The sequence below is a fragment of the Corynebacterium lemuris genome, from assembly GCF_024919295.1.
GTDB lineage: Bacteria > Actinomycetota > Actinomycetes > Mycobacteriales > Mycobacteriaceae > Corynebacterium > Corynebacterium lemuris.
This window is the reverse complement of record NZ_JANWTC010000008.1, coordinates 1-113,889: the sequence shown is the minus strand read 5'-3', so window position 1 is coordinate 113,889 and position 113,889 is coordinate 1. Positions and strand designations below refer to the sequence as shown.

Sequence of the window (113,889 nt, the reverse complement as noted above, 5' to 3'; positions counted from 1 at the left end):
TGTGGTTGTCGACGGTGATCTCGAAGCGGTCGGGTAGGCGGGTGATCACGGTCAGATCCTCTCTTCGGGGCGGGCGACAGGATCGGGGTTGCGCCGCGGCCGGATGGCGGCATGCGGCAGCGCGGGGGCGGGCAGCCAGGTCGGGCCGGCGGGATCCTTGCCGATGTAACCGCGGGTGACGCCGAAACGGTCGCTCTGGCCCTGCCATTCCTGGCGGAACTTCTCGATCTCGGCATGGTCGCGGCCCACGAAGTTCCACCACATGACGATCTCCTCGCCGAAGGGCTCACCTCCGATGAGCACCATCCGGGCGGGGGTCTCGCCGTGGTTGCGGATGCGCAGCTGCTTCTCACCGACACCGGTGTAGGCGAGTTCGGTGGGGGCGACGACTACGCCCTCGAGGTCGATCTGGCCGGCGTCGACAAGCAGGCCGTGCTCGAAGGCGGGGTCGACGTCGAGGATGAGCACCGCGCCGGGCTCGAGGCGGAGCTCCGCGCCGAGCAGGGGGCTGAAGGTGTGGACGGGGGAGTCGTAGCCGAGCAGGGAACCGAGGAAGACGAGCGCGCTGCCGCCCTCGAAGTGGACGGGTTCGGGGGCGTGGTGGTCGAAGCGGCGGGGGCCGTTGCGGTCGGCGTCGGGCAGCACGGTCCACAGCTGCACGCCGTGCAGGAGCGTGGTGTCCTGCGTGGAGACCTCCGAGTGGCAGATGCCGGCGCCGGCGGTCATGAGGTTGACCTCCCCGGGCAGGACCACGGCGTGCTGGTCGCCGGAGTCGTGGTGGGTGACGGCGCCCTCGAAGAGCCACGACACCGTCTGCAGGCCGGTGTGCGGGTGCGGGGCGACGTCCATGCCGCCGGAGACGGAGACGTCGTCAGGTCCGTAGTGGTCGACGAAACACCAGGCGCCGATGAGGCTGCGCTGGCGCTGGGGGAGGGTGCGGTGGACGGTCATGGCACGTGGGCCGCCGAGCGGGACCTCGCGGGATGTGATGATCTCGACTCGGGCGCCATCGGTGCAGTGCGGGGGAGCAGGGGTGAGGACCTGCTCGACGGGGAAGCGGTCGGTGACGGACATGGCACCACTCTACAACAGATGTTGTTGATATATACTCAAAATGATGATGCGGGGGCGGGTTATGCTGGATGACATGCGTGCCCTCTACCTCGGACTCGCCGCCGCACTCAGTGTGGTGGCCCTCGTCCTCAAGCTTTTCGACGTCTCGAACCTCGCCGCCGTCATCGCCCTCCTCGCCGCCGGGGTGTTCCTCGTCATGGGCCTCAAAATCGTCGCCGAGGAACGTCAGCCAGGCGAGATCGTCCTCGACGGGGAGAAGCGCGCCACCCTGCGCGGGATGCTCGACCGCGGCGACGAGGGAGCCGCCATCCGCCAGGTCCAGCTCTGGTTCCGCGACGCCTCCCCGGAGCAGGCCCGCCGGACAGTCCTCGAACTACGCTGAGCCATGCTGGCGATCCTCCTCCGCGTGCTGGCGGGTCTCCTCGTGGCGCTGGCCCTGTTCATCGGGGGCTTCTACTTCGTGGCCTGCGGCCCCCTCAACGGCATGCAGGCCCGGCAGCTGGCCACGAAGTTCGAACGTGAGGCGGAGGAGGCCGGACTGGCTGAACACGTCAGCTACCAGAGTGGGGTCGGCTACAAGGGCGTCGGCGAGGTCATCGTCCGCCCCGATTTCGAGGGCCTCGACCGGGTGGGGGTCTCCCGGCTCATCGGCCTGCTCCAGGACCAGAACCGTTCCGGCGGCGTTGACGTCCGCAAACAGTCCAACTTCTTCCGGCTCGACGGGGTCAACTACTCCGGGGCGGAACACACCCGGGCCACCGTCTTCGACGCCACCGCCGCCTTCACCGGCCCCGGCACGCCGGTGGCCGCGGTCGTTTTCGACCGCACCGGCCGGATGGTCACCCTCCGGCTGCCGGACTGCGCGGACTCCCGGTGCCGCCTGGCTGCCGCCGCCGAAGTGCTCCCCGTGTACCCGGAGCTCACCCGTGCCCAACTCGAGGGGACGAGCGGGCGCAGTGATGATTTCGTGTGCCTGCGGCTGCAGTTCGGCCAGGACCGCACCCAGGGGATGCGGGCCTGCACCGCCCCCGACGGGGAGATTGACCCGGACCGGCTGCGGACCGTCCTGGAGACCGGCGTCAGCCACGAGGTGCTGGATACCGGGGCGGGGACCTCAACGCGCTGAGCGGCACCTGCTCAGGTAGGATCCTCGCCATGACTGAACGCACTCTCATCCTCATCAAGCCGGACGGTGTCACCAACGGCCACGTCGGCGAGATCATCGCCCGCATCGAGCGCAAGGGCCTCAAGCTCACCGCCCTGGACCTGCGTGTCGCCGACCGCGCCACCGCTGAGCAGCACTACGCCGAGCACTCCGACAAGCCCTTCTTCGGTGAGCTCGTCGAGTTCATCACCTCCGCGCCGCTGATCGCCGGCATCGTCGAGGGCGAGCGTGCCATCGAGGCCTGGCGTCAGCTGGCCGGCGGCACCGACCCGGTCTCCAAGGCCACCCCGGGCACCATCCGCGGTGACTTCGCCCTGACCGTCGGTGAGAACGTCGTCCACGGCTCCGACTCCCCGGAGTCCGCCGAGCGCGAGATCTCCATCTGGTTCCCGAACCTGTAGTTCCCGGAACATGCTCAAGGCCCCCGCCACGTGCGGGGGCCTTCGTCATCTCCGCTCATCTCCGGTGCAGTTCCTCCAGCACCCGCACACCCACCGGGGTGATCTCCACCAGATGGCGGGAGGTGTCCGCCCCGGAGTCGATCGTGGACACCCCCACCACGCCCTGCCGGTGCAGCGCGATGACCTCTCCGTGCACCTCCGACTCCTCCCGGTTGAGGACCTCGGCGAGTTTCCACACCCGGGCACGGATGCCGTCGATGGCCCCGAGTGCGGTCAGGCCGAGCAGCACCTCCCGGTGTGCGGCGGCCGCCCGCAGGCGGGTGGCGGTGGCCTCCTCCAGCGGGGTGGTCTCCAGGGCCGCCCGGGCCCGGCGCCGGCCCACGACCTCACTGCGGCGCCCGCCCCCGCGGGCCGCCCACACCATCGCGGCTGTGGTGCCCACGAAATAGAATGGCCACACGGGTACCTCGCCGATCACCCCGTCACCGGGCAGCAGTCCCGCCCCGAATGCCAGCGCACCGGGGAGGAACGGGCGCACCCGGTCCCAGCGGGAGCAATCCACGGGGGAAAGGGTGGTCATGTCCATCCCGCCGGACCAGAAGCTGCGGGGCAGCACCAGCCAGGCGGTCAGGGCCGTCACCGCAGCGGCCACCAGAGCGGGGACTGTCAGGCCGGTCATGATGAACGTGAACGTGGCGCCGACCCCGGCGGAGGGGATCAGCGCACGCCCGAGGGGCAGGGCAGTGCGCTCGCGGTAGGGCGACAACTCTTCCGACACAGCCTCCGACCCTACGCGCTTCGGCACGGCCACCCCCTGGTGTGCGACAATGGTGGCTGGATTGTGCTGTCATCGCCCCCGGCCTGATGTGGGGTGCTCGAGGCAGTACCCCAGAAGTTGCACAACTCAATACCGCAGACAACGACGAAACTTTGCAGGCGACCCCTGTGCGGCGGCGGCGAGGACCCCTCGCCAGCGCCCGGGGAGTGAACCGCCCTGAGGAACAACAGGAGAACCCGTGGCTGAATCCACCGAACCCACCGACCGAAACAACACTGACAGCGGGGAGAAGGCGGCGCCGAGGAAGCGCCGCTCCACGCGCAAGGCAACCCGGAAGACCGCCGCGCCCCAGGCAGAGCAGGTGCAGGCCGTGCAGCCGCAGCTCGACCCCGAGCTGCTGGAGAAGAAGGTCCGCGTCCATGTCCTGGCCAAGGCGCTGGGGAAGACCTCGAGGGAGATCATCGAGGTGGCAGCAGGCCTGGGCCTGAAGAAGGTCGCCCAGTCCGCACTCGCCCCCGAAGAGACCCGCCAGGTCATCGACGCGCTCGCCCCCCAGGCCGAGACTGAACCGGAGGACGCCCCGCAGGGCGCGGAGCTGCTCCGCAACCGGGTCCGCAAGAACGTGGCCAACGAGATCTCCCAGATCGAGGAGAGGGTCGAGGCGGACCTCGCTGTCCTCCTGCAGGAGGAACCGACCGGGGACCTCCTGGAGGACGTCACCCCGGAGATCACCCCGAAGCCGGTGGAGGAATCCGTCGTCGAACAGTTCGTGCCGCTGTTCATGGCCCCCGGTACGGAAGCTGCCGCGGTGGAGACCGGGGATGAGGACGAGGATGAGGACGAGGATGAGCCCACTGCTTCACGACGCCGCCGACGCGGCCGCCGCGGCGCCGGCCGTGGCCGGGGCCCCGAGGAGCAGGAGACCCCCGAGGTAGCGGAGACCGTCGAGGAAGTGGACGTCGATAAGCAGGAGGAGGACCTGCCTGAGGAGCCCGTCGCCCTCAAGGGCTCCACCCGCCTGGAGGCGCAGCGCCGCCGCCGCACCGAGATGCGCGAGGAGGGCCGCCGCAAGAAGCACATCGTCTCCCAGGCGGAGTTCCTGGCCCGCCGCGAATCCGTCGAACGCACCATGGTGGTGCGCGAACGTCAGCGCCACGACCACCCGGGCGTGGTCACCCAGGTCGGCGTGCTCGAGGACGAACTGCTCGTCGAACACTTCGTCACCAGCGAGGCGCAGGCCTCCATGATCGGCAACATCTACCTCGGCCGCGTGCAGAACGTGCTGCCCAGCATGGAGGCGGCCTTCATCGACATCGGCCAGGGTCGCAACGGTGTCCTCTACGCCGGTGAGGTCGACTGGAAGTCCGCAGGCCTCGGCGGCCGCGGCCGCCGCATCGAGCAGGCCCTGAAGTCCGGCGACCAGGTCCTCGTCCAGGTGAGCAAGGACCCCATCGGCCACAAGGGGGCGCGCCTGACCACCCAGATCTCCCTGGCCGGCCGCTACCTGGTCTACGTGCCCGGCGGCCGCAGCGCGGGCATCTCCCGCAAGCTGCCCGGACCCGAGCGCAGACGCCTCAAGGAGATCCTCGCCCGCGTTGTGCCGGGCCAGGGCGGGGCGATCATCCGCACCGCCGCCGAAGGCGTGCCGGAGGAGGCCATCGCCGCCGACGTCGACCGTCTGCACCGCCTCTGGGAGGACATCCAGGAACGTGCCGGCAAGGAGACCAGCTCCCGCGGCGCCCGCCCCGTCACCATGTACGAGGAACCGGACATGCTGGTCAAGGTCGTCCGGGACCTGTTCAACGAGGACTTCACCTCGCTGATCGTCGACGGCGACCGTGCCTGGAACACCGTCCACGCCTACGTGAAGTCCGTCGCCCCCGACCTCCTCGACCGCGTGCAGCGCTACAACCGTGACGAACGCGACGGCAAGGACGCCTTTGAGCAGTTCCGTGTCGACGAGCAGCTGCAGAAGGCCCTCAACCGCAAGGTCTGGCTGCCCTCCGGCGGCTCCCTGGTCATCGACCGGACCGAGGCGATGGTCGTCGTCGACGTCAACACCGGAAAATTCACCGGCTCCGGCGGCAACCTCGAGGAGACCGTCACCCGCAACAACCTTGAGGCGGCCGAGGAGATCGTCCGCCAGATGCGGCTGCGCGACCTCGGCGGCATGATCGTCGTCGACTTCATCGACATGGTCCTGCCCGAGAACCAGGAACTGGTGCTGCGCCGCCTCAAGGAGGCCCTCGGCCGCGACCGCACCCGCCACCAGGTCTCCGAGGTCACCTCCCTCGGCCTGGTGCAGATGACCCGCAAGCGCCTGGGCACCGGCCTGCTGGACACCTTCTCCACCGAATGCGAGCACTGCGCAGGCCGCGGTCTCATCCTGCATGAGGACCCGGTTGAGGAGCACCCCGAGATCGAGGAGCGGCCCCGCGGTCAGCGCGGCCGTGGCTCCCACCACCCGGCGGCCACCGCCCTGCGCAAGGAGGAGCCGGCGGAGACTGAGGTTGCTGAGGTGGCCGAGGACGCACAGGCCCCGGACATCGAGGAACTCGCCGCCGCAGTCGTGGTCACCGACGAGGAACCCGACACTGCTTCCCGACGCCGCCGGTCCCGACGCGGCCGCCGCGGCACCAGCCGGGGCCGCGCCCCCGATGCCCCCGAGGCCCCCGAGGTGGTGGAGGAGTCCGGCAGCAGCGACATCGAAGCCATCGTCGACGCCGCCGTGGACCGGGCCGATGAGATCGACCCCGAGGAACCCTCGGGTGCCGACTACGTACCAGCCACTGCGGGCGGGGAGAAGACCTTCCAGCAGGCGGTCGCCGATTTCGATGCCTCCCCGCGCCGTCGCCGCCGCACCCGCGGCAACTCCCGCTCGGACCACCGCCCGAAGCCGGAGGATTTCCCCGGTTCGGCACCCTCCGGCCCGGTGGCCAGGGCCGAGGAAACCATGATCAAGGTGCCCGAGGTTCGGGAGACCCGGGAGGTTGAGGAGGAGAGCAGCCCGCGTGGCCGCGGACGCCGTCGGGTCAGCCGCTCCACCAGCCCCCGCGCGGAGAGCCGGGTGACGGAGCAGCCGCAGGAGGTCTCCTCCGGCGCGCCCACCAGGGCACGCGGACGCCGGCGCGCCGTGCGCCGCACCACCGCCACGACGCAGGAGACCGCACCCGCACAGCCGGAGCAGGCGCCCCGGCGTGAGGAGAAACGGGACGTGGTGGAAGGTGGCGTCGAGAAGCGCGCGGGCCGCGGCCGCAGGCGCGTGAGCAGGCGGAGCAGCGGACGTTAATGGCTCACACCAGCAGTTTGTCTTTTGGCGAGCTGGCGGGGTAGTCTTTGACAGTCGCTGTTTTAGGGATATTGCGCCGCCCTGCCCCCTGGGGCTCCGGTGTGCCTGCAGGCCCTTGAAACGCCAGTGAAATACGTCCATTCAGGTCCGCGTCCGCGAACCTGAGCCGAGTTTAGATAAGGGGTAACCCTCCTATGTACGCGATCGTCAAGACCGGCGGCAAGCAGTACAAGGTTGCCGAAGGTGACCTCGTCAAGGTCGAGAAGCTCGAGGGTGAGCCGGGTGCGTCCGTGGCTCTGACCCCCGTTCTGCTCGTCGACGGTTCCAACGTCAAGTCCAAGGCCGATGACCTCGCCAGCGTGAGCGTCGCCGCAGAGATCGTCGAGCACACCAAGGGCCCGAAGATCCACATCATGAAGTACAAGAACAAGACCGGCTACAAGAAGCGCCAGGGTCACCGTCAGCCGCTGACGGTGCTCAAGGTCACCGGTATCAAATAAGCCAAGGAGGGTAACCAATGGCAACTAAGAAGGGTGCATCCAGCTCCAGCAACGGCCGCGACTCCGAGGCCAAGCGCCTCGGCGTGAAGCGTTTCGGTGGCCAGCAGGTCAAGGCCGGTGAGATCCTGGTCCGTCAGCGCGGAACCAAGTTCCACCCGGGCGAGAATGTCGGTCGCGGTGGCGACGACACTCTCTTCGCCCTCAAGGCCGGTGCCGTCGAGTTCGGCATCAAGCGCAACCGTCGCATGGTCAACATCGTTGAGAATGAGACCGTCGACGCCTAGGTCATAACGACCACTGTCTGGAGCCCGTCGCATCCCTTCCGGGGGAGCGGCGGGTTTCGGCCATTTCTGCAGGTATTCTTGAGCACTACCTGCCCCACAACAGGAGGAAGACCCACATGTCCCGCTTCGTAGACCGCGTGGTCCTGCACCTCGCCGCCGGAGACGGCGGCCACGGCTGCGTGTCCGTCCACCGGGAGAAGTTCAAACCACTCGGCGGACCCGACGGAGGCAACGGCGGCCACGGCGGTGACATCATCCTGGAGGTCTCCCCCCAGGTGCACACCCTCATGGACTTCCACTTCCGCCCCCACATCAAGGCCGACCGCGGCGCCAACGGCGCCGGCTCCAACCGCAACGGCGCCCGCGGTGAGGACCTCATCCTCGAGGTGCCGGTGGGCACCGTCGTCATGTCTGAAGGCGGGGAGGTCCTGGCCGACCTCACCGTGCCCGGCACCCGCTTCATCGCCGCCGCAGGTGGCTTCGGTGGCCTGGGCAACGCCGCACTGGCCTCCCACAAGCGCAAGGCACCCGGCTTTGCGCTCAAGGGTGAACCCGGTGAGCAGCACGACCTCATCCTGGAACTGAAGACCATGGCCGATGTCGGCCTCGTCGGCTTCCCCTCCGCCGGCAAGTCCTCGCTCATCTCGGTGCTCTCCGCCGCGAAACCCAAGATCGCCGACTACCCCTTTACCACGCTGGCCCCCAACCTGGGCGTGGTCAACGTCGGACACGAGTCCTTCACCATGGCCGATGTCCCCGGCCTGATCCCCGGGGCCTCCGAAGGCAAGGGCCTCGGCCTGGACTTCCTCCGCCACATCGAACGCACCTCCGTGCTGGTGCACGTGGTCGACACCGCCACCATGGAGCCCGGCCGCGACCCGGTCAGCGACATCGAGGCCCTGGAGGCCGAACTCGCCGCCTACGAGTCGGTGCTCGAAGGCGACGTGGGACTCGGGGACCTGAGCGACCGGCCGCGCGTCATCGTCCTCAACAAGGCCGACGTGCCTGAGGCCGAGGAACTCGCCGAGTTCGTCCGGGAGGACCTGGAGGAGAAGTTCGGCTGGCCCATCTTCATCATCTCCGCCGTCGCCCACAAGGGCCTGGAACCGCTGAAGTACAAGCTCCTGGAGATCGTCAAGGAGGACCGCCGACGCCGCCCCCGTGCGGCGGTGGACACCGAGCACACCATCATCCGCCCCAAGGCCGTCGACGCCCGCAAGCGCCGCGCGCCCGAATTCGTGGTCACCCCCGACCCGGAGATCGAGGGCGGCTTCGTCGTCACCGGCGAGAAGATCGAACGCTGGATCACCCAGACCGACTTCGAGAACGAGGAAGCCATCGGTTACCTCGCGGACCGACTCGCCGCCATGGGTGTCGAGGACGCCCTGCACAGGGCCGGTGCCCGCGAAGGGGCCCATGTCACCATCGGCGACGTCTCCTTCGACTGGGAACCGCTCACCGGCGCCGGCGTCGACCCGACCGTGGCCGGCCGCGGCCAGGACGCCCGCCTGCTGTCCAACGAGCGGCTCTCCGCCACGGAACGCAAGCGCGCCTCCCAGGCCCGACGCGGACTCATCGACGAATACGACTACGGCGACGACGAGACCGCCTCCCGGGAGCGCTGGGAAGGCTGACCCCGGTCGGGGGAGTGCCTGTAGACTGGGCAGACATGACGACACGCCCTCAAGGACTGCCCCTGTCCCCGTACGGGAACCACGCCGACAAAGCCGTCGGAGTGGATTTCCCTGCCCCGGTCGTCGAGCCGGGTGAAAACCCGGCCTTCGGTCATGAGTCGGAGATGCGTGAGCGGATCGCCCACGCCAAGAGGGTCGTGGTCAAAATCGGCTCCTCATCCCTGACCAACGAGGACTTCACGGTCGACCCCAACAAGATCAACCACATCGTCGACGCCCTCCAGGCCCGGATGTACAACTCGGACATCATCGTGGTCTCCTCCGGTGCCGTCGCCGCCGGAATGGGCCCCCTCGGCCTCGCCCAGCGCCCCACGGACCTGGCCACCAAGCAGGCCGCCGCCGCCGTCGGCCAGGTCCACCTCGCCCACCAGTGGGGCCGCTCCTTCGCCCGCTACCACCGCACCATCGGCCAGGTGCTGCTCACCGCCTCCGACGCCGGCCGCCGCGACCGGGCGAACAACGCCCAACGCACCATCGACCGCCTCCGCCAGCTGCGCGTCGTACCCATCGTCAACGAGAACGACACCGTCGCCACCTCCGAATTCCACTTCGGCGACAACGACCGGCTCTCCGCCATCGTCGCCCATCTCATCAGCGCCGATGCGCTCGTGCTGCTCTCCGACGTCGACGGCCTCTACGACCGCAACCCCGCCGAACCCGACGCACGCTTCATCTCCGAGGTCCGCAGTGGCCACGACCTCAAGGGCGTCATCGCGGGCGACGGGGGACTCGTCGGCACCGGCGGCATGGCCTCCAAGGTCGCCGCCGCCCGACTCGCCTCCCGCGGTGGCGTACCCGTCCTGCTCACCTCGGCCGACAATATCGGAACTGCACTTGATGACGCCACCGTCGGCACCGTCTTCCACCCCAAGGAGAACCGCCTCTCCGCCTGGAAGTTCTGGGCCCTCTACGCCGCCGACATCGGCGGCACCCTGCGCCTCGACGCCGGTGCGGTCGAGGCCGTCACCGCCGGTGGCACCTCCCTCCTCGCCGTGGGCGTCACCGCCGTCGAGGGTGAGTTCCAGGCCGGGGAGATCGTCGACATCATCGGCCCCGACGGCCAGGTCGTCGGCCGCGGTGAAGTCGCCTACGACTCGGATGTCCTCGTCAACATGCTGGGCAAACACACCGAGGACCTTCCCGAAGGTCAGCGCCGTCCCGTCGTGCACGCCGACTACCTTTCCAATTTCGCCTCACGCCTGTGAGGACCTTCGCGTAACCAGGAGCGCATCACTGTTGAAGTTCACCATGTACCCCGGCGTCTGGGACCACGTCGTCGCCGAGGTGGCGGCCGCCGGCCATGAATTCACCACCGACCTGGATGAGGCCGAGTTCCTCATCTACGCCGGCGGCCGCCTGCCCCAACCGTTGCCCGCCAACATCGGCTTCGTGCAGTTCGTGTTCTCCGGCGTCGACCGGCTCATCGAGGCCGGCGTCATGCGCCCCGGTCAGGTCCGCTGGGCCAACGCCGCCGGTGTCTACGGCCAACCTGTCGCCGAGATCGCCATGACCCTGCTGCTCGCGCAGCTCCACCACGTCAAGGCCGCCTCCCTCGCCGGTTCCTTCCGGGCCCGCGGCCCCATCGACGCCGCCCAGGGTTGGCTCTTCGACACCGCCACCGTCGCCATCATCGGTGCCGGCGGCATCGCCGACGCCCTGATCCCCATGCTCCGCCCCTTCGGCGTCAAGGTGGTTGCCGTGAACCGCTCCGGCAGGGTGGTCGGCGGGGCAGACGAGACGTACCCGATCGCCGAGGCCGAGCACGTGTGGTCGCAGGCCGACGCCTTCGTCCTGGCCATGCCCCTGACCGATGAGACCGCCGGACTGGTGGACGCCTCGAAGTTCGAGCAGATGAAGAGTTCCGCGGTCGTCGTCAATGTGGGCCGCGGCGAGCTGATAGTCACCGACGACCTCGTGGACGCGCTGCAGACCGGGGCGATCGCCGGGGCTGCGCTGGATGTCACCGACCCCGAGCCCCTGCCCGACGGCCACCCGCTGTGGCGCCTGCCCAACTGCACCATCACCCCGCACATCGCCGCCACCGGCCGGATCGCGCAGCGCATGATCGCACCGCAGATAGTGGCCAACGCCGCCGCCTTCGAGGCCGGGCTGCGGATGCCCACCGAAGTGGACATCGAACGGGGTTACTGACCGTAGGCGGGTCCGGTAGCGTGGTGGCACCTTCCATACAGCCACCACAAGGAGACCCCCGTGAAGTTCGCTTTCCAGCCCCAGCAGTGGCCGGACGCCATCGCCGAGATCGAGGCAGCCGGACATGAACTGGTCGAGGATATCGGGGAGGCGGACTTCCTCGTCTTCAACGGCGGGCCGGACAACTTCCCCGATCCACTGCCCGGGAACATCCGCTACGTGCAGGCGGCCTTCGCCGGCGTGGACGCCCTCCACTCCGCCGGTCTCATCCACCCGGGTGGCGTGCGGTGGGCCTGTGCCTCCGGCCTCTACGACGACACCGTCGCGGAATCGACCATCGGGCTCCTGCTGGCCCAGATGCACATGCACAAGACCGTCACCCTGGCGAAGTCCTTCTCCGTGGCCCGTGAGATCGACGAGAAGAAGCAGTGGCTCTTCGACAACAAGACCGTCGCCATCATCGGCGCCGGACGGATCGCCACCAAGCTGATCGGCATGCTCTCCGTTTTCGGGGTCCGCATCATCGCCGTCACCCGCTCCGGCCGCGAAGTGACGGGCGCGGACGAGTCCTATGCCATGGCCGATGCGGTGCAGGTGTGGGGGAAGGCGGACATCTTCGTGGTGCTCGCCCCGCTCACCGAGGAGACCCGCCACATGATCAACCGGGACATCTTCGCGCAGATGAAGCCCTCCGCCGTGGTGGTCAATGTCGCCCGCGGCCCCCTGGTCCACACCGACGACCTGGTCGAGGCCCTGCGCAGCGGTCAGATCGCGGGGGCGGCCCTGGATGTCACCGACCCGGAGCCCCTGCCTGATGGTCACCCGCTGTGGGACATACCCAACTGCATCATCACCCCGCACACCGCCAACACATTCAGCATCATCCAGGAGCGGATGGGACGGCTGGTGGTGGCCAACGCCGCCGCCTTCGAGGCAGGCGGACGCATGCCGAACGAGGTCAACCTGGAGACGGGTTACTGACCCACAGGTGACATCGGGCATCAGGCGACCTCCTCTTCAGGGGGTGGGCGGTTGCGTCTCCGGATGCGGGCCCCGGCGGAGTCGGCCTCGGTCTGGGTGTCATTGAAGCGCAGCGGTTGGCCGGGGCCGGCGCGCCTGCCCACCCGTCCGGTGACGGGGCAGCGGTCGAGGTAGCTCCGGCTGCCGGTGCCGCTGCGCGAATCGTCGTTGTCGGCGTGGTGCAGCTGGCAGGCCAGCGTCAGGTTGTGCAGGTCGGTGCCCCCGCCATTCTCCCAGGCCCGGATGTGGTGGGCGTCGTTGTGGATCGCCGCGCTGCTGCAGTCCGGGCAGCCGCACACCCCCTGAGCGGCGTAGAGCGCGACGCGCTGGAAGAAGCTGGCCAGGCGGTTGGCCCGGCCCAGCGCCAGGGGCTGGCCGTCGGTGTCGTGCAGCGCCATGACGTCGAACTTCGCAGCCCCCAACCGGAGGATGTCGACGACGTTGAGCCGGTCGCCGGTGTTGGTGCTGAACTCCGAGGTGGGGGAGAGTTCCGCGAGGTCCTCGGCGGTGAAGGACAGCAGGATGGAGCCCACCCCGTAGCGGGAGGCGGCCTGCTGGGAGGCCAGGTGCCGCTTCAGGATGACCGCCAGCTGGTCCACGCGCCGCTGGGCACGGGTACGGGTGTCCTCGGCGTCCTCATCGGGGAGGTTGGCACCGGGACGTTCCCCCGGCGCCAGCGCCGCCTTGAGCATGGCGGCATCCGCGGCAGGCAGCCTGCCCCGGATGGTGCAGCTGCCGTCGGCATCGGGTTCCCCGACCAGGAGGAAGCGGCGGCGGTAGCCGGCGAGCGGATCCGGGGCTCCGGCGGCGTTGGCCAGCTTCACCTGGCGGCGCAGCCAGGTGCGCAGGTCCTCCGGTGCCCGGCGGGCGGCCTCCGACAGTGCCCGGTTGTAGAGTTCTGCCCGGCCGGGTTTCGCGTGCTCGTCGAGGTCGGCGAGCTCCCGGTCGATGATGCGGAGCATCTCGGCGGACTGCTCCTCCGCCTTGCGGCGGGCCTCCTCCCGCACCCGGCGTTCGCGCTCGACGCGGGCCCGGTCCGCCTCCTCCCGGGCGTGGCGCTCCTCCTCGGACTCGCCGGGTTCGGGTTCCGGCGGCGGGGGAGGCGGGCTGAACAGGTTGTGGCCCGTCTTCAACCGGGCAATGGCCTCGCGTCGGGACAGCCCCAGGGTGCGGGTCAGGTACTCCAGCGCGCTGACGGAGCCGACCAGGCGTCCGGCCCCGGCACGTTCCGCCAGCCAGGCGAAGGCCGCGTCCAGGTGGGCCTTGCTGTTGACGGCCGCCTCCAGCTTCCCGAAGGAGCCGGCGACCTCGTCGAAGGGGATGGCCGCGGGATCAGCCATCACCTGGGAGAGTGTGGCCAGGCCGGCCTCGATCTGTGCGACGGCCTGTTCGACCTGCTGCTTCACCATGATGACACCCCCTCGTTCACATGTTCTACATTAACCTCATCCTGCAGCACCGTCAACCCTTTCGGCGAACGTATTTGCTAAAGATGGGCTGGGCGTCGGGAAGCTATGTAAGATGGGGTGGCATGACTGATAGCCGTGCCACTGAACGTGAAGAAGTACTGACCAAGGCCCGCGCAGCCAAGGCCGTCGCCCCGGTTCTGGCCCAGCTGCCGACCTCCCGGAAGAATGAGATCCTGCTCGCCGCCGCCGCTGCGCTCATCGCAAAAACCGATGAGATCATCGCCGCCAACCAGCAGGACATCGACTCCGGCCGGGCGGAGGGACTGACCGAGGCTCTCATCGACCGTCTCAGCCTCGACGCCGCCCGCATCGAGGGCATCGCCGGTGGCCTGCGCCAGGTCGCGGGCCTCAAGGACCCGGTGGGTGAGGTGCTCACCGGCGGCGTGATGCCCAACGGCATCCAGATGCGTAAGGTGCGCGTCCCCCTCGGCGTGATGGGCATGGTCTATGAGGCCCGCCCCAACGTCACCGTCGACGCCTTCGGGCTGGCCCTGAAATCCGGCAACGTGCCGCTGCTGCGCGGCTCGCGCACCGCCCGCAACTCCAACGCGAAGCTGGTGGAGATTCTGCAGGGCGTGCTCGCCGATTTCGACCTGCCCCGCGAGATCGTCCAGCTCCTGCCCTGCGAATCCCATGACTCGGTCCAGGATCTCATCACCGCCCGCGGACTGGTCGACGTGGTCATCCCGCGCGGTGGCGCCCGCCTGATCGAGACGGTGGTGACCAACGCGACCGTCCCGGCCATCGAGACCGGCTCCGGCAACTGCCACTTCTACATCGACCGTGACGCCGACCTGGAGCAGGGCATCGCCATGCTCATCAATGGCAAGGTCCGCCGCTGTTCGGTGTGCAACGCCACCGAGACCGCGCTCATTGATGCCGGTCTCCCGGACGCCGACAAGCTCGCCGTCGTCCGGGGGCTGCAGGAGGCCGGGGTCACCGTCCACGGTGACGTGGAGGAGCTCGAGGCCTTCGGCGCCGCCGACATCGTCCAGGCTGACGACACCGACTGGGGCGAGGAGTACCTGACCATGGACATCGCCGCCAAGGTCGTCGACGGTGTGGGTGGGGCCATCGCCCACATCACCCGCTGGTCCTCCGGCCACACCGAGGGCATCGCCAGCAACAACATCGTCACCGCCCAGCGCTTCGCCGACGAAGTCGACGCCGCCGCCGTGATGGTCAACGCCTCCACCGCCTTCACCGACGGTGAGCAGTACGGCATGGGTGCGGAGATCGGCATCTCCACCCAGAAGCTCCACGCCCGTGGCCCCATGGCCCTGCCCGAGCTGACCTCCACCAAGTGGATCCTGCAGGGCACCGGCCACACCCGCCCGTAGAAACGCTGCGCCGGGCCCGCCACCGGCTTATTGTTGCCTGAACAGGTGATGAGAGGCGGGAGAAATGAAGAAGCTCAGGGGTGGTCTCGTGACCGCCGCGGCACTGCTGCTGGTGTCGTCCCCGGTGCCGGCCGCCGCCGGCACCGGGCAGCCCGATACAGCCCAGGTCTGCCCGGAGATCGTCGTCCTCGCCGCTCGCGGCAGCGAACAGAATGACCACCTTGACCCGACCTCCTACAGTCCGGAAGCTCCGTGGGTGTCCAACGGCTACGAGGCGGAGAGCATCAGGGCCTTCCTGCACTACGCGGAGGCGCGCCACCGGGAGCAGACCGGTGCTTCACTGTTGGCGGACGTGCAGGTCCTCGGCCTGGATGACAGCGTCTACCCGGCGAGCCTGCCTCTGCCCGCCATCGCGGAGCGCGGGGAGAACCTCGACATGAGCCGGACCGGCAGCCGGGTGGGGGAGATCCTCCGGCAGACACCGGCGCACGTCATCGCCGGTGACGCCATCGGCGGGCTGCTCGGTGGCCTGGAATCCGGCATCAACGGCACCATGGGCTACGTCGACGCCTGGGAGGAGCGGACGGGCTGCCACCCGGGCTACATCCTCATCGGTTTCTCCCAGGGTGCGGTGGTGCTCGTGCCGCAGGAGCCGAAGCTGAAGGAGCGCGGCCAGCTGGTCGCCTCGCTCTACCTCGGTAACCCCCTGCATCCGCTGGTGAGCGCGGGGCCGTCGAGAAGCGACAGCCTCAACTACTGCATCGACGGTGACTTCGCCTGCAATCTGACCTCCAGCACGGGGCGGACGGCGCTGGCCAATGGCGGCGGGGTACACGACGAGTACTTCGGCGCGGTCGACGGGCAGCAGCGCGAGGGCGACGGGGAGGTGGCGGACCGGTTCGCCGGCTGGATCACCGGATACAATCCGCAGACATGACTGAGCGCATCGGTGTCATGGGCGGCACCTTCGATCCGATCCACCACGGGCACCTCGTCGCGGCGAGTGAGGTGGCGGACCGGTTCGACCTGGACACGGTGATCTTCGTGCCCACCGGGCAGCCCTGGCAGAAGGCCGCCAGGAAGGTCGCCCCGGCGGAGGACCGCTACCTCATGACCGTGATCGCCACGGCCGCGAACCCGCGGTTCCGGGTCAGCCGCGTCGACATCGACCGGGGCGGGGACACCTACACCGTGGACACCCTCACGGATCTGCGGGCGCAGCACCCGGGTGCGGAGTTCTTCTTCATCACGGGTGCGGATGCGCTGGCGTCGATCGTCACGTGGCGGGACTGGGACAAGATGTTCGACCTGGCAGAGTTCGTGGGTGTGACCCGCCCCGGTTATGAACTCACCGAGGAGATGCTGCCGGAGCTGCACCAGGAGCGCGTCCACCTCATCGACGTGCCGGCGATGGCGATCTCCTCCACTGACTGCCGGGCGCGCTCCGCGGCGGGGCGCCCGGTCTGGTACCTGGTGCCGGAGGGCGTGGTCCAGTACATCGCCAAGAACGACCTCTACCGGCGGGACCCCGCGTAGACTCAGGGCGACACACGGTGCGCGAGTAGGAGAAACTCCGTCCGCCGTGGGAAACTCGAGGGAGTTTTCAAGCCCTACCTGCCCTACCTGCCCTACCTGAACAATAAAGGACCCTGTGTGACTGTTTCTGACGAATCCCGCCGCCTGGCCACCATCGCAGCCCTGGCCGCCGACGAGAAGCTGGGACGCAACATCGCGGTGATCGACGTCTCCGACGTGCTGGCCATCAGCGACGCCTTCGTCCTGGCCTCCGCGGACAACGAGCGCCAGGTCGCGGCCATCGTCCAGGAGGTCGAGGACGAGCTCACCGCCGCCGGCGCCGAGCCCATCCGCCGTGAGGGCATCCGGGAGAACCGCTGGGTACTGCTGGACTACGGCGGGGTGGTCGTCCACATTCAGCGTGACGTGGAGCGTGAGTTCTACGGCCTGGACCGTCTCTACCGGGACTGCCCGCTCATCGAGGTCGAGGGCATCGACCCGCCCGAGCGTCCCGGCACCTGGACCGAGGATGATGTGGACACCCGCCAGGTGGCCTCCATCGACGAGATCCCCCTCGCCGCGGAGGAGCCGCGGGAGATGGACGAGGAGTACTGACATCATGACCCGCCGCCTGATCCTGATCCGCCACGGTCAGACCGATTACAACGCGACCCGCCGCATGCAGGGGCAGTTGGATACCCAGCTGTCCGCCGTGGGCCGGGAACAGGCGGCCACTGCCGGCCAGCAGCTGCTCGACGAGGGCATCACCCGCATCATCTCCTCGGATCTCACGCGCGCCCACGACACCGCGACGATCATCGCAAAGGTCCTCGGCCTCGGCGTGGACACCGATCCGCGGTTGCGGGAGACCCACCTGGGGGAGTGGCAGTCGAAGACGGCGATGGACGTGGATGCGGAACTGCCCGGTGCGCGCGCCGCGTGGCGGCATGACGCCACCTGGGCCCCGCCGGGCGGGGAATCCCGGGTGGACGTGGCGCGCCGGGCCCGCCCCGTGGTTGAGGAACTGATGGCCACCTACGATGCCTGGGAGGGCAATTCGGTGCTCATCGTCGCCCACGGCGGTACCATCTCTGCGCTGACCTCCAGCCTGCTGGGCCTGGATGTCGGGATGTACCCGATGCTCTCGGGCCTGAAGAACACGCGCCGCTCCCAGCTCACCGCCCGCCCGCGCTATGTGCCGGGCAGCGGGGATGCGCTTGACGACGTCTCCCACGGCGTCGAATCAGGAAACGGCGGTGCCGCGCCCACCAGCGCCCCGGATTTCACTCCGGACACGGTCGGGGATGCCCAGTGGTACCTTGACGGATGGAACATGGGATAAATGCCGGTACGCATCGTCACTGATTCCTCCGCCGGTCTGCCGCCCGAGGTGGTCGAGGAGCTCGGCATCACCGTCATCGACCTGCACCTCATGTCCGAGGACGGCCACGACGACTCCTCCACGGCGGGCCTGTCCTCCCTGGAGCTGGTCGCGGCCTACGCCCGCCAGCTGGAGCGCGGCGGGGACGAGGGCGTGCTGGCGCTGCACCTGGCCAAGGAGCTGTCCTCGACGTGGTCGGCGGCGGTCCAGGCCGCGGCCGTGTTCCCGGACGAGCTGGTCCGGGTCGTGGAGACCGGTTCAGTGGGCATGGCGGTGGGGGCCGCCGCGATGACGGCCGCGAAACTCGCCTCCGAAGGGGCGGACCTGGACACCTGCGAGGAGATCGCCGAGGACACCCTCAGCCGTTCCGCCACCTGGGTCTACCTCCACGGCATTGAGGACATCCGGAAGTCGGGACGCATCTCCACCACGACGGCACTGTCGGCGACGCTGCTGGCCACGAAGCCGATCATGCAGGTGAAGGAGGGCCGTCTGGAGCTGGTGGGTAAGACCCGCACCCAGGCGAAGGCATTCACCCGCCTGGTGGAGCTGGTCATCGAACGTGCCGGGGGACGGCCCGTCTTCGTGGCGATCCAGCACAACGACGCCGCCGAGGCGGCCGCCCACCTGGAGGACATGCTGGGGGAGGTCCTCGCCGAGGGGTCGAGCATCATGGCCCTGCCGATGGAGACCACCCTCGCGGTGCACACCGGGGCCGGCGCCGTGGGGGTGTCGGCGGTGTTCATGTCGCATCCGGAGGATCTGTCCCCAGTTCAGTGACACGTGGACAAATTTGTCCACAGGTCCGGCCGCTGAGGCTTCCGAGGGCTGCATCGGGCCTCTAGCTTGAGGGCCATGAACCCGCTGAACCGCCTGCAGGACCTCACCCGCCCCACCGGCGAGGAGGAGCTTCTCGACGTCGCCTACCCCACCCCGCGCCTCCACCTCACCCTCCGGCACGCCGCCTTCGCGGCCCTGGCGGTGATGCTGCTCGCCGCGGGCATCGTGGTGCTCAACTCCGGGGGAGCGGAGTCCGCCGGGAGCGCGGAGACGGAATTGCCCGTTGTGGGTGCCGCGGTCCCGGTTGCGGCGGAGGAGGACGGCGGGGAACTGGTCATCTCCGTGGTCGGGGCGGTGGCGCAGCCCGGGTTGGCCATCCTCGCCCCCGGTGCGCGTGTCGACGACGCCCTCCACCACGCCCAGCCCCTGCCCGAGGCTGATCTGCGGGCCCTGAATCTGGCCCAGCGCCTCAGCGACGGCCAGCAGCTGGTGGTGCCGGCGGTCGGGGAGGCGGCGCCTGAACCGGAGGCGGCTTCCGGTGGTGGCGGGGGTGGGGTCTCGCTCAATTCGGCCTCCGTCACGGAGCTGACCACCCTGCCCGGGGTGGGGCCGGCCACCGCCGCGGCGATCGTCGCCCACCGGGAGGCCACCGGTGGTTTCGGCAGCGTCGAGCAGCTTCTCGAGGTCAAGGGCATCGGCCCCGCCAAATTCGAGTCCCTGCGTGAATCGGTGACCCTGTGAGGGTGCGACTGTGAGTGAGCTGCGCCTGGTTCCCGGCGCCATGGCGGTGTGGGCGGTGACCCTCATTCTGCTGCTGGAAGGGTCTGTGGTGTTGGCTGGGTTGGTGCTCGCGGCCGGCTGCCTGCTGCTCGGATGGTTCCGGCAGGCGGGCCAGGCCCTGCTCACCGGCGTACTGGGTGCGGTGGCCGGTGCGTTGACCTTGTGGCGGCAGCACCTTGTCGCAGCGTGGGATCCCCCGGCCCAGCTGGCGGGCACGGTCTCCACCGCCCCGGTGCGGCTGGACTCGGGTGGTCACCTCGTGCGTGTCGACGCTCCCGGCCACCCCACACCCCTGCCCGTCTTCACTACACAGGAGGAGGCCGCGTTCCCCGCCGGCGCGCAGGTCCTCGTCGAGGCCGACTGGTCCCCGGCTGGCAGACCCGGGCTCGGCGTGGTGGTGGGCACCGGGCGGGTCCACGAGCTCCGCGGGCCGCAGGGCATGGACCTGGTGGCAGCCATCGTCCGGCGGTCCCTGGGCGCGGCGGTGGAACAGACGGTGGGGGAGTCCTCCCGTGGCCTGGTGCCGGGCATGGTGCTCGGTGACGTCTCCGCCCAGACCACCGTGGAGCGGCAGTTTTACCTTGACACCGGGTTGTCGCACCTGTCCGCGGTCAGCGGGGCGAATGTGGCGATTGTGACCACGGCGGCGGTGCTCGTGTGCCGCCTGCTCACCCTCGGCCCGCGGGTGCAGGTGGCGGCGGCGACCGGGGCGCTGCTCGGCTTCGTCGGGCTGGTGGGCACCGAACCCTCCGTGCTGCGGGCGTCCGTGACGGGGTTGGTGGGTCTGCTGGCGGTGTTGGGCTCCACGCGGATGGAACCGGTGCACGGCCTGTGCCTGGCGGTGGCGGGGCTGATCCTGTGGGACCCGGACCTGGCCGTGGCCTACGGCTTCGCGTTGTCCGTGGCGGCGACCGCCGGGATCATCGCCCTGCATCCGCTGCTCTACCGGCCCCTGGCGCGTACCCGCCTGCCCGACATCCTCGTCCGTGCCCTGGCGGTGGCCGTCAGCGCGGATATTGTCACCATGCCGATCATCGCGCTCATGGCCGGGGAGGTCTCGGTGGTCTCCGTGCTGGCCAACGTGCTGGTCGCCCCCGCGGTAGCTCCGGTGACGGTGCTGGGGCTGATCGCCGCCGGGCTCTCGCTGCTGCCCGGCCCGCTGGCCTGGCTGCCGCTGAAGCTGCTGGAGCCGTGCACGTGGTGGATCCACACGGTGGCCGCCTGGTGCTCCGGGCTGCCCCTGGCCACGGTGCCGGCGGAACCGGTGTGGGTGCTCATCGCCTACGGCTGGATCATCGCCGGCCTGGTGGGCGGACACACCTGGAAGACCCTGCTGCTGGTGCTCGGGTGGTGGGTGTTCAGCGTGCGCGACGGTGTCGGTCTCCTGCCGGAGGAGGTGCCGGTGGACAGTCTGCAGGTGCATGTGGTGGAGGAGGTGGGGGAGGTGGACCGTGCCCCACCCGGCACCCAGGTGATCATCGTGCGGGATCCGGCCGGGCGCCCCGCCAACCGGCCCACCGTCACCCCGCACGGTGTTCCGGTGCTCTTCCCGCACCGCGACGGCGAGGTCACCCTGCATGTGGACGGCACCCAGCACGCCCGCGACGGCAGGTTCTGACCCTTCCCGGCGGCCCACGGGCCGCCCTCGACTATTTCGGGGCTGTGCACCGGTCCCGTGCCCCGCCAACTTCGATGTCGGCTGCGTGCCCGGCCGGTGATTTCAGTCCCGCGGTCCGACGGCGGCCCGGACCACGTTGAGCGCACCGAGCACCACCAGGGAGATGCCCAGGAACCACCAGAGGAACACCGCGCCCCACACCAGGCTGCTGAGCAGGGTGAAGCCCGCCAGCACCGAGATGATGGCGAACATGATCGTGAGTGTCTTCGACTTCGCCCGCGCCAGGGTGAACAGCGCGGTGAAGCCCTCCACGATCCACATGAAACCGACCATGGCCGTGAGGAAGAGGGCGAGGAAGACCGCGGTCTGTTGCAGGGAGCTGAACGCGTACACGCCGGCGATGACATAGAGGACACCCAGCAGGACATGCCCGATGCGCCCGCCCGCCCCGAGGTCCTTGGCCAGGATCCCCAGCGCCACGTAGGCGATGCCGGCAATGACCGCATAGATGCCGATCACCGCGGTCAGGGCGACGGCGGTCTTGGTGGGCCAGACGAGGACGGCGATGCCGAAAGCGACCGCCGCCAGGCCGCTGATCAGCAGGGCGAGCCGGGCACCCTTCGCTGATTCGGGGGTCGTGGGGGTTGCGGGGGTGTCAGGGGAGGATGAGGGGGCGGTGGCCGTGGTGGTCATCACTGGAGTCCTTCACGATTCAAGGGTAGGAGGAGTGGAGAAGTCTTGTGACAGTGATTGATTTATGGTCTATACGTTATCAGCGACAGGTTATTTTCACGGCGGTACCGGATAAAGTTTCCGGTTCGGAATGGACTCCTTTCCCACCCGCCAGAAATCGCGCTGATCAGCGGGTTTGTGACATGGAATAAGTGTCGTTCCCAGCCCTGTCGAGTGCGTGCAGGTGTATATCAGCCCGGTAACTCAGCAGCATCAGCACAGGAGAAAAGCCGACCGGGAACCCCGGAAATACCACCGCGGCCAATTCGCGTGTCCGGATGCCTCCCGCGGCCCGCCGACAGGCCGTCTCCTAGGATGGTCAGCATGCCCGTGGCACCTGTACACCTCATCGTCGGCGAGGACGAGTTCATCGCCGAACGCACCCGGCGCTCGCTTCTCGACGCCATCCGCGCCGAGCTCGACGAAGGCGCCGAGCTGGAGACCACCACCTTGCGAGCCTCGGAACTCGACGGACCCGAGCTGATCGACGCCACCAGCCCCTCCCTGTTCGGCGAGGACCGCGTCGTCGTGGTCACCCACACCGAACTTGCCGGCAAGGAACCCGTGGAACTGCTGCTGCAGACGTGCAGGTCTGTCGCACCAGGCATCCACATCATCATCCAGCACACCGGGGGCGGCCGACAGAAGTCTCTGCTGGGCAAGTTCAAGAAGTGCGCCGAGTTCCACGCGGCGGACCCGCTCAAACCCCGCGACCGGGCAGGCTGGGTGACCAACGAGTTCCGCACACACGGCGTGCGCCCCACCCCGGACGTCGTCCACGCCCTGCTCGAAGGCGTGGGCTCCGATCTGCGGGAGCTGGCCTCGGCGGTCTCGCAGCTGGTTGCCGACACCGACGGGGACGTCACCGTCACCGCGGTGCGCGCCTACCACGAGGGCGTGGCGGAGGTCTCCGGCTTCGACATCGCCGACCTCGCGGTCTCCGGGCAGACGGCCCGGGCCGTGGCCAGCACACGCCGGGCCCTGCAGCTGGGCATGCACCCCGTCGCCCTGGCCACGGCCCTGAGCATGAAGGTCGCCGGCATCGCGCGGCTGTACTCGACGCGCACCACCAACTGGAACGCAGTGGCCGGCAGCGTCGGCATGCCGCCCTGGCTGGCGGAGAAGAACGCCAAGGTCGCCCGCCGCTGGTCGGGGGAGGCGGTCTCCAGGGCGGTGATCCTCATGGCGGAACTCGACGCCGAGGTCAAGGGGCAGGGGGGCGACCCCGCCTATGCCATCGAGAATGCCGTGCGGCGGATCTCGGAGCTGGCGGGATAGACTCTCCCGCATGACCGAGATTCCTGACGACGTACGCGAACTGGCCTCCCGCCTGTTCGACATGGCCCGCAACGGCGACGAGACCCTCGTCCAGTACATCGACCACGGCATCAGCCCCGACCTGAGCAACGCCGACGGCAACTCCCTGCTCATGCTCGCCGCCTACGCCGGACACGACACCCTGGTGGGCGCACTGATCGAGCGTGGGGCCGACGTGGACAAGGAGAACGGACGCCGGCAGACACCGCTGGCCGGCGCGGTGTTCAAGAAGTACCCCGAGGTCGTCGACAGGCTCGTCGCCGCGGGTGCCGATGTCAACGCCGGCGCCCCCTCCGCCCTGGAGACCGCCCGCTACTTCCAGCTGACCGACATGCTTGACCGGCTCGGCGCGGAGGAATGAGCCTCGCCCAGTGGGCCACGCTGCTCTTCCTCAACATCGCAGGGGCGGCCTCCCCGGGTCCTGATATCCTGCTGATCACCCGCACGGCGATCCGTTCGCGCCGTCATGCGCTGGCCACCGTGCTGGGCATCCAGGTCGGTGTGCTGTTCTGGTGCACCCTCACCGTCCTGGGTTTCGCCGCCCTGCTCAACGCCTTCCCCGCCCTGCTGGGTTTTCTCCAGCTCGTCGGCGGCGTCTGGCTGGTGTGGATGGGCCGCAACATGCTGCGCGTCGGGTTGCGCGAGCGGAAGGACCCGCCCCTGGACATCAGGGAGGCGGCCTCCCGTCTCGGGCGGCTGCGGCATTCTTTCCGCCTGGGGCTGGCCACGAACCTGTCCAACCCGAAGATCGTGCTCTTCCTCTCCGCGCTCATCGCCCCGCTGCTGCCGGCCTCCCCGTCGGTGCTGCTGGCGGTGGGCGTGGTGGTCCTGCTCTCGGTCTCCTCGGTGATCCTGCAGCTGGGCATCGCGATGATGGTCTCCACGCCGGGGATGCGCCGCCGTTTCCTCAGCGCAGGTCCGTGGATCGACATCGTCGCCGGGGTGTTCTTCCTCGTGGCGGGCGCGGTGCTCGCCTACAACGGCCTGGCCGACCTGTTCGGCTAGTGCTTGTCGACGCCCGCAGCTGGGCGCGGCGTCGATAAGCGGGACACAGAAAACCCGGCCCCCTGGAACAGGGGGCCGGGTTCAGTGCAGGAAGAAGTGGCTTAGCCCAGCTTGTTGAAGGCCAGGGCCATGGCGGACTTCTTGTTGGCGGCGTTGTTGCGGTGGAACACGCCCTTGGTCACGGCCTTGTCCAGCGCGCGGGAGGCGATGCGCAGCTGGGTCTCGGCGGCACCCTTGTCGCCTGCCTCGACGGCGGCGCGGAACTTGCGCAGCTCGGTGCGGACGGAGGAGCGGACGATCTGGTTGCGGACGCGCGCCTTCTCGTTGGTGATGTTGCGCTTGATCTGGGACTTGATGTTTGCCATGAAGATACCTCTTGGAGTTGTAAGGATTCGGTGTCGGTAACCCACCAGCGGACATGTCCTGCGGCTCTGCGGCCACGCGGCACCGGTGTTCAGTGAGCGGACCCAAGGTCCTGTCCGCTCCGGCCGGCGCGCCCGGAAGTGAATAACGGGGAAATTCTAGCAGTCCGGCCAGCGGGAACCCAAAAGGCCGGTGTCAGCCCCAGTGGTAGTTGTTGCGCAGGCGGGTGGCGATGCGGTCGAAACGGCGCGGCGGGAACAGGACACCCTGGCGGCGTGCACCCTGCTCAGAGACCTCGAGCACCCGGTCAAGGCGGATCCAGCACTGGCGGCCGGCGGCATCCCATTCACCGGCGCCGATGTCGAGCCAGCTCTCCGCGCCGGCATGCTTCGGGTTGGGGGAGATGAGCAGGCCGAGGATGGTGTGGCGGTCGCGGCCGATGACCAGCATGGCGCGTTCCCGGGGTGGCGCCTCGGGTCCGTCGGAGGGTGCCCAGATCCACACGACCTCGCCGGGTTCGGCCTGGCCGTCCATGTCGGGCGCGTAGTAGATGTTGCGGCTCATCCGCTCCGTGGCCTCGACGCGGATGTGGGCGGCTGCGGCGCGGGCGATCTCCGGCTTCGGGTCGTTGTGCAGTCCGAGGCGCTGGTTGATGCGCGCAAGTCCCTGGTCCAGGGGGGAGCCGTTGGTGCCGAAGAAGGCGCGGATGATCTCCGCGAGGGCCGGCCGCTCCTGGGCGGGCAGCGCAGGGCGGTGTATCCCCCTGGGGCCGCTGCCGTGGCTGCTCATCGGTATTCCCCGCCTCCTCGTGCACCTCGACTGTGTTGTTCCAGTGTAGTAGAGGAATGCGGGGCTCTGCTAGGTCACTTAAGTATCGGGCTGGACTCCGGTAGGGTGGGGAGGTCATATAAGAAGGGAACTGCCACCACACCATGCCGAAGAATTTTGCGGAGAAGACGTTCACCGATCCGTCCAGGATCCGGAACTTCTGCATCATTGCGCACATCGACCACGGTAAGTCGACGCTCGCCGACCGTATCCTGCAGCTGTCGAATGTCGTTGAGGCGCGGGACATGCGTGACCAGTACCTGGACAACATGGATATCGAGCGTGAGCGCGGCATCACCATCAAGGCGCAGAACGTCCGGCTGCCGTGGGTGCCCCAGTCGGGTCCGCACACGGGCGAGGAGATCGTCATGCAGATGATCGACACACCGGGCCACGTCGACTTCACCTACGAGGTCTCCCGCGCCCTCGAGGCCTGTGAGGGTGCGATCCTGCTTGTCGACGCCGCGCAGGGCATCGAGGCCCAGACCCTGGCCAACCTCTATCTCGCGATGGAGAACGACCTGGAGATCATCCCGGTCCTGAACAAGATCGACCTGCCGGCCGCGGACCCGGAGAAGTACTCCCTGGAGATCGCCAACATCATCGGCTGCGAGCCGGAGGATGTCCTGCGCGTGTCCGGCAAGACCGGCGAGGGGGTGCCGGCGCTGCTGGACAAGGTCGCCGAGCTCATCCCGGCGCCGACCTCCGAGCACGGTGCGGACGCCCCTGCCCGCGCCATGATCTTCGACTCCGTCTACGACACCTACCGCGGCGTGGTCACCTACGTCCGCGTGATGGACGGCAGGCTGACCCCGCGCCAGCGCCTGAAGATGATGTCCACCGGGACCAACCACGAGCTCCTGGAGATCGGCATCGTCTCGCCGACGCCGAAGAAGTGTGAGGGGCTGGGCCCCGGTGAAGTGGGCTACCTCATCACCGGCGTCAAGGATGTGCGCCAGTCCAAGGTCGGCGACACCGTCACCTGGGCCCAGGGTGGGGCGGAGCAGCCCCTCAAGGGTTATGCAGAGCCCAAGCCGATGGTCTACTCCGGTCTGTTCCCCGTCTCCCAGGCCGATTTCCCGGCCCTGCGTGAGGCCCTGGAGAAGCTCCAGCTCAACGATGCCTCCCTGTCCTATGAGCCGGAGACCTCCGTCGCCCTGGGCTTCGGTTTCCGCTGCGGCTTCCTCGGCCTGCTGCACATGGAGATCACCCGCGACCGCCTGGAGCGGGAATTCGACCTCGACCTGATCTCCACGGCCCCGTCGGTGGACTACCGCGTCGTCGCCGAGGACGGTTCCGAGCACCGCGTGCACAACCCCGCCGACTGGCCGGGCGGCAAGCTGCGGGAGATCTACGAACCCATCGTCAACCTCACCCTCATCGTGCCCAGCGAGTTCGTGGGCCCGACGATGGAGCTGTGCCAGTCCAAGCGCGGCGACATGAAGAACATGGACTACCTCTCCGAGGACCGGGTGGAGCTGCGCTACAGCATCCCGCTCGGTGAGATCATCTTCGACTTCTTCGACATGCTCAAGTCCCGCACCAAGGGCTACGCCTCCATGAACTACGAGGAGTCCGGCGAGCAGGAGGCCGACCTGGTCAAGGTCGACATCCTCCTGCAGGGTGAGCCGGTGGACGCGTTCTCCGCCATCGTGCACAGGGACAACGCCCAGTGGTACGGCAACAAGATGACGGTCAAGCTCAAGGAGCTCATCCCCCGTCAGCAGTTCGAGGTACCCATCCAGGCGGCCATCGGTGCGAAGATCATCGCCCGCGAGAACATCCGCGCCCTGCGCAAGGACGTCCTGGCCAAGTGCTACGGCGGCGACATCTCCCGTAAGCGCAAACTGCTGGAGAAGCAGAAGGCCGGTAAGAAGCGCATGAAGAACATCGGTTCTGTCGAGGTGCCCCAGGAGGCATTCGTCGCGGCGCTGTCCACCGACGAGGGATAGTTTCCCCGCGGAACGACATGAGGCCACCAGCCCGTACCGGGGCTGGTGGCCTGATTTTTTCCTGTCGCCTGTCGGGGAGTTAGAACAGTGCGGGCCTGATGTGGGCCCAGGCGGCGGGCAGCTGCTCGCGGAAGGTGTGCCAGTCGTGGGTGCCGGTCTCGGCGTAGTCGACCTTGTGGCCGGTGAAGCCGCGGGAGGTCATGGCGTCGTCGAGAAGCCGGGTGCACTCGAAGGAGCTGCGCTCGAGGGCGGCGCCGGAGGACATGTCGAACCAGTTGTTGTTCGCGTAGTTGGCGATGTCCTCGGGGGCGAAGGCGCCGGAGGCGGCGGAGAGGTAGACACGCTGGCCGCGCAGGCCCTCCGGGTCGCCGACGGTGTCGTGGTAGTGCCAGCGCTCGGAGCCGTAGGGGCCGTAGAGGTTGTCCACGTTGCCGCCGCGGGTGGTCACGGTCAGGTGGGCATTCTGGCGGCCGATGGGATCCATGGGGGAGTAGCAGCCGGAGAGGGCGAAGACAGCGTCGAAGAGCCCGGGGTGGCGGTTGGCGATGTGCACCGCGCCGGAGGCACCCATGGACAGCCCGCCGATGCCGCGCTTGCCGTTGAAGTTGAGACTGGACTCGTCCCGGAGCAGGGGGTCGAGGTCCTCCGTGATGAAGGTCTCCCACTGATGGCGGCCCAGCGCCGGGTCGTCGCGCAGCCAGTCGGCGTACATGGAGGCCTGGGCCTGGGTGGGCAAGACGAGGGTGACGTTCTCGTCGCCGAAGATGGTGTGGGCGTCTCCGGTGCCGAGCCACCAGTTGTCGCGCGGGGCGCCGACACCGTCAAGGAGGTAGAGCATGGGGGCCGGTGCATTCGCGTCGGCCGGGCGCACGATCTGCACCTCGACGTTGCGTTTCATGGCCGGGGAGGCGATGGTCCAGCGTTCCTGGCGGCGGCCGGCGTCCTCGACCTGCTTGTCAACGATCCGGGCCTGAGTGATGGAGTGGTCGAGCGGCAGATTGACACCGCCGTGGCTGCTGCCCGGGAGGCTGCTGACGGGGACCTCGGAGGAGCCGAAGCTCTCCAGCAGGGAGAGGGTGTTGTTGATGGCGTTGCCGGAGGACTGGGGATCGGCGTTCGAACTGATCACGGCCTCCTCCAGTGCGCTGCCGGTCAGTGACTGGGCGGCGGCGGGGGAGGCGAGACCGAGACTGAGGGCTGTGGCAGCTGTTATGGAAAGTGACAGTTTGGAGATACGCGACATAATCCAAGACAGTATCAATGAGGCAGAGGTACAGCCAGCGATTGATTGGGAATCTCCCCGATCGGTTCCACCCGCTCACCGTTCCACCAGAAGGTCACGTCCACCTGATACCGCTCGGCCATGACATCCGGGGCCTGGTCGCGTTCCTTCGCCTCGAAATCGAGCATGCGGGTGTGGACAGAGGTGTCATCGGCAGCCACCACGGACATGGACTGCGGGGCCAGCGCCCCGACCCCGATGTAGCTGCCCCGGTGGAAGAGCATGAGCTGGCTCTGCTTGAGCGGACGGTCGGAACCGGTGACCCACACCAGGGCGTAGGACAGATCCGCACACGGGTTGTAGTTGGACTGTCCGTAGTACTCCCACCCCTCGCCGGGTGCCGTCGGGGCCGGGACCTGCGTGATGTTCTCGTAGATGACCGGGGCCTGCGTATCCACCCCGCACGCCTCCGCCTCCGCCTCCGCCGTCACCGTCGGGGTCGTCGGCGGTGGCGCGGCAGGCGGTGTGGTGGTCACCGTCACGGTGGTCTGCTCCGGGGGCACGTCCTCCCCGGCGCATCCGGCCAGCAGCAGGGCGGTGAGAATGATCAGGGGCCTCATACCGCCGATTTTAGGCCGGGTCAGTGCAGGCCGGGGCGAGTTCCTCACGGACATTGCTCCACGCGTGGACGCCGGCACCCTTGTAGTTGACCACCTGGTGGTCCATTCCGGCGGCCTGGGTGGGAATGATGAGGGTGACGTTCTCCGCGGTGAAGACCTTCCCGATCCTGCCCCCGCCGATGCAACCGGAGTTGTTGGGGCGGTGATGCCGTCGAGCAGGTGGAGCAGCGGCGCATGATCTGGACGGAAACATGGCGTTGCATGGCAAAGGAGGCCACCCTCGCCCGTTCCAGGCGCGGGTTGCGCTCGTCGATCTGCTTATCGACGACCCCGGCCACCCCGACCGGCATCGTCGGCAGGGGGGCTCCGGGTTGCTGGACAGGGAGCTCAGGGTGGTGTCGAGCGTGGATCCCGGGAAGCGCGTGAGCCGGCTGGAGACGGTCACGGCGTCGCCGATCAACCCGTCTGCGGAACCCGCCTGCCGGACGGACACTGTGAACACCCCGGCCGTGAGGATGGTGGTGCAGGTGCGGGGGATGTGTGTTTCACGCAGAAGAGATTTACGTCAGGCTCAGTTCGGATCCACGCGGACCTTGACCACCGAACCGTGACGGCGGCCGTATATGCGGGTAAGCAGCGCGATGCCCGTGACACCCCAGGTCAGCAGCGTCACGGGGATGAGGGAGTGCATGCCCAGGAAGCGGTAGACGAGCGCGCCGGCGAAAGCGCCGAAGGTCAGCCCCGCCCACATCCGCAGATGTCCCAGCCAGGCGGCGTGGGAACCACCGAAGAAGGAGTCGACGAAGCGCTGTCCCATCTTCACCAGGGTGCCCGTCATGTACGTCAGGGCGATGGCGACCTCACCCTCACGCTCGAAGATGGAGTTCATGGCGCCGATGCCCAGGGAGGCGGCGATGATGGCGATCCGGGGGGCGTCGAGAAGCACGAGCAGTGCAGCGACGGTGAAGAGGATGCACATGTTGACCATCACCACCTCACGGACCCGGTCCGGCCGCAGCCGGCGTTTGGCCACGCGGCGCACCACCGCGCCCTCCATCACCCCGAGAAGGAAGAACAGCACGGCGGAACCCGCCAGCAGCGTGAGCTCGCCGTTGCCGTCAACGACGGCCGTGGCGATACGGGTGGTGTTTCCTGACATGAAGGACAGGAACACACCCCCGAGGAAGAGGAAGCCGATGGAATCAACGAAACCGGCGATGAAGGCGAAGCTCACCGCCAGATTCTGTTCACCGGCGGTGTGGCTCTGCAACTTAAGACACCGCTCCTGAAACTGGTTGTCACGATCTGGTCAACCTCCAGTTTAGGGTGTCTCAGGCGGTCACGGGGGCCGTATCACCCCGCAGCAGCTCCTCCACGGCCTCTGCGGCACGGAAAACCGCATCCCAGCGGAACTCCGCCGGCATCGGCTCACCCGCCACGTAGCGGTGGTACCAGTCGGTGCGGCGGCTGCGCTGCGGGATCCACAGCCGCTCCAGGGCGATGTAGGCAGCGGCCTCCGATTCCGGCCCGCGCTGTGCACCGCCCTCGACCTCCGGGCCCCAGAGTTTCTCCACATAGCCCAGGTGGATCTCCGCCAGGCAGCGGGCGATCTCCACGATGACGTCGCGGCCGACATCGGGGTGGATCCGGATCCGGTACCACGCGTCAGCCTCGTTGACCATCGGATCGGGGCTCTCCCCGGGCAACGGACGCTGGTCGACGTAGCACCAGGAGGTCTCACCCTCCCAGTCGGTTTCCCAGGTGGCCACGGCGCCGATCTTCCACAGGTTGCCCAGCATCTCCACCCGGCGCATCGGGATCTGCCGCCCGACAGCCGCCGAAGTGAACTCCGCGTAGGCCAGTGAAGGGTCGGTGACATAGCCCAGACGCTTGCGCCAGGCACCGACGGCATCCCGGTAGTTGATCAGGTGCGTCGAGGAGGAATGGACGCGCCGGGTGTGGACGGAGAGGAAATGATCCTCGAAGCGGATGCGGCCGTCCCAGCCCCGCTCCGGGAGATGTTCTCTGCCCTTCGCCGGCACTGCCGGCTCGTGGGGCACCTCCAGGCGGACGGGGACGGCCTTGTCCGTCGGTTCGTAGCCGAAGGCCGCCCACTCGTCGGCAGGGCGGAGCTGGAGGCTGTTGACCAGGTTGATCATCGACCCGAAATCCTCGAATCGGGGCAGGTTCATCGAGTGTGCCAGCTGCATCGCCGCCGACACCGCCTGCGGAACCGGGAGCTGGGGCATGGCACGGACGAGTTCGACCGTGAACTGTTGGGTAAGGATACTTTGCTTGAGATCCACGACTGCTCACTCCTTCACTGGCAAAGTAGTGGTAGAAATCACAGTTTATCCGCGATGTGTCCCGCGTTAAACAATGTTGCAGCATTGATACCTGCGGGGGTGCGGGTGGGTGGCCCGGGGAACAGGGCTGGCCCGGATCTGGTTGCACCGGGCATGAGAATCGATATCTGGTCCGACTACATCTGCCCCTTCTGCACCGTCGGCGAGCGCCACCTCAACCTCGCCCTGGAGAATTTCGAGGGCAGGGATGACGTGGAGGTCGTCTGGCGCAGCTTCCAGCTCGACCCGGAGCTCCCGAAGGAGTCGACCGGCACCGCCCTGGACTACCTCGTGCGGATCAAGGGCATGAGTGAGGAGCAGGTTGTCTCCATGAACGACGGGCTCGCCGCCCGCGCCGCCGAGGTGGGCCTGGAGTTCAACTGGCGGGAATCCCACATGGTCAACACCATGGACGCCCACCGGATCGGCCAGCTCGCCCGCATGGACGGCAAAGGTGTGGAATGGGATGAGCTGGTCAAGCGTGGCTACTTCACGGAGGGGAAGAACATCGCCGACCACGACCAGCTCCGCACCTTCGCCGAGCAGGTCGGCCTGCGCCGTGCGGACGTCGACTCCGCCCTCGCCGACGAATCGGCCTATTCCCAGGAGGTGACGGCGGATATCGCCCTGGCCCGCCAGATCGGCGTGCAGGGGGTGCCCTTCTTCGTCTTCGACGGGAAGCTGGCGGTCTCCGGTGCGCAGCCGGTGGAGGTCTTCACCCGGGCGCTGGAGCAGATCGCCGCAGGGGAGTGAGCAGGGTCACCTTTCCGGCGACATGATTTCCGGCCTCTCCGGGTCAGAACAGCCCTGTCAACTGCGGTAACGGTGCAGCCGTGCGCTGCGGCGTAGCGTGATGGCACCGGCAGTGAGCCGGTACGCGTGGGATCATCCGCCCATGCTGACCGCACGACTGACAAGGACCATCCATGAAGCCTGAAGACCGCCTGTCTGATGATTCCCAACCGGTGATCCCCGGAGCCCCGGCCTCCCAGCCGCCGAGCCTGGAGGAACCGACCACGCCGGTGGAGCCCCTGCCGCCGAAGGCGGACCAGGAACCCATCGCACGGGTCACAGCCACCGGTTGCCCGTTCATGCCGGGCGCGCCGGACCATCCCGATCCACGTGCCCAGCAGGGGGAGTACCTGACCACGTCGACCGGCACGCGGGTGCCCGAGACGGATAAATCGCTCAAGGCCGGACCCCGTGGCCCGGTGCTGCTGCAGGACCACCACCTGCGCGAGAAGATCATGCACTTCGACCACGAGCGCATCCCGGAGCGTGTCGTCCACGCCCGCGGCGCCGGTGCCCACGGGGTGTTCGTCGCCAACGGTGCCGCCGCCGGCATCAGCAGTGCCGGGGTGTTCCAGGAAGGCAGGGAGACGGACGTCTTCGTGCGTTTCTCCACCGTGGTCGGCTCCCGCGGTTCGGCCGACACCGTGCGCGACACCCGCGGCTTCGCCACGAAGTTCTACACCGATGAGGGCACCTGGGACCTGGTGGCCAACAACATCCCGGTCTTCTTCATCCAGGACGGCATCAAATTCCCCGACGTCGTCCACGCCGCCAAGCCGCACCCGGACCGGGAGATCCCGCAGGCGCAGAGCGCCCATGACACCTTCTGGGATTTCGTCTCCCTGCACACCGAGGCCCAGCACCACGTCATCTGGCAGATGTCCGACCGGGGCATCCCGCGTTCCTACCGGATGATGGAGGGCTTCGGCATCCACACCTTCCGCCTCGTCAACGACGCCGGCGAGACCACCCTGGTGAAGTTCCACTGGAAGCCGCGCCTGGGCGTGCACTCCCTGGTCTGGGAGGAGGCGCAGATCACCTCGGGTGTGGACCCGGACTTCCACCGCCGTGACCTGGCCGATTCCATCGAGGCCGGCGCGTATCCGCAGTGGGATCTGGGCGTGCAGGTCTTCCCGGACACCGAGGAGGAGATGTTCGAGGGCATCGACCTGCTCGACCCGACGAAGATCGTCCCGGAGGAGCTGGCTCCGGTGCGCATCATCGGCACGATGACGCTCAACGGCAACCCGACCAACTTCTTCGAGCAGACCGAGCAGGTGGCCTTCCATCCGGGGCACCTGCCGCCGGGCATCGACGTCACCGCCGACCCCCTGCTGCAGGGCCGGTTGTTCTCCTACCTGGACACGCAGCTGACGCGTCTGGCGGGGCCGAACTTCAACCAGATCCCCATCAACCGCCCGCACGCGCCGGTCAACGACATGTTCCGCGACGGTTTCCACCAGCAGGGCAACCACGTCGGTGTCGCGCCTTACCAGCCGAACTCGCTGGACGGGGGCAACCCGACGCCGACCACCGAGGGCGCGCGCATCGACGTCCCCGTGCCCGTCCCCGCCACCACCATCGGCCGGGAGCAGCCCGTCAGCTTCGAGGACCACTTCTCCCAGGCGCGGTTGTTCTGGCTCTCGCTGAGCGCCGTCGAACAGCAGCACACGGCGGACGCCTATGCCTTCGAGCTGGGCAAATGCTACGAGGAGAACATCAAGGCCCGCCAGGTGGAGCTGCTCGCGCGTATCGACGCCGGCCTGGCCGCCACCGTCGCCGCCAAGCTCGGCCTGACCGCCACCGCCAGCACGGACCTGCCGGATGTGGTCCCCAGCCCGGCACTGTCGCAGGTGGGGGAGGAGTGGCCGCTGGACGGCCGCCAGATCGGCATCCTCACCACGAAGAACACCTCCCCCGAGGAAGTGGGGGAGCTGGTTATGGCCGTCGACGCCGCGGGGATGGTGCCGCTCGTCGTCAGTGAACACGGCGGCAAACTGGGTGAGCTGCCCATCTCGCGGACCTACGACACCGCCCGCTCCGTCGAATTCGACGCCGTGGTGGTGGCCGAGAAGTCGGACCGCCCCGAGGCCGACATCCTGCTGTCCGAGGCCTTCCGCCACAAGAAGGCCATCGCGCTGGGCAGCGGTGTGGACACCCCGGCCGTGGACGCGGGGGCGCCGGGGGTGGTGGGCGTCGATAAGCTCGCCGACGCCCTCGACGCGCTCACCCCACTCATGCGCAAGCACCGCGTCTGGGAGCGGTAGCCTTCCAGGGTATGGACGTCTGGTTCACCTCTGACCTGCATCTCGGCCACAAGTCGGTGGCCCGTCTCCGCGGGATGGAGGTGGACCAGCACGACGACCGCGTGCTCCGCGGCATCCGGGAACTCCCCGCGGGCGACCGCCTGTGGATCCTCGGGGATCTCTCCCGGGGAGCGGAGGAGGACGAACAGCGCGCCCTGCGGCTGCTCAAAGAGCACGGCGCGCACCTGGAGATGCACCTCGTGCCCGGCAACCACGACTCCTGTCACCCGCTGCACCGCTCCGCCTTCCGGATGCAGCCCTATTTCCTCGAGGTCTTCGCCTCGGTGCAGCCCTTCCAGAAGCTGCGCTGGCGCGGCCGCAGCGTCTACCTCTCCCACTTCCCGCGCCCCGGCATGGACCACGCCGGCATGGAATCACGCCACGACGAGGTGCGTCTCGACGTCGACCTCCTCGTCCACGGCCACCTCCACTCGCCGCAGCCGCGCACCGGCTACGGCATGGTCGATGTCGGCCAGGAGGCCTGGGGCATGCGGCCCGCCCGTCAGGGCGAGGTGGAGCGGGAGCTGTTTCAGGCCTGATCGCGCACGCGCGCGGACAGGTCCGCGATCTCCCCGAGACTGAGCTCCCGGTCCGGGTGGGCGTTGCAGTGGTCGAGAATCTCATAGCCCGCGTACTGCAGCTCCAGGTGGCGCCCCCAACGCTCGGCGGCGACCTCAGGGAATTCCTGGGCCAGCGACTGGGCGGCACGGCGTTCACTGATGAGCTCGAACTGCAGGTCGCGACGCTCGGGGAGGGAACCATCCGGCGTCTTCGTCAGCAGGGCACCGAGCAGCGAACCCATCGCCCTGGTGGAGAGGCCAGCCAGGCGCTCGTGGTGGCGGGGCTTGGCGTCCCGCGGCCACAGCCACAGCACGGCCACGGCGAAGACGACCGACAGCAGCACCTCCGCCGTCCGGGAGACGAGCGTCTCCCCGAGCGGCAGAGCCAGGGCGTTGCCCATCATCAGCGCCAGCGGGGTGGTGAAGATGACGGTGAAGATGTAGTTGCGCACCACGAAGATCTCCGCATAGAACTGGCAGACCGCCAGCGCCAGGAGCAGCCCCCACACCCCCAGGTCAAATGCGTAGAAGACGGCGAAGAGCCCGATGCCGACGACCGAACCGAGCAGACGGTGCAGGCCGCGGATGGTGCCCGGCAGCCGGTCCGGCCCCCACTGCAGGATCAGCAGCGCCGAGACGATCGCCCAGTCCGGACGGTCCAGGCCGAATACGATGCCCACCACCCCGCACAGCAGGGCGGCGAGGAACACCTTCGCCGCCGTCAACGTCGCATGGCTGTAGCGGTGCATCGAGCGGTAGAGCCGGTAGCTGGCCGAGGGGCGGCTGTGCGGGATCGCCCGGCGCGACAGGTCCATGTAGACGGGGGTGTCGGTGAGGTCCTCCGCCTCCTGTTCCCGGTCCCCGGCGGTGGCGAGGGTGATGTGCCCGCGCATGGTGCGTTCGACCAGGTCGCGGCGGGACTCGTCGAGGATGCGGCCGGCGCCGATGACGCCGGCGTCGGCAAGCGAGTACCAGGCGCTCGACAGGGCGCTGTGCGCCTGGTGCAGCTTCGCCACGCTGCGGTCACTGCGCAGGAAAACCTCCACCGCCTTCTCCAGGGTCTGCACCGCGGATGTCTCCGGGCCGTGGCGGTTCCACAGGACCGGCAGCATCCCGAGGATGATGCCCGAGGCCGCCCCCACCAGCGCCCAGGCGCCGACCTCCACCGGGTTGAGGCCCAGACGGGCGACCATCGTCGAACCGCCGGCGACCATGACGATGAAGAAGGAACCCGGTGGCGGCAGACGCAGGGCGTTCTGCACGAAGGCACCGATGGTGGCCACGACCGTGGTGAACAGCGCGGCCAGCAGCAGCCACCAGTGCCCCTCATGGGAGAAGACCACCGAACCGACGAAGGCACCGGCCATGGCGCTGCCGGCGAGCAGGGCACCGGCGGTGGCCATGACCCGCCAGCGGGTGCGGAAGGGCAGTCCCTCACCGTAGATGACGGCGAAGCCGCCGGCGGCGATGAGCAGCATCTCGTTGTCGTAACCGAGCAGCAGGGCGATGGCGCCGGGGATGGCCAGCGCCAGGGCGGCGCGCAGGGCGCCGGGCCAGCGGCGGCCGGGGCTGTGGAAGGCGGTGAGCAGTTCCCAGAAACCGGGGCGGGCGGGCAACGGTTCGGAGTGCGTCATGTCCCTGAGTGTAGGACCCGGAGTGACGGACCCGCCCGGTGAGGTGCGGACCCTTAGTGGACCGATCGGTACGGAAATATAGACAGAACGGTATTTGATGCGGTACGGTGCGGGTTGTCAACGAACCTTCCCTGAAAGGCGGATCCATGATCCTCACCGGCCTGGCTGTCGGCGCAGTCCTCGGCATCGTCATGCAGCGCGGACGGTTCTGCGTCACCGGCATGCTCCGCGACATCTTCCTGCAGAAGACCTGGCGTAGCCTCGTTGCGCTGTTCATCGTCATCTCGGTCCACGCCGTGGGCATCGCCGCCCTGACCAGCCTCGGCATCATCTCCCCGACGTACAGCAACTTCGCCCCGATCGCCGTCATCGGCGGCGGCTTCCTCTTCGGCCTGGGCATCATCCTCGCCGGCGGCTGCGCCTCCGGCACCTGGTTCCGTTCCGCGGAGGGGCTGATCGGTTCCTGGATCGCCCTCATCTTCTACGGCCTGTCCGCCGCCGCGATGCAGACCGGCGCGCTCAACTGGCTCAACGTCGGCCTGAAGTCCTACGACACCCCGTTGACCACCCTGCCGGCCACCTTCGGGGTCTCCGCCTGGTTCTTCGCCGTCCCGCTGGCCATCGGCACCGCCCTGGCCACCCGCCACTTCCTGGCCAACGAGAAGAAGCCCGTCCGCCTCAACGTCCCGTTCTGGAAGCGCCCCCTGCACATCTACACCGCCGGCGCGCTCATCGGACTGATCGGCGTCATCGCCTGGCCGCTGTCCGCCGCCGCGGGCCGCAACTCCGGCCTGGGCATCACCGGCCCGACCGGTGGTCTGGTCAACTTCACCGTCACCGGTGACCTCGAGCGTGTCGACTGGGGAGTCATGCTCGTCCTCGGCCTGCTCATCGGCGCCTTCGTCGCCGCCAAGGCCACCGGCGAGTTCCGTCTGCGCGTCCCGGACGCGCAGACCGCCACCCGTGCGGTCGGCGGCGGCATGATGATGGGTGTCGGCGCCGCCCTGGCCGGCGGCTGCACCGTCGGCAACGGCATGGTCCAGACCGCCCTGTTCAGCTACCAGGGCTGGATCGCCCTGCTGTTCATCGCCCTCGGCGTCGGCGTCGGTGCGAAGCTGTGGCTGAAGCCGGCCGCCACTCCCGCCGCCCCGCAGACCTACACCACCGAGGATTCCATCACCCCGGTCTCCGCGGAGGACAAGGTCCTCAGCCCGGGCTTCGCCGTCGCCACCGGCGCCGTCACCCTCAAGACCGCCCCGCGCGTGAAGAAGGCCCGTCCCCTCGGCGAGGGCCGCTGGGCACTCGACCAGATGGGTGCCGTCTGCCCCTTCCCGCTCATCGAGGCCAAGGACGTCATCGAGACCCTGGAGCCTGGTGAGGAACTGGTCATCGACTTCGACTGCACCCAGGGCACCGAGACCATCCCGCAGTGGGCCGCCGACAACGGCCACGACGTCACCGACTTCCACGCCACCGGTGACGCCACCTGGCAGATCACGATCCGGAAGGGCTGACCCGCACCGTCATGGCCAGGCGCCGCTGCTCGGTTGGCGCCAGCACCACACCGCTGAGGTCCGCACCCAGCAGGGCAGGTTCCACACACAGGAAATCCGCCCATTCGCCGCCGCCGACATCCTGCATGCCGGCGGCGGCTTTCTCACCCGGATTCCACACGACGGTCGCGTCCGCACCCTCCGCCTCCATGGTGATCACCCGCTGACTGTCGACGATCCGCACCTCCCGCGAGGCCAGGAAGATCCGGTCGAACTCCCCATCCACACCCACCTCACCGGACTGGGTGTGCCATGCATCACTGAGCCGGTCGAGCACCTCCACTCCGTCCAGGCCCTCGACATGCACGCGGGAGACGTGGCTGACCCGGAAATAAGGGTGGAAGCCCAGCTGCACCGTCCGCTCCTCCCGCGACTCATTGCGGGCGGTGAGGGCGAGATGCACGCCGTCGGCAAGCTCCCGGACATGGAGCAGCAGATGGATGCCCTCGTTGACCACCTCCGCGTCGAAGACGCGCCCGTCAGTGGTGACCCGCCAGTCGGCGGTACGCGCCCAGCCGTGGCGCGGGGCGTCGGCAAGCAGATCCGCGAAAGCGGGGGCGATGACGGGCACACCCCCGCGGATGGGGGAGCGCCCGGTCGTGGAGGAGACCCAGAACAACTCCCCGAGGTCAGTGTCCGTGCTGGTCAGATGGGCCCCCGACGGGCTCAGGCGCATGCGTCCGGCGGTCAACAGATCGTCCATGCCTCCCCAGGGTAGTGACCCGGATTCGAGGGTGCCGGAGGTGTGACCTAGGATGCATCGAGGCCCAACCGGCCGAGCTTCGGGCCGTGCCCACCCATGTACGCCCCTCCCCATGAATTAAGCAGTCTCATCAAGGAGTCGTCCATGACCACCCCCTCCCGGTCGAAGGAGGACCGCTCGGCCGCCATCGCGGTCACCGCGTTCCCGCTCTTCATCCTCGCCGGCACCGCCGCAGCCTTCTTCTTCCCGGCACCCTTCGAGCCCCTCTCGCAGTACATCACGTACTTCCTCATGATCATCATGTTCGGCATGGGCCTGACCCTGACCCTGCCGGACTTCAAGGAGATCGCGCGCCGCCCCTGGCCCATCCTGCTCGGCGTCATCGCCCAGTTCGTGATCATGCCGCTCGGTGCGGTGCTCGTCGCCCGCATGCTCGGCCTCAACGAGGCCCTGGCCGTCGGACTGCTCATGCTCGGCTCCGTCCCCGGCGGCACCTCCTCCAACGTCATCACCTACCTGGCCAAGGGCGATGTCGCCCTGTCCGTGGCGATGACGTCGATGTCGACGCTCCTCTCACCCGTCGTCACCCCGATGCTCATGCTCTTCCTCGCCGACACGCGTACCGACGTCGACGGCCTCGGCATGGCCATCTCCCTTGTCCAGACCGTCCTGCTGCCCGTCATCGGTGGCCTGGCCATCCGTTACTTCGCCGACAAATGGATCAACCTCATCACCCCGGTCCTGCCGTGGATCTCCATCCTCGGCATCGGCGGCGTCGTCTTCCCTGCCGTGGCCACCAACTCCGAGAGGCTCGCCGCCGTCGGCCTCATCGTCTTCGTGGCCGTGCTCCTGCACAACGTCTTCGGCTACGTCCTCGGTTACGTCGCCGGCCGTATTTTCCGTTTCCCGGAATCCGCCAACCGGACCATGGCCGTGGAGATCGGCACCCAGTCTGCCGGCCTGGCCTCCGGCATGTCCGCGAAATTCTTCAGCCCCGAGGCCGCGCTGCCCGGCGCCGTCGCCGCAGTGCTCCACAACATCACCGGCGCGGTCTACGCCTCCATCGTCCGCCGCTTCCCGATGCCCGAGGAGAAGGCGGCCGCGGTCGATTCTGGCGTGGAGACCGAGAAAGTCTCCGTCTCTTAGTTTCCGGTCAGGTGGGCTAAGGTGATGCCACTGGTATCGAGTCGACCGTGAGGTACGGTGAGAAACATGAAGCTGCCGGACAACCGTGAGCATGTGGCCCTGTCAACGGCAGAGGCCACCGAATTCGACCGACTGTCCCACGAACTGGGGATCTTCGAGATCTCCGAGGAACGGATCCTCCACCCGGGGATCCTCACCCAGGTCTACGGAGGATAACGGGCTCAGGCCCTGATGAAGTTTCAGGTGGGCCCCTCACTGTCACAGTGGGGGGTCCTTTTCGTCTGGCTGCTGAAGGGTCAGGGAATGTGCGGGGGTGGATTCGCAATCTATGCGTATCCTCCAGCTCTGCCTGCAAGGGGGAATTTTTCAGGAGCGCTCATTGCTTCGCAGATCTTTCCGCGGGGGTACGTTAGTGAGATGTATCTAAAACGTTGCATAGTGTGACTTATGCCATGTTCATGGCGTTGAACTGACACACTGAGGAGAGGTTGACATGACCACCGTCATCGACCTGAAAAACACCGCAACCGAATGGCTCAGGGCACTTGAACAGGCGGGTGCAGCTTCTGATGCAGCCACCGCCGCCACGGCGGTCAGTGAGTTGTTTGAACCTGAGGGCTACTGGCGGGACCTGCTCGCCTTCACCTGGAACATCACCACCGCGGAGGGAGCGGATGAGATAGCGGAGATGATCCGCGAGACGTGGCCCGCCAGCAGCCTGGGCAACATCGTCCTCGACGGTGATCCCGTCGATGAGGGGGACGGGGTCACGCGCGTCCAGTTCTCCTGTGACTCCCGGGATTTCCACTGCACCGGCATCGTGCGTCTGCGCGACGGTCGGGCTTGGACCATGCTCACCTCGGCCCGTGAACTCAAGGAACATCCGGAGCCCAGCGGTCGACGCCGTCCCCTGGGTGCGGAGCACGGGCAACACGCCGACAAGCGGAACTGGGCGGACCGGAAGCTTGACCGCCAGACCGCGCTCGGCGTGACGGAACAGCCCTATGTCCTCATCGTGGGCGGGGGACAGGGCGGCATCGCGCTGGCCGCACGGCTGAAACGGCTGGGCGTACCCACCCTCATTGTGGATAAAGCCGCCAGGCCCGGTGACCAGTGGCGCGGGCGCTACCATTCGCTGTGCCTGCATGACCCGGTCTGGTACGACCACCTGCCGTATCTGCCGTTCCCGGATGACTGGCCGGTGTTCACCCCGAAGGACAAGATGGGTGACTGGCTCGAGCACTATGTCGGCATCATGGACCTGGACTACTGGACGCGGACAGAATGTCTGCGGGCGAACTACGACGAGACGCAGAACCGCTGGGATGTCACCGTCAACCGGGACGGGGCCGAGCTGACGCTGCACCCTGACCAGCTCGTGCTGGCCACCGGCATGTCGGGTGTGCCGAACCGCCCCACCCTGCCGGGGGAGGAGAACTTCCGCGGCGAGATCCGGCACTCCTCCGAGCATCCCGGCGGTGAGGTCGACCGTGACCGGGACGTCGTCGTACTGGGCGCGAACAACTCAGCGCATGACATCTGCGCCGACCTCTACGACAACGGCGCCCGCCCCGTGATGATCCAACGATCCTCCACCCACATCGTCCGCTCCGAAACCCTGATGCAGGAGGTCTTCGGACCCCTGTATTCCGAGGAGGCGCTCGAATCCGGGATTGACACCGACACCGCCGATCTCCTCTTCGCCTCGTGGCCGTACAAGGTCCTGCCCGAGGTGCAGAAGGAGGTTTTCGACAAGGTCCGGGAGGTGGACAAGGACTTCTACGACCGGTTGGAGAAGGTTGGCTTCCTGCTCGACTTCGGTGATGACGACTCCGGCCTGTTCCTGAAGTACCTGCGCCGCGGCTCCGGCTACTACATCGACGTCGGCGCCTCCGAACTGGTCGCCGACGGAAAGATCCCCGTTCGTTCTGACGTGTGCATCGATGAGGTCCGGGAGCGGTCGGTGGTGTTGAGCGATGGCACCGAACTGCCCGCCGATGTCATCGTCCTGGCCACCGGCTACGGGAACATGAACAACTGGGCTGCCCAGTTGATCAGCCAGGAGGTTGCTGACCAGGTGGGACCGTGCTGGGGACTGGGCTCCGACACCACCAAGGACCCGGGCCCCTGGGAGGGGGAGCTGCGCAATATGTGGAAACCGACCCGGGTTGAGGCCCTGTGGTTCCACGGTGGCAACCTCCACCAGTCCCGCCATTACTCGCGGTATCTGTCCATGCAGCTCAAGGCCCGTTATGAGGGGATGGACACCCCGGTTTACGAGAAGAGCGGGGAACGCCAGCCTGCCTGACCACATCACCAGCGGTCCGGATTATCTGTGGTGACTGTCCTGCCTGAAAAGAGGATGGGCTGGTAGCTGCCGGGAACTAGCCCCGGGGTGGCGGCGGGGGAACCGGTGCCCCCTCCGGGGGCGCGATTCTCTGATACCGGCGGGCTGACCTGGCCTGCGCCGTCTGCCCGGTAGGGGCGGCACCCTCCGTACCCTTGGGGTGGGGCCGGTGCGGGGTGGGATCCCAGTTGCCCTCGACGAGTTTTTTCTGGGACCAGATGCCCACCCCCAGTACTGCTGCGCCGATGGTCAGGATGAGGATGAGTCCGATGACCGGGCCGAGCTTCGCAGCGGAACCGATGAGGATGCCGAACCAGCCGAAGTCGGCGTCGCCGAAGGTGGTGTTCTCCGACCCGAAGGCCCCCAGCACCTGCAGAAGAAACGCGGGAAGGAAGGTGATCAACAGGCCGTTGGCGAAACCTCCGAATATGGCGCCCCGACGGCCACCGGTGGCGTTGCCGTAGACGCCAGCGGCACCACCGGTGAAGAAGTGGGGGACCAGGCCGGGCAGGATCAACGCGATGCCGAAGGCCGGATTGAGCCACACCGACAACACCGCCAGGCCGACCAGGCCACCGGTGAAGGAGGCGATGAAACCGATGAGGACCGCGTTCTGGGCGAAGGGGAAGACGATCGGGGCATCGAGGGCGGGGATCGCCCCCGGCACGACCTTTGCCGCGATGCCCTGGAACGCGGGGACGAGCTCCCCGAGGATGGTGCGGACACCGAAGAGGATGACCGCCACGGCGACACCGAACATCAGTCCCTGGGTGAAGGACTGCATCAGGTAGTTGCCCACGCCGGTCGCCCCACCCTCGAAGGCGGTGAAGGCTTCGTCGGTGCCGGCACGCAGCATGAACAAAATGGCGAGGATGATGTACATCAGCGCCATGGACAAGGCGGTGGCCACCATCGAGTCGCGCAGGAAGCGCAACCCCTCAGGCAGTTTGAGGTCCTCGGTCGACGCGCTGGCCTTGTCGCCCTTCCCGCCGACGAGCTTGCCCACCGCTCCGGCCGCCACATAACCGGCGGTGCCGAAGTGACCGATGGCGATGGAGTCGTCACCTGTGATCCGGCGGGTCCACGGGTGGGCGATGGCCGGGAGGGAAACCATGAGGATACCCAGCAGCAGCGCGCTGGCCAGGATGACGGTCCAGGTGTTGAAACCGGCCGTGACCAGGATGATGGTGAGCATCGTGGCCATGAACAACACGTGGTGGCCTGTGAGGAACACATAGTGCAGCGGGGTGAAACGCGCCAGGATCAACGAGGCGGCGAAGCCGAGGATCATCACCCAGGCGACCTGGGAGCCGTACTCCTGCTGGGCAATGCCGGCGATGGCCTCGTTGGTGGGGACCACACCCTGGGCGCCGGTCGCGCCCTGGATCATGGAACCGAGGGGTTCGAGCGAGGCGACAACGAGTCCTGCACCAGCCTCCAGGAGGAGGAATCCGAGCGCGGCCTTGAGGGCGCCGCCGATGACCTGTCCGGCGGTGCGCCGCAGGGCGGTCAATCCGATGGCGGTGATGATGCCGATGAGGAATGCGGGCACCGAGAGGATCTCGTTGACCAGGAACTGAGGGATGGCGAGCAGCCAGTCCATGAGGTTGTCCTTCCGGGCAGGGTCAGATGTCGTAGAGCTCACGCATCGCTGCGTCGATCTCATCGGTGGAGGTGAAGTTCTCGATGACGTGGACGGGTACGCCGACGTCCCCCAGGGTGTGGGCGATTTCCCCCGACGTGAGGATGAGGTCGGCCTCCTTAGCCTTGCCCTTGGCGGAGATGGTGTCAGTGGCTTCGACGGTGATGAACCGCCCCCATCCCCAGGTGTCGAGCACCTGTTCCAGGGTGTTCTTGAGGAAAAGCGAGGTACCCAGTCCGTTACCGCACACGGTCAGGATCTTGTTGCGGGTGGCGGGGGAATCCGCCCGGGTGCGCCGCGGCGTTCCGGTACCGGCGAGGACTTCCCGCAGCTCGGGAACAGAGGTGGCTGAGTTGAGTGCCTCACGCTTCGTGGGGTCGGCGAGGATCCTCGCCAACTCGGCCATGGCGGTGGTGTGCGCCTTGGAATCAACGGCCGCGAGAGCGACGACCAGGGACACCGGGTCGTTCTTCGGGTGGCCGAACTCGACGGGTTGCGTGAGCCGGAGCCACGACAGGGCGGTCTGCTTCACGGCCTCCGAGGGGCGGGCGTGGGCGAAGGCGAAACCCGGCGCGACGACGATGTAAGGGCCGTTGTCGTGGAGGCTGTCGATCATGGCCTGCGTGTAGGCAGGATCGATGGCACTCGTGGCCTCCAGGAGGCGGCCGGCCTGGGTGACCGCGTCCTCCCAGCCGGAGGCCCGGGCATCGAGATCGACGGCGTCATCGGCCAGCAACTGGTTGATGGTTGACATGAAAAAATCATATCTACGGGCCGGATGGTTTTGCACCACCCGTCACTCTTACCCCACGATTGTGACGGGGCTGTGATCCGGATTCACGGCAGCACCGCCCCCGGCCCCGGATAGGAGGACTGCGCGCCGTGGCCGGTGGTGGCGTAGGCCCCGACCCGGGCGGCGTGGTGGGCGGCGTCGATGAGGTCATCGCCGGCGGTGAGGCGGGCGGCCAGGGCACCGCTGAAGGCGTCGCCCGCGCCGACGGTGTCCACCGGGGTGACCTGTGGGGTGGGGATATGGGTGATGCCGTCAGTCTCTCCGACGAGTGCGCCGCGCCCGCCGAGGGTGAGCACCACGGAACGGAATCCGACGTGGAGCAGGGCAGTGACCAGGGCCTCGGGGTCGTCGGCACTGATGCCTGCGCCGAGCTGGTCGAGGATGAGTCCGGCCTCATGCTCGTTGGCGATGAGCGGGTTCGCGCTGAGCAGTGCCCGTCTGTCCACCTTGATGACGGGTGCGAGGTTGACCACGACGCGGCCCGTCGCGAGGCGGACGGCGGCGGTGAAACCGTCGGCGGGGATCTCACCCTGCAGCAGGAGGATCTCCGCGGATTCGATCAGCGGTGCGCGTTCCTCGACGAATTCGGCGGTGACGGCGGCATTGGCGCCGGGCACGACGATGATGGTGTTCTCACCGTCGTCGGCGACGGTGATCACAGCCAGGCCGGTGGTTTCATCGACGATGGCCACGCCCGACATGTCCACCTTCGAGGAGTGGAGATGGGCGGTGGCGGGTCCGGCGTAGGCGTCGTTGCCGACGGCGCCGATCATCGCCACCGAACCACCCTGCAGCGCGGCGGCCACGGCCTGGTTGGCGCCTTTGCCGCCGGCGGTGATGCCACCTCCCGAGCCGAGGAGGGTTTCCCCGGGTCCGGGGTGGCGGGCCACCCTGACGGTCAGGTCGGCGTTGATGGAGCCGACGATGACGATGTCCACTGGTCGGGGGTGGTCGCTGGTCAATGGAATCCTTCTAGGTGTGCGGGCGGCGGAAATCACTGGAGGGGCGGATGATCAGGGAGGTGGGCGTGGTCACCGACTCCGCCGCGCCGGCATCGGCAATCAGCGCGATGAGCAGGTTGAGGGCGGTGCGTCCGAGGTTGTCCACGTCCTGGTCGATGACGCTCACCGGGTAGGCCTGCAGGCGCATGGTGAGGTTGTCGTCGAAGCCGATGAAGGCCAGATCCTGTCCGATAGCCACCTTATGCGTGTGGAGGGTCTCGAGCGCGTTGAGCGAGAGTGTGGTGTCCCCGGCGATGATCGCCTCGACGCCACGCTCCAGCAGTTCCATGGCGTCACCGCGGTGGATCTCCCGCCTATCGACGCCGTGCCTCCCGCACGCCTCCTCGAAGGCCGCGAGTCTGCCCGCCGCGGTCGAGGCGTTCGCCGGTCCCGGCAGGTAGCCGATGTGGCGGTGGCCGTTGGTGACGAGGTGCGCCACGGCGGCGTCCATGCCCGGGCGGGGGTCGGAAGCGACCGTCGGTAAGCCGGCGCCGGGCAGCTCCCGGTCGACGAGGACCACCGGGATCCGCGCCTTGGCCAGCTTCTCGAAACTGGTCTCCGAACCCTGGTGCGGTACCGCGAGGATGCCGTCGACCCGCTGGTTGGCCAGCACATCCAGTGAGTAGTGGAGTTGTTTCGTGTCCTCGGCGGTGGAGGAGATGATGGTGCACAGGTGGTTGTCGGCGGCCTCCTGCTGGATGGCGTGGGCCATCCGCGCGAAGAAGGGGTTGATCAGGCTGGGCAGGGCCACACCGATGATGTTGGTGCGTGCGCTGCGCAGTGCCCGGGCCTGCGGGTTTGGGCGGTAGCTGAGTTCCTCTGCGCACCTGCGGACCCGCTCCCTGGTGCGTTCGGCGATCACGGGGTTTCCCGCCAGGGCACGTGATGCCGTGGAGATGGAGACGCCTGCTGCGGCGGCGACGTCCTTGAGGGTGGGGGGTGAAGGGTTCATCACCTCGCCTTTCCATGAAGTGCAATCGTTTGCAAATGGTCTATACGACCATGGTATTCTCCGGAATTTCTCTGGTCAATAGGTCCGCCGTCACGGAAACATTGCATTTCCGACTCAGCTAAACTGGCCGGATGAAGCGTCTGTTCTCCGCCCTGCTCATCTCCGACGACGCCCGCGAGCACCTGGTGCACGCCCTCCGACCCATCCGCGAGGAGCACCCCCAGGGACTGCGGTGGACGGACCCCGACAACTGGCACATCACGCTGTGCTTCTACGGTAGCCAGCCCAACGACCACACCGACCTGGCCGCGCACCTCGCCCAGGCCGCCGGGGCCTCCGGTCCGCTGAATCTCAGCCTGCGCGGCGCCGGTTCCTTCGGGCACCGCACCCTGTGGATGGGCGTTGGCGGCCGGGTCAGGGAGCTCAAATCACTCATGGCCGACACCATCATCGACCTGGACAACCCGCCGCCGCAGAAACCGCACCTGACCATCGCGCGCACGCAGGAACGCTGGCTCGTCGCCGATCTGGTGCACGCGCTGCTGGTCTACGAGGGGCCGGAGTTCCTCTGCGATGAGCTGGTGCTCATGGAATCGGTGCCCGGCGAGGGACGTTCGGGCGGCCCCCGTTACGACGTCCTCGAACGGATCCGGCTGGGCTAATCCTCAGGCGGAGGCGGGGCGTTCGCCTTCTCCTGTTCCCGTCTGGCCCGGGACTCCTCCCGGATACGTTCCCGTCTGTTCGCGGTGCGCTGTCCGACGGTCTGAACCCAGTTCCGTTGCTTCGGAGCCAGGGGGCCGGCGGGTTCCTCGACGATCCACCGGCCGTCCTCGAACAACCAGTACTTCTCCCGCGTGTGTGGGTCGATGATGTAGTGCACCCGGCCGTCGGTCTTGATGTTGTGGTGCCTCTGGCACAGGGGGACCAGGTTCGCTGCGGTGGTCGGGCCGCCCTCGGCCCAGTCCACCCGGTGGTCCATCTGGGTGTGGATCCGGGGGCGGGAGCAGCCCGGGTAGCTGCACACCCCGTCCCAACCGATGACCACCGCCCGGATGTCGGCGGGCGTGGCATAGGCCCCGGAGACCTTCCCGTAGAGCTCGTCCATGTCGCGGACCACGGTGGCGGCCCCGACGAGCTTCTGGGCGTTGGTCCAGCCGATACCGGAGATCCATGATGGTGCACCGGGGACGTCCTTGGCGCGGTAGACGTTGAGGGTGATGTTCGTGGTGGCCTCGCCGCGGACGAGCTGGTTGAAGGCCTCCGCGAGGCTGATGTCGTTGGTCGCGGCGTGCCTGCGCACCCGCTCGTTGACCTCATGTGCGGTCACCGCGTCGGTGATCACCTCGATGAAGCCGCGGTCGCCGTCGAGGTGGACGGCGAAGTGGCTGCTCTTCTCCGGGGGAGTGTCGTCGGCGGAGACGGAGTCATCGAGGGTGGCGATGATGCCGTTGAGCTTCTCCCGGATGGCGTGCGCGGTGGGCAGCGCCTGGTTGGGCCGGGTGGGGGTGAGGAAGGCGGTGATCTCCTTGTCGACGACCGCCATCTGCTCCAGGTTGTCCGCGTCCAGCTTGCACAGCACGGCGTCGATGGCTTTCAGCCGGCTAAGGTCGAGGTGGAACATCCGCTCCTGGAGCGCCTTGAGGTGGGGCAGCTCATTCAGGCGCATGTGGGCGTAGATGGCGGACTGGACGAACTGCTCGCCGTGGCCGGTGCTGGCACGCAGACGGGCGAGGACGAGGTCAACGTCCTCGAGCTCCTCGGGTGCCTCTGACTGCCAGATCTGGTGGTCCTCCCGGCGGATGCGGGTCGCGCGGACGGCGGTGGGGTCGTGCGGCGAGCAGCAGGAGTAGTAGTTCTTCGGGCGCAGCAGCTCCTCGAGCCCGCGTTCCAGCTGAGACTCCAGTGTCTCCACCCCGACCCCCCTTCGTTCGTGCGTTCGAAATCCACCTTAGAACACCTGATCCGTCCCCGCAAGGGCCCCTACATGCGCGGGATGGCGGCGAGCAGGGAGCGGGTGTACTCGTGCTGCGGATCAGCCCAGACCTGTTCGGTGGGGCCGTGTTCCACGATGCGCCCCTGGTGCATCACCGCCACTGTGGAGCAGACCTGGCGGAGCACCGACAGGTCGTGGGTGATGAACACCAGGGTCAGGCCGTATTCCTCGACGAGCCGGTCGAGCAGCTCGAGGACCTGCGCGCGGACGGAGACGTCGAGGGCGGAGACGGGCTCGTCGGCAAGCAGGATCTCGGGTCTGCCGGCCACCGCCCGGGCGATGGAGATGCGCTGGCGCTGGCCGCCGGAGAACTGGTGGGGAAAACGCCCCGCAGCATCCCCCGGCAGGCCCACCTCCGCCAGGACCTCGGCCACCCGCTGCTGGTCACCGCCACCCTCGGCGACGGACCTGCCGATGCGCAGCCGCGGGTTGAGGGAGCTCTGCGGGTCCTGGAAGACCACCTGCACTCCGGCCCCGACGGTCACCGTCCCGGAGTCGGGGGTGTCCAGGCCGGCGAACTGGCGCAGCAGTGTGGTCTTCCCGGAGCCGGAACCGCCGACCACGCCGAGGCGTTCGCCACGGCGGACGGTGAGGGAGACGCCGTCAAGCGCGGGCGTGTCACCGTAGCGGCGGGTGACCTGTTCCAGGGAGAGCACGGGGTCGCCCACTTCACGTAATTCGGCGGGTGGACCGGGCAGGGAGGCGGCGACAAGCCGTCGGGTATAGGGATGGGCGGGGGAGCGCAGCACCTGCCCGGTCTCCCCGTCCTCGACGATGCGTCCCTCGGACATGACGAGGACGCGGCGGCACATGCGGTTGATCACACCGAGGTCGTGGGTGATGAAGAGCAGGGAGATGCCGAGGCGGTCGACGAGGTCGTCGAGAAGCTCGAGGATCTGTTCCTGCACGGTGACGTCGAGTGCGGTGGTCGGTTCGTCGCAGATGAGCAGGTCGGGTTCGTTCGCCAGGGCCATGGCGATGAGCACGCGCTGGCGCTGCCCGCCGGACAGTTCATGCGGGTAGGCACCCATGCGCGCGGGGTCGAGCGCCACGCGGGTGAACAGGTCCGCCACGTCGCGGCGCCCCGCGGCCTCAGCCACCTGCCTGCCGACGGTCATCAGCGGGTCCAGCGCCGTCATCGGCTCCTGGAAGACCATGGACACGACCTTCCCACGCAGGGGCCGCATGCGCCGGTCCGGCAGGCCCACGGTCTCCTGGCCCAGCAGCCTCACGGAACCGTTGGCGTGCAGGCCGCGGGGGAGCAGCCCCATGACAGACAGCGCGGTGAGGGACTTGCCGGAACCGGATTCACCGATGATGCCCACCCGCTCCCCACGGCCGACGGTGAAGCTGACGCCGTCGACGAGTCCGTCGTTGACGTGCAGGTCGCGGACCTCAAGGACGGGGTTCATCGCCGGCTCCGTTGCGGGTCGAGGACGTCGCGCAGGCCGTCGCCGAGCAGATTGAAGCCGAGGACGGTCAGCGCGATGGCCAGTCCGGGCCACAGGGCGAGCTGGGGTGCGGAGCCGAGGGAGGCCTGCGCGGACTGCAGCATCCTGCCCCAGGACGGGTCGGGCGGGGAGGTGCCCAGGCCGAGGAAACTCAGGGCCGCCTCGGCGAGGATGGCCAGGGCGAAGGCGACAGAGGCCTGCACGATGATCACACCGGCGATGTTGGGCAGGACGTGCCGGCCGGCGATGACCAGGCCCGGGACGTGGGAGACGCGGGCGGAGGAGATGTAGTCCTGGGTCATCACCTGCAGAGTCCCGGCACGCGCCACGCGCGCGAAACCGGGGATGCCGGCGATGCCGATGGCGGTCATGGCCGTCAGGGTGGAGGGGCCGAAGGTGGCCCCGGCGACGATGGCCAGCAGCAGGGCGGGGAAGGCGAGCAGGAGGTCCGCCCCGCGCATGATGAGCGTCTCCGCAAGGCCGCGGCGCATGCCGGCGAGGATCCCGAAGGGCACGCCGAACAGCGCGGAGATCCCCACGGCGACCAACCCGACAAGCAGCGTGATGCGGGCGCCCGCCATGATGCGGGAGAACACGTCACGTCCGTAGCGGTCGGTGCCCAGCAGATGCTCAGTCGAAGAACCCAGCAGCCGGTCATAAGGCATGGCGTGGACGGGGTCGTAGGGGGTCCACACCAGGGAGACCAGGGCGGTGAGCACGGTGATCCCGACGATGAATGCGCCGATCCAGCCGGCGGCGGTCAGCCTTCTCACGCGCTCCTCCGGATCCGCGGGTCGATGAGCCGGTAGGCCAGGTCGACGAGCAGATTGACGGTGAGGGTGAACACGACCAGCAGCATGACGATGGTCTGCACGCTGGTCAGATCACGCCGCGCCACCGAATCCAGCAGCATCGACCCGAGCCCGGGCAGCAGGAAGACCCGCTCGATGACCACCGCACCCACCACCAGGCTCGTCAACTGCAGCCCCGTCACGGTGAGTACGGGCAGCGCGGCGTTGCGCAGGCCGTGGCGCCACAACGCCTCGCTTATCGACGCCCCCGTCGACCGCGCCGTCCGCATGAACTCACGGTCCATGACCTCGAGCACCGCGGAGCGGACGTAGCGGGTGAGGATCGCCGCCTGCACCAGCGTCAGCGCGATGACGGGCAGGATGAGACGGGCGAGGAAACCGCCGAAATCCTCACCCGGCGGGATCCAGCCGCTGGCGGGCAGCCAGCCGAGATGGACAGCGAAGACGGTGACCAGCAGAATGCCGGCGAGGAAGGAGGGGATGGCTATGCCGATCTGGGAGAAGGCGGAGATGACCGTGTCCTCGCGACGCGCGGCCCACATACCCGTGGGCACCGCGATGAGCAGGGAGAAGACCATCGCCACCCCGCAGAGGATGAGGGAGACCTGCGCCCGGTCGAGCACCAGCGGGGTGATGTCCTGCCGCGAGGCCAGGGAGATGCCGAGATCCCCGGTGAGCAGCCCGCTGATCCAGTCGAGGTACTGCACGGTCAGGGGACGGTCGGTACCCAGCTGGGCGGCGAGCTGTGCGACGGCCTCGTCGGTGGCTGTGACGCCGAGGGCCACGCGCGCCGGGTTGCCGGGGATGGCGCGCAGCAGCACGAAGATGAGCACGGAGGCCAGCAGCAGGGTGGCGAGGAACCTCAGGAGGGCGCGGAGGATCACTGCTTCTCCATCCCGGACAGGGCCAGTGCGTCGGTGACCACGGTGGGGTTCACGCCGGTGACACCGGGGGCGGTGATGACGATGTTGGGCAGGTTGAACACGGTGAGGGCGCCTGCCTCCGACATGATCGTGTCGACGGCCGCGCGCATGTGCTCCGTCTGCTCCTGCGCGGTGGCTGCGGTGTCGGCGGCGAGCAGCTCGGCGCGGACGTCGGCGTTGTCGTAGCCGAGGTAGTAGTCGGGGCTGCCGAACAGTGCGGGGATGTCACGGGCCTCGACGTGGGCGATGATGGACATGTCGTAGTTGTGCGCGGACATCACCTCGGTCAGCCACACGGCGGGGAATTCGACGGTGTGGAGGGTGACGTCGAAGCCGACGTCGCGCAGCTGGGAGTAGAGCAGCTCGGAGACGGCCTGGGCGTAGGGGAGCGAGGGCACGGAGATGGTGATGGCGGGTTCGCGGCCGTCGAGAAGCTGCCGCGCCAGGTTGGGGTCGTGGGGGGCGTGGTCGTGGCCGGTGAACCACGGGTCCGTCGGCGGGACGGGGGCGCCGCCGGTGTCGGTGGCCAGGCCCTCCCACACCACGAGGTTGAGGGCGTCGCGGTCGACGGCGTGGACCACGGCGCGGCGGACGTCCGGGTCGTCGAAGGGGGCGCGGCGGTTGTTCATGGAGACCAGCACCTCCCCGTTGGTGGTGCCCACCTGCACGGTGTGTTCCTCCGGCAGGGTGTCGAGGAGTTCGGGGGACTGCATCGCCCAGACCACGTCGATGTCCCCGGAGCGCAGGGCGTTGACGGCGGAGGGGGCGTCGGAGAAATAGCGGATGGCGGCGTCGGCACGCGCAGCGTCACCCCAGTAGTCCGCGCGTGCGGTGAAGGCGATGGACTCGCCCACGGCGAAACGCTCCAGTTCATAGGGGCCGGTGCCCACGGGATGGGTCGCCAGCTTATCGACGCCCGTCGGGCTCATCATCGCCCCCGTCAGCGTGCCCATGGACCACAGCCACTGCTGTGAGGGCCGGGAGAGCGTGACGCGCAGGGTGTGCTCGTCGACGGCGCTCACCCCGGAGACGACGTCCATCTGGGATTTCAGGCCGTTGCTCCAGGAGCCCCGGACGTAGTCGATGCTGAATTTCGCGCTCTGCGCGTTGAAGGGGGAGCCGTCGGAGAAACTCACCCCTTCCCGCAGGTGGAAGAGGTAGTCGGTGGCGTCCTCGCTGACCTCCCAGGAGGTGGCGAGGTGGGGGACGATGTCGCCGGCGGCGTCGATACGCACCAGGCCCTCGTAGATGTTGGACATCAGCGCCTGGGGGATCGCCGCGCCGCCGGTGGTGGTGAAGTCCAGGGAGGCGGGCGCGCCGGTGGTGCCCAGCACGATGGTGTCCTCGCCCGCGACACGGCCGACCCGGCCGGCGGTGGAACCTGCCGAACACGCGGTGGCCAGCAGACCGATCAGGACCACGCAGGCCACGACCGCTTTGCGCACACTCATACCCCAGACATTAGCGGGCTTCAGCTGCTGATCATGGACAACGCGGTGGGGGAGTTGCGGGTGGAGTTGATGGTGAAGCTGGCCTTGGTGTGCAGGTAGCGGTCATCGGAGTACTCGATGGGGGTGCCGCCGGTGGTGTAGGCGCGGCGGCGCACCCGCAGCAGGGGGGCACCCTCGGGGACCTGCAGGAGCGCGGCATCCTCGGCCTCCGCGGGCACGGCGTCGATGGTGCGGGTGGCGGTGTCGATGTCCACGCCGCAGTCGAGCAGGTGCTGGTAGATCGAACCGGAGTCGGTGTCGAAGCTCAGGAGGTGCCTGCCGAATTCGAAGGGGTAGTTCAGCCGCTCGATCATGGCGGGGCAGCCGTCCATGAGGCGCAGACGGAAGACGGAGACCACCTGGGCGCCATCGGGGATCTCCAGGTGGGCGGCCAGCCGCGGGTCGGCGGGTTTGCGGGTGACCCACTGCGTCTGCTGCCCGGGGGTGACTCCGGCGGTGAGGCACCACTGGGTGAAGGAGAAGATGTCGTCGAAGGACTGGGTGGGCCGGTGGTCCAGCACCCGGGAGCGACGTCCCTGCCCGGAGGAGATGAGTCCCTCGGAACGGAGCAGGGCGATGGCCTGGCGGACGGTGCCGCGGGCGGATTCGAAACGCCGGCACAGCTCCGCTTCGGAGGGGAGCGGGTCCCCGGGGACGAGCTCCCCCTCCCGGATAGAGCTGCGGAGATAGGCGGCGATCTCCTCGTACTGCTGCACGGCGGTCACTTCTCGCTTTCTGACTGCGTCAGGGGGCTTATCTGGACAGGTGTGGGTTCATGTTAGTGAGGTGGACGACATTCTGCAGGGCAATTCGTGAAGGCGGGCGAATTTTCGGGGCCCTCCAGGTGAATTCTAGTTGAACTTATCTAGTCAGGGAAGGCTCCTGAGTGCACAGGTGTCATGATCGGGGGCATGACACATCGCACTGATCTCATCGTCGTCGGCGCCGGCATCATCGGCCTCGCCACCGCTTTCCTCGCCCGTGAACGCGGCCTGAGCGTCCGGGTGATCGACGCCGCCGACCGCCCCGTCGGTTCCTCGATCCAGAACTTCGGGCACGCCTGCTTCACCGGCCAGGCCGACATCATCCAGGAGGTCGCCGCCTCCGCCCGTGCCGGCTGGCTCCGCGCCGCGCAGGCCGCCGGCTTCTGGGCCGCCGAGTCCGGCACCTGGATCCCCGCCACCACCGAGGCGGAGCTGCAGGTCCTGCGCGAATTCGCCGACCATCGCGGCCCGGAACAGGTGCAGCTGCTGGACGCCGCCGACATCGCCCGGGGCATCGGTAACCCGGATCTAGCGGCCGTCGGCGGTGCGCACCTGCCGCTGGACATGCGGGTCAACCCGCGCGAGGCCGCTCCCGCCCTGGCCGGCTGGCTGGCCCGCAACGGCGTGGAATTCAGCTGGAACACGCAGGTCACGGGCGTGGCGGACGGCCAGGTGGATACCGTGCGCGGCCAGTTCTCGGCCGGGCGTGTCATCGCCTGCCCGGGTTATAAGCTGATGAACCTCTTCCCGGAGATCGCCGAGCGTCACGGCGTGCGCGTGTGCACCCTGGCCATGAGCCTCATCGACCGGCCGGCCCGCATCGACCGGGGCCTGGGCATGCTCACCGGCACGTCGCTGGCCCGCTACGATGGTTTCGCCGCGATGCCCGGCGTGGACCAGCTGCGCGACGAGCTTGCGGAACGGGAGCCTGAGCTGGTGGGATGCATTGCCAACCTCATGGTCACCGGCATTGACCAGGGCCTGCTCATCGGCGATTCCCACGCCTACGACCTCAGCCCGGAGCCCTTCATCGACGAGGACATCGCCCAGCTGCTGCTCGACCGTGCCTGTACCGTGCTGGGCATTGAGCAGCCGCGGGTGCGCCAGCGCTGGTTGGGTAGTTACGCCGACAGCGCCAACAGGAACCTGGTGCTGGAGCATCCGGATGAGCGCACGACCGTCGCCGTGGTCACCTCCGGTATCGGGATGACCCTGTCCTTCGGGGTGGCGGAACTGGCCCTGGATGGCGGCCAGGTGGCGGGGTTCTGACCCGCCGGAGGCGGGGCGGTTACCGGCAGATGAACTCTTTCAACTCGACTAGACAAGTGCGAAAGCCTCCCTCAGGATGGGGTCATGCCCGCAGCACCGGGCCCTGATTTTCCCGCTTTCCCCGAAAGGTCCGTCACCCATGAACCGCTTCCTCGCCGGCGCAGGTGCGCTCGCACTCGCAGCCACCACCCTCGTCGCCTGCGGCTCCTCCGACTCCGATTCCGCCGCCGGCTCCGGCCAGACCATCACCTTCGCCGCTGTCCCGGCGGAATCCTCCGTCACCCTCGAGCAGACCTTCGGCAACATCACCGAGCTCATCGAGCAGGAGACCGGCGTGACGGTCAACTTCCAGAACGCCTCCGACTACGCCGCCGTCATCGAGGGCATGCGCGCCGGCCAGGTGGACATCGCCTCCTTCGGCCCCTTCTCCTATGTCATCGCCAAGGACTCCGGCGTGGACATGGAACCGGTCGCCGCCCCCACCAACGACATCGACGAGGCCCCGGCCTACACCTCCCTGGCCTACGTCCGCGAGGACTCCGACATCGAGGACATCGGGGACCTGGCCGGGAAGACGGTCTGCTTCGTCGACCAGGCCTCCACCTCCGGTTACCTCGTGCCGATGAAGGGCCTCATGGACGCCGACATCAACCTCGACGACGACCTCGAGTCCGTCATGGCCGGCGGCCACGACGCCTCCCTGCTCACCCTCGACTCCGAGGGCTGCGACGCCGCCTTCGCCCACGACACCATGCTCACCACCCTGGAGAACTCCGGCCAGGTCGAGCCGGGCGCCCTGCGTGCCGTCTGGGAGTCCGATCCGATCACCGAGGATCCCATCACCGTCAACCGCGGCACCCTCGGCGATGAGTTGACCGACCAGATCATCCAGGTCCTGCGCGAGCAGGCCAACAAGCCCGCCCTCGTCGAGGCCGGCATCTGCTCCTCCGAGGACGACTGCGCACTGCCGGAGGAAACCGGCTACGGCTACGTCACCGTGACCGACGCCGACTTCGACCCGATCCGTGACATCTGCGAGGTCACCGACGCCGCAGCCTGCCGGAACATCGGCTAGGAGCCAACTTCATGAACGACAAGAAACAGTCCCCGGTATTCCAGCGTGAGGTCGACTCCCTCTACGCCGTCCAGATGGACCACGTGACCAAGGACTTCGGCGGCGGAGTCCTCGGCCTCGACGACGTGACGGTCGGTTTCCGCACCGGCGGCATCACCGTCCTGCTGGGCCTGTCCGGCTCCGGCAAGTCCACCCTGCTGCGCCACATCAACGGCCTGCACAACCCCACCAGCGGCCGGATCCGCGTGCTCGGCGAGAACGTCCCGGAGCTGAAGGGCAGGCAGCTGCGCACCCTGCGCCGTGACATCGGGGTCATCTTCCAGCACTTCAACCTCATCGGCCCGATGAGCGTGCTGGAGAACGTCTGCGCCGGCCAGCTCGGTTCCCTGCGGGGCCCGCGCCTGTCGCTGATGATGTACCCGAAGCGGGTGCGTCGGGAGGCCCTGGAGAAGCTCGACCGCGTGGGTCTGGCCGACCGCGCCTACCAGCGCGCCGACACCCTCTCGGGTGGTCAGCAGCAGCGCGTGGCCATCGCCCGCGCGCTCATGCAGCACCCGAAGATCCTGCTCGCCGACGAACCCGTCGCCTCCCTCGACCCGGTGTCCTCCCTGGAGGTCATCCAGCTGCTGCAGCAGATCTCCGCGGAGGACAACCTCACCGTCATAGCCTCCCTGCACCAGGTGCAGCTGGCCATCGACTTCGCCGACCGCATCATCGGTCTGCGCAGCGGGCAGATCGTCCTCGACCAGCCGACCGAGGGCCTGAGCGCCGAGGCGGCCTCCCGCATCTACTCGAGCGTCTCCGGGCTCGACGCCGCCGCCGGGGTACCGGTCCGCAGTGAGGGCGGCTCCCGTGACTGACCTGCGCATGCCGGTCGCACCGACGCGCCCGGCCCCCTCCCTCAACAACCTCGCCGCGACCGTCGTCCTCATCGGACTGGTGGCCGCCGGCGCCTGGTCGATCAACGCCCTGGGCATCAACCTGGCCACGATCGCCAACTCCTTCGACAACGCCGTCAACTTCGCCCGGCGCATGTTCCCGCTGGATTTCCCCCCGCCGGGGGAGACCCTCTCACTCATCGCGGAGACCCTGGCGATTGTCTTCCTGGCCACGCTGCTCTCCGTGGTGCTGTCCATCCCGCTCTCCCTGGCGGCCGCGCGGGCCACCGCCCGCAACCGCTGGTCCCAGGGCACGGCCCGCGCGCTGATCGTCCTGGCGCGCGCCATCCCGGACCTGGTCCTGGCGATCATCTTCCTGCGCATGTTCGGTCTCGGCCCCACGGCCGGCATCCTGGCCATGGGCGTGCACTCCGTGGGCATGGTGGCCAAGCTCTACGCCGACGCCATCGAGGAGCTTGACGACGGCCCCCGCCAGTCCATCGAGTCCGCCGGCACCACCCGCCGCCAGCAGATCGCCTCCGCGATCCCGCAGGTGCTCATGCCGCAGGTCATCGCCACCGCCCTGCACCGCTTCGACATCAACCTGCGCACCTCCGTGCTGCTGGGTTACGTCGGTGTCGGCGGCATCGGCCTGGCCATCTCGGAATCGCTGCGGGTGCTGGACTACCAGCGCGGCATGGCGCTGGCGCTGATCGTGCTGCTGCTGTGCATCGTCATCGAGCTGATCTCCGGCGGCATCCGCGCCGCCATCATGCGCAGGTCCGGCGGCGCGGTCGTCGGCGGTACCTGGGTTGACCGGGTACTCAACCGGGGCCGGGTCACCGGTGCGGGGGATGTCACCCTCACCCCGCCGTGGACCACTGAACGGCTGCGCCGGTTCGGTGCCTACGCCCTGGTCATCATCCTCACGGTGGTCTCCTTCGCCCGCGTCGACCTCTCCTGGTCCGCCCTGTGGACCGGTCTGCTGGACCTGCCGCAGACCCTGGCACTGTTCTTCCCGCCGTCCACCGGTGGCGCCTTCAGCACGCTGATCGAGCAGCTGCTGGTCACCATCCAGATCGCGCTGGCCGCCACCCTGCTCGGTGCCGTCCTGGCGCTGCCCATCGGCATCCTCGCGGCCCGCAACGTCGTGGCCAATAAGTTCGTGCACGGCTTCTTCCGCATGGTGATCGTGGTCATCCGCGGTATCCCGGAGCTGATCCTGGCGATCATCTTCGTGGTCATCTCCGGCCTCGGCGGTATCGCCGGCACCCTGGCCCTGGCGGTCGGCGCGATGGGCCTGCTGTCCAAACTCATCGCCGACTCGCTGGAGGAGACCGACACCGAGGTCCAGGATGCCCTGCGCACCGCCGGTGCCTCCGAGGCCCAGATCTTCTTCTCCGCCACCCTGCGTCAGGCGGCCCCCGCCTTCGTCGCCCACACCATGTACCTGTTGGACACCAACATCCGCTCCGCCACCCTGCTGGGTGTGGTCGGTGCCGGCGGCGTCGGCTTCCTGCTGCTCAACGCCTCGCGGGTCAACCAGTTCGAGGTCGTCACCATGATCCTCATCCTCATGGTCGCCGTGGTGCTCATCGTCGAGGCGCTGTCCATGTGGCTGCGCCGCACCGTCCGCTAGTTTTCCTCTTCCCCTGCAAGGAGTAACCCCATGATCTCTCTCGCCATCTTCGACATGGCCCACACCACCGTCAACGACCGGGACGAGGTGTACCGCGTGCTCCGCGAAGCCACCGGACGCCAGGGTGCGGAATACACCGAGGAGCAGTTCCGCCAGTGGATGGGCACCGAGAAGAAGTGGGCCATCCGCAACCTCCTGGAGATCGGCGGCCTCGAGGCCACCGAGGAACTGGTCGAGCAGACCTGGGACTGGTTCCGCGCCGAGCTGCGCCGCACCTACACCGAACAACCCCCGGTCGCCCTCGACGGCGTGGAGGAGATGTTCGCGATCCTGCGGGAGCGCAACATCCGCATCGCCCTGACCACCGGCTTCAACCGGGAGACCGTGGACCTCATCCTCGACGCCATGGGCTGGGAGATCGGGCAGACCGTCGACGCCTCCGCCGCCGGCGACGAGGTCGAGGCCGGCCGCCCCGAGCCCTTCCTCATCCAGAAGGTCATGGGCGAGCTGGAGGTCACCGACCCGGCCACCGTCATCAGCCTCGGCGACACCTCCGCGGATGTCCTGTCCGCGCAGCGCGCGGGCGTCACCTCCGTCGGTGTGCTCAGCGGCCACCTCAGCCGGGAGCAGTTCGCGGAGCTCAACGCCGACCATGTCCTGGACTCCGCCGCCGACCTGCCGGCCCTGCTGGCGGAGCTGAACCGTTGATCACGCACGCCCGCGCCCAGGTCTGGGAGGGTGGCCAGCACTTCCGCCAGGTGGACCTCCCCCTGCCGGAGCTGGCGGTGGGCGAGCTCCTGGTGCAGCTGACCACCGCCACGATCTGCGGCTCCGACCGCCACACCGTCTCCGGCAGACGCTCCGGGGCATGCCCCTCCATCCTCGGCCACGAGGGGGTCGGTGAGGTGATCGCCAGCCGCCGCGCGGGCATCACCGCTGGCCAGCGCGTGGTCTTCTCCGTGACCTCCACCTGCGGTCAGTGCGACTACTGCCGACGCGGGCTCAGTGCCAAGTGCACCTCCGTGCTCAAGGCGGGCCACGAGTCCGCCGAGAGCACCTGGCCACTCTCGGGCACCTACGCCACCCACATCCACATCCTCGCCGGCCAGGCCGTGGCCGTCGTCCCGGATCCCATCCCCGATGCAGTGGCCTCCACCGCAGGCTGTGCCGTGGCCACCGTCATGGCCACCCTCGAGCAGGCCGGCGACCTGTGCGGGCGTTCCGTGTTGGTCACAGGCACCGGCATGCTCGGCATGATCGCCCTGGCCGCCGTGCGCGCCAGCGGGGCCACGCACATCATCGCCTCGGATCTCAACCCCCGCAGCCTCCAGCTGGTCACCGAACTCGCCGACGAGCTCGTCACCCCCGGTGGCACCCACCAGGTCGACGTGGCCCTGGAGTTCTCCGGTGCGGCCTCCGCGGTCACCGAGTGCCTCGGCTCCCTCAACATCGGCGGCACCGCAGTGCTGGCCGGCACCGTCGCCCCCGTCGGTGAGATCCCGCTCGACCCGGAGTGGCTGGTGCGTGGCTGGCGCACCGTCACCGGCGTGCACAACTACGAACCCCACCACCTCACCGAGGCCGTCGCCTTCCTCGAATCGGAGGGGGAGCGCATCCCCTGGGACGCCGTCCTCGGCAGCCCGGTCACCCTGGAGGAACTGCCCGCGGCCTTCGCCGACACCGCGGCCGCACCCCGGGTGGTGCTGGATCTGCGCTGACGTTCCACGTATAGGATGAACCCCCGTGATTGAGGTGCTCACCGGTTTCAGCGTGGTGGTGGTCGTCATCGCGGTGGGGTATCTCCTCGGCCGCACCGACGCCCTCGGGGCGGGGGCGCGCCGGGCGCTGGCGAACCTGGTCTATCTGGTGGCCACCCCGGCGCTGCTGTTCAACATCCTCCTGGATACCGATCCGCGGGAGATCTTCTCCGCGAATTTCCTCGTCATCGCGGTGTCCGCCCTGCTGGCCGGTTTCCTGGGTTTCCTGCTGCTGCGCCTGCGTGGTTCGACTGCCCCGGACAGTCTCATCGGCATGCTGGCCTCCTCCTACGCCAACGCCGGCAACCTGGGTGTGCCACTGGCGGTCTATATTCTTGACGACGCCGCCGCGGTCATCCCCGTCATCCTCTTCCAGGTCGCCTTCTATGCTCCCGTGACCCTCACGGCGCTGGACATGCTGCATTCCTCGAAGCAGTCGAATCTGCTGCGCAACCTGCTGCTGGCTTTCCGCAACCCGATGCTGCTGGCCGCTCTGGCGGGTCTGGCGATCGGGTTTCTGCGGATCCCGGTGCCGGTGATCCTCAGCCAACCCGTGGCGATACTCGCCGGGGCCTCCGTGCCGCTGGCCCTGCTGGTCTTCGGTATGTCACTGGTCGGTTCGAAGGTCTCCCTGACCGGGGATGTGGTCCTGGTGGTGGCGCTGAAGAACCTCATCCACCCGCTCATCGCCGGCCTGCTGGCCTATTTCGTCTTCGGGCTCGGGGGACACGCCCTGTTCACCCTCGTGGTGCTCGGCGCCCTGCCCACGGCACAGAATGTGCTCACCTACGCCCTGCGTTTCCGCACCAACGAGACACTGGCCCGCGACACCGGGGTGGTGTCCACGCTGGTGTCCTTCCCGGTGCTTGTCGTGGTGAGCATACTGCTGGGTGCGAGGTAAGATCACCGCCATCATGGACACCATCAGACTGCGGCCCTCCGCGCGCAGGCCACTGGTCGTCGGTGTGGTCTTCCTCCTGGTGATGGCACCGATCCTCATCGGTCTGCTCGTCTCCTCGGCGACGGTGGAGCAGCCGACGTGGTCGACGCTCTACCTCATCGCGGCGACTGCCCCGGCCGTGGGCATGCTCATCGCCCTGCTCATGCTGGCCGTCGTGGTCTGGCGCCGCACCCGCCCGCTGCTGCTTGTCGACGACCACGTCCACATCCTGCCCACCGGCATCCGCTTCCCGCTGCAGGACCTCGCCCACCTCCAGCTCTACACGTGGGCCGGGCGGGGCACCTTCCTCGTCCTGCTCCCGCAGCACGTCCCGGAGCGCTTCCCGCAGAACCCGCGGGCGGTGGCGCCCTACACGGTGAAATTCCCGGAAGGTGGCCGGCCGCAGCCCATGGAACTCGTGGATCTCATCGTGCGGAGGGCACCGTGGGCGGGCGTCGATAAGCAGGGGACCATCCAGCGAGTGTCCTGAGACGCGGAGTTACGGCACCATGGTTGGTATGTCCATCCATAAACCCCCTGAATCCCCCAGCCGCTTCCGGCTGGAATCCGACCCGCCCATCTTCCTCGGGGCGCTCGGCTTCGTCATCGTCTTCGTCATCGGGATGATCGCCCTCGGCGACACCGCCCAGACCGCCTTCGCGGATGTCGCCGACGGACTCATGCGCAACCTCAGCTGGTTCTATATCGGCGGGGTGTCCATGGTCTTCATCTTCCTCGTCCTCGTCTTCGTCTCCCGCTTCGGCCGGGTCAAACTCGGCGACGACGAGGCCGGTGCCGAATACCCCTTGCCCGTCTGGTTCACCATGCTGTTTGCCGGCGGTATGGGCGCGACGCTGATGTTCTGGGGTGTCGCCGAGACCATCAACCACGCCTGGAACGTGCCCATGGCCAACGCCGCCCGCATGAGCGACGAAGCGGTCTACCAGGCCTTCGGGTTCACCTTCTACCACTTCGGTATCCACATGTGGGTCATCATGACCCTGCCCGGGCTGGCGCTGGGCTACTTCATCTACAAGCGTAAACTCCCGCCCCGGCTGTCCAGTGTCTTCGCCCCGCTGCTCGGCGGGAAGATCTACCAGTGGCCCGGCAAATTCATCGACATCCTCGCGATCATCGGCACCATCTTCGGCATCGCCGTCTCCGTCGGCCTGGGCGTGCTCCAGATCAACGCCGGCATGAACCTGCTCTGGGGCGTGCCCCTGGCCGGCTGGGTCGAACTGCTGATCATCCTGCTGATCACCGTCATCGCCTGCATCTCCGTGGCCTCCGGCCTGGACAAGGGCATCAAGGTCCTGTCCAACATCAACATCGGCCTGGCCGTCCTCCTCATGGTTTTCGTCCTGCTGGCCGGACCGACCCTGACGCTGCTGAAATTCATCGTCGAATCCTTCGGCATCTACATGGACACCATGCCGGAGCTGATGTTCTGGGTCGACTCCTTCGACCACAACCCCGGCTGGCAGGGCACCTGGACCGTGTTCTACTGGGCCTGGTCCATCTGCTGGTCGCCCTATGTCGGCATGTTCATCGCGCGCATCTCCCGTGGCCGCACCGTCCGTGAATTCATCGGTGGCGTCCTGCTCCTGCCGACCCTGTTCGTGGTCATCTGGTTCGCCATCTTCGGCCGCGCCGGCATCGAGGTGGAGGCCAACAACCCCGGCTACCTCAGCGACCCCGTCGTCGAGGACGGCAACGTACCCTTCGCCCTGTTCGGCCTCCTCGAGGCCTACCCCTTCACCGCCGTGACCTCCCTGTTGGCGATCGTGGTGATCATCATCTTCTTCATCACCTCCATCGACTCGGCGGCCCTGGTCATCGACATGTTCGCCACCGGCGAGGAGGAGAAGACCCCCACCTACTACCGCGTCGGCTGGGCCATCTCCATCGGCGCCGTGGCCGGTGCGCTGCTGCTGATCTCCCCGGAGACGGGCATCGCCACCCTGCAGGAGGTGGTGATCATCGTCGCCCTGCCCTTCTTCATCATCCAGTTCATCATGATGTACTCACTGGTCAAGGGCATGGTCGATGATTCCGCGGCCACCCCGCAGCTGCGCACCCGCAAATGGGAGAAGACCGACACACCGGAGAAGCTCGAGGCCTACGAATCCCGCCCGGCCCCCGGTTTTGACGAGGAGGGCAACCCCCTGCCCCTGCCGGCCCTCGACCGCGATGATGACGGCAACATCGTCATCCCCGGCAACGTCGTCATCGGCGGCGACCTGGGCGTGGTGGGTGATTTCACCGACGACCCGGATGAGGCCGCCGAGATGGAGAACCGCTTCCGCATCGTCGAACAGACCCGCCCGCGCGGCGAGGACGAGTGGAAGTAGCTCCCGGGAGGTAGGCCCCGACACGTATCTCCCAGGTGACCGGGTCCACGGCGGGACCGGCCACCTGGGGGATACGTGGGCAGAGCTGACGCATCACGCCCCCGGCGCGCCCACCATCCGGGAGGGGTCGAGTTCCCAGGCCTTCGCCAGCAGCTCCAGTCCGTGCATGGCCTCCGGCTGGGAGGCGTTCTGCAGGGAGATCATCAGTTCATCAGCCTGGGCGGTCTTCGCGAAGTCCTCGAGGTATTCGCGCACCTGGCCGGTGGTGCCCACGGCGGTGTAGCGCAGCATGTCGATGATCTGGCGGCCCTGGTGGGATGCCACGATCTCGTCGAGCTGGCTGTCGCTGAGGTGGCGGCCCCGGCCGACCATGGAACGGATCCGCTCGCGGTAGACGCTGTCGAGCTGGCCCACCGCATCCTCCTGCGTGTCGGCGGCGGTGACGTTGACGGCGGCGATGACATAGGGCTCGGCGAGCGTGTCGGAGGGCTGGAAATTCTCCCGGTAGGTGGCCACGGCCTGCTCCAGATGGGTGGGCGCGAAGTGGGAGGCGAAAGAGTAGGGCAGTCCCAGCTGGGCGGCCAGTGTCGCCCCGTAGAGGGAGGACCCGAGGATGTAGAGGGGCACGTGGGTGCCGGCCCCGGGGATGGCGTCCACGCCGGGGATGCGGGACTTCCCGGCGAGGTAGCCGTCGAGTTCCATGATGTCCTGGGGGAAGTAGTCGGCGGCGTTGGCCTCCCGGCGCAGTGCCCGGCCCAGGGTGTTCATGTCGGTGCCGGGGGCACGCCCCAGGCCGAGGTCGATGCGGTCGGGGTAGAGCTCGGCGAGGGTGCCGAACTGCTCCGCGATGACGTAGGGGGCGTGGTTGGGCAGCATGACGCCGCCGGCACCCAGCCGGATCTTCTCCGTCCTCGCGCCGATGTGGGCGATGAGCACCGCGGGTGCCGAGGAGGCGATCTGCTTCATGTTGTGGTGCTCGGAGTACCAGATGCGGGAATAGCCGAGTTCCTCCGCCCGTTGCGCCAGGGTCACGGACCTGGCCATCGATTCCCGGGGAGTCTCCCCGGGGTAGATGGTGCAGAAATCGATGAGGGAGAGCGGGGTCGAAGAGGCAGTCATGACCCCACCCTACGCAGGATGCGGCGTACCGCGGCCAGGGGGATGTCCACCCACTCGGGCCGGTTGTCGGATTCGTAGACCACCTCGTAGAGGGCTTTGTCGAGGATGTAGGCGTCGAGAAGCGGGCCGGGTGAGATGCCGTAGCCCTCGAGGAAGGCGTCCTGCGCCTCCTGCGCCCACGCGGCCGGATCATGGGGGCCGTCGCTGCTGAAGTGGGCGGCGTAGTCGAGGGAACGCAGGATGCCGGCGACGTCGCGCAGCGGGGAATCGGGACGCCGGCGTTCGGAGAGCGGGCGTGCGGGTTCGCCCTCGAAGTCGATGATCACGTAGCTGTCTGCCGTCCGCAGCACCTGCCCCAGGTGCAGGTCCCCGTGGATGCGCTGGATCGCGGACTCCTCATCCGCCAGTGCGGCGTAGACGGCCCGGGCGTCGTCGGCGAATTCCGCCAGCACCGGGGCACGGGACACCAGGTCATCGAGCTGCTGGCTCAGCCGCTCCCCGAGCGTGCCGACACCCACCCGCTCCACCGGCAGCGCCGCCGCCAGCGCCTCATGCACCGCACGCGTCGCCTCACCCAGCAGGGAGGCCTCTGCCCCGAAGGGGGCGTCGAGGGTGGCGAAACCGAGGGCGAAACGCCAGCCGTCATCGGCATCCGGCACGAAGTCCTGCGCCATGGCCAGGGTGTGGGCGGCACCGTCGATCTCCGTGGTGACCCAGCCGCGCACCGGGGCGATGTTGGGGCAGTCCGGGATCTCGGAGAGCAGTTCCACATCCGGGTTCAGTCCCGCCTCCAGGTGACGGAAGACCTTCACCATCCGGTCGCCGACGATGAGCGAGGTGTTGGACTGCTCGCCCTCGATGGCGCGGACCTCACCGGTGGGCAGTCCCTCGCCGTGGTGGGTGCCGAAGACCGCCTCCAGGTAGAGGTGCGGGGAGGTGCTGAGGATGTCGTTGCCGGTGGCGTCGACAAGCACCTGGTACAGTTCGCGGCCGTTGACGCGCAGGATCATCAGGCGTGCGTCCTCGACCGACAGCTCCCGGACCACCTCCACCTTGTCAATCGCCTCGGATTTCGCGCCGTAGAACCGCGCCCCGGCGAGCATGCTGGCCAGATCCATGATCACTCCTCCGACAGGTCGAACCAGAAGAAACCGTGCGGGGCGAGCATGACCACCCACGGATACTTGCGGATCTTCGGGAACTGTTCCCCACCGGAGAGCTCCCGCGGGGTGACACCCTCAAACTCCGAGAGGTCCAGCACCACCGCCTGCGGACGGTCCGAGAGGTTGTTCACGCACAGGATCTTCTCGTCCTTGTGCTCCCGCAGGAAGGTCAGCACCGCCTCATTCTCCGAGTCGACCTCCCGGTAGGTGCCCAGACCGAAGGCCGGGTACTGCTGGCGCACATGGATCTGGCTGCGGATCCACTGCAGCAGGGAATTATCCCTCTTCATCTGGTTCTCGACGTTGATCGCCTGGTAGCCGTACTGGTCATTCTGGATCGACGGCAGGAACAACCGCTCCGGATCAGCCTTGGAGAAGCCACCGTTGCGGTCATTCGACCACTGCATCGGGGTGCGCACCCCGTCGCGGTCATAGAGCCAGATGTTGTCGCCCATGCCGATCTCATCGCCGTAGTAGAGGATCGGCGAACCCGGCAGGGAGAGCAGCAACCCGTAGAGCAGTTCCAGCTTGTTGCGGTCACTGCCCACCAGCGGCGCCAGGCGGCGGCGGATGCCCACGTTCGCGCGCATCCGCGGATCCCCCGCGAAATGCTTGTACATGTACGCGCGTTCCTCGTCGGTGACCATCTCCAGCGTCAGCTCATCGTGGTTACGCAGGAAGATGCCCCACTGGGCCGTCTTCGGGATCGCCGGGGTGTCCGCCAGGATCTCGGAGATCGGCGTGCGCGACTGCTTGTGCACGCTCATGAAGATCCGCGGCATGACCGGGAAGTGGAAGGCCATGTGGCACTCATCGCCCATGTCCGGCTCACCGAAGTACTCCACCACGTCCTCCGGCAGCTGGTTCGCCTCCGCCAGCAGCACCTTCGTCGGGTACTCGTCCTCGATGACACCACGGACCTGCTTGAGGAACTCATGGGTCTCCGACAGGTTCTCGCAGTTCGTGCCCTCCCGCTCGTAGAGGTAGGGCACCGCATCCAGGCGGAAACCGTCCAGCCCCAGGTCCAGCCAGAACCGCATGACCTCCAGCATCGCCGCCCGCACCGGCGGGTGGTCGTAGTTCAGGTCCGGCTGGTGGCTGAAGAACCGGTGCCAGAAGTACTGCTTGCGCACCGGATCCCACGTCCAGTTCGACTCCTCCGTGTCGATGAAGATGATCCGCGCATCCGAGTACTTCGTGTCATCATCGCTCCAGACGTAGAAATCGCCGTAGGGCCCGTCCGGGTCCCGGCGGGACTCCTGGAACCACAGGTGTTGGTCCGAGGTGTGGTTCATCACCAGGTCCGCGATGACACGGATGCCCCGCTTGTGGGCCTGATCCATCAGCTCCACGAAGTCCTCGACGGTGCCGAACTCCGGCAGCACCTCACGGAAGTTGCGGATGTCGTAACCGCCGTCACGCAGCGGGGAATCGTAGAAGGGCGGCAACCAGATGCAGTTGACACCCAGCCACTCCAGGTAGTCCAGCTTCTCCGTCAGACCCTTGATGGAACCGGAACCGCGGCCCTCCGGGTCGTAGAAGGAGCGCACCATCACCTCGTAGAAGACAGCCGTCTTGTACCACTCCGGGTCGGGGCGCTCCCAGGGGGCGTCACCGGGTGCCGGTGTCGGGGTGCGGTACTCCTCGGACTCATGCTCGAGGATGTAACCCTCGGAGTCCACCGGTGGGCGCTCGGCAGGCAACTCGTCGGGGTGGAAGTGGTGGTCCTCAGGGTCGTGTCCGGCCCCGAGGGGCCCCATCGACAGACCGGGACCCTGGGGGCCGGTCGTCGAATCGGAACCGCCTGCTTTCCGCCGGCGTTCGGTGGTCGGATCGTCGTTTCGGGGATCGGTCATGCCACCCAGGGTAGGGAAATACCCGGGGTGGTGCAGGGGCATTCCCGGTGGTATATGTGCGGCGGGTCACCGGGGTGGCGGAGGAGGCCCGCCTGAATACCTAGACCGCGGTGAAGGCCTGCTCCAGGCGGTCGCAGGCCTCCTGGAGGATCTCCCGGGAGGTGCCGAAGTTCAGGCGGGCGTGGTGCAGGCCGCCGGGCCCGAAGTGCAGGCCGTCGTTGAAGGCGACCTTCGCGTTCTCCCGCAGCCAGATCGCCGGGCGCTCCAGCTCGCCGATGGCGGTGCCGGAGAAGTCCAGCCACATCAGGTAGGTCGCGGCCGGGTTGGTCACCTTCAGGCCGGGCACCCGCTTCGGCAGCTCTTCGATGAGCCAGTCGCGGTTGGCGCGCAGGTAGTCGATCTGCCGGTCGAGGAAGTCCCCGCCCTCGCGGTAGCAGGCGATGGCGGCCCAGATACCGATGGTGGACACGCCGTCCTTGGCCACGCCGGTCATCTTGTTCCAGGTGGCCAGGTCCCCGGGGTTGGTGAAGATGATCTGGGCGCACTTCAGGCCGGCGATGTTCCAGGCCTTGGAGGTGGCGGTGACGGTCACGCACACCTTGGCGGCGGTGTCGTTGAGCCCGGCGGCGACGATATGGCGGCCGTCGAAGACGAGGGGGGCGTGGATCTCATCGACGAGGACGCGGGCGTCATAACGGTCGGCGAGTCCACACAGCTCGACGAGGAAGTCCTCGTCCAGGGTGTAGCCGAGGGGGTTGTTCGGGGAGCACAACAGGATGGAACCGGCGCCGTCGGCGAAGGCCTGCTCGATCTCGGCGAGGTCGAGTCCGCCGTAGGCGTCGATGAAGACCATCTCGCGGCCCACGGTCTCCGGCAGTTCGAGGAAGGGCGGGTAGGCGGGCACCGGCACGATGACGGCCGAATCGGGGCGGGTCATGTGCTCGACGGCCAGGACCAGGCCGCGGACGACGTCCGGGGTGGCCACGATCATCGCCGGATCCGGGCGCCAGCCGTAGCGCTCCTGGTAGAAGTCGGCCACGGCCTCCGGGAGATCGGAGATGGCGGGGGTGTAACCGAAGGACTCCCTGTCGATGGCGTCCATGATCGCCTGCTTCACGGGCGCGCAGGTGAAGAAGTCGCTCTCCGCGATCCACAGGGGCAGGACATCCTCGCCGTAGACGGTCCATTTACGGGTGCGGCGGTCTTTGAGCTGATCAAGGGTGGGGAACTGCATGCCACCAGGGTAGTACCTCACTCATGCTCGACGGTGTTGTCCTCCCCGTCGATGACGAGGCCGTAGCGGCGCAACCGGGCGCGGTCGGCCGCGGAGGAGGAGGCGGTCAGCTGCAGAAGTTCGGCGTAGATGCCGCCTGAGGCAGCCAATTGGTCGGGGGAGCCGATCTCGTCGACGACTCCCTCCCGCAGGGTGATGATCTTGTCCACACCCGCGATCGTCGACAGCCGGTGCGCGATGATCACCGTCGTGCGGTTCTTCATCAGCTCATCCAGGCCCGCCTGGACGGCGCGCTCGGAACGGGTGTCGAGGGCGGAGGTGGCTTCGTCGAGAAGCAGGACGGGCGCGTCCTTGAGCATGGCGCGTGCCACGGCGACGCGCTGCTTCTGCCCACCCGACAGGCGCAGGCCGCGTTCGCCGATGATGGTGTCATAGCCCTTGGGGAAGCGTTCGATGAAGTCGTGGGCGTTGGCGCGGCGTGCTACCTCGCGGATCTCATCGCCGGTGGCGCCGGGGCGGCCGTAGGCGATGTTCTCCGCGATCGTCCCGGAGAACAGCGAGGCCTCCTGGAAGACCACACCCACACTCGCCCGCAGCTCGGCCGCCGAGAGCTCCGTAATGTCGCGCCCGCAGACCCGCAGGCGGCCCTCGTCGATGGGGTAGAGACCCAGCAGCAGGTTGACCAGCGTGGATTTACCACCACCTGATTCCCCCACCAGCGCGATGGTCTCACCCCGGGCGACGTCGAAATCCACGTCCCGGATCACCGGCTCGCCGGGCAGGTAGGAGAAGGTGACGTGCTCGAAGTCGATGACCGGCTCACCGGCCACCGGTGCCAGCGGTTGCACCGGCGTGGCGTCGAGCTCCGGCACCCCGGAGGCCTGCGTCGCGGCGATCAGCTGGGTGTTGGCGGTCGGCTCGAACTCCTCCTCCATGACCTTGAAATAGTCCCTCGAACCCGCGATGGCGCGCTGGGCGGCGTCCACGATCCAGCTCATCATGAACACCGGCTGCTTGGCCATGTTCACCAGCTGGATGAGCATGACCATGTCACCCAGGGAGAAGAAACCGTTGAGGGTGCGGAAGAACAGCAGCAGGTAGATGGCGAAGAAGATGAGGTTGAGCGCCGCACCACGGGCGGTGTCCATGGTGTGCCACCAGCGGGACTGCGGGCGGGTGATGTCCACCGTCCTCCCGTAGCGGGAACCGAAGTCATCGAGCTCACGCACCTCGGAGACAAAGGACTTGACCACCTTCACCTGGCCGATGACCTCCGCGAAACGGCCGTTGGCCAGGTCAATCTGCTCATTTTTCTGCCCCTCGAGCTTCTGCCAGCGTTTCGACGTCAACGTGGTCAGCCACATGTAGATCGGGAAGAGCAGGGCCAGCAGGATGGTCAGCGGCCAGTAGTACCAGGTGGTGATCACCAGCACCGCCGCCACCTGGATGAGCATGGGGAAGAAGCTGTTGGAGAAGGACTGCAGGAACTGCGTGATCGACGTGATCGACCGGTCCAGTCGGGCGATGACCGTGCCGGTGACCTGGTTGTCGAAGTAGCGCTGCGGCAACGCCAGCAACTTCGCGTAGTAGCGGGTGGACAGGATCTGCCGCATCCGCATCGCCATGACGTCACCGATATAACCGCCGAGGTTCGTCATCGCCGTGTTCGCCAGATCGGCCAGCAGCAGGCCCACAGCCAACATCAGCAGGGTGGTGGTCACCTCCGCGACGGTGGTGTCCCCGCGCAGGGTGCCCACGATCGTGTCGGTGGCCTCCCGCAGGATGAACGGCGACACCAGACCCAGGGCGGCCGCCACCGTGGAGACGAGAACCACCCCCAGATAGAACGGCCACAGGGCGGAGGCACTCCGGAGGATGCGGGCGAGAGAATTCAACGTGTAGGGCTTTCCATGGTTCTCGCGGTACCGGCCGAAGCTTCAGCCGACCGCGGTGAAATTAAATTACGGTGTTGTCACCGGAACTGCCCGCCCAGGCTCAGGCGCTGGTTAGACTATGGGACAGTCCGGGACTTCTCCCTGGACATTCTAGGCCGGATACGAAACGGAGGGACCGTGGGACGATACCGCTTCGGCGTCAGCGCCGCTGCGATTCTCACCACCGCACTGCTGCTCACAGCCTGCGGTGGCAACGGTGATGGAACGGGCTCACAGGAGTCCATCGAGGTCACCACCTCTCAGACCCCCGTCGCCCAGGCGGTCGAGGTGGAACCCAGGATCGCCCAGACCCTGCGCGGCACCACCACCGACCCCGGCCTCAACGTCGAATGGACCTACCAGGGCACCCGCTCCGGCCAGTACAGCGGCAGCGTGGTCACCTTCCTGGTGCGCAACCTCAACGACGAACCCCTCCCACCCTCGTCCATCCCCGCCCCGAAGCTGCAGTACAACTCCGGCGGCGGCACCATGACCGACGCCACCCCCCTCAGCAACTCGGACACCGAACTGAACCTCGGCCTCGACCTGCCGCTGGGTGCCGGCGCGTCCACCAACATCCAGTACGCCTTCGAGGTCAGCCCCGGCAACCTGTGGGATGCGGAACTGCAGGTGGGCAACGTGATTTTCGAGGGCAACCTCAGCTACTGACCCGGGTGCCGCTTCGTCCGCTTTCCCCGGCCTCCCGGAGCGCCAGCGCCGCCTCGATGAGCGCCAGGTGGCTCAACGCCTGCGGCAGGTTGCCCCAGAACGATCCGTCATCCGCGTCGATCATCTCCGATAACAGTCCGACATCGTTGGTGTGGTGGACCAGACGTGCCATCCGTTCCTCCGCCTCGTCGACGCGACCGACATGCACGAGTGAGGCGACCCGCCAGAAGGAGCAGGCCACGAAGGTCTTCTCCTCCTCCTCCATGCCGGTGTAGCGGTAGAGCAGGTCGTCAGCGCCGAGGTGCTCCTCGAGGGCGTCGATCGTCCGGGACATCCGTTCCCCCCGGTCGAACCCGCTCTGGGTGTGCAGGAGCACCGAGACGTCGAGTTTCCGGCTGCCGGGGTACATCACATACGCTCCCACCTCCTCGTCCCAGCCATGTTCGGCGATCCAGGTGCGGACCTTGTCCCGCTCGGCCCGCCAGCGCCTGACGTTCCCGCTGATCTGGCCACGTTCCGACAGGTCCACCGCATCCCGGAAGACCTGCCAGCAGGCCATCTTCGAGGACGTGTAGTGCTGCGTGTCCGGCAGCTCCCACATCCCGTGGTCGCGGTGGCGCCACAGATCGCAGATCCGGTCCGCGAGCTGTTCCAGCAGACCGGCGGTACCCGCGTCGAGCTGGTTGCCGGCGGTGACGTAGGCACGGCAGATGCCGAAGACGTCCGCGTACACACCCAGCTGGAGCTGGCCCTGGGCATCATTGCCGGTCACCACGGGCCCGATCCCCCGCCATCCCGGCACAGGCCGGGTACGGGTGGCAGTGACGGCCTCACCGGACAGGTCGTAGAACACGTCCACCCCGGGACCACTCTGCCGGATCATCCGCGTCAGCCAGGACAACGCCGCCTGCGTCTCCTCCCGCAGGCCGAACCGGGCCAGGGCGGTGACGCTGTAGGACAGGTCCCGCACCCAGGCGAAACGGTAATCCCAGTTCTTGCCACCGGTCTCTGTCTCGGGCAGGCCGGCGGTGGCCGCGGCGACGATCGAACCGGTGGGACTGTGGGTGAGCAGTTTCATCGCCAGGGCACTGCGCTGGATCACCTCCGACCAGGGCCCCTCCAGGGAGAAGACCTCCGACCACCGCTGCCATGCCTCGACGGTGCGGTCGATGCCCTGGTCAATCAGGTCGGCATCCGGGAGGCGCAGTGGTTCGTCGTAGGTTCCCACCAGCGCCACCAGGTGCCGGGAGCCATCTCGGGCGGTGAACCGGCCGGCGACCTGGACATGCTCGGCCCGCTCCTCCACAGGACCCGGATGATGACCGGAGCCGATGACGGCGGCGTTGACATCCCCGCAGCGGATGAGCAGCCCCCGATCGGTCTGCTCCATCCACGGGGAGACCTCGCCCAGCAGGGTGCCGGGCTGGATGTGCCAGGTGAACTCCACCTCCCCGTCCACCGCATCGATGCGGCGGGCCAGCTCACACCACGGCAGACGCCCGGCCACCCCGAGGTTGAGGGAGTCGGTGACCACGGCCGTGCCCGTCTGGGTGGTGTAGGTCGTCTCCAGGACGTTGGTGCCCGGCAGGTAACGCCGGGTCATCGAGTAGGGAACGGCGGGTTCGAGCAGGAACGTCCCACCGCCGGTCTCATCGAGCACGCGCGCCAGGAGAGGATCAGTGTTCAGGTCCGGCAACGGCAGCCAGTCCACCTGGCCCCGTGAGCCGATCAGCGCCACCGTACGGGTGTCACCGATGGCGGCGTACCCCTCCAGCAGTTCGAAGGACAGAGGCTGGTGGGGGTCGGTCACTGCGGCGGCCATGGAATGCAGACTACCGAAAACCACAACCAGGCCGGGCTGGTTTCTGAGGTGGCGGCCAGGAGGGCAGATCTTTGCCAGCCCGAAAAATATTTCGGCGATCCGGGAACCATCGGGTCATTTCCGGAGTCTAAGTGTGTCGGGTGCGGACAATCCCCGCACCCTTCCACCACACACAAGGGGACCCCATGCCCGCCCGCCGACTCCTGCCCCTCGCCCTGACGGCGCTGATGCTCACCGCCTGCTCACCGGACGACACGCCTATCGACGCCCCGTCCTCGCCACCCGCGAGCCCCACGACCGTCGAACCCGTCGCCCAACCCATCGAGCTCGGAGACTTCAACCCCGAGGGCGACTTCGAGGTGTTCAACCCGTGCACCGAGATCCCGGCAGAGGTTCGTGCGGCAGCGGGACTGGGGGAACCTGTTCGGGAGACGGCATACGACGGGGATCGGTCGGTGCGCTGCGCGTTCTATCCAACTGATACCTCGCTGCGGGGAACTTATGCCCTTACCGGGGACAAAGTTCCGTTCAGCCGTATTGAAGAGAGAGGTCTGCTTCTCAATCCATCCGCTGAATCCACGATTCCGGGTGTGTACATCCACCATCTGGGTATGGGGGCCGAGCATGATTGTAGTGCAGCCGTGCACACCACCCGGGGCCGTTTCATAGTCCAGTACAGCGAAATCTCAGCAGAGCCGGACCGCGCCGCACGGTGCGTGCTCGCTCTGGAAAAACTTGAGGATATCTACCATCACTTGGGGGAAAGCAATGGAGATGTTGATCGATCATGACTCAATCCTGGCAGGGGTCGATGAGCTTCAGGCCATCGGATCCAATGCCATGGAAATGGCTACGGAAGCCGGTCAGGCCACACTGAACGGAAGCTTCTCCGGCGTGTCCGGCCTGGATCAACTCGGGGGAGCTCATGGCGGGGTCATCAACGGCGGTGCCGGTTCAGCGATCACGGTGCTGCAGTCCTACGCCGAGCAGGTCGAGTGGCTCAGCGGGGCGCTGGCCGCCAGTTATGAGGCGCTGACCGGGCAGAATGCCTTCGTCGCGAGGGGTATGGACATCGCGGATGAGGGTGGCACGGTCGGGGCCGACGGCGTGAGCTTCCCGACGCGGCCGCAGCCCCGCTTCGAGAACTTCAGTTTCACCCCGCCCATGGTGCTGCCGGCACTGTCGATCGAACAGCTGGCGGCGGACTTCTCCTCCACCAGGATCGCGGAGTGTGTGGCGGCCTCGCGGCTGTGGCATGCGCTGGCGGCGGAGACGTCGTCAATCGCGCAGAGCCTGGATGCGGTGGCGGATGAGCTGGCCGGCAGCAACCGGGGTGAGGTGATTGAGGCAGCGATCTGCAGGATCTCGGAGGTGGCCCGCGCGGGGGATACCTTCGCGCAGAACTCGAAGACCATGGCGTCCTCGGTGGAGCGCCTCTCCGCGATCAAGCAGGACGGTGCGCTGCAGGTGAACTACGCGCGCATGGCGTTGGGTGCGATCGCTGACCCGGTGCAGAAGACCGCCGCTGAGCAGGCCTTCCTGCAGTCCTTCCCGGCGACGTACATGCCCTCCGTGGCAACGGGTATCCCGCCGATCCGCAACCTCATGGTCATGGACGGTGGCGCCGACGGTGGCGGCCAGGTGGCCCTCGGCATGAACGAGGTGGCAGGCAAGGGCTCGAAGCATGATGCCACCGGAAACCGCCCGCCGGGTGGCACTCTCCAGGCGCTGAACTCGGTGCAGCAGGCGATGGGTACCGGGGACTTCGGCACCGTTCAGAGCGGGGTCAATGATCTGGCCGGGGTCACTGGGACTCCACTCGATCAGGTCGTGCAGGCCGGTGACATCGGCACGACCGCGGCCTCGACAGGTGCGTTGCCGGCACCGCCGGGTGTGGGCGCGCTGGGTACACCGTCCTTCGGTACGGGCGCTGGCGGCACCTTCGGCGCGAGCCCGGTCCTGGGTGGCCCGGTGCCGCTGGGTGGTGTCGGAAATCCGGCGGCGACCGGAACCACGGCTGCTGGCGCCGGACGGATTCCCTTGTCTGCGCCGGTCGGTGGCATGAACCCGAACGGGATGTCGGCTCCGCTCGGTGCCCTCGGTACGGCGCAGCCAGGGCGTCCCGGGCTTCCCACCGGCAACATTGCAGGCAGCGGGAGTCGAGTGGGTGGCCCCATCGGCGGTGGGGCACCCGGTGGTCGCGCGGTTGGAAGCGTGGGCTCGGCCGGGGCAGGAACCGGGGCGGGCGTTGCGGCGCGGCCGCCGGCCGGTACCCCGACCGCGCAGTCGGCGGTGGGCGGGGGAGGGGCGTCGAGAAGCACGGGCATGGGCCGCGGCATGATGCCCATGATGGGTGCACCGATGGCCGGGCAGGGACAGTCGAAGTCGGCGAAGGTGAAGACCGTGACATCGGCGGTGGAGGAGGACGAGAACGCGGCCGCGCTGCTCGGTGCACATCAGCCGGTGGTGCCCGGCGTGATCGGGGACTGGGCACGCGGCTGAACCCGGACGATATACAGGTAGGGTGGTGCCATGACTCACGACGTTGAACTGGTGGTTCTTGCCGACGAGCATGGGCAGGCCATCGGTACTGCGCCGAAGGCCACCATCCACACTGCGGACACCCCGCTGCACTTCGCCTTCTCCTGCTATCTGCTCGACGCTGACGGCCGGTTGCTGATGACCCGTCGCGCGCTGTCCAAGAAGACCTGGCCGGGGGTGTGGACCAACAGCTTCTGCGGCCACCCCGGCCCGGACGAGCGCAACGAAGAGGCCATCGCCCGGCGCAGCGTCGAGGAACTCGGTTTCGCCGAAGGGGCCGTCGCCGACATCGTGCCGGTGCTGCCGGACTTCCGGTACCGGGCGGTGGATTCCAGCGGGATCGTGGAGAACGAGTTCTGCCCCGTCTACGTCGCCCGCCTGAAGCCCGGTGAGCAGCCGGACCCTGTCGAGGATGAGATTGATTCGCTGTCCTGGGCAGATGCGGCGTCGGTGATCGCGGCTGTCGACGCCACCCCCTTCGCCTTCAGTCCCTGGCTGGTGGAGGAACTGGCGGATCAGCGTCTGCGTGACGCGATCCTGGGGCGGTAGGGCGCTCTCGGGGACGGCTCCCGGGGACCGCCTGAATATCTCACTGCGGCGTGCCGCTTTCTACACCCGGTGGAAGGCCGACTGCTCCATCCGGGGGAGCCTGGACAGGATCGCACCCCGGTACCAGACCAGAAATTCCATGGGATCGGATCCGGAGCCCTCGGGTGGGGTTTGCAGCCCGGCGATCTCGGCGCAGACCCGGTCCAGCACGAAGAGGCTGAAGGGCAGGCTGGGGAGGGGTTCGCCGTAGCCCTCGAAGATGGAGTTGATGGCCTTCTCACACCAGGTGGGGTTGTCGTTGCAGGCCCAGAAAATGCCGCGGAAGAGGGTGGCGAGGTCCTGGAGCGGGGAGCCGTGGCGGGTGCGTTCCTCGTGGGGGAGGTGGAGGTCGTCGTCCCAGCCGCCGATGACCCAGTGGTCGTCGGCGAGCCAGATGCGTTCGCAGTTGAGGTGGCCGTGGATGCGTTGGATGAGCATCTCGCCGTTGAGGCGGTGGTAGCAGTCGCGGATCCAGGTCTCGTGGGGGCGGAGTTCGGGGGCGCGGCTGAGGTAGGTGTCGAGGCGTTCCTCCAGCTCCCGGCGGATATCGGTGGCGGGGGTCCATTCGTAGGGGAAGGCCATGAGCAGAGAGTCATGGATGTAGCGGATGGTCTGGCCGAGGAGGACCTTGTGTACGTGGGAGAAGTACTGGGTCTCGACGTGGGTGCGGGTCATCTCGTAGGCGTTGGGGACGCACGGCAGGCGGTGGATGGTGCCGAGGATGCAGTCATGCCACTGGATCTTCGTCTCCAGGGTGCCGACGAGTTCGGGGGAGTGGCGGCCGATGAGGGTGGAGAGGGGTTCCTGTTCGGCGGGGTTGCCGGGCCAGACGTGCCGCAGAAGGGTGAGTGCGTAGCACTCGGTGTCTGCGGCGTCGGAGAGGGTGAGGGTGATGGTGATGGCGTGCGGGCTGTGTTCCTCGGCACGCAGTTCCAGACCCCCGAGCAGGGGGCTGGTGAGTGTGCCGGCGCCCATCGTCTGCCCACCCGCCAGGATCCCCGAGCAGGCGTCCGCGAGACTGACCAGGGGGCGTTCCCCGGTGTCGTCGAGGAAGAGCTGGTGGAAGGAGGGGCCCTCCGGTTCGTCGCTGGCCTTGAGGACGTGTGCACCACCCGGGATGGGGACGGAGATGTTCTCAGACAGGTCCGAAGGTGGTGCTCCTCCGTGTCTCCCCATGATCAGGCCTTTCCTCAGTGGGGGCCGAATGCCTCCCGGACCATCCGCAACGTGTCTGATTCCGATGATACGTCACTAGTTGCAGTGTTTAGTATTCTGCACCACCTTCCCGTGGATGCCGCATAGCTGCGCCACTCGGGGGTGTTCCCCCGGACGAAGTCCACGAACATGGAACGGATCGCCGCGGTTTTCTCACCCTCCTCCACACCGAAGAGCAGGGGGATCTCCTCGCAGTGCACGGCGGGGCGGGAATCAGCGACGAACTCCGCCAGCCACACCGGCCCCGGGGCCTGTTCGGCGGCCTGGGCGACCCAGCGGCGGTTGGCTGCATCACCGATGAGCCGGCCCATGGGGCGCGCCGGGTCGAGGTCCTGTGCCTCCCGCAGATATTCGGCGACGGAGCCGCGCACACCCATGCGGCGGGCCAGCAACCGGACCATGGTGGGGCCCAGGCCGCGGGCATCGATCTTCCGGCCGATGGGCATGTCGTAGTGCTCGTCGCGGGTGGAGGTGAGCAGGATGGGGATGTCGGCGAGTTCGGTGCCGTCGAAATCCGTGGGGCCGAGCGCCATGTCCAGGCCCTGGATGGTGCGGAAACGGTCGTAGGCGCGGTGCAGGAGTTCGGGTTTCTCCTCGGCCAGGCGCGTCAGGGAGGCACGCGTGACCGGTTTGCCCAGGGCCAGACGCAGGGAGCCCTTGCGCTGCTCGAAGCTCTCGCGGGGAAAGCACGGCGACATGGCGAGCATGCGTCGGAAAGCGCCGCGGTAGTGGTCCCGGCGCGCCAGCCACAGGGCGACGGTCGCGCCAGCGGACTGGCCGACGAGGGTGATGTTGGTGGGATCCCCGCCGAAGGACTCGATGTTGCGCTGCACCCACTCCAGGCCGAGCTGGCAGTCGTGGATACCGCGGAAGTGGCCCGGTTCGTCGTCGGGGAAGCGGGCGAAGCCCTCGAGTTTCACGCGGTAGCCGAGGTGGACGGTGATGATGCCGTCGCGGGCGTTGGGGGCACCGTCGGCACGGCGGTCGCCGTGGGTGCCGTGCTCGAAACGCCCGCCGTGGATGTAGACCACCACTGGCAGGTCATCGAGCGTCTTCGCGCCCGCCGGGGTGACCACCGACAGGGCGGTGTCGCGGGGGTGGTGGACGGTGGCGTCGATGAGCGCGCGCTGTTCGCGGGGGATGCGTTCGGCGTCGGTGAAGGGCCCGGGGATGACGGAGTAGGGGACCGAATGGAAACGCCGGATTTCCCCGTCGCTGAGGCCGGTGATCTTGCCCGCGGGGGAGGTGACGGTCACACGCTCGTGGTCAGACATGGCGCTTACGCTACTACGATGGCGGGGCATGACCTCTAACCCGTTGCTTGCCCCCTCGACCCTGCCGTACCAGCTGCCGGACTTCGCCAACATCCGCCTGGAGCACGCCGTCGCGGCCTTCGAACCCGCCCTGGCTGAACAGCGCGCCGAGATCACCGCCATCACCGAGAGCCCGGAGGCAGCCTCCTGGGAGAACACCGTCGAGGCGCTGGAGGCCTCCGGCGCGATGCTCGACCGCGTCACCGCCTGGCTGTTCAACCTGCAGGGCACCGACTCCACCGATGAGCTGGATGCCGAGATCTCGCGGATGGTGCCGCTGCTCTCCGCCCACTCGGACGCGATCTACCAGGACGAGGCGCTGTATGAGCGCCTGCGTGCGGTGACCCCGCCCGCTGATCCGGAGGCGCAGCGTCTGCACGAGCTGCTGCTGCGCCGGTTCACCCGCCGCGGCGCTGACCTGGATGCCGCCGGCAAGGCCCGGCTTGCGGAGATCAATCAGCGCCTGAGCTCCCTGTCGGAGTCCTTCGGCCGCCAGTTGCTGGCCGACACCCGCGAACTCGCGGTGCTTTTCGACGACCCCGCCGCCCTGGCCGGGCTGTCGGAGTCCCGCATCGCCTCCGCGAAGGCCGCCGCCGAGCAGGCCGGTAAGGAGGGTTGGCTCCTCCCCCTCGAGCTGCCGACCGTGCAGTCCGACCAGCTGGTGCTGAGTTCACCCGAGGCACGCGCGGCACTGTACGAGGCGTCCCAGCGTCGGGGCCTGGACACCAACCGCGGGAACCTGCTTGAGCAGGTCCGCCTGCGTGCCGAACGCGCCCAGCTCCTCGGCTACGACACCCACGCCGACTACGTCATCGCCGAGGAGACCGCCGGCACCGCCGACGCCGCCCGCCAGCTGCTCTTCGACCTCGCGCCCGCTGCCGCAGCCAACGCCGACGCCGAGCGCAAGCTCGCCGGTGAACTCGCCGGGGCTGACCTCGGCGGCGCCGACTGGCCCTACTGGCAGGCCAAGGTCCGCGAGCGCGACTTCTCCTTCGACGAGGAGGAGCTGTCGCGGTACTTCCCCCTCGACCGCGTGCTTGTCGACGGCGTCTTCCACGCCGCCTCAGTGCTGTACGGCATCTCTGTGGTCCCCCGCGCGGACCTGGCCGGCTACTCCGAAGGTGTCGACGTCTGGGAGGTCCTCGACGCCGACGGCACCGGCCTGGGCCTGCTGCTCACCGACTACCGGGCCCGGCCCGCCAAGCGCGGCGGCGCCTGGATGAGCTCCTTTGTCCGCCAGTCCGGCCTGCTGGGCACCCGCCCCGTCGTAGTCAACGTCATGGGCATCACCCACCCCGTCGACGGCTCCCAGCCGCTGCTGACCATCGACCAGGTGACCACCGTCTTCCACGAATTCGGCCACGCCCTCCACGGCCTGCTCTCCGACGTGCGCTACCCCACGCTCGCCGGCACCAGCGTTCCCCGCGACTGGGTCGAGTTCCCCTCCCAGATCAACGAGAACTGGGCCTTCGAGCCCGACATCGTGCGCAACTACGCCCGCCACGTCGACACCGGTGAGATCATCCCCCAGGAGCTTCTCGACGCCATCGTCGCCTCCCGCCAGTTCGGCCAGGGCTTCGCCACCTCCGAATACCTCGCCGCCGCCATCATCGACCTCGCCTGGCACTCGCTGACCCCGTCGCAGGCCGCCCAGGTTTCGGACATCGAAGGTTTCGAGCAGGCGGCACTCGAGGAGGCCGGCCTCATCGTCGAGGAACTCGCCCCCCGCTACCGCTCCACCTACTTCAACCACATCTTCGGCGGCGGCTACTCCGCCGGCTACTACTCCTACCTCTGGGCCGAGGCCCTCGACGCCGACGGCTTCGACTGGTTCCGGGAGGCCGGCGACCTGCGCGAAGCAGGGGAGAAGTTCCGCGAGCACATCCTCTCCCGCGGCGCCTCCGTCGACTACACGGACGCCTTCCGGGAGTTGCGTGGCCGCGACAAGGACGTCACCCCGCTGCTCAACCGCCGCGGCCTGGCAGGTGTGTCCCTGGGGTAGATTGAACCGACATGGAGGCCATCAACCAGTTCGTGCTCACCGTGCCCCTGTGGCTGCAGGTGCCGCTGGTGCTGGTCCTCGCCGTCCCCCTGGCCACCGTCGCCGCCGTCGCCCTGGTCCGGGTGGTGGACACCGTCTCCCTCGCCGGTGAGCGCGCCTGGCAGGCTGCCACCGGTCCCGACCGCGCAGGCGACTAAGCTGGCCTGCTGACGCCAGAAAAACCCCGCCCGAACCAGGAGAGTGCTCCCACCATGGCCAACCCCGAGGACCTGCGCAAGCAGGATCAGAAACTGCCCAAGGCCAAGCGTAACTACCCGCAATCCCGGGTCACCCAGTCCCTGTGGGTCCTGCTGGCCATCGTGCTCATCGCCTGGCTGATCACGCTGATCTAGCGGGGGGCGGACTCTTCCTGCGGACCCCGCGATCACGGTTCCGCGATGACACCCCTGCGGTCACCCGCTAATTTCGACGAAAAACCTGCGATAAGTCCGAAATAGCGCCTCCTCGCGGGCGTGTGATCGCAGGATCCCTGCCTGATAACCTTTCCGCTTCCCGCCCGCAACCGGCCCCGGCCCGGACTGTGGACAACCACCCGCCATTCACAGGCACAGGTACCCGGAATCGCACTTCCCCTGGGCACATTCCCGGCTGCGGAACACACTGGGCGCATGGAGAACTGGCCCCAGACATTCGGACTCATCGAACTCAGGAAGAAAACCCAGGCGGACCACGATTTCTGGCACAACAAGGAGGCCTGTCGCCTCCTGACCCCCGAGGTCGTCATCCCCGACGAGATCTACGACAGCCTCGAGGAATGGAAACGCCGGGTCGCTATGGCAGCAGCGGTCGGGCTGACCGTGGACACGGCGATCATCGCCGGAAGAGCAGCCGCCCGGCTGTGGGACATCAACGTGCTCAGCGATGACCCCACCGTGGAGCTGCTGCACACCGACGGCAAACAAGCCGGGGCGCGGAGCACCTGGCCACCGGGGGTGCACCATCGGCGGAACCATCTGAGCAGCGATGATGTCGTCACCATCCATGGTCTCCGCGTCACCAGCATTCCCCGTACGCTGCGCGATATCGCCGCCTGGCACGGCGTACTCGACGGACTGGTGTCCATCGACAACACCCGAAAAAAGTGGGAGGGGACCACGCAGGAATACCTGTCCGGCAAGTTGTTGTCCGGGGCGCAGTTCGCCGGCAAAGCCAGGGTCCGCGAGGCCATCGCTCTGTCGATCTCCAATTCCGCCAGCCCGCTGGAATCGAAGGCGCGGTACCTGATCCTGAAATCCGACCTCACCGGAATCGAGACCCTCGAGCCGCAGGGGGAGATCATCGTGAGTCCGGTGGAGGAGTACTACGTCGACTTCCTCATCAACGACTGGATCGCCGTCGAAATGGACGGCTACTTCAAACTGGACGGCACCTCTTTCGGCAAGACCGACGAGATGCTGCGCAAGGAACGCGCCCGGGAGGTCGCGATCCAGAACACCGGCCGGCGGTTCATCCGCGCCGGGTGGGAACATCTCAGGCCCGGGTGGGACGGCCGTATCCCGCTGCTCACGCTCATCGACGACGCCCTGCGCACCCACCCCGTCCCTGTGCTGGGTTGATGCACCGGACCCCGCGATCACCATCCCGCGATCACCCCCTGATTCCGCCGAAAAACCCGCGAGGAGTCCGAAATAGCGGCTCCTCGCGGGATCGTGATCGCAGGGTGCGCCAAACTACCGCTTCGAGGCCTCCGCGATGCGACTGAAGAGCTCCACGTCGGCCAGGTCCTCGATGAGCACCGGATTGCCCTCGCTGTCGCAGAGGGGGATGCACCAGTTGGGGTACTGGTCGCTGGTGGTTCCGGGCTGGTTCTGGGCGCGGATGTCGCCGACCATGTCGACAAGCGAGATGCAGCTCAGGGCGGAGGGGGTGCCGGCGATGAAGCGGTGGATGCCCTCCAGGAGGACGTCCAGGTCGCCGCGTTCGTCACGCTCGAGGCCCTCGAAATCGGTCTCGGCGAGTTCAGTGCCGTCGAAGCAGCCGGTCTCGCGGATGCGGTTGAGCACCTCGGCCTGCCATGCCAGGTCATTGGTGTCCTCTTCGGCGGCATCAGTGGTGAACAGGCCGAGGCGGTCACGCAGGGTGATGTGCTCGCCGGCGAGGAAACCGGCGGTGGGCGGCAGGTCGTGGGTGGTCACGGAACTCAGGGCCAGCTCGCGGTACTCGTGCTGCAGGCGCGGTCCCTCGACGGTGGGGGAGCCCTCGAACCACAGGATGGAGGTGCCCATGACGCCCTTTTCCGCCAGCACGTCCTGGACCCAAGCCTCGAAGGTGCCCAGGTCCTCGCCGACGACGACGGCGCCGGCACGTTCGGCCTCAAGGGCGAGGATGCCGACGAGTGCCTCATGGTCGAAACGCAGGTAGGTACCCGTTGAGGGGTGCTGCATGCGCGGCATGACGAAGAGGCGGAACAGGCCGAGGATGTGGTCGACGCGGATGCCGCCGGAGTGGCGCAGCACGGTGGCGAGCAGGTTGCGCCAGGGGCGGTAGCCGTCCTCGGCCAGGCGCACGGGGTGCCACGGGGGCTGGGACCAGTCCTGGCCCTGCTGGTTGTAGCCGTCCGGCGGGGCACCCACGGAGACGTCGGGGGCGAGCCAGGGCTCGAGGTTCTGGGAATCGGCACCACCGGGGTGGACACCGACGGCCAGGTCGGCCATGATGCCGATCTTCATGCCGGCGGCTGTGGCACGGGCCTGGGCGGCGGCGAGCTGTTCGTCGCAGAGGAACTGCAGCCACATGTAGAAGTCGACCATCTCGGCCAGGGGCGGCACAACCGCATGCGCGCGGGGGGTGTGGATGAGTTCGACCTCGCGCTCGGCGCACCAGGTGGCGAAGTCGATCAGGCCCTGGCCCTCACGCTCAATGTAGGCACGGAACTCCGCCTCCCGCTCCGGGGTGCGGCCGCGGCTGTGCATCTCGTGGAGCACGTCGAGTTTGGCCTGGTAGATGGGGTTGCGTTCGATGAGTTCACCGAGGGTGTTCAGCTCGGCGAATTCGCGGCCCAGCTCCACCACACGCGCCCGCGTCTCCCCGTCCAGCCGGGACATCTCGGGGATGTCCTCGATACGCAGGTAGATGGGGTTGATGAAACGCCGGGTGGTGGGCAGGTAGGGCGAGTCCTCGGCGGGTGGGAAAGGCTCCGCGGCGTGCATGGGGTTGACCAGGAGGAAGTCGGCGTCGGCCTCCCTGGCCAGGGTCTCCGCGAGCAGGCCCATGTCGTGGAAATCGCCGATGCCCCAGGAATCCCTCGAGCGCACGGAGTACATCTGGGCCATGACGCCGGTGGCGGGTTCGTTGATGTAGACGTCGGTCGTCGATAACCGCGCCGGGGTGATGATGAGCGCGCACTCGTGGCGCGCCTCGCCGGAGACCAGCTCGATGCGGTGCCAGCCGAGGGGCAGGTCGGCGGGGATGCGGAAGGTGGCCTCGCCCCAGGCCTGGCCGTCGGCGGTGACCGGCGGGGTCCAGTTCTCCTCCTGGATCACCTCGCGGACGGTGCCGTCCTCGCAGATGATGCGTACATCCGCGGGCGCACCGTGGTGCACGTGGACGTTGAAGGTGGGGGTGTCGCCGGCGACGGCGACGACACTCGGCGGCAGGGGGCGGGTGGCCTCGGCCTGGCGGTGCGCGGCGAGCACGGCGTGGAGCTCGTCGGGTTCGGGGGCGTCGGAAAGCACGACACCGAGGGCCCGCAGCGTTTTCAGCAGGGTGTCCTCGGTGACGGTGATCTCCGCACCGTCGCTGGCGGTGTAACGCGTGGCGACGCCATGCGCGTCCGCGAGTTCTCTCAGCACGTCCTGGATAGTCACACCGGTCATCCTGCCACCTCGCGCGGAAGCAGGCACCCTGTCTGTCCCCCATGGTGGGGTTGCAGGGGTAGCGTTGTGAGGTGAACAACAGTTATCAGCTGATGCGAGAGGACGCGCCTGTGCAGGAGTTCCACACCCCCGCCGAATACGACATCGCCCCCGGCGAGACATGCCTGACCGCCATGCTCGACACCGCGAGACGCTACCCGCGCGGCGTCATGTTCACCCGCCCCGCCAACTACGAGTGGGTCAACGTCACCTCCGCGGAATTCGTCAGCGAGGTCTACGACGTGGCCAAGGGCCTGGTTGCCTCCGGGGTGGAGCCGGGGGACCGGGTCGCGCTGATCTCCGCGACGCGTTATGAGTGGTCGCTGCTCGACTTCGCCATCTGGGCCGCCGGCGCGGTGAGCGTACCGGTCTACCCCTCCTCCTCGCTCTCGCAGATGCAGTGGATCATCGAGGACTCCGGCGCGGTGCTGGCCGTCACCGAGACCCGCGACCACACCGAACTGATCTCCCACCTGGTGCTGCAGGAGGACGGCACCCCGGGGCTGCAGGGCTCACCCTCGCAGCTGCGCCGGGTGCTGGAGATCAACTCCTCGGCGATCGCGACGCTGAAATTCGAGGGCCGCGGCATCGACAACGAGGAGATCGACTCCCGGATCGCCCGCACCGAAACCGATTCGCTGGCCTCCCTGGTCTACACCTCCGGCACCACCGGCCAACCGAAGGGCTGCCGCCTCACCCACCGCAACTGGCTGGCCGAGGTCCGCGCGATCCTCTCCCACCCGGTCGGCGCAATCTCCCGGCCAGGCAGCCGTTCCCTGACCTTCCTGCCCCTGGCGCACGTCCTGGCGCGTGCCGTCTCCCTGGCCCTGGTCATCGGCGGCGCCACCCAGAACCACTGGTCGGACTTCTCCACCCTCTCCGTCGAATTCTCCCGCTCCCGGCCGAACCTCATCCTGGGGGTGCCGCGCGTCTTCGAGAAGGTCCGCAACTCGGCGGCCGCGAAGGCCGCCGACGGTGGCCCGCTCAAGGCGAAGATCTTCGACCGCGCGGAGAAGACCGCCATCGAATACTCCCGCGCCCTGGACAAACCGGAAGGCCCCTCGAAGGCCCTGCAGGCCAAACGCAAGCTCTACGACAAGCTCCTCTACTCCAAGATCCGCGCCGCCATCGGCAATTCCGTCGAGTACGCCATCACCGGCGGCTCCGCCATGAGCCACGACCTGCTGCACTTCTTCCGCGGCCTGGGCGTGACCGTCTACGAGGGCTACGGCCTGACCGAGACCGCAGCGGCCGCCACCATCGACTTCGAGGACCAGAAAATCGGCTCCGTCGGCCGCCCGCTGGGCGGGGTGACCATCCGCATCAACGACGACGGCGAGATCCTGGTCAAGGGCCCCATCCTCTTCGACGGCTACTGGAACAACGATGAGGCCACCGCCGAATCCATGCACGACGGCTGGTACAACACCGGCGACCTCGGTGAGCTGCTGGAGACCGGCCACCTGGTGATCACGGGCCGCAAGAAGGACCTCATCGTCACCGCCGGCGGCAAGAACATCTCGCCCGGCCCGATGGAGGACTCCCTGCGCGCCCATCCCCTGATCTCCCAGGCGATGGTCGTCGGTGACGGCAAACCCTTCATCGGCCTGCTGGTCACCCTCGACGAGGACGCGATGAAACGCTGGCGCCTCAACCACAACATCCCGGAGAGCAAGTCGATCGGGGAGCTGGCCACCGACCCGACCCTGCGCGCCGAGATCCAGGACGCCGTCAACACCGTCAACGCCACCGTCTCCCAGGCGGAGGGTATCCGGAAGTTCTACATCCTCGACCGGGACCTCTCGGAGGAGGAGAATGAACTGACCCCGACGATGAAGGTCAAGCGCAACGTCGTCGTCGCCCGCTACACGGACGCAATCAACCACCTGTACAAGCCGTAACCCGGCGCGTCCTGCCGGTGCGCGCGGGTTTGTAGCCTAAAGTCAGGCGCAGTCCAGGTGAACATCAAGATCGACGGATAGGGGGCTGCCCACGATGCAGAAGATCGCCGCCGAGTTGCGCCACCGCGAACTCACCCAGGAGATCTACAACATCGGTGACGAGGTCGCCGTCTACACCGAGAATCTCCTCGAGGCCGTGCGCGACTGGGACCCGGAACTCACCCGCGAGTGTCTCGCCGAGTTCGTGGAGATCCTGGCCGACGCGCGCCGGGATTCCCGCCAGATCGTCGGTGAGCTCCTCGGTCTGCGCCAGGCGCTGATCAGTGGTCTGCGTTCGGGGGTGCTCTCCGCGAGCGCGGCCTCCGGTTCGCGGCTCCCGGAGCCGGAGCTTCTCGACGCCGTCTCCCTCGAGGAACTCTTCCCCGTGGCCAACCCCGTGACCGTCACCGGTCTCGCGGAGGCCGTCAATGCCCGCACCGAGGTCACCGTCGAGCATCTCGGCGAGCTGGTGGAGTGGGTGCTCGACCAGACGGAGCTGGTTGCCGGGAACCTCGATGCCGTCAGTCTGCCGCATCTCTACGCCCGCGCGGGCACGCACGTGACCGCGACGGTGGAGGGTTGGTTGGAGACGGTCGCCGGGGATCACCCCTCCTATGTGCGCACGATGCGCGGCACCCACCCGCCGGAGTTCCTCGCGGAGCGCGCGCGTATCGACGCCGTCGTCGCCCGCGTCTCCGCCAAACGTGCCCGCCGGGGTGCGGCCAGCTAACGTGGCGTAGATGTTCGGCGTCTACGTTCACGTCCCTTTCTGCTCGACCCGCTGCGGTTACTGCGATTTCAACACCTACACCCCGGGTGAGCTCGGTACCTCCGCCTCACCCGCCTCCTACCTCGATGCCCTGGCGGGTGAGCTGGAGCTGGCCGCGCCTTCGGGGCGTCCGGCCGAGACCGTCTTCATCGGCGGTGGCACCCCCTCCCTGCTCGGCGCTGATGGTCTGGCGCGCGTGCTGGGCATGGTGCGCGACACCTTCGGCCTGGCGCCCGGCGCGGAGGTGACCACCGAATCCAACCCGGAGTCCGTCTCCCCGGAATTCTTCGACGGGTTGCTGGAGGCCGGTTTCACCCGTATCTCGTTAGGGATGCAGTCCGCCTCCTCCGCCGTGCTGCGCGTGCTGGACCGCACCCACACCCCGGGCCGGGCCGTCGATGCCGCGAAGGAGGCCCGCGCCGCCGGATTCGCCCACGTCAACCTCGACATGATCTACGGCACCCCCACCGAGACGGACGATGATGTCCGACGCACCCTCGACGCCGTCCTCTCCGCCGATGTCGACCACGTCTCCGCCTATTCGCTGATCGTCGAGGACGGCACTGCCATGGCCCGCAAGGTCCGCCGCGGTGAGCTGCCGGCACCGGACGAGGATGTCTACGCCGACCGTTACGCCATCATCTCGCAGAAACTGGAGGACGCCGGTTTCGACTGGTACGAGGTCTCCAACTGGGCGAAACCGGGTGGCGAGTGCCGCCACAATGAGATCTACTGGCGCGACGGCGACTGGTGGGGTGCGGGCCCCGGCGCGCACTCGCATCTGGGCAACCGCCGCTTCCACAACATCAAGCACCCCGCCCGCTACGCTGACGCGGTGGCGAAGGGGGAGCTGCCCATCGCCGGCACCGAGGAGCTAACCGATGCCGACCGCCACACCGAGCGCATCATGCTCGGCCTGCGCCTGCGCGAGGGCATCCCATTGAGCTGGGTGGAGGCGGGGGCACACGAGGTTGTCGATAAGCAGGTGGCGGCGGGCCTGCTGAAGCATGTCGGGGAGCGCATCGCGATCACCGACGCGGGGCGACTGCTCGCCGACGGCATCATCACCGACATCCTGGTCGCCGAGGAGCGCTGAGCGGGCGGAATTCGCTCCACAGTTCCGGAGGGTCCGGCCCCCGGAAGGGCCCCTATCTGTGGAGTGAATTCCGCGGCCCGGGAACCTTCTGGCCCTGCGCGCAGTCCAACAGTGGCATGGAACCGCGACAGATTCTCCGCACCGCCGAACTCAACGCCCTGGGACACAGCCGCCACAAGATCTCGAAGCTTGTCGACGCCGGACAACTCCACCGTATCGACCATGGCATCTACTGCACCTCCCGGCCTTCGGGCGATTATCTGCTCCGGGCGCTGCAGCGCAGCCGACCGCACCTGGTCTTCACCGGGAAGACAGCCTGGCAGGTCTACGAGAAGAAGCACATCTCCGTGCCGGTACATGCGCTGGTGCCGCGCAACCGTCACCGCAGCGGCTCGCCGTATCTGCGCATCACCACCGCCAGCACCACACCGCACCGGCTCATCGACGGGCTGCGCATCGCCACCCCGGTCCGTGCGGCGCTGGACATGCCCACGAAGGACGAGAACTGGGCGGTGTGGCTGCTGGAGAAGCAGTATCCCGGCAGAACCGGCCAGGCGGAGCTGGAGGAGGACCTGGCCGCCTTCAGGAAAATCCCGAAGCGGCTGCGGGAACTGGTGGCCAGGGCGGCGGTGGGCGGGGATTCCATGACGGAGCGGATCCTGTTCCGCGTGCTGCGGGGGCGGGGGATCGTGATGGAGCAGAACAAGCTGGTCGGCCACTACTTCCGCGACGGGGTCAGTGAGAAGCACAAGCTGATCATCGAGGTCAACGGCTACGAGTACCACCGCACCAGGGATGTGTTGGTCAAGGACCACTGGAAGGCCAACGACGCGCACATCCGCGGCTACCGCCACCTGACGTATTCGGATGCGTGCATCGACATGCACCTGCATTCGGTGGTTGCGCAGATCGAGGCGCTCATCGCCGGGGAGGAACGGCTCAGCGCGCCCGTGTGGAACTGCCACAGTGCCCTGCGGGCGACACACAGGGAATGGAAATAGCACCCTCGGGGGTTACACTTGGGGAACCTAGCAACCGAGGGAGGTGAGTGCCAGATGGCTGGATCGACGGCGGATCGTCGGCAGGAGGTGCTGCGCGCGATCGTGGCGGACTACATCGCCTCCCAGGAACCGGTGGGTTCGAAGGCGTTGCTGGAGCGCCACCATCTGAACGTGTCGAGTGCGACGATCCGCAATGACATGGCGGTGCTCGAGTCGGAGGGCTATATCGCGCAGCAGCACGCGAGTTCGGGCCGGATCCCGACGGAGAAGGGCTACCGCCAGTTCGTGGACCACATCCATGAGCTCAAGCCGTTGTCGGCGGCGGAGCGCCGGGCGATCATCGGTTTCCTGGAGGAGGGGGTGGATCTGGAGGATGTGCTGCGCCGTTCCGTCCAGCTCCTCGCCCAGTTGACCCGGCAGGCGGCGGTGGTGCAGCTGCCGGATCTGCGGGTCTCGCGGGTCAAGCATGTGGAGGTGGTGGCGCTCGGGCCGACGCGTCTGCTGCTGGTGTTGATCACGGACACGGGCCGGGTGGACCAGCGCAACGTGGAGCTCGAGGAGCTCATCGACGCCGCCGGCGTCCAGCTCCTGCGCGACCTGCTCAACGGTGCGCTGGCCGACAAGACCCTCAAGGAGGGTTCGACGAGCCTGGTGGAGCTGGCGCACAACCCGCCGGCGCAGATCCGGCATGCGGTGATCCGGGCGTCGACACGCCTGATCGAGACGCTGGTGGAGCAGCCCACGGACCGCCTCATTCTGGCGGGCACGTCGAATCTGACGCGTTTCGCCCGGGATTTCCCGGCGGGTCTGCCCAGTGTGCTGGAGGCCCTGGAGGAGCAGGTGACGGTGCTCAAACTGCTGGCGAATGTGCCGGACCTGGGCAACGTGAGCGTGCTCATCGGTGAGGAGAATGAGGACGAGGATCTGCATGATGCCTCGGTCGTGGCCACCGGCTACGGTTCGGTCGGGCACATGCTCGGCGGGCTGGGTGTGGTGGGTCCGACGTTCATGGACTATCCGGGAACCATCTCGAAGGTCTCCGCCGTTGCACGGTATGTCAGCCGCATTCTGGCTGGCGAGTAGTATTTATCTGATCTTGAACAGCTGACAAAAGGAAGTCTCACTCATCGTGGCTCGTGACTATTACGGAATTCTGGGCGTCGACAAGTCTGCGACGGATGCCGAGATCAAGAAGGCGTACCGCAAGCTGGCGAGGAAGTACCACCCGGACGTCAACCCCTCGGAGGAGGCGGCGGAGAAGTTCCGCGAGGCGTCGGTGGCGCATGAGGTGCTCACCGACCCGGAGAAGCGTCGTGTCGTGGACATGGGCGGGGACCCGATGGAGCAGGGCAACGGCGGCATGCCGGGCGGCTTCGGCGGGGGTGGTTTCGGGGACATCTTCGAGGCCTTCTTCGGTGGCGGCGCCGGTGGTTCCCGGGGTCCGCGTTCGCGGGTGCAGCCGGGCAATGACGCCCTGCTGCGCATCGCGATCACCCTCGAGGAGGCTTTCGCGGGTGTGAAGAAGGACATCACCGTCGACACCGCCGTGGTCTGTGAGCATTGCGAGGGCACCGGTTCGGAGTCGAAGTCGAAGCCGGTGACCTGTGGGCAGTGCCACGGCCAGGGTGAGGTGCAGCAGGTGCAGCGTTCCTTCCTGGGCAACATCATGACCTCCCAGCCGTGCCCGACGTGTGACGGTTTCGGCGAGGTCATCGAGGATCCCTGCTCCCGCTGCTCGGGCGGCGGGCGTGTGAAGAAGCGCCGTGACCTGGTGGTCAACGTGCCGGCGGGCATCAACAACGGCATGCGCATCCGCATGGCCGGCCAGGGCGAGGTGGGCCACGGTGGTGGCCCGGCGGGTGATCTCTACGTGGAGGTCGCGACCCGCCCGCACCCGGTATTCCAGCGCGACGGCGACAACCTGCACCTGGCGGTCTCGGTGCCGTCGGTGGACGCCGCCCTGGGCACCGAGATCACCGTCGAGGATCTCGCGGGTGAGTCCCTGACCATCGAGATCCCGGCCGGCACGCAGCCGGGTGAGCAGATCCGCCTGGTCGGTGAGGGCATGCCGCGCCTGCGTACCGAGGGCCGCGGCCACCTCATCGCCCATGTCGAGGTCACCATCCCCACGGAGCTGGATGAGCGCACCCGCGAGCTGCTGGAGCAGATCCGTGACCACCGCAAGGAGGTCAGCAGCGTCAACCGCGAGGGTGAGAGCGACTCCGGTTTCTTCTCCCGGCTGAAGGACAAGTTCCGCCGGTGAGTCTCCCCGTCTTCCTCCACCCCGGGCCCTTCGAGGGCCACGTGCTTCTCGACGGACCCGAGGGCCGCCACGCCGTGTCGGTGAAACGCATCCAGGCCGGCGAGCGCATCATGCTTGCCGACGGCCGCGGCACCCACGCGGTAGTCCACGTGACGGCCACCCGCGGCAAGGATGTGCTGGAGGGGGAGGTGGAGGAGAGCGGTGTCGATAAGCAGGCCGGGCCACGGGTCACGGTGGTGCAGGCCCTGCCGAAGGCGGAACGCTCCGAGCTCGCCGTGGACCTGGCCACCCAGGCCGGAGCCGATGCGGTCGTGCCCTGGCAGGCCCAGCGCTGCGTGGCGAAATGGGTCGGCCCGAAGGCCGCGAAGGGCGTGGCGAAATGGGAGGCGGCGGCGCTGGCCGCGGCGAAACAGTCCCGGCGCACCCGCATCCCCGAGATCCTGGACGTGCACACCACGGCCCAGCTCGCGGAGCTGATCGCGGGGAAGACCGCGCTGGTGCTGCACGAGGATTCCGCCACCCCGCTGCGCGAGATCAACCTGGATGTGGACGAGGTGGTGCTCATCGTCGGCCCCGAGGGCGGCATCGGCGCGGACGAGCTCGCGCAGCTGAGCGCAGCAGGCGCACAGGCCGTGAAACTGGGCCCGGAGGTCCTGCGCACGGCCAGTGCCGCGATGGTGGCCCTGTCGGCCATCGGTGTGCTCACCCAGCGCTGGTAAAGTTCAGTGAAATCGTTGCAACAAGAAAGCAGGCGCCGGAGCCAGTGACAGCAGAGGTCATCACGAGGAAGGTGGAGATCGAGTCCGCCCACGCCCAGGCCGTGCTGGGGATCAACGACGAGAACCTGCGGGTGCTGGACAACCAGATTGACGCGGACTTCCACGCCCGCGGGCATGTCGTCCGCATCACCGGCCCCGACCATGAGGTCGCGCGCGGTGTGAAGGTGCTCGAGGAGCTCGAGTCGATCGCCCGGCGCGGGCACGTCATCTCGCCGGACTCGGTCAAACACGCCGTCTCCATCGTCACAGTGGAGGCGCCGCAGTCGGTGGCGGAGGTGCTCGCCAGCGACATCGTCTCTCGCCGGGGCAAGACCATCCGCCCGAAGACGCTGGGGCAGAAGGAGTACGTCGACGCGATCGACGAGCACACCGTCGTCTTCGGCATCGGCCCGGCCGGCTCGGGCAAGACGTACCTGGCGGTGGCGAAGGCGGTGCAGGCGCTGCAGTCGAAGCAGGTCAACCGCATCATTCTCACGCGCCCCGCGGTGGAGGCCGGTGAGAAGCTCGGCTTCCTGCCCGGCACGCTCAGCGACAAGATCGACCCGTATCTGCGCCCGCTCTATGACGCGCTGCGGGACATGCTGGATCCGGAGATGATCCCCAAGCTCATCGAGGCCGGCGTCATCGAGGTCGCCCCGCTGGCGTACATGCGTGGCCGCACGCTCAACGACGCCTTCGTCATCCTCGACGAGGCCCAGAACACCACCCCGGCGCAGATGAAGATGTTCCTCACCCGCCTGGGCTTCGGTTCGAAGATGGTGGTCACCGGCGACATCACCCAGGTGGACCTGCCCAGCGGCCAAAAGTCCGGTCTGCGCCTGGTGCGCCACATCCTGCGCGGGGTGGAGGGCATCCACTTCGCGGAGCTGTCCAGCAGGGACGTTGTCCGTCATTCCCTCGTCGGCCGCATCGTCGACGCCTACGACTCCTACGAGGAGAAAATCTCACAATGAGCATCGAGGTCTTCAACGAATCCGGCTACGAGGGTGTGAACGAGGAGATGCTCATCGACGTCGCCTCCTTCGCCCTCGGCGAGATGGACATCCACCCCGACGCCGAGGCCTCCATCCACATCGTGGACCTCAAGACCATCACGGATCTGCACGTGCGCTGGCTCGACCTGGACGGTCCCACCGACGTGATGAGCTTCCCGATGGATGAGCTGACCCCCGGTTCCGGTACGGCCCTGGGTGGGCGCCCGGACAGCAGGTCGGTCGGCCCGGCGCTGCTGGGTGACATTGTCCTGTGCCCGGAATTCGCCGCGAAGCAGGCCGTTGCCGCCGGCCACGGCCTCGACCATGAGCTGGCGCTGCTGACCGTCCACGGTTGTCTGCACCTGCTGGGCTACGACCACGCCACGCCCACCGACGAGCGCGAGATGTTCGCCCTGCAGAACGAGCTGCTGGCCGACTGGTACGACGACGTCACCCGCCGCGGCGTGAAATACCAGCCCAAGCCGACCGGCGCGCAGGCCTTCCCGTCCGCGGCCGACCGTGCGGAGCTGGACAAGATCGTTCCCGGCGGCGGACTGCCCGCCGTCGGTGAGCCCCGCCGGAGTGCCCCCGACGGGGACCGTTGATGGACATAGATGTCGTCTGGCTGGGCACGGTCACCGTGCTGGCCCTGGCGCTGTCCGGCCTGCTGGGCACCGTCGAATCGGCGGTCAGCTCCGTGTCCCGGGCACGCACCGAGGGCATGGTCAAGGACGATGTCAACGGCGCGCGTTCGCTGTTGACCGTCCTCGACCGCCGCGCCGACCACATCAACCTGCTCGTCCTGCTCAAGACGCTTCTCGACGCCACCGCCGCCGTCTTCGCCGCCGCCCTGGCCCGGGAGTACATCGCCTCCGACCTGTGGGCCATCACCCTGGCGATCGTCGCCGTGACGGTGATCAGCTACGCCATCGTCGGTGTCTTCGGCCGCACCATGGGCCGGAAGAACCCCTATTCGATCTCCCTGCGTTCCGCGGTGGTGCTGCAGGGCGTGGCCTATGTCCTGGGTCCGATCTCCCGGCTGCTGATCTGGACCGGAAACCGCATCGCCCCCGGCGCCGGTTTCCGGCACGGGCCGTACGCCACCGAGGTGGAGCTGCGCGAGATGGTCGACATCGCCCAGGAGCACGGCATCGTGGAGATCGAGGAACGCCGCATGATCCAGTCGGTCTTCGACCTCGCCTCCACCACGGCACGTCAGGTGATGGTCCCACGCACCGAGATGATCTGGATCGAGGACGACAAACACGCCGGCCAGGCCACCTCGTTGTGTGTGCGCTCCGGGCATTCGCGGGTGCCCGTGGTCGGGGAGAACATCGACGACATCGTCGGCATCGTCTACATCAAGGACCTCGTCCGCCACACCTACCACCTCACCGACGGCGGGGCCTCGGTCTCCGTACGCGAGGTCATGCGCCCGGCGACCTTCGTCCCGGAGTCGAAGAACCTCGACGAACTGCTCCATGAGATGCAGCGCGACCAGATCCACATGGCCATGCTCGTCGACGAATACGGCGGCATCGCCGGCCTGATCACCCTCGAGGACATCCTCGAGGAGATCGTCGGTGAGATCGCCGACGAATACGACATCAGTGAGGTCGCCCCCATCGAGCGGCTCAGCGACCGGAAGTACCGCGCCGTCTTCCGCCTCTCGCTTGAGGACCTCACCGACCAGATCCACGACGACCTGGACCTGGACATCGACTTCCCCGAGGACATCAGCGAACAGGTCGAATCCGTCGCCGGACTCATCGGCTACGAGATCGGCCGCGTCCCCCTGCCCGGCTCCGTCGTCGAGACCTGCGGCCTGCGCCTGACCGCCGAAGGCGGTCGTGACCGCCGGGGCCGCCGGCGGGTGCGCTCCGTCATCGTCGAGGTGCTCGAGCACGCCGGCCAGCGCGAGAACGGCAACGGCGAGGACTGACTTTCCAAAAGAGGGCCGGGGGAGCACAATAACCAGCGTGAACATCCTCTCCATCCAGTCCTCAGTGGCCTACGGCCATGTCGGTAACTCCGCTGCCGTCTTCCCGCTCCAGCGCCTCGGCCACGAGGTGTGGCCGGTGTACACCGTCAACTACTCCAACCACACCGGCTACGGCTCCTGGCGCGGCCCGATGATCCCGGCCTCCGATGTCGCCGACATCATCACCGGCATCGAGGAACGCGGCGCCCTGGCCCAGGTCGATGCCGTGCTCTCCGGCTACCAGGGCGGCTCCGACATCGCCGACGTCATCATCGACGCCGTCGCCCGCGTCAAGGCCGCCAACCCGAAGGCCGTCTACGCCTGCGACCCGGTCATGGGCAACGCGAAGTCCGGCTGCCACGTCGGCGACGCCATCCCGCCGCTGCTGCGCGACCGCGTCGTCCCGGTCGCCGACATCATCACCCCCAACCAGTTCGAGCTGGGTTTCCTCACGGGCCGCGAAGCCTCGGATCTGGCCTCCACCCTCGATGCCGCCGACGCCGCCCGGGAGATGGGCCCGTCCACCGTGCTGGTCACCTCGGTGGAGCGTCCCGAGCGGCCCGAGGGCACCATCGAGATGCTCGCCGTCAACGACGCCGGCGCCTGGCTCGTGCAGACCCCGTACCTGCCCTTCAAGCGCAACGGCTCCGGCGATGTCACCGCCGCCCTGTTCACCGGCCACTACGTCTCCACCGGGGACGCCGCCGACGCCCTGGCGCGCACCGCCTCCTCCGTCTTCGACCTCGTGGAGAACACCTACCAGGCCGATTCCCGCGAGCTGCTGCTCATCGAGTCCCAGGACGCCTACGCCAACCCGCGCCTGCAGTTCGCGGTGGAGCAGGTCCGGTAGTTTTCAGGGAAAAGATTGGAGCCCCCCGGCGCATCGTTGAGAGGCAATCCGGGGGGCGTTCAGGATTAATGTTAGCTTCAGAGCGTGAGTAGCGTCAATATTCCTGAGTGGATTCCGCCTCAGCGGTTGCGGTCCTACATAGATGACAGCGGCGACCTTGAACAGGCTCTTGATCGATACCGCTGGTCTCATGCGATGGCTGCTGAGTTATGGACCTTGATCGGCCACTTTGAAGTGCTTCTCCGGCACCGTATAGACACGCTCATGATCGAGCACTGCCGAGAGAAGGAGAGGGGCATCCCCTGGTTCATGCTGCCTGATCTCCTGAATGAAAGCGGCACCCAGGATGTTGCGAAGGTCATCACTCGGCTGCAGAAACATAATAAGGTCTCCCGGGATCAGATCATCGCGGGTCAGGATTTCGGCTTCTGGAAGAGTCTGTTCGGAAGTGATTACGACGAACTGTGGAAAAAGTGCCTGCACCGACTGATTGATGAGGGAAGCTCAGAGTACGGGCTCCGAAAAGACGTGATGATCGATCTGGAGGAGATCCGGAAACTGCGCAACAGGGTTGCTCATCATGATTCTCTCGCCAACGTGCCCCTCGCAGATTCTGTTCATAGGATTCTCAAGCTGGCTTCGGCCATCGACCCGGAAGCCGAGGCGTGGATTTCAGCGAATAGTCGATGGCGCGATGTAGCTAGTGAGCGGCCAGACCTTGATAAAGATGCTGTGGTGGTCGCGGCACGAGTCGCATGGGACATCTACCGGCAGACCTCTGAGGCTGATCGCCTGGGTGCTGCCTTCTATGTGTGTCAACCAGGTCGATTTTTCCGGGATGTGAAGTATCTCGGTTTCTATGAGGACCGTCAGATCCACCAGGAATTTCCGAAGGTCCTTGCTGTCCGGGACAACGTCACCTGGACGAGAGAGCATGCGGAAGCCCTGCAGAAGTCCGAGGACCGAACAGACAAGAAGATCGGCCGTCTCATCGACTGGTCCTTCAACGAGGGAGCTTCCCATCCCTGGACCACCCGGAGGGTTGAAGAATTCGCCGGTACCGAAAATGACGATCCCGCGGATCCTGCGCCGCGGGGCCGGGCCCAGTTCAAGGTTTTTGTCCTCACCAGGCCAACCCATCCGCATCACCGGCGGCTGGCCGCGCCCCTGGAAAATACCCGGACCGGCACCGGACCGGCAGAGGGTCTGCGTTCACACAGCGGCAGAGGTATGTGTCCCTGGACAAACTTCAACTCGCACAATCGATTGACGATGTGATCGACAGCGACATTGCGGAGTAATCTGGAATAAACATCCCCCTGACCTAGGAGTCCCACATCAGCAGCTTCACCGACACCCCGGAGGGCTTCCGCTCCGGTTTCGTCAGTTTCGTCGGCCGCCCGAACACGGGTAAATCGACGCTCACCAACGCCCTGGTGGGCGAGAAGATCGCGATCACGGCGAACCAGCCGGAGACCACCCGCCATCCGATCCGCGGTATCGTGCACCGCCCGGAGGCGCAGGTGATCGTGGTGGACACCCCGGGGCTGCACAAGCCGCGGACGCTGCTGGGGGAGCGGCTCAATGAGATCGTCAAGGACACCTACGCGGATGTGGACCTCATCGGTTTCACTGTCCCGGCGGATGAGAAGATCGGCCCCGGTGACCGCTGGATCCTGGAGAATCTGCGGACGGTGGCGCCGAAGACGCCGATCCTGGGGATCGTGACCAAGCTGGACAAGGCCTCCAAGGACCAGGTCGGTGCGCAGCTGCTGGCACTGCATGAGCTGCTCGGCGGCGACGCCGAGGTGGTCCCGGTGTCCGCGGCGGACGGCACGCAAATCGATGTGCTGCTCAATGTGATCACCTCGCTGCTACCCGAAGGCCCCAAGTTCTACCCGGACGACCACGTCACGGATGAGGACACGGAGAAGCGCATCTCGGAGCTGATCCGCGAGGCCGCGCTTTCGGGTCTGAAGGATGAGCTGCCGCACTCGGTGGCCGTCGAGGTCGATGAGATCCTGCCGAACCCGGAGAACCCGAAACGCCTGGACATCCACGCGATCATCTACCTGGAGCGTGAGGGTCAGAAGTCCATCATCATGGGCAAGGACAACCGCCGCATGGGCCGGATCATCCACAACGCCCGCCAGGAGATCATCAGACTGCTGGGGCATAACGTGTTCCTGGATCTGCGGATCAAGGTGCTGAAGAACTGGCAGTCCGACCCGAAGTCCCTGGGCCGCCTGGGGTTCTAGAAGACCATGCGCAGGGAGTCCTACCGTGATCGCGCCCTGGTGGTGCGCACCCATGATTTCGGTGAGGCCGACCGCATCATCGTCCTGCTGACGCGCAATCACGGGATACGCAGGGGTGTGGCAAAGGGAGTGCGGCGGTCGAAGTCGCGCTTCGGCTCCCGCCTGCAGCACTTCGTGGACATCGACGTCCAGCTCTACCCGGGCCGCAACCTGGAGTCGGTGACGGGCGCGGACACGGTGGCCTACTACGGTTCGGGCATCATCGACGACTACGAGCGTTACACCGCCGCCTGCGCCGCACTGGAATCCGCGGAACGGCTGGCCACGGCCGCGCAGGAGGGCGATCCCTGGCTCTTTGACCACCTCACGGAAACCTTGGCCCGGATGCAGCAGACGAAGCATCCGACAGTGGTGCTGGACGGTTTCCTGCTGCAGGCGATGACGCACGCCGGCTGGGCACCGAGCCTCTTCGACTGCGCCCAGTGCGGGGCGCCGGGGCCGCACCATGCCTTCCACCCGGCGATCGGCGGGGCGGCGTGCGTGCAGTGCCGCCCCCCGGGTTCGGCGGAGGTGCCGGAGGAGGCGCTGCACCTGATGTGGCTGCTCAATCATTCGCACTGGCCGGCGGCGCTGCAGCTGGTGGAATCCGCCGAGGGCGGGCACCTGAGCGCCACCGCGCACCGGCTGACCCGGGCGCATCTGCAGTGGCATCTGGAGCAGAAGGTGACCAGCCTGGGCGTGATGGACCAGACCTGAGGTGCCGGGTGGCACAATGGTCGGCGTGAACAACAACCCTGCAGCCCTGACCCCGCCGGATATCCCGGCCCAGTTCATCCCCGCACACATCGCCCTGGTGATGGACGGCAACGGCCGGTGGGCGCAGGAACGCGGACTCAAGCGCACGGAGGGGCACAAGCGTGGCGAGGCCATCCTCATGGACGTCGTCGACGCCTGTCTGGCACTCGGGGTGCCCTATCTGTCGGCCTACGCCTTCTCCACGGAGAACTGGCGCCGTTCGGCGGACGAGGTGCGTTTCCTCATGGGCTTCAACCGGGATGTGCTGCGCCGCCAGCGCGATGAACTCAACGCCAAGGGCGTGCGCGTGCGCTGGGTGGGCCGGCGCCCGCGCCTGTGGCGCAGCGTCATCCGCGAGCTGGAGGCCGCCGAGGAGCTGACGCAGGACAACACGCGCATGACGTTGGCGATGTGCGTCAACTACGGCGGCCGCGCCGAGCTTGTCGACGCCGCCCGCGAGATCGCCCGCGCCGCCGCCGCCGGGGAGCTGCGCCCCGAGCAGATCACCGAGAAGACCTTCCCCCGGTTCCTCGACCAGCCGGACATGCCGGATGTGGACCTGTTCCTGCGCCCCTCGGGGGAGAAGCGGACCTCGAATTTCCTGCCCTGGCACTCCGCCTATGCGGAGCTGGTCTACCAGGACAAACTCTTCCCGGATTTCACGCCGCAGGATCTCTTCGACGCGGTGGTGGAGTACGCTTCCCGTGACCGTCGATTCGGCGGGACGAAGGCTTAAGGTCTGGAAGAGGAATATGCCCATCAAGGGGGAACCGACCCCGAAGCAGATCAACCGGTGGCGCAGGTACCTGGCGAACGAACGCGCCGAGGCCGCCCTCTACCGGGAGCTGGCGCGAAAGAAGACCGGTGAGGAACGCGAGATCCTCGAGGCCCTGGCCGATTCCGAGGCCCGCCACGAGAAGTTCTGGCGCGAGAAGCTCGGCGACTACGTCGGCTTCCCCCGCCAACCCGACCTGAACACCCGCTTCCTGGGCTTCCTGGCCCGGCGTTTCGGCTCGGTCTTCACCCTCGCGCTCATGCAGACCGCGGAGGCCCGCAACCCGTACGTCAAGGATGAGGACGCCTCCCCGCAGATCGCCGCCGATGAGCGCATCCACGCCGAGGTGGTCCGCGGCCTGGCGGCCCGGGGCCGGGAGAAGATCTCCGGTAACTTCCGCGCGGCCGTCTTCGGCGCCAATGACGGGCTGGTGTCCAACCTGGCGCTGGTCGTCGGCATCATGGGTTCGGGGGTGTCCTCGAACCTCATCCTGCTCACCGGCATCTCCGGCCTGCTGGCCGGTGCCTTGTCGATGGCGGCGGGGGAGTATGTCTCGGTGACCTCCCAGCGCGAACTCCTGGAGGCCTCCACCCCGCACCCCAAGGCGCATAAACTCCTGCCCTCCCTCGATGTCAACGCCAACGAACTGGCACTGGTCTACCGAGCGCGGGGCATGAGCGAGAAGGAGGCCGCCGACAAGGCCACGGCCGAGTTCTCCCGCATGGCACTCGAGCAGGCCATCGGCCTGGACCGGGAGGACAGCCCCGGCGGGGAAACCATCTGGGCCAGCCCCAGCGAGGTCGTCGGCTCCCCCTGGGCCGCGGCTGGCTCGAGCTTCCTCTTCTTCGCCGGCGGGGCGCTCATCCCGATCATCCCCTTCATCTTCGGGGCCTCACCACTGGTGGGTGCGGTCATCGCGATGGTGCTGGTCTCCCTGGCCCTCATGTTCACCGGCGGGGTGGTCGGCGTGCTCTCCGGCAAGCCGCCGCTCACGCGCGCTCTGCGCCAGCTACTCATCGGGCTGGGGGCTGCCGCCATCACCTACCTGCTCGGTCTCGCCTTCGGCACTGTCATTGGTTGAGGGAACCCCGGCACACTCCGGGCACACGCCGTAGATCTCGGCGTCGTGCCCGGTGAGCTGGAAGTTGTTCTCCTTGGCCACGGCCCTGGCCCAGGTTTCGACGGGGCCGCCGTCGATCTCCTCGGTGCGTCCACACCGGGTGCACACCAGGTGGTGGTGATGGTGGGGAGAGATGCACTGGCGGTAGAGGGTCTCGCCGGAGGCCATGTGGAGGACGTCGACGGCCTTGAGCTCGGCGAGTGACTGGAGGGTGCGGTAGACGGTGGTCAGGCCGACCTGCACGTCACGTTCCTCGAGGACGCCGTGGATGTCCCTGGCGGAGGCGAAGGTGTCGATCTCGGAGAGGATGTTGATCACCGCGGTGCGCTGGCGGGTGTTGCGTGCGCCGACTTTGGGCACACCGGACGATATGGGTGGCATGGCCGGTTCTTCCTCAGGGCTGGGAGATGGGTACGTGTCCCATTATCCACGCCGCGGAGTAATTCCTCAGGTCAGACGAGGGGCGCGACGTCCTGGCGGGTGGTGCTGCCCCGGTGGTCGTTGAGGTGTGCGATGGGCATGATGCGGGGGGAGGGTTCACGGCGGCCGGTGGCCAGCTGCTGGCGCTCGTCGAGGGTGTGGCGGCCGATGGTGACGGCGGCGTCGATGAGCTGGGCGACCTCGGGGACCATGAGGCGGTACACGACCTCGCGGCCGCGGCGCTCGGAGTCGACGATGCCGGCGCGTTTGAGCACGCGCAGGTGCTGGCTGATCAGGGGCTGGGATTTCTCCAGGCCATCCACGAGTTCGTGGACGAAGTGGTCCCGGACCGACAGACGCCAGATGATCTGGACCCGCAGACGGGAATCGAGGGCGCCGATGACGGACTCGGCGGCGTCCAGATCAGTGTCCGAAAAGGTGTTCATCACAAACTCATTCTTTTGGCGGGGTTCAGATTCTGCGGCTGCACAGCGATCTAGACCATAGGTTGTGCTACTCCGGCTTCCCGGGAGCCGCAGAAGTGTCTCTACGCGCTGGGTTTGCAGTATTGCCGTGGTCACCCATCAGCTTAGACATTTAAGGTGTTCCACCGAAACTCGACCCTAATATTCATCTGAGAAAAACGGTTTCGGGGGGAAGTAACGGGGGAGGGGAGCCTCACCTCCGCCCCTCCTCAACCCTACGGCGCTGTATGGAACCCGCAACGGCTACACTCGTTGTCTGATTGACTTGTCCCCTACCAGAGGAGTCTGAAGCCATCATGGCGTCCGTCATCGATACCGTAGTCAACCTGTGCAAGCGCCGCGGTCTGGTCTACCAGGCCGGCGAGATCTACGGCGGTTCCCGCTCTGCATGGGACTACGGTCCGCTCGGTGTCGAGCTCAAGGAGAACATCAAGCGCCAGTGGTGGCGTCACATGGTCACCGCCCGCCCCGACGTCGTCGGAGTGGACACCTCCATCATCCAGCCGCGCCAGGTCTGGGTCACCTCCGGCCACGTCGAGGTCTTCACTGACCCGCTGGTGGAGTCGCTGCACACCCACAAGCGCTACCGCGCCGACCACCTGCTCGAGGCATATGAGGCGAAGCACGGCCACCCGCCGGCGAACGGCCTGGCCGACATCAACGATCCGGAGACCGGCCAGCCGGGCAACTGGACCGAGCCGCGTCCCTTCTCCGGCCTGCTGAAGACCTTCCTGGGTCCGGTCGACGATGAGGAGGGTCTGCACTACCTCCGCCCGGAGACCGCGCAGGGCATCTTCGTCAACTTCAAGAACGTCATGACCTCCGCGCGCATGAAGCCGCCGTTCGGTATCGCCAACATCGGCAAGTCCTTCCGCAACGAGATCACCCCGGGCAACTTCATCTTCCGTACCCGCGAGTTCGAACAGATGGAGCTGGAGTTCTTCGTCAAGCCGGGCACCGATGAAGAGTGGCACCAGAAGTGGATCGACGAGCGCATGGAGTGGTACGTCAACCTGGGTATCAGGCGTGAGAACCTGCGCTTCTACGAGCACTCCCAGGAGGACCTGTCCCACTACTCCAAGCGCACCGTGGACATCGAGTACGCCTACGGTTTCACCGGTTCCAAGTGGGGCGAGCTGGAGGGTATCGCCAACCGCACCGACTACGACCTCAAGACCCACTCCGAGGGTTCCGGCGAGGACCTGTCCTACTTCGACCAGGAGTCCGGCGAGCGCTGGTACCCCTACGTCATTGAGCCGGCCGCCGGCCTGGGCCGCGCCTTCATGGCCTTCCTCGTCGACGCCTACACCGAGGATGAGGCCCCGAACTCCAAGGGTGGCGTGGACAAGCGCGTCGTGCTCAAGCTCGACCGTCGTCTGGCCCCGGTGAAGGTGGCCGTGCTGCCGCTGTCGAAGAAGCCGGAGCTGGCTGAGCCGGCCGAGCACATCGCCGCCGGCCTGCGCGAGTTCTGGAACGTCGAGTACGACACCTCCGGTGCCATCGGCCGCCGTTACCGTCGCCAGGATGAGATCGGTACCCCGTTCTGCGTGACCGTGGACTTCGACACCCTCGAGGACAACGCCGTCACCGTCCGCGAACGCGACACCATGGAGCAGGAGCGGGTGCCGCTCAACGAGCTCCAGGGCTACCTGGCGCAGCGTCTGATCGGCTGCTAGTCGTGCACTACACCAGCTGGGACCGCGCCGACCGGGATGCGCCCGTCCTCCTCGCCGATGACGGGCCGACCCAGCTCGGCCGTTTCACCGCGGATGCCGCGACCGTGGACGGCCAGGTCTGGGGGCTCTCCTTCGCGAAGGAGACCGGCGCGAAGGCCACGCTTGCCGACGGCCGCGTCCTCGACGCCCCCGGCAACTTCGGCCGCGACAAGACCATCACCGTTGATTTCGCCGGTACGAAGTACTCGCTGATCAACGAGGCTTCCACCAACTGGATCATCGAGGACGCCGCCGGGGAGAAGGTAGGCCAGTTCTCCGGCGCCAGCAACGGCGTGCGCCAGGCCATCCTCGAATTCGAGGGTGAGACTGAGCTGTCCGTGGAGACCGTCGCCGGCCTCAGCTGGCTGGTACGTCTCGTGCTGGAATCGCGTCTGGGCCGGTCCTCGTTGGTGCTCATCGGCACGCTGCTGGTCATGTCCGTCATCGCAGTACTGGCGTTCATCTTCTAGCCGCATGAGCAGCGAGGCGCGGCCGGTCGGCCCCTGGACCTGGGAGGGCAACGAGCTTTTCGACGCCCACCGCTCCCGCATCGCCACCGTCCGCTCCGATGTCATTTTCTTCAACTCCGAGCGCCTGCTCGTCGAGTCCGAGCCCGGGCCCTTCCAGTTCCGGGCCCGGGCCACCACCGGCGACGGCAAGGTGTTCACCCTCGTGCAGAGCCGCATGACCGTGAGCACCCTGCTCGCCGACTGCGACGGCCGCCGCTACACCCTGCAGCGCAGCTCCGTCTGGCGCAAGGCCCGCCACATCATCGACGCCGACGGCGACATCGTCGCCCGCGTCCGCCCACTGATCAGCGGGCGGGTGGAATTCCACGCCGGCCCCGCCGTCGCCGACCTCCCGCTTGTCGACGCCGTCTTCCTCTCCTGGGGCTGCGTCCTGGTCGACTCCCCGGTGCGGCGGCCGCGGATTTAGCGCTGGGTGCGTGGCGGGGTGTCAGTTATTGCGCGCTGTTTTCGGCGGGACAGTTGGCCGCTAGAAACTCGTTTCGATTATTTCTTTTGCTCAGTAGCCTGGGGGCATGGCACAACTGAAAGACAGCAACGGAACAGATGTAGCGGGCACCGCTCGGAAGGCTTTGCAGCGGCTTAACCAGGTGTTGGACAGTCTTCCTGAACAGAGAACTCTCGACGTTGTCGTTGAACAGTGCGATGAAGCTATCCGCCTTCCGCGGGAAGTCGCCGCCCTGCTTCGGGAAATCCTGGTGAATGCCGCGGCCGGAAGAGATGTCGGGGTGATGCCCATGCATGCCGAGCTAACGACTCAACAGGTGGCCGATGTTCTCAATGTGTCCCGACCACATGTAGTCAAACTCATCGACGAAGGCGTCCTGCAGGGACATAAAGTAGGAACACATCGACGCATATACGCGGCGGATGTCTATGCCTACAAGCACCAGCGGGACCTGGAAGCTCGCGCTGCCGCAGATGAGCTCGCTGCCCTCAACGATGAGATGGGGCTGTACGAGTGAGCGGATTCAGGGAGCGGACGAGTTCCTGTGTGATCAAATTGATCTCTTCGGTCCTCGTGTCCATCAGGCCATTACGTATGCTGCAACCGCATTCAAGAACCCGCCCAGGTCCCTTGCTCCACGGGTGTAGGCGACCGGTCGACCTATTCCGGTGGGGCGGTGAACGGTACCGGACGGCGCAACCGCGGTCCTGAAGGTGGGGGGTAGTGTTTGGCGGCCTTCTGGTTGTTCAGCCGAAGGAATTCGGCCAGGGCCCGGTGGGCAACGAGCGTCCCGCTCTTCTCGTCCACCTTCCCGCGTTCGGGTTGTATCGCCTTCCTGCTGTCCAGAATTTCCTCCCGCACCAGCTCCAGCTCCTGACGGAGCGCCGGCAGCTTCTGCCCGGTGGGTTCCGCGGACTGTTTCGCCAGTTCCCGCTCCCTCTTCTTCAACCGGAGTTCCTCTTCCACCAGGTCGTGGACGACAGAGGCCTCGGAGTCCAACCGCCAGTACCGGGAGTGCACCCAGGGGAAGATGTCTCGCCGGGACCATCGGCGCAACGATGTTGCCCGCACGGCGACATCGCGTATCCCGCGGCCGAATTTCGACGCCAGCGGGCCACCCACGAGATCCCCGAAAAATAACCACCTGGGAAAATACGCATTCGACCAGCGCGTCACCGCGAACGGGGCACCATGGTGGGCCACGAGGGCGTTGCGGGGTGACCTGCCCCCGAGGGTGTGCCACCCGTCCTCCCGGGTGTACTGACGGCTGTAGAAGACCCCACCGCGATCATCAATCGGCGGGCATTCCGGATACTCGCGTTGCGCCTTGCGTTCCTGGAACCGGGCGTTGGATCGGGAGAGTAGGAAATCCGCGTATGTCAGTGGTGAGCCGAGGGTGATGAAGTCGGTGATCAGCCAGCGCATGCCCCGATGCCGGGACTCCACCCAGAGTGCGTGCTGGGCCTGCTGCCAGTTCTCCAGATCCTCCGGGTCCGGATCCGGGGGAAGCAGCTCGACCAGGTTGTCGAAATTGGCCGCCAGCGTGGTGGGGTAATCGTCCGGGGCCTCCGCCAGGGCCGGGTCAGGATGGCGCAGCTCGTCCCACGCCAGGCGGATCAGATCGAGGCCGATCACCGAACCCAGGCTGTGGCCGACGACCACGATCCGTTCATAGATTCCCGCATCGTGCAGGGCATGGAGAAGGCTGAGGCCCTCGGCCCGGATCTCGTTGCGGGCCTTGAGGCTGCCGGGGGCACCGGAGAGGTAGAACTTGGCGTCAGCCAGCGACCTGGTCAGGAACCCGCCGGCGAGCAGGACAACCACCAGAGCTACGACGGCGGCGACGGTGAGTATCCGGTTCAGGAGTTCGGCGCTGCCCGCGGGGAGTCCGATGAACCCCAACCAACCCCCGACGGCGGTCAGGAAGATAAGTACCAGGGCCGTCACTGCGGCCTGGAAGATGCCGATCGGCCTTCGCAGTGGCGGTTGGTGGCCCCAGAACGGACGGCGGAAGAGAAGGTCCGTGAACAGCCACCGCAGGGTGGCGAAGAGACGTCCCGCAGGGAAGTGGGGTGCCCAGTAGAACTCGAAGAAGTCGGTCTCCGGCCGCGGGTGGGAGCCGTGGCTGGAGAAGCGTCGCAGCTCGTAGTTGCTGGAGTACCGGTGGGGTTTGCTGTAGTACTCCGGAACGCCGATCCCCGCCATGAACGCACGTAGGGTGTCCATCGGCCGTTGCTCGCCTATTCCGTGGATGAGCACCACGGCCTGGCGTTGGCGCTGTGACCTCTGCTCCCGTTGCATCTCCATGAGGCCATGCTATCGCCGTCAAAACTACTAGGCGGACACTTCCTGGAAAGCCTTAGAACGACCCGCCCCGGAAACCACCACCGCCGCCACCAAAACCGCCGCCCCCGCCGAAGCCGCCACCGAAGCCACCGCCGCCGAAACCACCGCCGCCGAAACCGCCTCCGCGGCCACCGCCGGAGAGGATCTCGTTGATGAGCATGCCGGCGACAAACCCGCCCATGCCGGAGCCGCCGCCGCGGCCCTGGTGCTGGCGGCGCTGGTAGTCGTCGATGTCGGCCTGGGCCTGACGCGAGGCACGCTTGGCGGCCACAGCGGCCTGGCGTGCTGCCTCGATGGCACTGCGGGTGTCGGTGACCCGCATCTGCAGGGCCTGTGCGTGGAGGCGCTTCGCGTCGGCGAGGTAGGTGCGGGCCTGGGCCTTGATCACACGTCCGCGGGAGGCGATGAGGTCCTCCGCGCCCTGGATGGTGGAGTTGGCGGACTGGAGCTGGTGGTCCAGGAGCTGGAGTTGGCGGGACTGGTCGGCGGTGGTCTCGCGGACGGCGTCGAGGTGCTCGTCGAGTTCGGCGTCGATATCGGAGAGCAGGGTGTAGGCGCTCAACGGGTCGGAGCTTTTGAGTTCGCGGGCCTGGTCGAGGGTGGTGATGGCGCGGCCCACGACGTCATCGAGCGCGGCCCAGTCGGCACGCGCGCCCTCGGACACACCGCGGCGTTTGAGGTCGCCGGCCTCGCCGATCTCGCCCTCGACCTCGGCGATGAGGTCGTCGATGCCGGCCTGGGCGGTGGCGATGTGCTCGTCGGCACGCTCGATGCTGCGCAGCATGTGGTCGGCGCGTTCGATGGCGTGCTCGGAGTGGCGGATGGCCTCGACGAGTCCGCCCTGCTCACCGGCGGGGCGGGCCTCCAACCCACGCGCCTCCCCGAGGGCCTTCTCCGCCTGGTCCAGGGCACCTGAGGCCAGCTCGACGTTGTCGTCGATGGAAGCCAGCACCTCGGGGGAGTAGCGCTCGCGCAGCGCCTCCATAGTCGATTCAGCCTGGGGGAGGCGGGTGCGCACGTCGATGGTGCGCTGGGTCAGCTCGTCGATCTTGCGGTCGGCGGTGGCCAGTAGGTTGCGCATGTCGGCGAAGCTGGCGGACTCGGCGTCGAGAACCTCGTCGGCCTGGCCGCAGGAGGAGATGATCTCCACGAGCATGCCGCGGCGTTCGGCCTCGGATTCGGGGATGGAGTCATTGAGTCGCTGCTGCAGGGCGAAGGCCTTCTGCAGGGTGGTGGTGGAGTGGTTCATCGCGCGGGTGAAGCTGCGGGTGCGCTCAGGCCCGAATTCAGCGATCGCGAGGTCGAGCTCCTCCCGGCCGAGACGGATGGACTCATCCGTGGACACCAGCTCCTCCTGGGCGAGCTGTTCGAGGGTCTCCATGGGCAGACGCGCCAGGCGCCCGGTGTCGCGGGGGTCGATCTCGCGGGAGTCCTCCAGCACGGCTGCCTCGGTCTGCTTCCGCTTGCGCCGCGAATACGCCCAGATGCCACCGCCGGCGGCCACGGCGGCACCGGCGCCACCGGCCAGCCACGCGACGGATTCGCCGGACATCTCCCCGGAGCTGGCGGCGGCGTTGACGGCGGCATTGGCCGCACCGAACCAGTCGCTGTCCACCAGGAAGGGGAACGCGGCGTCGTACATGTCGTCGATTTCCTGGTCGGGCCAGTCGGAACCGCCGAAGATGCCAAACTGCCGGTCCTGGGTGGCCACGGCCAGCACGGCGGTGTTGCCGCCGCCGTTGAGGTCCACGGCCTGACGCGTCCACTCCTCCGGGGTCAGGTCACCGAAGCTGGGGAGGAAGACCACGAAGATCGATTTGTGGGCGTCGATCTTGTACTGCTGGATCTTCTCGGTCAGATCGTTGATGTCCGCGGCCTCGAGTACCCCGGAGTGGTCGGTGACGGGCGCGGACAGACGCTCCGGCGCGATGGCGCCCGTCTGGGTGAGCTGCGCCTGTTCAACGGTGTCGAGTCCAGCGGCCAGTGGCGCGCCCCCCACGAGGACGGCGGCGGTGATCGCCGAGGCTGCGGCCAGGGTTTTTAAGCGGGGGAGCGATGGATGCATGTGACCCAGACTACCGTCGAATACATGAAGTGGTATCTCCTGCCGGCGCTGCTGCTGCACCGCCCCGTCCGCATCCTCGTCCACGCCTATCGACGCCGCCCGCTGCCCGTCCCACGCCCCGATCTGCTGGTGCTCGGCACCGCCCAGTACGACGGCAATCCCTCCCTCCAGTTGGTCGCCCGCCTCGACCACGCGCTTGAGCTCTGGCGCGGCGACCGTGCCGAGCACATCTACACTCTCGGCGGGAACCTCCCCGGCGACCGCTTCACCGAGGCCGAGGTCTCGCGCACCTACCTGATCCAACATGGTGTGCCGGAGGAACAGGTCACGGCCGTGCCGCAGGGCAATGACACCCGCAGTTCCTTTGAGGCCTTCCTCGCGGAGCACCAGCCCCGCAAGAGCATCATCGTCACCGACCCGACGCATGCGCTGCGTGCGGAGCTGATCGCCAAACAGGCGGGGATCGACGCCGTCGCCTCACCCACCCACACCAGCCCGACGCGTTTTCCCGACCGGTCCTGGTGGCTGGCGCTGAGCCACGAGGTCGGCGGCCTGGCCGTCGTCGACGCGTCCCGCGTCTTCGGCCGCCCGGTGGGGGATAGGCTGGAAACGATATTGCGCAGGCTGCAGAGCAGTCTGCGTCCCTCGCGCCGGACCCGACACGAGGTACTGGACGACAACCTGGACTGAGATGGACACGTACGCCTACACCGACGACGATCTCGAACGCCGCCACCACGAGCGCCCCAAGGGCAGTGAGTTCACCGAATCCACACCCGACCACCGGGGTGATTTCGGCCGCGACCGCGCCCGTGTGCTGCACTCCGCAGCGTTACGACGCCTCGCCGACAAAACCCAGGTCGTCGGCCCCCGCGACGGTGACACCCCGCGTACCCGGCTCACCCATTCCCTCGAGGTCGCCCAGATCGCCCGCGGCATCGGCTCCGGCCTCGGCCTGGACCCGGACCTGTGTGAAATGGCCGGCCTGACCCACGACATCGGCCACCCGCCCTACGGCCACAACGGCGAGATGGCGCTCAACGAGGTCGCCGCCGACTGCGGAGGTTTCGAGGGCAACGCCCAGACCCTGCGCATCCTCACCCGCCTCGAGCCCAAGACCGTCTCCCCGACAGGGGAGAGCTTCGGCCTCAACCTCACCCGCGCAGCCCTCGACGCCGCCTGCAAATACCCGCGCACCCGCACCAACGCGGACGGCACCGTCAACCGCAAATACGGCTGCTACGACGCCGACGCCGACATCCTCACCTGGCTGCGCGAGGGCCACATCGACGAGTGCCCGTCCATGGAGGCCCAGACCATGGACTGGGCCGACGACATCGCCTACTCCGTCCACGATGTGGAGGACGGCATCGTCTCCGGGCGCATCAACCTCCACGTCCTCTGGGACCTGGTCGAACTCGCGGCACTGGCCGAGAAGGGTGCCCGCGCCTTCGGCGGCACCCCCGAAGAGCTTCTCGACGCCGCCGATTCCCTCCGCCAGCTCACCGTGGTCAGCCGCGCCGCCGACTTCGACCACAGCCTCACCGGCTACGCGGGTCTGAAGCGGATGACCTCCGAACTGGTGGGCCGCTACGTCGGCGCCACCATCGGCGCGACGGTAGGGGAGGCGGATGGTCGGCCGCTGGGCAGATACCACGGTCAGCTGGCCATCCCGCCGCAGGCCCAGGCCGAGGTCACGCTGCTCAAGACCATCGCCGTGCTCTACGTCATGGACGCGCCTGTTCATCTTGCCCGCCAGGACCGCCAGCGCGAACGCATCTACCGCGTCTTCGACTACCTCACCGCCGGCGCGCCGGGATCGCTGGATCCGATGTACCGGCAGTGGTGGAACGAGGCCGCAGACGACGCGGGCCGGCAGCGCGTGGTGGTGGACCAGATCGCCTCGATGACCGAATCGCGCCTGGAGCGGTTGGCGAAGCGCTCGGCGGGGCTGGCGCCATTTCTGGGATAGGGCTGCTGCTGAACCTCGCGATCATGAACCCGCGAGGAGCCGGAGAAACCAACTCCTCGCGGGTTTGGCTGGCCTGGGTCCGCTAACCACCTACCGTCCGGAAGATCGAGCTGGATCGCGCCAGGTGGGCCACCGCCTCCAGCCGCTCGGGAGGGGTCCCGTCGCTGTTTCTCCGCAGGTCCCGGGTGAGAATCTCCAGCACCTCCAGCGTGGGATTGGTGGCTTCCCATTCGCTGAGCGGATATCCGTCGGTGGACCAGCCGATGGTGCTCAGCAGGTCCGCCAGGAATTGGAACCAGAGATCGGGAAGTGTTCCTGCACCGACGACGATGAGACTCAGCCAGCCAGCATGCCGGTCGAACTGTGAGGTTCCCGCGGGCAGGGAGTCTGCCACCGCCTGCCAGATGAACAGGGGATCTTCACGCGCCTGCAGCCCCTTCTTCGTCGGAACCAGCTTTCCCTGATGTCTCCGGGCCAGTTTCAGGCTCTTGATCGAGTTGTGGAGGCTGCTGACGGGGACCGTCTGGGATTCGCGGTTGAGCTTGCCGATCCACCACGACGCCACCCCGGTCATCTCCGCAATTTCCTGGACCGCCGCCGGTTTCAGGTATCCCTGCCCGGTGAGGGGAACACCCTCATCCCCCAGGTAGGTGAGCAACTGGTGGATGGGTTCGACCATCTGCAGGATGGTGTCGGGGGAAGGCTCCGGAGTGTTCTCCCGCCACCCGGGTTCGGACAGCAGTTCCCGGGCCAGGCCGTCCGGCATTCTGCCGATCAGTTTGAGGAGATCGGGATGGAGCGGCAGGGGAGGAGCGCTGAGCAGGCGGAGCCTCTTGTTGACGTCCGTCAGATCGAAGGCCGCCGGATCCCAGTTGGGATCCAGCCATTCCGCCATATTTTCTGCGTCGATGACGGGGGAGTCGAAGTTCGCGGGTCGGCCCGCCTCCACCCAGCGGACGAGTTCCTCGAAGCCGTACACGCCGCCGCAGTCTTCGGGCGGGCAGGCCCGCTTGCCGGTGAGGCAGGAAGCTTCGGTCAGTTCCTCTTCCAGGACCTCCTCCACGACCATGGTGTGCCGCCAGCCGTCGCCGAAATTGTACTCGTAGTGCAGTTTGTCGCCCTTCTAGCTGAGCACCTGGTCGAGCCGGGCGCTGTTTTCGGCCACGCCTTTCTGGCCTTCCGCGATCTCCCAGTCGCTGAGGAATTCCCGACGCTCGCGCAAGGGGCCCACCCAGAACTTGTGCAGGTGGTGGTCCTCCCAGCCCATGGCTTCCTGGATGACCACGTGGACCTGGTCCAGAGACAGATCGCCCGGGAGGAGCAGGCGCCGCCAGACGGGTGGCCGGACATCATCAAGGTCCAGGCGGGCCCGGAAGCCGCGGGGAGTGGGTGGGGGATCGAGGAGTTCGGGTGCGGGTGGATGGTTCCAGTCCCAAAGAGACGCCGGATGATGGGAAGGCATACGTGTATCAGACCACACCGGCAGCACGCAGCAATGCCACTAGGCAGTGTTACGAAAGTCGTTTGAGCCACCGATCAATGTTCG

The 113,889-nt window shown here is 67.5% G+C and carries 106 protein-coding genes and 2 pseudogenes (1 of these 108 only partly in view); 70 read left to right on the top strand and 38 right to left on the bottom strand.

Annotation, left to right across the window (positions count from 1 at the left end; translation table 11 throughout):
- Positions 1–49, bottom strand: the beginning of a protein-coding gene (locus NYP18_RS11180) for a GNAT family N-acetyltransferase (protein WP_259428276.1). It extends 260 nt beyond the left edge of the window; the window shows 49 of its 309 coding nt (coding positions 1–49); its start codon is at positions 47–49; its stop codon lies off the left edge, out of view.
- 2 nt (positions 50–51) lie between these two features.
- The gene (locus tag NYP18_RS11175) at positions 52–1,074 is read right to left on the bottom strand and encodes a pirin family protein (RefSeq protein ID WP_259428275.1); all 1,023 of its coding nucleotides are present in this window, start codon (positions 1,072–1,074) and stop codon (positions 52–54) included.
- Between the two features lie 73 nt (positions 1,075–1,147).
- Between NYP18_RS11175 and NYP18_RS11170 the strand changes: the two genes are divergently transcribed.
- From NYP18_RS11170 to ndk, 3 genes are read left to right on the top strand one after another with little or no spacing between them, the layout of a single operon-like run.
- Positions 1,148–1,456, top strand: a complete 309-nt coding sequence (locus NYP18_RS11170) for a hypothetical protein (protein ID WP_259428274.1) — start codon at positions 1,148–1,150, stop codon at positions 1,454–1,456.
- A 3-nt stretch (positions 1,457–1,459) separates the two neighbouring features.
- On the top strand, positions 1,460–2,200 hold the full coding sequence (locus NYP18_RS11165) for a hypothetical protein (RefSeq protein ID WP_259428273.1): 741 nt from the start codon (positions 1,460–1,462) through the stop codon (positions 2,198–2,200).
- A 29-nt stretch (positions 2,201–2,229) separates the two neighbouring features.
- Positions 2,230–2,640, top strand: coding sequence for a nucleoside-diphosphate kinase (gene ndk, locus NYP18_RS11160; RefSeq protein ID WP_259428272.1), 411 nt, complete (start codon positions 2,230–2,232; stop codon positions 2,638–2,640).
- A 55-nt stretch (positions 2,641–2,695) separates the two neighbouring features.
- On the opposite strand, the gene NYP18_RS11155 is transcribed toward ndk, so the two are convergent.
- A complete protein-coding gene (locus tag NYP18_RS11155; RefSeq protein WP_259428271.1) occupies positions 2,696–3,445 on the bottom strand; it encodes a hypothetical protein in 750 nt (249 codons plus the stop codon).
- A gap of 211 nt (positions 3,446–3,656) precedes the next feature.
- Here NYP18_RS11155 and NYP18_RS11150 point away from each other — a divergent pair, with 211 nt between their 5' ends.
- The 7 genes from NYP18_RS11150 to NYP18_RS11120 all read left to right on the top strand — a co-directional run bounded on the left by NYP18_RS11150 (position 3,657) and on the right by NYP18_RS11120 (position 12,317).
- On the top strand, positions 3,657–6,707 hold the full coding sequence (locus tag NYP18_RS11150; RefSeq protein ID WP_439648086.1) for a translation initiation factor IF-2 N-terminal domain-containing protein: 3,051 nt from the start codon (positions 3,657–3,659) through the stop codon (positions 6,705–6,707).
- A gap of 194 nt (positions 6,708–6,901) precedes the next feature.
- Positions 6,902–7,207, top strand: a complete 306-nt coding sequence (gene rplU / locus NYP18_RS11145; protein WP_126121074.1) for a 50S ribosomal protein L21 — start codon at positions 6,902–6,904, stop codon at positions 7,205–7,207.
- Between the two features lie 17 nt (positions 7,208–7,224).
- Positions 7,225–7,491 carry a 50S ribosomal protein L27 gene (gene rpmA, locus NYP18_RS11140; protein WP_126121075.1) on the top strand — a complete coding sequence of 89 codons (267 nt, stop codon included), beginning with the start codon at positions 7,225–7,227 and terminating at the stop codon, positions 7,489–7,491.
- 116 nt (positions 7,492–7,607) lie between these two features.
- A complete protein-coding gene (gene obgE / locus NYP18_RS11135; protein WP_259428270.1) occupies positions 7,608–9,125 on the top strand; it encodes a GTPase ObgE in 1,518 nt (505 codons plus the stop codon).
- Between the two features lie 35 nt (positions 9,126–9,160).
- The gene (gene proB / locus NYP18_RS11130; RefSeq protein WP_259428269.1) at positions 9,161–10,390 is read left to right on the top strand and encodes a glutamate 5-kinase; all 1,230 of its coding nucleotides are present in this window, start codon (positions 9,161–9,163) and stop codon (positions 10,388–10,390) included.
- 31 nt (positions 10,391–10,421) lie between these two features.
- Positions 10,422–11,336, top strand: coding sequence for a D-isomer specific 2-hydroxyacid dehydrogenase family protein (locus NYP18_RS11125; protein ID WP_259428268.1), 915 nt, complete (start codon positions 10,422–10,424; stop codon positions 11,334–11,336).
- A 60-nt stretch (positions 11,337–11,396) separates the two neighbouring features.
- Positions 11,397–12,317, top strand: a complete 921-nt coding sequence (locus tag NYP18_RS11120) for a D-isomer specific 2-hydroxyacid dehydrogenase family protein (protein ID WP_259428267.1) — start codon at positions 11,397–11,399, stop codon at positions 12,315–12,317.
- A 20-nt stretch (positions 12,318–12,337) separates the two neighbouring features.
- On the opposite strand, the gene NYP18_RS11115 is transcribed toward NYP18_RS11120, so the two are convergent.
- Complete coding sequence (locus NYP18_RS11115; RefSeq protein WP_259428266.1) at positions 12,338–13,765, bottom strand: HNH endonuclease signature motif containing protein; 1,428 nt, start codon at positions 13,763–13,765, stop codon at positions 12,338–12,340.
- 122 nt (positions 13,766–13,887) lie between these two features.
- Here NYP18_RS11115 and NYP18_RS11110 point away from each other — a divergent pair, with 122 nt between their 5' ends.
- The 8 genes from NYP18_RS11110 (at position 13,888) to NYP18_RS11075 (ending at position 21,239) form a co-directional block, all read left to right on the top strand.
- Positions 13,888–15,165: a glutamate-5-semialdehyde dehydrogenase gene (locus tag NYP18_RS11110; protein ID WP_259428265.1), complete on the top strand. Its 1,278-nt coding sequence runs from the start codon at positions 13,888–13,890 to the stop codon at positions 15,163–15,165.
- A gap of 64 nt (positions 15,166–15,229) precedes the next feature.
- Positions 15,230–16,102, top strand: a complete 873-nt coding sequence (locus NYP18_RS11105; protein ID WP_259428264.1) for a hypothetical protein — start codon at positions 15,230–15,232, stop codon at positions 16,100–16,102.
- On the top strand, positions 16,099–16,701 hold the full coding sequence (gene nadD / locus NYP18_RS11100) for a nicotinate-nucleotide adenylyltransferase (RefSeq protein ID WP_259428263.1): 603 nt from the start codon (positions 16,099–16,101) through the stop codon (positions 16,699–16,701). The genes NYP18_RS11105 and nadD overlap by 4 nt, the downstream gene beginning before the upstream one ends.
- Before the next feature lie 117 nt (positions 16,702–16,818).
- Positions 16,819–17,295 carry a ribosome silencing factor gene (gene rsfS, locus NYP18_RS11095; RefSeq protein WP_126121083.1) on the top strand — a complete coding sequence of 159 codons (477 nt, stop codon included), beginning with the start codon at positions 16,819–16,821 and terminating at the stop codon, positions 17,293–17,295.
- 4 nt (positions 17,296–17,299) lie between these two features.
- Positions 17,300–18,022, top strand: coding sequence for a histidine phosphatase family protein (locus NYP18_RS11090; protein WP_259428262.1), 723 nt, complete (start codon positions 17,300–17,302; stop codon positions 18,020–18,022).
- Positions 18,023–18,841 (top strand): DegV family protein, encoded by an 819-nt coding sequence (locus tag NYP18_RS11085; RefSeq protein WP_259428261.1) that lies wholly within the window; start codon positions 18,023–18,025, stop codon positions 18,839–18,841. It abuts the gene before it with no gap.
- 75 nt (positions 18,842–18,916) lie between these two features.
- Positions 18,917–19,582, top strand: a complete 666-nt coding sequence (locus NYP18_RS11080; RefSeq protein WP_259428260.1) for a ComEA family DNA-binding protein — start codon at positions 18,917–18,919, stop codon at positions 19,580–19,582.
- Between the two features lie 10 nt (positions 19,583–19,592).
- Positions 19,593–21,239 carry a ComEC/Rec2 family competence protein gene (locus tag NYP18_RS11075; RefSeq protein WP_259428259.1) on the top strand — a complete coding sequence of 549 codons (1,647 nt, stop codon included), beginning with the start codon at positions 19,593–19,595 and terminating at the stop codon, positions 21,237–21,239.
- 102 nt (positions 21,240–21,341) lie between these two features.
- Here the strand turns inward: NYP18_RS11075 and NYP18_RS11070 are convergent, their stop codons facing one another.
- Complete coding sequence (locus NYP18_RS11070) at positions 21,342–21,932, bottom strand: HdeD family acid-resistance protein (protein WP_259428257.1); 591 nt, start codon at positions 21,930–21,932, stop codon at positions 21,342–21,344.
- Between the two features lie 354 nt (positions 21,933–22,286).
- On the opposite strand from NYP18_RS11070, the gene holA reads away from it, so the two are divergent.
- Genes holA through NYP18_RS11055 form a run of 3 tightly spaced genes read left to right on the top strand, consistent with a single transcriptional unit; the run spans position 22,287 to position 24,293 of the window.
- Positions 22,287–23,249 carry a DNA polymerase III subunit delta gene (holA, locus tag NYP18_RS11065; RefSeq protein WP_259428256.1) on the top strand — a complete coding sequence of 321 codons (963 nt, stop codon included), beginning with the start codon at positions 22,287–22,289 and terminating at the stop codon, positions 23,247–23,249.
- A gap of 10 nt (positions 23,250–23,259) precedes the next feature.
- A complete protein-coding gene (locus tag NYP18_RS11060; protein WP_259428255.1) occupies positions 23,260–23,649 on the top strand; it encodes an ankyrin repeat domain-containing protein in 390 nt (129 codons plus the stop codon).
- Positions 23,646–24,293, top strand: a complete 648-nt coding sequence (locus NYP18_RS11055) for a LysE family translocator (protein ID WP_259428254.1) — start codon at positions 23,646–23,648, stop codon at positions 24,291–24,293. The genes NYP18_RS11060 and NYP18_RS11055 overlap by 4 nt, the downstream gene beginning before the upstream one ends.
- A 101-nt stretch (positions 24,294–24,394) precedes the next feature.
- On the opposite strand, the gene rpsT is transcribed toward NYP18_RS11055, so the two are convergent.
- Together rpsT and NYP18_RS11045 are read right to left on the bottom strand one after the other, a co-directional pair.
- Complete coding sequence (gene rpsT / locus NYP18_RS11050) at positions 24,395–24,658, bottom strand: 30S ribosomal protein S20 (protein WP_259428253.1); 264 nt, start codon at positions 24,656–24,658, stop codon at positions 24,395–24,397.
- A 193-nt stretch (positions 24,659–24,851) separates the two neighbouring features.
- Positions 24,852–25,445 (bottom strand): type II toxin-antitoxin system PemK/MazF family toxin, encoded by a 594-nt coding sequence (locus NYP18_RS11045; protein WP_259428252.1) that lies wholly within the window; start codon positions 25,443–25,445, stop codon positions 24,852–24,854.
- 143 nt (positions 25,446–25,588) lie between these two features.
- Between NYP18_RS11045 and lepA the strand changes: the two genes are divergently transcribed.
- A complete protein-coding gene (gene lepA / locus NYP18_RS11040) occupies positions 25,589–27,436 on the top strand; it encodes a translation elongation factor 4 (protein ID WP_259428251.1) in 1,848 nt (615 codons plus the stop codon).
- A gap of 79 nt (positions 27,437–27,515) precedes the next feature.
- On the opposite strand, the gene NYP18_RS11035 is transcribed toward lepA, so the two are convergent.
- From NYP18_RS11035 to NYP18_RS11015, 5 genes are all read right to left on the bottom strand, one after another.
- Positions 27,516–28,679, bottom strand: coding sequence for an alpha/beta hydrolase (locus NYP18_RS11035; RefSeq protein ID WP_259428250.1), 1,164 nt, complete (start codon positions 28,677–28,679; stop codon positions 27,516–27,518).
- 14 nt (positions 28,680–28,693) lie between these two features.
- Positions 28,694–29,278 (bottom strand): LppP/LprE family lipoprotein, encoded by a 585-nt coding sequence (locus NYP18_RS11030; protein ID WP_259428249.1) that lies wholly within the window; start codon positions 29,276–29,278, stop codon positions 28,694–28,696.
- Between the two features lie 10 nt (positions 29,279–29,288).
- The gene (locus tag NYP18_RS11025) at positions 29,289–29,531 is read right to left on the bottom strand and encodes a hypothetical protein (RefSeq protein ID WP_259428248.1); all 243 of its coding nucleotides are present in this window, start codon (positions 29,529–29,531) and stop codon (positions 29,289–29,291) included.
- 318 nt (positions 29,532–29,849) lie between these two features.
- The gene (locus tag NYP18_RS11020; RefSeq protein ID WP_259428247.1) at positions 29,850–30,548 is read right to left on the bottom strand and encodes a YoaK family protein; all 699 of its coding nucleotides are present in this window, start codon (positions 30,546–30,548) and stop codon (positions 29,850–29,852) included.
- A gap of 61 nt (positions 30,549–30,609) precedes the next feature.
- Positions 30,610–31,584 (bottom strand): hypothetical protein, encoded by a 975-nt coding sequence (locus NYP18_RS11015; protein ID WP_259428246.1) that lies wholly within the window; start codon positions 31,582–31,584, stop codon positions 30,610–30,612.
- 153 nt (positions 31,585–31,737) lie between these two features.
- On the opposite strand from NYP18_RS11015, the gene NYP18_RS11010 reads away from it, so the two are divergent.
- From NYP18_RS11010 to NYP18_RS11000, 3 genes are all read left to right on the top strand, one after another.
- Entirely contained in the window at positions 31,738–32,376 is a 639-nt protein-coding gene (locus NYP18_RS11010) for a DsbA family oxidoreductase (protein ID WP_259428245.1), read from the top strand.
- A 173-nt stretch (positions 32,377–32,549) separates the two neighbouring features.
- Positions 32,550–34,682 carry a catalase gene (locus NYP18_RS11005; RefSeq protein WP_259428243.1) on the top strand — a complete coding sequence of 711 codons (2,133 nt, stop codon included), beginning with the start codon at positions 32,550–32,552 and terminating at the stop codon, positions 34,680–34,682.
- An 11-nt stretch (positions 34,683–34,693) separates the two neighbouring features.
- Positions 34,694–35,260, top strand: a complete 567-nt coding sequence (locus NYP18_RS11000) for a metallophosphoesterase (RefSeq protein WP_259428242.1) — start codon at positions 34,694–34,696, stop codon at positions 35,258–35,260.
- Here NYP18_RS11000 and NYP18_RS10995 read toward each other — a convergent pair.
- Positions 35,251–36,915, bottom strand: coding sequence for an FUSC family protein (locus NYP18_RS10995; protein WP_259428241.1), 1,665 nt, complete (start codon positions 36,913–36,915; stop codon positions 35,251–35,253). The two genes, NYP18_RS11000 and NYP18_RS10995, sit on opposite strands and share 10 nt — an antisense overlap.
- A gap of 146 nt (positions 36,916–37,061) precedes the next feature.
- Between NYP18_RS10995 and NYP18_RS10990 the strand changes: the two genes are divergently transcribed.
- Positions 37,062–38,429, top strand: a complete 1,368-nt coding sequence (locus NYP18_RS10990) for a YeeE/YedE thiosulfate transporter family protein (RefSeq protein WP_259428240.1) — start codon at positions 37,062–37,064, stop codon at positions 38,427–38,429.
- Here NYP18_RS10990 and NYP18_RS10985 read toward each other — a convergent pair.
- Complete coding sequence (locus NYP18_RS10985) at positions 38,410–39,171, bottom strand: aldose epimerase family protein (protein WP_259428239.1); 762 nt, start codon at positions 39,169–39,171, stop codon at positions 38,410–38,412. The genes NYP18_RS10990 and NYP18_RS10985 overlap by 20 nt on opposite strands.
- A 144-nt stretch (positions 39,172–39,315) precedes the next feature.
- Between NYP18_RS10985 and NYP18_RS10980 the strand changes: the two genes are divergently transcribed.
- The 3 genes from NYP18_RS10980 to NYP18_RS10970 all read left to right on the top strand — a co-directional run bounded on the left by NYP18_RS10980 (position 39,316) and on the right by NYP18_RS10970 (position 42,625).
- Positions 39,316–40,317 carry a bile acid:sodium symporter family protein gene (locus NYP18_RS10980; protein ID WP_259428238.1) on the top strand — a complete coding sequence of 334 codons (1,002 nt, stop codon included), beginning with the start codon at positions 39,316–39,318 and terminating at the stop codon, positions 40,315–40,317.
- A 66-nt stretch (positions 40,318–40,383) separates the two neighbouring features.
- Positions 40,384–40,533, top strand: a complete 150-nt coding sequence (locus NYP18_RS10975) for a hypothetical protein (RefSeq protein ID WP_259428237.1) — start codon at positions 40,384–40,386, stop codon at positions 40,531–40,533.
- 277 nt (positions 40,534–40,810) lie between these two features.
- Positions 40,811–42,625 carry a flavin-containing monooxygenase gene (locus NYP18_RS10970; RefSeq protein ID WP_259428235.1) on the top strand — a complete coding sequence of 605 codons (1,815 nt, stop codon included), beginning with the start codon at positions 40,811–40,813 and terminating at the stop codon, positions 42,623–42,625.
- 76 nt (positions 42,626–42,701) lie between these two features.
- Here the strand turns inward: NYP18_RS10970 and ulaA are convergent, their stop codons facing one another.
- From ulaA to NYP18_RS10950, 4 genes are all read right to left on the bottom strand, one after another.
- Positions 42,702–44,267, bottom strand: a complete 1,566-nt coding sequence (gene ulaA, locus NYP18_RS10965; protein WP_259428313.1) for a PTS ascorbate transporter subunit IIC — start codon at positions 44,265–44,267, stop codon at positions 42,702–42,704.
- A 22-nt stretch (positions 44,268–44,289) separates the two neighbouring features.
- Entirely contained in the window at positions 44,290–45,060 is a 771-nt protein-coding gene (locus NYP18_RS10960; protein WP_259428234.1) for a PTS sugar transporter subunit IIAB, read from the bottom strand.
- Positions 45,061–45,143: 83 nt separating this feature from the next.
- Positions 45,144–46,037 (bottom strand): ribokinase, encoded by an 894-nt coding sequence (locus tag NYP18_RS10955; protein ID WP_259428312.1) that lies wholly within the window; start codon positions 46,035–46,037, stop codon positions 45,144–45,146.
- Positions 46,038–46,071: 34 nt separating this feature from the next.
- Positions 46,072–47,052, bottom strand: coding sequence for a LacI family DNA-binding transcriptional regulator (locus NYP18_RS10950; RefSeq protein WP_259428233.1), 981 nt, complete (start codon positions 47,050–47,052; stop codon positions 46,072–46,074).
- A gap of 131 nt (positions 47,053–47,183) precedes the next feature.
- Between NYP18_RS10950 and thpR the strand changes: the two genes are divergently transcribed.
- Positions 47,184–47,714 carry an RNA 2',3'-cyclic phosphodiesterase gene (thpR, locus tag NYP18_RS10945; protein WP_259428232.1) on the top strand — a complete coding sequence of 177 codons (531 nt, stop codon included), beginning with the start codon at positions 47,184–47,186 and terminating at the stop codon, positions 47,712–47,714.
- Here thpR and NYP18_RS10940 read toward each other — a convergent pair.
- The 6 genes from NYP18_RS10940 to NYP18_RS10915 all read right to left on the bottom strand — a co-directional run bounded on the left by NYP18_RS10940 (position 47,711) and on the right by NYP18_RS10915 (position 54,446).
- Positions 47,711–48,964, bottom strand: coding sequence for an HNH endonuclease signature motif containing protein (locus NYP18_RS10940; RefSeq protein ID WP_259428231.1), 1,254 nt, complete (start codon positions 48,962–48,964; stop codon positions 47,711–47,713). The two genes, thpR and NYP18_RS10940, sit on opposite strands and share 4 nt — an antisense overlap.
- Before the next feature lie 68 nt (positions 48,965–49,032).
- Positions 49,033–50,457: an ATP-binding cassette domain-containing protein gene (locus NYP18_RS10935; protein ID WP_259428230.1), complete on the bottom strand. Its 1,425-nt coding sequence runs from the start codon at positions 50,455–50,457 to the stop codon at positions 49,033–49,035.
- Positions 50,454–51,269: an ABC transporter permease gene (locus tag NYP18_RS10930; protein ID WP_259428229.1), complete on the bottom strand. Its 816-nt coding sequence runs from the start codon at positions 51,267–51,269 to the stop codon at positions 50,454–50,456. The genes NYP18_RS10935 and NYP18_RS10930 overlap by 4 nt, the downstream gene beginning before the upstream one ends.
- On the bottom strand, positions 51,266–52,192 hold the full coding sequence (locus tag NYP18_RS10925; protein WP_259428228.1) for an ABC transporter permease: 927 nt from the start codon (positions 52,190–52,192) through the stop codon (positions 51,266–51,268). The genes NYP18_RS10930 and NYP18_RS10925 overlap by 4 nt, the downstream gene beginning before the upstream one ends.
- Positions 52,189–53,682, bottom strand: a complete 1,494-nt coding sequence (locus tag NYP18_RS10920; protein WP_259428227.1) for an ABC transporter substrate-binding protein — start codon at positions 53,680–53,682, stop codon at positions 52,189–52,191. Before NYP18_RS10920 ends, NYP18_RS10925 begins: the two co-directional genes overlap by 4 nt.
- 20 nt (positions 53,683–53,702) lie before the next feature.
- Positions 53,703–54,446, bottom strand: coding sequence for a GntR family transcriptional regulator (locus tag NYP18_RS10915; RefSeq protein ID WP_259428225.1), 744 nt, complete (start codon positions 54,444–54,446; stop codon positions 53,703–53,705).
- 186 nt (positions 54,447–54,632) lie between these two features.
- On the opposite strand from NYP18_RS10915, the gene NYP18_RS10910 reads away from it, so the two are divergent.
- From NYP18_RS10910 to NYP18_RS10870, 9 genes are all read left to right on the top strand, one after another.
- Positions 54,633–55,754, top strand: a complete 1,122-nt coding sequence (locus tag NYP18_RS10910) for a TIGR03364 family FAD-dependent oxidoreductase (RefSeq protein ID WP_259428224.1) — start codon at positions 54,633–54,635, stop codon at positions 55,752–55,754.
- A gap of 139 nt (positions 55,755–55,893) precedes the next feature.
- A complete protein-coding gene (locus NYP18_RS10905) occupies positions 55,894–56,829 on the top strand; it encodes a phosphate/phosphite/phosphonate ABC transporter substrate-binding protein (RefSeq protein WP_259428223.1) in 936 nt (311 codons plus the stop codon).
- A gap of 11 nt (positions 56,830–56,840) precedes the next feature.
- Positions 56,841–57,689 carry a phosphonate ABC transporter ATP-binding protein gene (phnC, locus tag NYP18_RS10900; protein ID WP_259428222.1) on the top strand — a complete coding sequence of 283 codons (849 nt, stop codon included), beginning with the start codon at positions 56,841–56,843 and terminating at the stop codon, positions 57,687–57,689.
- 7 nt (positions 57,690–57,696) lie between these two features.
- Positions 57,697–59,346, top strand: coding sequence for a phosphonate ABC transporter, permease protein PhnE (phnE, locus tag NYP18_RS10895; RefSeq protein ID WP_259428311.1), 1,650 nt, complete (start codon positions 57,697–57,699; stop codon positions 59,344–59,346).
- Positions 59,347–59,376: 30 nt separating this feature from the next.
- Positions 59,377–60,054 (top strand): HAD hydrolase-like protein, encoded by a 678-nt coding sequence (locus NYP18_RS10890; RefSeq protein WP_259428221.1) that lies wholly within the window; start codon positions 59,377–59,379, stop codon positions 60,052–60,054.
- Positions 60,051–61,064 carry a zinc-binding dehydrogenase gene (locus tag NYP18_RS10885; protein WP_259428220.1) on the top strand — a complete coding sequence of 338 codons (1,014 nt, stop codon included), beginning with the start codon at positions 60,051–60,053 and terminating at the stop codon, positions 61,062–61,064. Before NYP18_RS10890 ends, NYP18_RS10885 begins: the two co-directional genes overlap by 4 nt.
- Positions 61,065–61,089: 25 nt before the next feature.
- Positions 61,090–62,004 carry an AEC family transporter gene (locus NYP18_RS10880; protein WP_259428219.1) on the top strand — a complete coding sequence of 305 codons (915 nt, stop codon included), beginning with the start codon at positions 61,090–61,092 and terminating at the stop codon, positions 62,002–62,004.
- A gap of 13 nt (positions 62,005–62,017) precedes the next feature.
- A complete protein-coding gene (locus NYP18_RS10875; protein ID WP_259428218.1) occupies positions 62,018–62,533 on the top strand; it encodes a hypothetical protein in 516 nt (171 codons plus the stop codon).
- 19 nt (positions 62,534–62,552) lie between these two features.
- Positions 62,553–64,394: a BCCT family transporter gene (locus NYP18_RS10870; RefSeq protein WP_439648085.1), complete on the top strand. Its 1,842-nt coding sequence runs from the start codon at positions 62,553–62,555 to the stop codon at positions 64,392–64,394.
- Between the two features lie 93 nt (positions 64,395–64,487).
- Here NYP18_RS10870 and NYP18_RS10865 read toward each other — a convergent pair whose 3' ends face one another.
- The 5 genes from NYP18_RS10865 to NYP18_RS10845 all read right to left on the bottom strand — a co-directional run bounded on the left by NYP18_RS10865 (position 64,488) and on the right by NYP18_RS10845 (position 71,661).
- Complete coding sequence (locus tag NYP18_RS10865) at positions 64,488–65,513, bottom strand: LLM class flavin-dependent oxidoreductase (RefSeq protein WP_259428216.1); 1,026 nt, start codon at positions 65,511–65,513, stop codon at positions 64,488–64,490.
- On the bottom strand, positions 65,510–66,631 hold the full coding sequence (locus tag NYP18_RS10860) for a phosphotransferase (RefSeq protein WP_259428215.1): 1,122 nt from the start codon (positions 66,629–66,631) through the stop codon (positions 65,510–65,512). The genes NYP18_RS10865 and NYP18_RS10860 overlap by 4 nt, the downstream gene beginning before the upstream one ends.
- A gap of 2 nt (positions 66,632–66,633) precedes the next feature.
- Positions 66,634–68,436, bottom strand: a complete 1,803-nt coding sequence (gene treS, locus NYP18_RS10855) for a maltose alpha-D-glucosyltransferase (protein WP_259428310.1) — start codon at positions 68,434–68,436, stop codon at positions 66,634–66,636.
- A 196-nt stretch (positions 68,437–68,632) separates the two neighbouring features.
- On the bottom strand, positions 68,633–69,766 hold the full coding sequence (locus NYP18_RS10850) for a MalY/PatB family protein (protein WP_259428214.1): 1,134 nt from the start codon (positions 69,764–69,766) through the stop codon (positions 68,633–68,635).
- A gap of 17 nt (positions 69,767–69,783) precedes the next feature.
- Positions 69,784–71,661, bottom strand: a complete 1,878-nt coding sequence (locus tag NYP18_RS10845) for an ABC transporter ATP-binding protein (protein ID WP_259428213.1) — start codon at positions 71,659–71,661, stop codon at positions 69,784–69,786.
- 177 nt (positions 71,662–71,838) lie between these two features.
- Here NYP18_RS10845 and NYP18_RS10840 point away from each other — a divergent pair, with 177 nt between their 5' ends.
- A complete protein-coding gene (locus tag NYP18_RS10840) occupies positions 71,839–72,369 on the top strand; it encodes a hypothetical protein (RefSeq protein WP_259428212.1) in 531 nt (176 codons plus the stop codon).
- Here the strand turns inward: NYP18_RS10840 and NYP18_RS10835 are convergent.
- Positions 72,359–74,191, bottom strand: coding sequence for a glycoside hydrolase family 15 protein (locus NYP18_RS10835; protein ID WP_259428211.1), 1,833 nt, complete (start codon positions 74,189–74,191; stop codon positions 72,359–72,361). The two genes, NYP18_RS10840 and NYP18_RS10835, sit on opposite strands and share 11 nt — an antisense overlap.
- A 185-nt stretch (positions 74,192–74,376) precedes the next feature.
- On the opposite strand from NYP18_RS10835, the gene NYP18_RS10830 reads away from it, so the two are divergent.
- Genes NYP18_RS10830 through idi form a run of 3 tightly spaced genes read left to right on the top strand, consistent with a single transcriptional unit; the run spans position 74,377 to position 77,281 of the window.
- Positions 74,377–74,982, top strand: coding sequence for a DUF3558 domain-containing protein (locus tag NYP18_RS10830; RefSeq protein WP_259428210.1), 606 nt, complete (start codon positions 74,377–74,379; stop codon positions 74,980–74,982).
- Positions 74,966–76,693: a hypothetical protein gene (locus NYP18_RS10825; RefSeq protein WP_259428209.1), complete on the top strand. Its 1,728-nt coding sequence runs from the start codon at positions 74,966–74,968 to the stop codon at positions 76,691–76,693. Before NYP18_RS10830 ends, NYP18_RS10825 begins: the two co-directional genes overlap by 17 nt.
- A 30-nt stretch (positions 76,694–76,723) precedes the next feature.
- A complete protein-coding gene (idi, locus tag NYP18_RS10820; RefSeq protein WP_259428208.1) occupies positions 76,724–77,281 on the top strand; it encodes an isopentenyl-diphosphate Delta-isomerase in 558 nt (185 codons plus the stop codon).
- Between the two features lie 60 nt (positions 77,282–77,341).
- Here idi and NYP18_RS10815 read toward each other — a convergent pair whose 3' ends face one another.
- Positions 77,342–78,496 carry a hypothetical protein gene (locus NYP18_RS10815; protein ID WP_259428207.1) on the bottom strand — a complete coding sequence of 385 codons (1,155 nt, stop codon included), beginning with the start codon at positions 78,494–78,496 and terminating at the stop codon, positions 77,342–77,344.
- A gap of 14 nt (positions 78,497–78,510) precedes the next feature.
- Complete coding sequence (locus NYP18_RS10810) at positions 78,511–79,809, bottom strand: carboxylesterase family protein (RefSeq protein WP_259428206.1); 1,299 nt, start codon at positions 79,807–79,809, stop codon at positions 78,511–78,513.
- 28 nt (positions 79,810–79,837) lie between these two features.
- On the opposite strand from NYP18_RS10810, the gene NYP18_RS10805 reads away from it, so the two are divergent.
- From NYP18_RS10805 to NYP18_RS10790, 4 genes are all read left to right on the top strand, one after another.
- Entirely contained in the window at positions 79,838–81,850 is a 2,013-nt protein-coding gene (locus NYP18_RS10805; protein WP_259428205.1) for a M3 family metallopeptidase, read from the top strand.
- Between the two features lie 11 nt (positions 81,851–81,861).
- Positions 81,862–82,047, top strand: coding sequence for a hypothetical protein (locus NYP18_RS10800; protein ID WP_259428204.1), 186 nt, complete (start codon positions 81,862–81,864; stop codon positions 82,045–82,047).
- 54 nt (positions 82,048–82,101) lie between these two features.
- On the top strand, positions 82,102–82,242 hold the full coding sequence (locus NYP18_RS10795; RefSeq protein ID WP_259428203.1) for a hypothetical protein: 141 nt from the start codon (positions 82,102–82,104) through the stop codon (positions 82,240–82,242).
- A gap of 276 nt (positions 82,243–82,518) precedes the next feature.
- On the top strand, positions 82,519–83,466 hold the full coding sequence (locus NYP18_RS10790; protein ID WP_259428202.1) for a hypothetical protein: 948 nt from the start codon (positions 82,519–82,521) through the stop codon (positions 83,464–83,466).
- A 114-nt stretch (positions 83,467–83,580) separates the two neighbouring features.
- On the opposite strand, the gene malQ is transcribed toward NYP18_RS10790, so the two are convergent.
- The gene (malQ, locus tag NYP18_RS10785; protein WP_259428309.1) at positions 83,581–85,716 is read right to left on the bottom strand and encodes a 4-alpha-glucanotransferase; all 2,136 of its coding nucleotides are present in this window, start codon (positions 85,714–85,716) and stop codon (positions 83,581–83,583) included.
- Positions 85,717–85,817: 101 nt separating this feature from the next.
- Here malQ and NYP18_RS10780 point away from each other — a divergent pair, with 101 nt between their 5' ends.
- The 16 genes from NYP18_RS10780 (at position 85,818) to NYP18_RS10705 (ending at position 102,326) form a co-directional block, all read left to right on the top strand.
- Complete coding sequence (locus NYP18_RS10780; protein WP_259428308.1) at positions 85,818–87,665, top strand: AMP-dependent synthetase/ligase; 1,848 nt, start codon at positions 85,818–85,820, stop codon at positions 87,663–87,665.
- Positions 87,666–87,759: 94 nt separating this feature from the next.
- Positions 87,760–88,434: a hypothetical protein gene (locus tag NYP18_RS10775; RefSeq protein ID WP_259428201.1), complete on the top strand. Its 675-nt coding sequence runs from the start codon at positions 87,760–87,762 to the stop codon at positions 88,432–88,434.
- A 10-nt stretch (positions 88,435–88,444) separates the two neighbouring features.
- Positions 88,445–89,569, top strand: coding sequence for a radical SAM family heme chaperone HemW (hemW, locus tag NYP18_RS10770; RefSeq protein WP_259428200.1), 1,125 nt, complete (start codon positions 88,445–88,447; stop codon positions 89,567–89,569).
- A gap of 116 nt (positions 89,570–89,685) precedes the next feature.
- Positions 89,686–90,570: a type IV toxin-antitoxin system AbiEi family antitoxin domain-containing protein gene (locus NYP18_RS10765; RefSeq protein ID WP_259428199.1), complete on the top strand. Its 885-nt coding sequence runs from the start codon at positions 89,686–89,688 to the stop codon at positions 90,568–90,570.
- 54 nt (positions 90,571–90,624) lie between these two features.
- Positions 90,625–91,653: a heat-inducible transcriptional repressor HrcA gene (hrcA, locus tag NYP18_RS10760; protein WP_259428198.1), complete on the top strand. Its 1,029-nt coding sequence runs from the start codon at positions 90,625–90,627 to the stop codon at positions 91,651–91,653.
- 46 nt (positions 91,654–91,699) lie between these two features.
- Positions 91,700–92,833: a molecular chaperone DnaJ gene (gene dnaJ / locus NYP18_RS10755; protein ID WP_259428197.1), complete on the top strand. Its 1,134-nt coding sequence runs from the start codon at positions 91,700–91,702 to the stop codon at positions 92,831–92,833.
- Positions 92,830–93,552, top strand: a complete 723-nt coding sequence (locus NYP18_RS10750) for a 16S rRNA (uracil(1498)-N(3))-methyltransferase (protein WP_259428196.1) — start codon at positions 92,830–92,832, stop codon at positions 93,550–93,552. Before dnaJ ends, NYP18_RS10750 begins: the two co-directional genes overlap by 4 nt.
- A 44-nt stretch (positions 93,553–93,596) precedes the next feature.
- Positions 93,597–94,565 carry a PhoH family protein gene (locus NYP18_RS10745; protein ID WP_259428195.1) on the top strand — a complete coding sequence of 323 codons (969 nt, stop codon included), beginning with the start codon at positions 93,597–93,599 and terminating at the stop codon, positions 94,563–94,565.
- On the top strand, positions 94,562–95,191 hold the full coding sequence (gene ybeY, locus NYP18_RS10740; RefSeq protein ID WP_259428194.1) for an rRNA maturation RNase YbeY: 630 nt from the start codon (positions 94,562–94,564) through the stop codon (positions 95,189–95,191). Before NYP18_RS10745 ends, ybeY begins: the two co-directional genes overlap by 4 nt.
- A complete protein-coding gene (locus NYP18_RS10735; RefSeq protein WP_259428193.1) occupies positions 95,191–96,528 on the top strand; it encodes a hemolysin family protein in 1,338 nt (445 codons plus the stop codon). The genes ybeY and NYP18_RS10735 overlap by 1 nt, the downstream gene beginning before the upstream one ends.
- Before the next feature lie 37 nt (positions 96,529–96,565).
- A complete protein-coding gene (gene pdxY, locus NYP18_RS10730) occupies positions 96,566–97,417 on the top strand; it encodes a pyridoxal kinase PdxY (protein ID WP_259428192.1) in 852 nt (283 codons plus the stop codon).
- An 84-nt stretch (positions 97,418–97,501) separates the two neighbouring features.
- Complete coding sequence (locus NYP18_RS10725) at positions 97,502–98,695, top strand: Abi family protein (protein WP_259428191.1); 1,194 nt, start codon at positions 97,502–97,504, stop codon at positions 98,693–98,695.
- Positions 98,696–98,754: 59 nt separating this feature from the next.
- A complete protein-coding gene (gene era, locus NYP18_RS10720) occupies positions 98,755–99,675 on the top strand; it encodes a GTPase Era (RefSeq protein WP_259428307.1) in 921 nt (306 codons plus the stop codon).
- 6 nt (positions 99,676–99,681) lie between these two features.
- The gene (recO, locus tag NYP18_RS10715; protein WP_259428190.1) at positions 99,682–100,431 is read left to right on the top strand and encodes a DNA repair protein RecO; all 750 of its coding nucleotides are present in this window, start codon (positions 99,682–99,684) and stop codon (positions 100,429–100,431) included.
- A 16-nt stretch (positions 100,432–100,447) separates the two neighbouring features.
- Positions 100,448–101,206, top strand: a complete 759-nt coding sequence (locus NYP18_RS10710; RefSeq protein WP_259428189.1) for an isoprenyl transferase — start codon at positions 100,448–100,450, stop codon at positions 101,204–101,206.
- A gap of 16 nt (positions 101,207–101,222) precedes the next feature.
- Positions 101,223–102,326 carry a VIT1/CCC1 transporter family protein gene (locus tag NYP18_RS10705; RefSeq protein WP_259428188.1) on the top strand — a complete coding sequence of 368 codons (1,104 nt, stop codon included), beginning with the start codon at positions 101,223–101,225 and terminating at the stop codon, positions 102,324–102,326.
- Here NYP18_RS10705 and NYP18_RS10700 read toward each other — a convergent pair.
- Both NYP18_RS10700 and NYP18_RS15605 read right to left on the bottom strand, forming a co-directional pair.
- Positions 102,255–102,746, bottom strand: a complete 492-nt coding sequence (locus tag NYP18_RS10700; RefSeq protein WP_259428187.1) for a Fur family transcriptional regulator — start codon at positions 102,744–102,746, stop codon at positions 102,255–102,257. The genes NYP18_RS10705 and NYP18_RS10700 overlap by 72 nt on opposite strands.
- A gap of 238 nt (positions 102,747–102,984) precedes the next feature.
- Positions 102,985–103,231 (bottom strand): annotated as a pseudogene (locus NYP18_RS15605) (ArsR/SmtB family transcription factor); the annotation flags it as partial.
- A gap of 335 nt (positions 103,232–103,566) precedes the next feature.
- On the opposite strand from NYP18_RS15605, the gene NYP18_RS10690 reads away from it, so the two are divergent.
- From NYP18_RS10690 to NYP18_RS15625, 5 genes are all read left to right on the top strand, one after another.
- Positions 103,567–104,946, top strand: coding sequence for a glycine--tRNA ligase (locus tag NYP18_RS10690; RefSeq protein ID WP_259428185.1), 1,380 nt, complete (start codon positions 103,567–103,569; stop codon positions 104,944–104,946).
- Between the two features lie 2 nt (positions 104,947–104,948).
- Positions 104,949–105,455: a hypothetical protein gene (locus NYP18_RS10685; RefSeq protein ID WP_259428184.1), complete on the top strand. Its 507-nt coding sequence runs from the start codon at positions 104,949–104,951 to the stop codon at positions 105,453–105,455.
- A gap of 4 nt (positions 105,456–105,459) precedes the next feature.
- The gene (locus NYP18_RS10680; RefSeq protein WP_259428183.1) at positions 105,460–105,921 is read left to right on the top strand and encodes a hypothetical protein; all 462 of its coding nucleotides are present in this window, start codon (positions 105,460–105,462) and stop codon (positions 105,919–105,921) included.
- Between the two features lie 106 nt (positions 105,922–106,027).
- Positions 106,028–106,477, top strand: a complete 450-nt coding sequence (locus tag NYP18_RS10675) for a helix-turn-helix domain-containing protein (RefSeq protein ID WP_259428182.1) — start codon at positions 106,028–106,030, stop codon at positions 106,475–106,477.
- Complete coding sequence (locus NYP18_RS15625; protein ID WP_500784495.1) at positions 106,383–106,607, top strand: VapC50 family PIN domain-containing toxin; 225 nt, start codon at positions 106,383–106,385, stop codon at positions 106,605–106,607. The genes NYP18_RS10675 and NYP18_RS15625 overlap by 95 nt, the downstream gene beginning before the upstream one ends.
- A gap of 13 nt (positions 106,608–106,620) precedes the next feature.
- Here NYP18_RS15625 and NYP18_RS10670 read toward each other — a convergent pair whose 3' ends face one another.
- Together NYP18_RS10670 and NYP18_RS15450 are read right to left on the bottom strand one after the other, a co-directional pair.
- Positions 106,621–108,267, bottom strand: a complete 1,647-nt coding sequence (locus NYP18_RS10670) for a hypothetical protein (protein ID WP_259428181.1) — start codon at positions 108,265–108,267, stop codon at positions 106,621–106,623.
- Positions 108,268–108,319: 52 nt separating this feature from the next.
- On the bottom strand, positions 108,320–110,371 hold the full coding sequence (locus tag NYP18_RS15450; RefSeq protein WP_304503789.1) for a TPM domain-containing protein: 2,052 nt from the start codon (positions 110,369–110,371) through the stop codon (positions 108,320–108,322).
- Positions 110,372–110,395: 24 nt separating this feature from the next.
- Between NYP18_RS15450 and NYP18_RS10660 the strand changes: the two genes are divergently transcribed.
- Entirely contained in the window at positions 110,396–111,061 is a 666-nt protein-coding gene (locus NYP18_RS10660) for a YdcF family protein (RefSeq protein ID WP_259428180.1), read from the top strand.
- Position 111,062: 1 nt separating this feature from the next.
- Complete coding sequence (locus NYP18_RS10655) at positions 111,063–112,343, top strand: deoxyguanosinetriphosphate triphosphohydrolase (protein WP_259428179.1); 1,281 nt, start codon at positions 111,063–111,065, stop codon at positions 112,341–112,343.
- 82 nt (positions 112,344–112,425) lie between these two features.
- On the opposite strand, the pseudogene NYP18_RS10650 reads toward NYP18_RS10655, so the two are convergent.
- Positions 112,426–113,805 (bottom strand): annotated as a pseudogene (locus NYP18_RS10650) (plasmid pRiA4b ORF-3 family protein).
- Between the last annotated feature and the right edge of the window lie 84 nt (positions 113,806–113,889).

Excerpts from the sequence above, each read along its gene's own strand:
- NYP18_RS11010 (WP_259428245.1), top strand. The coding sequence starts at position 31,738 with ATGAGAATCGATATCTGGTCCGACTACATCTGCCCCTTCTGCACCGTC.
- NYP18_RS11025 (WP_259428248.1), bottom strand. The coding sequence starts at position 29,531 with ATGTTTCCGTCCAGATCATGCGCCGCTGCTCCACCTGCTCGACGGCAT.
- NYP18_RS10670 (WP_259428181.1), bottom strand. The coding sequence starts at position 108,267 with ATGGAGATGCAACGGGAGCAGAGGTCACAGCGCCAACGCCAGGCCGTG.
- NYP18_RS10765 (WP_259428199.1), top strand. The coding sequence starts at position 89,686 with ATGGAACCGCGACAGATTCTCCGCACCGCCGAACTCAACGCCCTGGGA.
- holA (WP_259428256.1), top strand. The coding sequence starts at position 22,287 with ATGGTCAGCATGCCCGTGGCACCTGTACACCTCATCGTCGGCGAGGAC.
- rpmA (WP_126121075.1), top strand. The coding sequence starts at position 7,225 with ATGGCAACTAAGAAGGGTGCATCCAGCTCCAGCAACGGCCGCGACTCC.
- proB (WP_259428269.1), top strand. The coding sequence starts at position 9,161 with ATGACGACACGCCCTCAAGGACTGCCCCTGTCCCCGTACGGGAACCAC.
- rpsT (WP_259428253.1), bottom strand. The coding sequence starts at position 24,658 with ATGGCAAACATCAAGTCCCAGATCAAGCGCAACATCACCAACGAGAAG.
- NYP18_RS10805 (WP_259428205.1), top strand. The coding sequence starts at position 79,838 with ATGACCTCTAACCCGTTGCTTGCCCCCTCGACCCTGCCGTACCAGCTG.
- NYP18_RS11105 (WP_259428264.1), top strand. The coding sequence starts at position 15,230 with ATGAAGAAGCTCAGGGGTGGTCTCGTGACCGCCGCGGCACTGCTGCTG.
- NYP18_RS10950 (WP_259428233.1), bottom strand. The coding sequence starts at position 47,052 with ATGAACCCTTCACCCCCCACCCTCAAGGACGTCGCCGCCGCAGCAGGC.
- NYP18_RS10835 (WP_259428211.1), bottom strand. The coding sequence starts at position 74,191 with ATGGCCGCCGCAGTGACCGACCCCCACCAGCCTCTGTCCTTCGAACTG.
- NYP18_RS10865 (WP_259428216.1), bottom strand. The coding sequence starts at position 65,513 with ATGACTGCCTCTTCGACCCCGCTCTCCCTCATCGATTTCTGCACCATC.
- recO (WP_259428190.1), top strand. The coding sequence starts at position 99,682 with ATGCGCAGGGAGTCCTACCGTGATCGCGCCCTGGTGGTGCGCACCCAT.
- treS (WP_259428310.1), bottom strand. The coding sequence starts at position 68,436 with ATGGGGCCCCTCGGGGCCGGACACGACCCTGAGGACCACCACTTCCAC.
- NYP18_RS10700 (WP_259428187.1), bottom strand. The coding sequence starts at position 102,746 with ATGCCACCCATATCGTCCGGTGTGCCCAAAGTCGGCGCACGCAACACC.
- NYP18_RS10920 (WP_259428227.1), bottom strand. The coding sequence starts at position 53,682 with ATGAGTGTGCGCAAAGCGGTCGTGGCCTGCGTGGTCCTGATCGGTCTG.
- NYP18_RS10975 (WP_259428237.1), top strand. The coding sequence starts at position 40,384 with ATGAAGCTGCCGGACAACCGTGAGCATGTGGCCCTGTCAACGGCAGAG.
- NYP18_RS10850 (WP_259428214.1), bottom strand. The coding sequence starts at position 69,766 with ATGCAGTTCCCCACCCTTGATCAGCTCAAAGACCGCCGCACCCGTAAA.
- NYP18_RS10815 (WP_259428207.1), bottom strand. The coding sequence starts at position 78,496 with ATGGGGAGACACGGAGGAGCACCACCTTCGGACCTGTCTGAGAACATC.
- NYP18_RS11035 (WP_259428250.1), bottom strand. The coding sequence starts at position 28,679 with ATGTCGCGTATCTCCAAACTGTCACTTTCCATAACAGCTGCCACAGCC.
- NYP18_RS10710 (WP_259428189.1), top strand. The coding sequence starts at position 100,448 with ATGGTCGGCGTGAACAACAACCCTGCAGCCCTGACCCCGCCGGATATC.
- NYP18_RS15450 (WP_304503789.1), bottom strand. The coding sequence starts at position 110,371 with ATGCATCCATCGCTCCCCCGCTTAAAAACCCTGGCCGCAGCCTCGGCG.
- NYP18_RS11085 (WP_259428261.1), top strand. The coding sequence starts at position 18,023 with ATGCCGGTACGCATCGTCACTGATTCCTCCGCCGGTCTGCCGCCCGAG.
- NYP18_RS11055 (WP_259428254.1), top strand. The coding sequence starts at position 23,646 with ATGAGCCTCGCCCAGTGGGCCACGCTGCTCTTCCTCAACATCGCAGGG.
- NYP18_RS11030 (WP_259428249.1), bottom strand. The coding sequence starts at position 29,278 with ATGAGGCCCCTGATCATTCTCACCGCCCTGCTGCTGGCCGGATGCGCC.
- hrcA (WP_259428198.1), top strand. The coding sequence starts at position 90,625 with ATGGCTGGATCGACGGCGGATCGTCGGCAGGAGGTGCTGCGCGCGATC.
- NYP18_RS10910 (WP_259428224.1), top strand. The coding sequence starts at position 54,633 with ATGACACATCGCACTGATCTCATCGTCGTCGGCGCCGGCATCATCGGC.
- NYP18_RS10655 (WP_259428179.1), top strand. The coding sequence starts at position 111,063 with ATGGACACGTACGCCTACACCGACGACGATCTCGAACGCCGCCACCAC.
- idi (WP_259428208.1), top strand. The coding sequence starts at position 76,724 with ATGACTCACGACGTTGAACTGGTGGTTCTTGCCGACGAGCATGGGCAG.
- NYP18_RS10775 (WP_259428201.1), top strand. The coding sequence starts at position 87,760 with ATGCAGAAGATCGCCGCCGAGTTGCGCCACCGCGAACTCACCCAGGAG.
- NYP18_RS10980 (WP_259428238.1), top strand. The coding sequence starts at position 39,316 with ATGACCACCCCCTCCCGGTCGAAGGAGGACCGCTCGGCCGCCATCGCG.
- NYP18_RS15625 (WP_500784495.1), top strand. The coding sequence starts at position 106,383 with ATGTCTATGCCTACAAGCACCAGCGGGACCTGGAAGCTCGCGCTGCCG.
- NYP18_RS10905 (WP_259428223.1), top strand. The coding sequence starts at position 55,894 with ATGAACCGCTTCCTCGCCGGCGCAGGTGCGCTCGCACTCGCAGCCACC.
- NYP18_RS10810 (WP_259428206.1), bottom strand. The coding sequence starts at position 79,809 with ATGTCTGACCACGAGCGTGTGACCGTCACCTCCCCCGCGGGCAAGATC.
- ybeY (WP_259428194.1), top strand. The coding sequence starts at position 94,562 with ATGAGCATCGAGGTCTTCAACGAATCCGGCTACGAGGGTGTGAACGAG.
- NYP18_RS10890 (WP_259428221.1), top strand. The coding sequence starts at position 59,377 with ATGATCTCTCTCGCCATCTTCGACATGGCCCACACCACCGTCAACGAC.
- lepA (WP_259428251.1), top strand. The coding sequence starts at position 25,589 with ATGCCGAAGAATTTTGCGGAGAAGACGTTCACCGATCCGTCCAGGATC.
- NYP18_RS10995 (WP_259428241.1), bottom strand. The coding sequence starts at position 36,915 with ATGACGCACTCCGAACCGTTGCCCGCCCGCCCCGGTTTCTGGGAACTG.
- phnC (WP_259428222.1), top strand. The coding sequence starts at position 56,841 with ATGAACGACAAGAAACAGTCCCCGGTATTCCAGCGTGAGGTCGACTCC.
- NYP18_RS11060 (WP_259428255.1), top strand. The coding sequence starts at position 23,260 with ATGACCGAGATTCCTGACGACGTACGCGAACTGGCCTCCCGCCTGTTC.
- NYP18_RS11000 (WP_259428242.1), top strand. The coding sequence starts at position 34,694 with ATGGACGTCTGGTTCACCTCTGACCTGCATCTCGGCCACAAGTCGGTG.
- NYP18_RS10800 (WP_259428204.1), top strand. The coding sequence starts at position 81,862 with ATGGAGGCCATCAACCAGTTCGTGCTCACCGTGCCCCTGTGGCTGCAG.
- NYP18_RS10825 (WP_259428209.1), top strand. The coding sequence starts at position 74,966 with ATGTTGATCGATCATGACTCAATCCTGGCAGGGGTCGATGAGCTTCAG.
- NYP18_RS10830 (WP_259428210.1), top strand. The coding sequence starts at position 74,377 with ATGCCCGCCCGCCGACTCCTGCCCCTCGCCCTGACGGCGCTGATGCTC.
- NYP18_RS10660 (WP_259428180.1), top strand. The coding sequence starts at position 110,396 with ATGAAGTGGTATCTCCTGCCGGCGCTGCTGCTGCACCGCCCCGTCCGC.
- NYP18_RS11170 (WP_259428274.1), top strand. The coding sequence starts at position 1,148 with ATGCGTGCCCTCTACCTCGGACTCGCCGCCGCACTCAGTGTGGTGGCC.
- NYP18_RS10970 (WP_259428235.1), top strand. The coding sequence starts at position 40,811 with ATGACCACCGTCATCGACCTGAAAAACACCGCAACCGAATGGCTCAGG.
- NYP18_RS10790 (WP_259428202.1), top strand. The coding sequence starts at position 82,519 with ATGGAGAACTGGCCCCAGACATTCGGACTCATCGAACTCAGGAAGAAA.
- NYP18_RS10780 (WP_259428308.1), top strand. The coding sequence starts at position 85,818 with ATGCGAGAGGACGCGCCTGTGCAGGAGTTCCACACCCCCGCCGAATAC.
- NYP18_RS11090 (WP_259428262.1), top strand. The coding sequence starts at position 17,300 with ATGACCCGCCGCCTGATCCTGATCCGCCACGGTCAGACCGATTACAAC.
- NYP18_RS11165 (WP_259428273.1), top strand. The coding sequence starts at position 1,460 with ATGCTGGCGATCCTCCTCCGCGTGCTGGCGGGTCTCCTCGTGGCGCTG.
- NYP18_RS10690 (WP_259428185.1), top strand. The coding sequence starts at position 103,567 with ATGGCGTCCGTCATCGATACCGTAGTCAACCTGTGCAAGCGCCGCGGT.
- NYP18_RS10990 (WP_259428240.1), top strand. The coding sequence starts at position 37,062 with ATGATCCTCACCGGCCTGGCTGTCGGCGCAGTCCTCGGCATCGTCATG.
- NYP18_RS10735 (WP_259428193.1), top strand. The coding sequence starts at position 95,191 with ATGGACATAGATGTCGTCTGGCTGGGCACGGTCACCGTGCTGGCCCTG.
- ndk (WP_259428272.1), top strand. The coding sequence starts at position 2,230 with ATGACTGAACGCACTCTCATCCTCATCAAGCCGGACGGTGTCACCAAC.
- NYP18_RS10870 (WP_439648085.1), top strand. The coding sequence starts at position 62,553 with ATGGTTGGTATGTCCATCCATAAACCCCCTGAATCCCCCAGCCGCTTC.
- rplU (WP_126121074.1), top strand. The coding sequence starts at position 6,902 with ATGTACGCGATCGTCAAGACCGGCGGCAAGCAGTACAAGGTTGCCGAA.
- nadD (WP_259428263.1), top strand. The coding sequence starts at position 16,099 with ATGACTGAGCGCATCGGTGTCATGGGCGGCACCTTCGATCCGATCCAC.
- NYP18_RS11005 (WP_259428243.1), top strand. The coding sequence starts at position 32,550 with ATGAAGCCTGAAGACCGCCTGTCTGATGATTCCCAACCGGTGATCCCC.
- NYP18_RS11115 (WP_259428266.1), bottom strand. The coding sequence starts at position 13,765 with ATGGTGAAGCAGCAGGTCGAACAGGCCGTCGCACAGATCGAGGCCGGC.
- phnE (WP_259428311.1), top strand. The coding sequence starts at position 57,697 with ATGCCGGTCGCACCGACGCGCCCGGCCCCCTCCCTCAACAACCTCGCC.
- NYP18_RS10680 (WP_259428183.1), top strand. The coding sequence starts at position 105,460 with ATGAGCAGCGAGGCGCGGCCGGTCGGCCCCTGGACCTGGGAGGGCAAC.
- NYP18_RS10985 (WP_259428239.1), bottom strand. The coding sequence starts at position 39,171 with ATGGACGATCTGTTGACCGCCGGACGCATGCGCCTGAGCCCGTCGGGG.
- NYP18_RS11070 (WP_259428257.1), bottom strand. The coding sequence starts at position 21,932 with ATGACCACCACGGCCACCGCCCCCTCATCCTCCCCTGACACCCCCGCA.
- NYP18_RS10935 (WP_259428230.1), bottom strand. The coding sequence starts at position 50,457 with ATGAACCCCGTCCTTGAGGTCCGCGACCTGCACGTCAACGACGGACTC.
- ulaA (WP_259428313.1), bottom strand. The coding sequence starts at position 44,267 with ATGGACTGGCTGCTCGCCATCCCTCAGTTCCTGGTCAACGAGATCCTC.
- NYP18_RS10705 (WP_259428188.1), top strand. The coding sequence starts at position 101,223 with ATGCCCATCAAGGGGGAACCGACCCCGAAGCAGATCAACCGGTGGCGC.
- NYP18_RS11045 (WP_259428252.1), bottom strand. The coding sequence starts at position 25,445 with ATGAGCAGCCACGGCAGCGGCCCCAGGGGGATACACCGCCCTGCGCTG.
- NYP18_RS10960 (WP_259428234.1), bottom strand. The coding sequence starts at position 45,060 with ATGTCAACCATCAACCAGTTGCTGGCCGATGACGCCGTCGATCTCGAT.
- NYP18_RS11175 (WP_259428275.1), bottom strand. The coding sequence starts at position 1,074 with ATGTCCGTCACCGACCGCTTCCCCGTCGAGCAGGTCCTCACCCCTGCT.
- obgE (WP_259428270.1), top strand. The coding sequence starts at position 7,608 with ATGTCCCGCTTCGTAGACCGCGTGGTCCTGCACCTCGCCGCCGGAGAC.
- hemW (WP_259428200.1), top strand. The coding sequence starts at position 88,445 with ATGTTCGGCGTCTACGTTCACGTCCCTTTCTGCTCGACCCGCTGCGGT.
- NYP18_RS11080 (WP_259428260.1), top strand. The coding sequence starts at position 18,917 with ATGAACCCGCTGAACCGCCTGCAGGACCTCACCCGCCCCACCGGCGAG.
- NYP18_RS11110 (WP_259428265.1), top strand. The coding sequence starts at position 13,888 with ATGACTGATAGCCGTGCCACTGAACGTGAAGAAGTACTGACCAAGGCC.
- NYP18_RS10675 (WP_259428182.1), top strand. The coding sequence starts at position 106,028 with ATGGCACAACTGAAAGACAGCAACGGAACAGATGTAGCGGGCACCGCT.
- NYP18_RS10795 (WP_259428203.1), top strand. The coding sequence starts at position 82,102 with ATGGCCAACCCCGAGGACCTGCGCAAGCAGGATCAGAAACTGCCCAAG.
- NYP18_RS10860 (WP_259428215.1), bottom strand. The coding sequence starts at position 66,631 with ATGGATCTGGCCAGCATGCTCGCCGGGGCGCGGTTCTACGGCGCGAAA.
- NYP18_RS10875 (WP_259428218.1), top strand. The coding sequence starts at position 62,018 with ATGGACACCATCAGACTGCGGCCCTCCGCGCGCAGGCCACTGGTCGTC.
- thpR (WP_259428232.1), top strand. The coding sequence starts at position 47,184 with ATGAAGCGTCTGTTCTCCGCCCTGCTCATCTCCGACGACGCCCGCGAG.